Origin of the sequence: Actinoplanes solisilvae (assembly GCF_003999975.1) — a bacterium.
GTDB classification, from domain to species: domain Bacteria; phylum Actinomycetota; class Actinomycetes; order Mycobacteriales; family Micromonosporaceae; genus Actinoplanes; species Actinoplanes solisilvae.
This window is the reverse complement of the sequence record NZ_RJAC01000019.1, coordinates 112,132-196,610: the sequence shown is the minus strand read 5'-3', so window position 1 is coordinate 196,610 and position 84,479 is coordinate 112,132. Positions and strand designations below refer to the sequence as shown.

Sequence of the window (84,479 nt, the reverse complement as noted above, 5' to 3'; positions counted from 1 at the left end):
GGGCCTCGACCGCCAACCGGGTCGCACGCTCACGCAGCTCATCGGGGTACTTCTTCGGTGCCGGCATAGCTAAATCTTCTCCCAGGTTTCGATGTCTCCATCAAACCCGGGGCGAAACAGCCTGCTTCTCAACACCAACGTCCCGATCGCCAACGAGCGAGGCACGGTCGACCGGTCAGCCATCGACAAGGGGGCCGCCGGGGGACTCGAACCCCGAACCTATGAATTAAAAGTGACGAGACGTGGCACATCGCTTTCGTCATGCCTATCGACACGATTGGCCGGCTCGCCGCCGAAGCAGCGGAGCTTCTTCCCCCGCCGGACCCGCCTGTGCCTCTTCCCGGCCAGTTGGAGACGTTCTAGCGATACGTTGCGGTCGCAGTTTGAGCTCGGCGACTGCTCAGACGGCCAGCAGCAAGCGTTTCGCGAGAGAGTCTTGCTTGCCTTCTGACGGTGAAGCCAACGCTAGCGGCCCCAGCAACACGTTCACTGGATGGCACCCCCTACCTGCATCAGTGCGGCAGGTTGTGATGTCCTGCCCACCATGAACGCTGAGGACGTCGAACGGCTCGTCGCGATCCCCTTGGACCGGGCGGTTGAGGCCGCCGCTGCCCTTCGGGTCGGGCGCCAGGAGTTGTCCCCGCTTCTAAAGAGACGCAACCCGCCGGCAACCCTGCCGCGTCCCGGTCGGCACCCGACCGGTAGCACTGTTCCCGCATGCGTAGAACAGAGCTGGCCGTGGCGAGACGGCGTGTCGCAGGGTGGCAGGTCGTGCTGGCCGCAGGCGTGGTGGTCATCGCCCTGTACTACTGGCTCGCCAGCCTCGGGAGCGCTTGGGTAGCCGCCCAGGTGGCACTGTTCGCCAGCGCCGCCGGCACGATGGCCGGAGCCTGTTTCGTCGCGGCCCGCCGGCACCGGCCGTCGAGGCCCGCCATGCTGCTGCTGGGGGCGGCCGCGGCCGTCGTGATCGCCGCCGACGGGGTGTTCTGCTTCCTCTCGGTCGTGCAGGGGGAGGTCGCCTACCCCAGCATCGCCGACATCGGATACCTGGCCGCCTACCCACTGGGGGCGATCGGCCTGCTCCTGATCGTGCGGCGCCGCACCCCCGGCTGGGACGGCGCCAGCGCGATCGACGCGGCGATCGTGGCGGTCAGCGCCGCCTACCTCACCTACGAGTTCGTCATCGCGCCGGTCATGGCGGTAACCACCGGGAACCTGCCGACACTGGTATCGGTGGCATACCCCGTCGGTGACCTGGCGCTGATCATGGTCGGTTCGCGGCTGCTTCTCGGCGCCGGACCACGCTCGGCCGCCCTGTTCATGCTCGGCGGCTACCTGGCGCTCAACCTGTACGCCGACACGGCCTTCAGCATCCAGTCACTCAACGGCACCTACCAGACCGCCGGCCACGTCGACGGTGTCTGGATGAGTGCCGCCTTCCTGCTCGCCGCAGCAGTGCTGCACCCATCGGCGCCCGACCTGGTCGCTTCGTCCTCGACCGCGACACCGGACGCCACCGTGGGCCGGCTCAGCGTCCTGGCGCTGGCTTCCCTGGTCGCTCCGGCGAGCATGGTGCTGCAATACGCCCTCACCGGCAACGCCCAAGTCATCGTCGCGGGCGGCGCCTGCATGGTCTTGTTCATGCTGGTCCTGACCCGGCTGGCCGGGCTCGTGGCAGCCCAGCGGCGCGCCGCTATCACCGACGGCCTGACCGGGCTACGCAGCCGCCGCTACCTCGAACAAGCACTGTGCACCGAAGCAGCCCGGGTACAGCGCTCCGGCGATCCGCTGAGCATGCTGCTACTCGACATCGACCACTTCAAGAAGGTCAACGACACCTACGGCCACCAGGGCGGTGACCGGGTCCTCGTCGAGGTCGCCCAACGCCTGCGCAGCCTGGCCCGCCCCGGTGATCTGGTCGCCCGCTACGGCGGCGAGGAGTTTGCGATCCTGCTCCGCGACACCGACCCGGCACGAGGCCACGAAATCGCCGAACGCATCCGCCACGGCATCGCCGCGGCCCCCATCGCCGTCGGCGACAACCGCCTGCACCGCGTCACCATCTCCCTCGGCGTCGCCGGCATGGCAGCCACGAGCTCGGGGAACATTGACGACATCGTTCTGGCCGCAGACCGTGCCCTCTACGCCGCCAAGGACGCCGGACGCAACCGGGTCGCCGCCGCCGACGACCCGACCCAGCCAAACCTCGCAGCGGCACACCGGTAGGCGACGAGTGGAGCTTGGGACATTGTCGCCGCTCCGCGCCTGGGCTGTCTGCACCGTCCTGCTCACCTTGGCCCCGGTCCTGACCGATGGGAGGCAGGAGGACCCGGCTGTGGCTTGTTGGTGTGGCTCAGATCTGGCATGCATCCCGCCGGGTCACTGTGCAGCGGAATGGGACAGGTCATCATCGGTATGGACCCGCATAATCGATCCGCGACCATCGAGGTCATCAACGACCGTGAAAAGGTCCTCGTGCAAGGCCGGTTCGGCACCGATAGTGCCGGCTACGTGGTCTCCGAACTCATGCGTCCTGAACCTGCTCCGGCGGTGCTCGCCTGGCTGCAGCGGAGTTCCGCTGACGGCTTGCACACGACCGCGGTCACTATCGCCGAGATCCGACACGGTATCGCGCACATGCCGGAGGGCCGACGGCGACAATCACTGCATCAGGCGGCCGACGAGATCTTCGCGGTTTCCCTCGCCAGGTCCTGCCCTTCGACCTCGCCTCCGCCAGCGCCTACGCCGACATCGTCGCGAGCCGGGAAAAACAGGGCAACCCGATCAGCGGGTTCGACGCGCAGATCGCCGCCATCTGCCGCTCGCAAGCGGCGTCTTTGGCTACTCGGAACGCCAGAGACTTCGTCGATACCGGCGTCAGCCTTCTTGACCCATGGCAGCCGGCCAACTGATCGGTCCACGGATGCCTGAAGAAGATCTGGCCGCCGCAGCGGCATCGGCACCCGTCTTGCGGCAGGTGGTCGCTCTGAACCGCTGGATCGGGCCCGGCCGCAAACTGACCCAGACCGGTCAGCTGACCATAGCCGACGCCCGGCATCTGGTCGGCCTTCTGGGAGACCGGCGACGAGATCGACCCGGCAATCGGCACTCGGATGTTCCGCACCCGTAGCAGCGCCGAACTTCCCCGGTTGGCGATCGTGGTGGCCTGGGCCAAGGCACGGGCGGTTGGTGCCGGTAAAGAAGAATCAGCGCCTGCTGGACCGGCCAGTGGAACTGTGGACGGCCATGTTCGCGGCCTTCGACCAACTCGGCCCGGCACTCTGCCCGCCCGGTTGGTACGCCTCATTGCTCGGCGAGGACTTCAGTGAAGGGATCGCCGTACTACTCGCCGCCATCGCGGGAGGAGGCGGTGACACGGCGCGCATCGAGGACGCGCAGGAACGGGTCTGGTCCGTCCTCTCAAACCGCTACTACTTGGACCAGGCCACCACGGAGCAACTGGGACGCATCCGTACGGCCACCGACCGCGACCTGCGCCGCGCTGCCAGCGAATTGGTGGCGTTCGGCGCGCTGGTCGAGGACGACGAAACACTGCACCTGTCCCCAGCCACCGAGAAGGTCCTGCGCACCATGTTCGCCCTCGTACAGCCTGGCGATCAGATCGCACAAATGAAGGTCACACTGCTGGATACCGACCCACCGGTATGGCGACGCCTACTCGTACCCATGACATTGCGCCTGGACCGGCTCGACCGTGTCATCCAGGCCGCGATGGGCTGGACCAACTCCCACCTACACATGTTCATCCACCCCACCGGCCACTACGGCACACTCGACCTTGATTTTCCGATGCACGACGAGCGCAAGACCGCTTTGCGCGACTTGCCCGCCCGTGCGGGAGACACGTTCGGGTGCTGGAGCAACTGGTACCCGCCGAGCCGACCGGGCGATACCCGCCCCGCCCGGACGGTGCTCGTGCCTGCCCACCGGAAGACTGCGGCGGCACCACCGGCTACCAGGAGCTGCTCGACGCGCTCGCCGACCCACACCATCGTGATCACCATGATCTACGACGATGGCTGGGTCTTGAGCAGGGCAGCGACTTCGATCCCGTACGTTTCGACCCCGCCGACGCCAACCGCCGTATCGTCACCGTGATGATCGCTGCAAGGCCGGGCTGGTGACCGGCGTAGGGCAGGCCGGAACGGAGGAGTAGTGCTGGAGATCGAGCGCTTCGACCTCGACGAGATCGCGGCCGCGTTGTCGGACCAGAACCTCGACGACGAGCATCAGCATTTGATCGACCCGGAGACCGGGAATATGGTCCTGTGGACCCGGGAAGGTGGCGTCGACGGCACGAATCCCGTCGATCTCGACGAGCTGGATCTTCCCATGATCCGGCCCCTGCCGTCGTACCTCTGGTATCAGGACATGGCCGACTTCGTCGACCTCGTCAGTGACGAGCAGGCAGCACGGCGGCTCGCCCGCGCAATCAACGGCCGCGGCACGTTCCGCCGGTTCAAGGACGAGCTGCACGAGGAATACCCACACCTCCTGCAGCCGTGGCACGAATTCCGTGACACCCGGGCCGCCCGCCGGGCCGTCGAGTGGCTGCTCGACGAATCACTGATAGGCGGTGCTGCCGCGGACCGCTTCTTCGCCGAGCATCCCGCTCCACCAGTGCCCTGACTTCATCGGTACTCCGGCTCACCCTCCATCGTTCGCATCCCGAATTCGGCGGGCGCCGCGATGCGGATAGCGTTCGCGGATGGATTCGCAGCCATTCCCGGTGATTGTTCCTGTCGATGTCGCCGGCGCGGCACGCCTGGCCCGCGGCTGTCTGATGGCCGAGCAAGCCAGCGCACTGGCCAGATGGGTGGGCCGCCCAGGCCGGACGGTGACGGCCGGCCGGGTGGTACGCCGTGCTGACGTCTCTGCCGCCGCGACCGTGGTGGGTGTTCCGGTGCCGGACAGGGTACGCACGGCAGCGGACGTGCCGACCCTGCACCGGCCATGGAGCTTCGCCGTCGGCTCGGGCTTGTTGAAGATCAGCGGCTCCGTCGCCACGGCCGGGCCGGCATGGGAGCAGTGGTCGTCATCGACGGACACCGAAACCCTCGACGCGTGGTGGGCCGGGTTCCACGCGGTGTGCGCGGCCGAGTCCGACACGCGGCGTGAAGGAAGCGTGCTCATCTTGGCGCTCGCGTTCCTGGAGGCGGTGACCATGCCGGACGGCACAGACCCGGACAGCCTCTGGAACCGGGTGGTCGCCATCGTCGAGCGGCGCGAGGATGACGAGGACCCGCTGGGATGGGGGTACGTCCGTTCGCTCATCCAGTATGCGGATCACGAGACCCGCGATCCGTTCGCCGGCCTGGTGGACCTGCTCCGGCAGCTCGGCGCGGTGACCGGCGACGACAGCGCGACCGTCGCGGTGACCGCACTGGGCCGGTGGTCCCTGGCCCAGGCTCAGGCCGACCGTCCGCGTACCGTCACTCTCGACATGCCGGCCGATGTAGTGGTCGAGGTGCTGGCCGACCATGTGCGCCGCGGCACGGACCCGTGGCCGGCGGCCCGGCGATGGCTCGAGTACCGGCGCCCGGCCGACGCGGCCCGGGAACTGCTGATTGCAGCCGCGGATCTGTCGGCGGCGGCCCGGATCGGGGCCGGCGACGTGGCCGACAGCCTGGGCGACCAGGCACTGGCCGTGTGGCAGGCGGTGGCGCACCTGCCGAACCTCGGCGCGCATGCCCGGGTCTCCCTGACCGCCATCGCCGATGACGAGCCGCGCATCACGCCCGCCGACGCCCGGTGGCTGACGGTCGAGTTCGCCACGGCCGCGCTGGACGGGACCGGCCCGGACGAGGCGCTGACCGTACTGTTCGACCGCCTGCCCGGCGAAGGCATGGAGGCCCGCATGAACGTGGCGTCGGGCGTCGATCACCCGGACGCCGCCCGCGTGACCGCCGCGGTACAGCAGTTCCTGGACTTGGGCGCCATCCCGTCGATCAACCAGGTGTACCAGCTCAAGGTGGGACTGATGCGCTGGCGACCACCGATCTGGCGGCGCATCCTGGTGCCCTCCACCACCACGCTCGCCGACCTGCATGCCGTCATCCAGATCCTGTTCGGCTGGGACGGCGACCACCTGCACCAGTTCGAGATCGGCGGTAAACGCTACAGCGACCCGTTCTTCGACCTGGGCGGCGACGAACAAGACGAATCCGGCGTACGGCTACGGGACGTATTCGTCGGGGCGGCCAAGAAGATCCGCTACGAGTACGACTTCGGCGCAAGCTGGTGGCACGAGATCACCCTGGAACGAGCCACGGAACGCGACCCCGGCATCACGTACCCACTGTGCACTGGCTTCTCCGGTGACTCCCCCGTCGAATACTGGTCCGAGGACGATCCGCAAGAACCCGAGCCGTTCGACCTCGCCGAAACCAACCGACACCTCGCCAACCTCAACAACAGCGACGAAGGCATCTGAGGGCGCACGACGAGGGCGAAGGGCGATCCGTAACCGGGGACCGCCCTCCGCATGGTTCGCACACTTCACCTGGTCCTCTACGAACATCCTGCTCATCGAAGGGGTGGACCGGACGTTGCACCATGCGAACCACCCGACCATCGTCACCGGCGATTCGCTGCCGGGACGTTTGGCCAGTTCAAGGGGTACTCGACCATCCCGTTAGCCTGATTTATACCCGCCTTCAGCCGCCTCGGACGGCTGCGCTACCAGGCCGGGAGACCAAGATGACGTCGCACTTCAGCCGCGAATCTGGGCCCGCCGGTGCGCTGCAGAAGGACGAGGACCTCCGGCACGGTGTTCGGCGCTCGTCGGTAGGACGCGGCTTGGTGACGGAGCACGTCCATGGTCAAGCCAGGGTAGAGATCGAGTTGGTCGAGGAGGAAGTCGTCGGGGTGGATGGCCGCGATGTCGTAGGGCTTGAGGGCCGGCTCGGGGAAGTCGTTGAGGTTGAAGGTGACGATGACTTCGGCATTGGCGCGTACGGCGGCGGCCAGAACGTGCCGGTCCTTCGGATGGTTCGTCATACCGTCAATAAGTGACTCGTAGCCAGTGACCAGGGCGTCGGGGAACGACCGGCTCATCTGGCCGAGCCGCCGATCGACCCGATCTGGCGGTAGCCCACGCTCGATGAGGTTGCGACGCAGTTCGGCGAAGACGTCAGCCGACCAGAGCGGCCGGTACGCGGAGGCTTCGGCGAGGCGGAGCAGCGTGTCGCACAGGTAGGCCGGGTAGAGCACGCAGGTGTCAAGGAACGCCGGGAACGCCACCATGACCGACTGTCACCTCGACGGCGGGGAGTCGAGGGTGATCTCGTACAGGTTGTCGTCCTCGGCATCGGCGGCCATCTGGTCCAGGGCGCGGCGGCGTTCGGTGCGGGTGCGTTCGGAGTAGTCGAGGATGTCACGCAGCAGGACTCGTCGATGCCGACCGCGCAGGCTGTGCGGAATCTCGCCGTCGGTGAGCAGGCGGACCAGCGTGGGTCGTGAGATGTTGAGCAGGTCAGCGGCTTCTTGGGTGGTCAGCATCGTGTTGTGCGGGGCGATCGAGATGGCCATGCCTTGGGACAGGGCATCGACGACGTCACGCAGCAGTACATAGAGTTCGGCCGGGATGTCGAGCTGCGAACCGTCCGGGCCCACCAGCTTCGCTCGCGCGGGGGCCTCGGCCTCGGCCAGACCCCGCGCGAAACGCACCAGGTCGGCGGGGTCTTCCGGTGGGAGAACGGTCCGTTCACGCAGGGTGCTCGCCATGAAGCCAGCATACCGCTATTCGAAAAATCCGAAAGACCGCTACGGCTTGACGAAACCCAGCGCCCGGTAGCCGGGCATACAACGCTGCAGCGAAACGGCAAGGTATCGCCGGGCCGCTTGGCCGGATCAGCCTTCAGATCACCCACTGATAGTCGTTGACGAAACCCGACGACGTGATCCGACCCCGCGACGACACCGCCCGCAACTCGCCCTGCTGCTTCGCCGTCAACGCCTGATCAAGCGCCACGAACTCGTAATACTGGTACTCGCTCATGAGCCGGCCGCCCACCACCGATACGCCTCGATCCACTGCGCACCCTCCGGCGCGGGATCCGGCAACGGCAGATCCAGAACCCCGATCGGCTGCTGCAGCCCGCCACAATGGCAGATGGCCGCGATCCCCGACGAACGCAGATCCACCTCCCGGACCACCACCGGCACACCGAGAACCTCGGTGTCGAACGGCGTCACCAGATTGTCCTGGATAATGACGAAGAGGCCACTGAGCTGCTCATGCTCGTCGTAGCAGTCCACGACCGCCTCGGCGACCAAGGCATCGAGCTCGGCATCACTGAGCGAAGACACCCGCGCAGGATAGAAAACCGCCTCCGGCACCTGACCAGAGGACGACGACCGCCCACCACCGAGCAATGGTTCGCATGCAAGATCAAAGTGGGGCGGGCGGGACTCGAACCCGCGACCGAGGGATTATGAGATCGAAAACCAGAGTCGATCTACCGGCGCAGACATCCACCGAGCTCCGATAACACCTGCCATGACCTGACAGCGTTCCGCTAGGTTTGCGGCCCTCGTGCGGACTAATTGCGGACTCTTCGATCTTGGCCGCACCCTGCTCGCGCACCACAGCCCCGCAGCCCGCCGGCACTGACCGTCAGTGCCGGCGTTCGGCAACCACGGCACCACCGCGCCCAACCTTTCCGGTGGCAAGCCGCGAAGCGGCGCGGCAGCTCCTAAGAACCTTGCTGAGAAGCAGACCTTGAGGCTCGGGAGGCACAACCTGCCACATCAGTACCGCTCAGGACCGCGCATCTAGCTAAGTCGACCGGGCCGCCGATGGATTCCTCAACCTCGGCGCCAAACGACGCCAAGAAGGTGGGAAGGCGCCACTCCCGGCACAGCTCCTCGTACATGCGACCTAGATTCTCGGCGGCTCCAAGCACACCGACCATTTGGTGCAGGAACAACGTCGCATCGGCCTCAGGCTCGGCATGCTCCAACACTCGTCGACACTGCTCCATCTGGGAGCGCACGTCGTCCAGCGGCCACCACCGACGCGGCCCAGTATCTGCCCAAATGTCGAGCGCAAGCGACGTCTTGAGGAAGGACAGCAACATCGGCCCGTCTCCCGAATCACGCAACGATCCGAAAGTGCGAAGCTCCGGCAAGAAACTCAACCGCTCGAACACATAGCCGAACTCATGCTTCTGATAATGAAAGGCCTGGAAAGCCGCGTACAGCTTCGGACGGCGAGCCAGCAACCGGACGTAGGAGAAAGCCGGGCTGCCTGGGTCCAACTGGTTGGAGCGAGGAATGATCACCGTAGCCGTCTTCTGCGACCGCCAGCCAGGGTTCTCCGGGCTGAGGACCTTGGCGATGTAGTCGTTCAAGCAGACGTAGTAGACCGTCTTGCTCAAAACATCAACGACCAGCAGCAGTACCGGCACAGCGGCACCCATCGCTTCGACAGTCCGTAGCTCCGGCACATCTAAAGAGAATCGGACCACCTCAAGGTCCCGGTACTCCGCGGACCGGTCGTAGGCCGGCAACCCCTTGGCGACATTGGTACGCGGGTACACCCGCACTGTTCCAGCGTCCGGACGTTCGGTTGCCTTCACCTGTGCGAAGAAGTGCTCGCCTAGGGTGTCCCACCCATCTTCATCGTCCGCCAGTTCAAACACCTCGATGTGCAGGTCAAGCCCATAGTCTGGCGACGGCTCCCGAAGCACCCAGTGAGACGGCAATGCAGTCCCGACCAGGTCAACGCCTCGTTCGGCCGTCATATGGGTGGAAGATCTGCGCTTCGTACGACTCACCCACACGATCCTTCCACGCCTGCCCGGCGGGTTGAACTCGCAGCCGCCCCGCGGTCGGCCGGCGCGTCGGCCGATGCCGGCCGAAGGCCGCCAGCAGGCCGAACGCGGCCGGCACGCGCCGCGCCTACGCGGCGCCTTGATTCAGAAGAGATCAATTCGGCAGTCGCACTAGGCATCGTCATCGAGGGTGAGAGGCATACGCCATCCCACTCGATCGCGAGGACTTCTCTTGGGCCTGTCATATAGATGTCGACAGTTGCCCACTCAGCGGGGTTGCTGGCATTGGCTTACTCCTGACAGGCTGACTACTTAAGTAGCTAGGGAGTTGATATGCCCGCTTCGTCGGCAGATACCAGGCACGGTGGCGGGATGGCTCTGCTGCTGTGGACGGTCCCTCCGCTGCTCGAATTGGGTGGCGTCTTGATGATCTACTCCGGCCTTCCCGATGTCGTGGAAGACGTCGGTTTCGGCAGCCCCACCACTGAGTTGATGGTGAGTGCTGTCCTCCTCGTCACGATCGTGGGTGCCGTGCTGGCTTGGCGTGGAGTTCTCGGCGGCATGCGCCTAGTTGTTGCGGCGGCGCTGTTCATCGCGGCCGGCCTGACCGCTGCACTGGGGCTCTCCTTCATCACCGGAGGAGTGCTCGCCATCTACAGCGAGGCAAACCGAATCGTCAAAGTTAAATCATCGATTGAAGTGGAAGTGTGAGTGACTAAGTTCGAGGAAGTCCGGAAGCGCGTTCAGATCGCGCACGAGGCCAAGAGCGGTGCGCTTAATCTTTCCAACCTCAGCCTGACAACGATCCCAAATGATCTTGCGCTTCCTCACTCCATCAGTTCTGTCGATCTATCCGGAAATCTCCTGTCCATCTTGCCGAATTGGCTAAGCCAATTTCCCAGCCTCACCTCCCTTAACGTCAGGGAAAACCGGCTGTCTACCCTTCCGGACTGGATGAGCCAGCTCACCAACCTCGACACCCTCGACATCGGCAGCAACCGGCTTCACGCCCTCCCGGAATCGATTAGCCAACTCACCAGCCTCACCACGATCAAGATCGACGATAACAAGCTCGACGCGCTGCCCGACTGGCTGAGCCGGCTGTCTAAGCTCACCACCGTCAATGTCGCTGGCAACTGGCTTTCCACCCTCCCGGAATGGATGAGCCAACTCACCAACCTCGACACCCTCGACATCGGCAGCAACCGGCTTCACGCCATTCCGGAATGGATTAGCCAACTCACCGAGCTCACAACCCTGCGCTTCAACAACAACCGGCTTCACGCCCTCCCGGAATGGATTAGCCAACTCACCAACCTCGACACCCTCGACATCGGCAGCAACCGGCTTCACGCCCTGCCAGACTGGCTGAGCCAACTCACCCACCTCACCACCCTCAACATCGACGACAACAAGCTCGACGCCCTGCCCGACCGGCTAGGCCAGCTCATCAACCTCGACACCCTCGACATCGGCAGCAACCGGCTTCACGCCCTGCCAGACTGGCTGAGCCAACTCACCCACCTCACCATCCTCAACATCAGCGGCAACCGGCTTCACGCCCTCCCGGACTGGCTGAGCCAACTCACCCACCTCACCACCCTCAACATCAGCAGGAACCGGCTTCACGCCCTCCCGGACTGGCTAGGCCAGCTCAACAACCTCACTACCATCGATGCCTCCCGCAACCGGCTCGACGCCCTGCCCGACTCGCTGAGACAGCTCACCAACCTCACCACCCTCGACATCGGGAGCAACCGGCTTTCCACTCTCCCCGACTGGATGAGCCAGCTCACTAACCTCACTACTCTTCGCCTCAACAACAATCGCCTCGATGCCCTACCGGACACGCTGAGCCAGCTCACCAATCTCGCCAACTTTGACATCGACAGAAACCGGCTTTCCGCGCTGCCGGACTGGCTAGGCCAGCTCATCAACCTCACCAACCTCACCATCGGCAGCAACCAACTTCAGGCCCTGCCCGGCTCGTTAGGCGAACTCACCAACCTCACCACCCTTAACATCGGCCGCAATCGGCTTTCCATTCTCCCGGAATGGCTCGGCCAGCTCACCAACCTCACCAATCTCGGTCTCAGCGACAGTCAGCTCGACGCTGTACCTGAATGGCTAAGTCACCTCACCAGCCTCACTGAACTCGATCTCCACAACAACCAGCTTGACGCTTTGCCTAACACGTTTGTAAACCTCACCAACCTCACCACTCTTCGCCTCAACAACAATCGGCTTCACGTACTGCCAGAATGGCTAGGTCAGCTCACCAACCTCACGAGCCTCACGATCGGCAGCAATCGGTTCGGCGCCTTGCCCGATTTCCTAGGCCAGCTCACCAACCTCACTACGCTCGACGTCGACGGCAACCAGCTCAGCACGTTGCCAGACTCTCTCAGCCGGCTTATCAATCTGACTGAGCTCAATATCGGCAGCAATCAACTCAGCGCATTGCCGGACTGGCTGGGCCAGCTTACTGAGTTGAATTCTCTGTTTGTTTGGAACAACCAGCTTTCAGTACTACCGGATTCGCTACGCCATCTAACCAACCTTACGAGCCTTTTCCTCTGGAACAACAAACTTAACGACCTACCAGAGTGGCTGGGAGAGCTTACAAAACTTCGGACCCTGGACCTCGAGGGAAATCCGATCAAAGCTCTGCCACAGTGGATTGCGAGACTCACCGATCTTAAAACGCTTTATCTAAACGGTATGGGGATTGAGGCCTTACCGAGGCAGCTAATCGAGCTTAAGGATCTGGAATTCTTGAGCATAGCCGAAAATCAACTTTCGGCCCTGCCAGATTGGCTGCCCGATCTTCGAAATCTTACGACTCTTCAAGTCGGTAACAATAAGCTAACTGAACTGCCTATGAGGCTCAGCACGCTTAATGATTTAACCTACCTTGGGCTAGGAAGTAATCAATTCCACACGTTGCCAGACTGGCTGAGTCGGCTCACCAACCTCATCTACCTCGATCTGACCAATACTCAACTTAACGCCCTGCCGAGCTGGCTGGGCCAACTCACTAACCTCAACGTCCTCAACGTCAGTAACAATCAGATCGATGCCCTGCCGGACTGGCTGAACCAGTTGACCGAACTAAGCTCTCTATTTCTCAACAAAAACAGACTAAGTCACATTACGAATGGAATATTTGAGCTGGCCCAGCTCGTCAACCTCGACCTCAGTGAAAACCAGCTCAATCAGTTGCCTGTGGAATTTACCCAGCTCAGAGAACTCACCAACATCGATCTGAGAAAGAATCTGTTAACACGCATTACACCAGCGTTGGCTCTCTGGCCAGCGGGAACCCTCAACATAGATGACAATCCACTATCTCCCGAGCTAAGGGCAGCGAACGCCGAGGGCTCGACGGAGCTACATCAGTACCTGCGTCTTCTTCGCGACGAAGGCGTGCAGATTAGTGAGGCGAAATTAGTACTGGTTGGCGAAGGTGGAGCAGGCAAAAGCAGTCTCCTTGCCGCAATGCGAAAGGATAATTGGATAGATGACAGAGTTACTACTCACGGCATTGAGGTAAAGGAAGTAAGGGCCTGTTCGTCCAACAGGACCGTTGTTACTCTTAACGCTTGGGATTTCGGCGGCCAGCCGGATTATCGCCCCACCCACCAACTCTTTTTTACGGCTCCCGCGATTTATGTAGTGGTGTGGAGTCCTCGTCGCGGCCCAGAGGTCAGCTATGTGGACTACTGGATTGAGCAGATACGTCTTCGTGCCGGCGATGACGTTCGAGTGCATGTCGTGGCAACTCATGCGGATACGGGTCACAGGGGGGCATGGATTGACGAAGCCGCTCTCCGACGCCGGTTCGGCGAGATGCTCATAGGATTCCACCATATCGACAGTCGCACTACGACAGGCATCAAGGAACTAATGGAGGCTATCGCTGACACGGCTGTCGCCATCCCGCATACTTCTCGCGAGTACCCAGCTAGCTGGATGACTATGCGTCAATCGATTCGTGACTCAGGAACAGCATATCTTCCGTACACGGAGTATTGCGACCTCGCCCAGGTGCACGGGCTCTCCACCACGAGCGCCCGCTCACTCGCGTTGAGCTGCAACGACCTAGGGCATTGGATCTACTATGCAGATGATCCACAATTAGCGGACGTTATAACGTTCAAACCCGATTGGTTGAGCACGGCAGTCAGCTTTGTTCTCGACGATCCCGTCACGCGAACGAACAACGGCCTCCTTGCACATAGGCGGGTTTCCGTGATTTGGTCAGACACAAAGCGTCAGGATCAGTATCCAGCTTCATTACATCCCATTTTCCTTTACTTGATGGAACGGTTCGACATCTCATATCGCATCACTGATATTGCGCCCGCGGCTGAACCAACTAGCCTTGTCACTCAGCTAGTATCCAGTACTCAACCTAGCATCGAGGATGCGTGGGAAAGCTACGGGAATGATTGGGCGGAGAAGACGCAAATCTGTGAAATTGTAGATCGCTACGATACCCAAACTATGCCTACTGGGTTGATGTACCGACTAATAGTACGCCTGCACCGCTATTCGTTGGGACGAGAAGATTACAGTCACAGCCGACATTGGCAAACCGGGTTGCTAATAGAGGATAGTCTTTATGGCAGGGCTCTAGTTATTGAGCAGCATAAGCGACTCACCGTCACGGTGCGCTCAATTTTTCCACCACTCTTGCTCGACCTAGTGACTCGGGCGATTCGCGAGCTTGTCAGCGACCTTTGGCCGGCATTGCGAGTACGTGTGCTGGTACCTTGCGGTACCGACTGCCCTAAGAGTCAGCCTGGTTCTGGAATATTCGACATCGAGGCGCTGGTGGAGGCCAAAAAGGAGGGCCTACCTAAATGCCCGTGCCGGGTATGCAATAAGTATCTTCCGATTGATCCCCTCCTCACGGGAGGAGATGCGCTGCCAGCCGGAGTTGACCGTGTCAGCGAGGCCGTCAATAGTGCACTCCGTCCTGCGTTCGACACCTGGGCCGAACTAATTTTGCAGAACGTGGATCAAATCGTCAGTGTATCGGTTACCCGGCAGGAGAAATTGCTTGGCCAGATCAGGGAAGATATTGGAGACGTAAGTAGAAATGTGCTGGAGGCCATGGGTAAGGTCGAGCAGCACTATAGAGAACTTATCTATTCGCTTGATGATGACGCACGCGATGGCCCACGACTCTTCACAGTAGATAGGCTTGATCGGGATCTTCTGCATCCGGACGTGACTCGCATCCGCCTACGTGTCACGTTGTGGTGCGAACATTCGCGCTTGCCAGTATATGTTCTTAGCGAGAGCAAAGGCCTCAATGGCGTGTACGACTTGTCCATGCCGCGCGAATGGGTGAGGAAGTCAGCTCCATGGTTCAGAGCCGTCTCCGTCGTTCTGCGCACAATACTGCCCGTCGCCGCAGGGGTGACAGATCTAGTTGCACCGAACCAACAATCATGGCAAAGCGCTCTCGGTAAGCAGCTCGAACACGCCGGGGATGGAGTTGAGGCTTTATATGACGAAGCACTACGCTTGGAAGGTACATCTTCATCAGAGAACAGAAATACCATCGGCGCCAGCGCAAGGATTGAGATGGACCAATCGCTTGTTAAAGCCTTGCGCCAAGAGATCGCGCGAATTGATTCGACGTTTGCCGGCCTAGTTCGAGTTCGAGCGGATGGTGGCTATAGGTGGGTGCATCGTCGGTTCGAGTCAATTTACCGTCCAGGCCTTCCCGAGGTGCCGCGCTAGAGGGGTCTAGGGGGTCTAAAGAAGGTCCCCTATGCACTGACAATTGCCTGCTGGTTAACTGCCGTTTGTATGCTAGACACGCGCAATTCGCGCGACTTCAACCCAGGATTGAAGTCGCGCAATGGGCACGGAGGTCAGCTCCGAAATTCGCGAGATTAGACCTGGAAGGTTCCGGACGGCGCCTACTCTAATAGTCAGCACCGCAACATCGTATGCATGTTCGCCACTCATACCACGAGGGTCGATGTACATCCAGTTTCGTGGACCGTCGGCAATGATGTTGCCGCTTGAGGCGTCGCCGTGGCAGAGACCCGGTACATGGCTGCGGGCCAGGTCTGTCAATATGGTGAGGGCATTTCTTCGTTCGTTTGGAGACGCAACAGTAGTGCCGGGCCGTAAATCTGTCAGATTGTCGTTCAGAAGCCGGTCACGCAACCAATCCAAGATCGATGGCATTCTGGGCAGCGGCGGTGGCTGGTCCCGCATTGCAGCGAGCGGCGCGAATAGCGCTTGAGGATCGATAGTCGCAGGATCAGCTTGACTGAGCGGGGTACCCGGGGAAACGCGGTCGAGCACGGTCCACGTGCCGTGGTCGGTTGTGTCGGCTTCATGCACCCTCGGGGCGGCGCCTAACTCTGCAAGGGCAACGGCGACGGCCGCCTGGGCTTGCCCACGAGGGTCGGGGCTGCTACGGAACACGAGCGGGCCATTCGAGGTATCGACAGCTACAACCAGTCCGTAGCGAGCTGATAGGACGCTCTGGGGTGTGGCCTGGTAACGCTCGCAAAGCGATCTGAACTCCGAATCAACCAGACTGGCCCATCTGTCGGCGACTGCCGGCCAGCGGCGGCGTACGTTGGCAAGCACGGTCTCCGGCACCGCGAACTGATCGGTCATCGCGTCGGGTTTGCGGCCGCATGGCGGAGGTTGACCGCGAGGTCCTGCATGCTTTCGATCACGATGTCGGCTCCCGCGTCGGTCAGTCGGTCGCGCTTACCTGGCTTGTTGGCGTAGCCGATGGTGCGAACGCCTGCGGCTCGGCCCGCAACGACATCACTCACCGAATCGCCGATAAACGTCGCTTCATCTGACTGACCTTCGAGTGCGGCCACGGCACGGTCGAGGAGGAATGGGTTCGGCTTAAGGAGCCGCGGGTCCATACCGTCGAAGCGCGCCACCACGACGCTGACATAGCGGAACAGGTTGTGGCGTCGAAGGTAAGCGTCGATGGCCTCAGTGGCGTTATTGCTGACGATCGCGGTTCGATAGCCGGCGGCCTGGGCGGCGCGAAGCACATCCTCGGTACCGGGCGTTGGCGTCGCGGTCCCGGTCGCGGTGATTTCCGCATCTCTACATGCGGCAGCTACTTCGCGCGTCAGCTCGTCGTCTCCGAGCGATGCAACTTCAACCAGCATCCGCAGCGGATCAGCATGATGCTCGTCCAGGTTCAACGGAAGCTCTGCGCCGAAACGCGACCGGATGACTGCACAGAGCTCGTTGGCGACCGTGGCGGCCGGATAGCCGGCGAACACCGCGCAGACCGGGCCATCAAAGTCGATCATGAGGCAGCGGGTTGCGCCGACCAGCTCGGTGAGGTTCATGGGGTGTACTCGTGCGCGATGGTCTCCCACACGCTGTCGAACCAGGCGCGGGACTGCTGCACAAACTGGTCACCGGCGTCGCCGTCGTCGCCGCTGATCGCGTAGTGGAATAGGGGAACATCCTTGCCCAGGACGTCGAAGATCGGGACCGGCTGCTTGTCGACTGAGACGGTGTTGCGGACGACCGGGTAGAAGCCGAAGAACACCTCGTCGCGGTTGACGATGTAGAGCTTGGACAGGACCGTCGTGCCGTAGGCGCGGATCTCGGTAGTGGCGTTGCGGACCAGGCCCAGTGTGCCGAGCTCCCCCACCGACTCGACGATCGCCTCGGTATGCCGGCGAGCTATCCGGGCGGCACGCTCACGGACGGCGGGATCGTCTCCGGCTGGTTCTGCGCGAGACGGTACAACCGACGGTTGCGTCAGGTCGGGCAACAGAATCCGGATCGCGATCGACTCCGGCGTGAGCCGGCCAGCGCGAATCTTGTCTAGCGGCTCCTGGATGGCGCCGTGCAGTGTCTCGCTGGAGAAGCCGGCGAAGTCGATGCTGATATGAGCCTGCTCGAAGGCTGCCTCGATGTGCGGGCGTAACCCAACGGGCCGATCAGTCTGGGCGCGAACAAACGCCCCACTCCCCTGCCTGCTGACGATCAGACGATCATCTCGCAGGATGCGCAGCGCGGACTTGATGGTCTCGCGCGCGACGCCGTAGCGCTCGGCGAGATCGGTCTGGGATGGCAGGCGCTCACCGGGGGAGAAGCGTCGGGTCAGGATCGCCGCGCGCAGCACGTTGGCGATCTGCTGGGAGGCCGGGCGGGCATCGTCCGGCTCCAAGTCGTCGAGGTCGCGGGCTTCCACGTTCACTCCAGCAGCGTAAGCCTGGCTAGCCAGGTTAGGAAATATCTCGCCGGTCTGCTTGCGTAGGCGGACCGCAAGGGCTTACGGTCGATATGGCTAGCCAAGCTAGTCATAACTGTTCCGCAAGACGTTACTCGCTTAATCGCCAGGGCGATCTTGTCTACGCGGGACAGTAGGCGCCGGAGCGATGGCGCGGTCAACGCGCCCCAACGTGAACCGCCCGCTCCGGCGCCACCCAACGCCACCGGGTGGAGGTCTGTGATGCGTGAACTGCTCGACACCACATCACCCGCATCCGAGAACCGACCCACTCCCGTGCGCGCCCGAGCGTGACCGGAATGCGGATCGACCCGACGACCTCGAAATACGCGACGATCGCGAACACCCTCCAGGCGCGGATCGATAACGGCGCCTACCCACTCGGCTCTCTGCTGCCCAGCGAGGCGCAGTTGGTGCGCGAGTTCGTCGCGTCCCGCTCAACCGTCGTACGGGCTCTGGAGTACCTGCGGCAACTCGGCTACATCGAGGGCGTCCAGGGCAAGGGCCGAACCGTTCTCGGCACTCCGCGACCGCGGCCTTCGAGCCCCCCGGCCAGAGTTCTGGATGCCCTGCACGCCGCAGAGATCGGGATGCGCTCTGTGGTGGGAGCAGGCCGTGCTCCAGCGTCGCCCCGGATCGCGACGGCGCTGGCGATCCGGATCGGCGAGCCGGTTATCGCCCGCCAGCGAGTCAGGTCCGCAAGTGGTGCGAGTCAATCCGCACTGTCGACCGTGTTTCTGCCGGCCGTCGCCGCCTCCGGCACTGACTTCGCCAGCGAGGCTCCGCTCCGCGAGGGCGCGCTGGACCACCTGGAGCGAAGGCGGCAACTCGTCGCCGGCGACGTAATCGAACGCCTTACCGCTAGAGCGGCGTCGCCTCGCGAGTCGGCGTTACTCGCTCTGGACCACCGCGCCGTGGTGCTGGCGAGCCTCTTGGTCGTCCGAACCAAAGTCGGACACCCGGTTCTGGTCATCGACCAGGTCATGCCAGCTCTACCGCCAGGCATCGAAGAACTCTTCGCCCTTCATTGATTTCAGACTCTGAATCAGTATGGCTAGCCAAGCTGACCAACTGCTACCGTCTGTCCAACTTGGCTAGTTAAGTAGTCAGGCTTGGACGAGGGAGTAGACATTGATTCCGAACTCGATCAAGGTTCCGGTTTCCTGGGACTACGTTGCTCCGCAAGGTGCGCTCTGCCTGGGTGTTGAGCCAGCCACCGACTTCGACAAGCGGGGACAGGGCGACGACCAACTCCGCGACAAGGAGACCGGCGAACGCATTTGGTTGGTCCGCGTGCTCGACCTGGACCCGGAGGCCGGCAAGTTCGGCGGCTCGAAGGAGTTCAAGGTCAAGGTTGTCGCTGCCCAGCAGCCGGTTCCGCCTGCGTCGGCGGTGCCGGGCTACCCGCCGATGGTGGAGTTCACCGACGTCACGCTGACGCCGTACGTGGACTCGCAGCGGTGCAAGGGGACGGGCAACAAGTGCCGCGCGCGCCAGGCCTGGTCGGTGCGTGCCGGCGGCATGACCGCACCGCAGGCAGCCGGGCGCGCGAAAGCCGCCTGATCTTTGTCGCGTCCGGGAGCGGGGCCAACAACCGCCAAGAAGTTCTCCCCGCCCCGGGCGCTCAACCTCCACCCATCCCGCAAGAGGAGAGGGGCTGTGATGCCCAAGGTAGTCGACCTGCCCGCGTCACGACACGAGTCAACACCGTATGGCGTACCTGTAGCGGCTGCGATCAGATCAAGCCGCTTCGGCGTGGAGTGAAGCGGTGCGCGGCCTGCACACAGGTGCTTGAGCGACATGCGCTGAACGGCTGGGAGCACGCACAACGATATGCCGCGCTGATCGGCCGGATCGAGGCTTGGACACTGCTGATCCCGGACGTGAGCGACGCCGAGCGCCTCGACCACATCCGTCAGGCCCTTGCCACCTTCGACCAGGTCGTCCCGGCCGAGGCGGTGGGCTAGATGCCGCTGATCAACATCATCCGGGGCGAGACCATCCCGGTAGCACCGCTCAACGTGCGGACCCCGGTCGTCAAGCTTCCGATCTGGCTGGTCGTCGTCTGGGAGATCGTCAAGGCCCTGGCCTGGGTGGTCATGACCTACGTCCGGCATTGGTACGCCACCCTGCCGCTAACCGGCCTGTCCTGGCTCTACCTCCAGCACGGCTGGCAGGCCCTCGCCATGCTGGTCGGCGGGGTCACTGCCACTGCGACCGGCTGGGCGTTTGCGCACCGACCGTCGTGGCTGCGATTCGGCTGGTGGCCGATCCTCGCGATTCCGCAGACTCGTCTACCGGCGGCGGTGGATGGCGGCGATGGTGACCGCCAAGCTGTCGATCTCCTACGACAAGCGCACGATCATTCCGGAGATTGTGCGGGTCCGGTGCCGAGCAGGCCGCGACGAGGTCACGATCCGGATGGTGACCGGGCAGATCCCCGACGACTTCGCCAAGGCTTCCGAACGCCTGGCGCACACATTCGGTGTCCGACAGGCCAAGGCCATGCCCGGCCCCACCTACGCGACCGTGACCGTGGTCCTGATGCGCGGCGACACCCTCCACGATGTCATCGGTCCGCTGCCGGTCCCATACCTGCCCGACTTCACGGCCCTCCCGATCGGCGTCCAGGAAGACGGCGATCTCAACCGCCTGCGGCTCTTCGGAACCCAGGTGCTGATCGTCGGGGCGACCGGCTCCGGCAAAGGCTCCGTCATCTGGTCGATCGTCCGTGCTCTCGCCGGTGGCGTACTGACCGGCGTGGTCGAACTGTGGGGCCTCGATCCCAAAGGAGGCATGGAACTCGGAATCGGCCGGCCGATGTTCGCTCGGTTCGCGTCACGCGACTTCGCCGAGATGGCGGCATTGATCGAGCAGGCGGCGGCCAAAGCTCAGGAACGGGCGGCACGGCTTGCCGGGCAGACTCGCCAGCACGAGCCGACTCCGGAAGAGCCTCTGATCGTTCTGGTCATCGACGAACTGGCGAACCTGACTGCCTACCTAACGGAACGGCAGCTCAAGGACCGAATCAAGGCTGCGCTCGGCATCGTCCTCACTCAGGGCAGAGCAGTCGGGGTACACGTCGTCGCCGCGATCCAGGACCCGCGCAAGGAGGTGCTGCCCGCACGGGGACTGTTCCCGACCCGTATCGGGCTGCGGCTCTCCGAGCCAGCAGAGGTCGACATGGTTCTCGGTGACGGCATGCGCGACCGCGGTGCCCTCTGCGACCGCATCCCCCAGACGCAACCAGGCGTCGGCTACGTCGTCCTCGAAGGCGACCCGACACCGATGCGGGTCCGGCTGACCTACTGCGACGACGACGCGGTGCGCGAGATGGCCTACCTGTACGGCGAACCAGCCGGAGGTGCGGCGTGAAGTCGAACGCCGACCGGATCGAAGGCCTGACGTTGGCCGTCATCCTCACCACCGTCGCGGTGGCGGCCGGATGGGCGTCGTTCACCCACGTCCACGACTGGACGATGCGTCATGTCCCGACCGGCACCCCCGATGCCTTCGGCTGGGTGAATGCCGTCATCTCCGAACTCGTCCCCGTGGCTGCCTTGCTCACCATCAGGCAACGCCGCCGGGTGGATGCTCCGATCGGCTACCCGCTCTTCCTGCTCATTGGTGCGGGCGCGCTTTCCCTGTCCGCACAGCTCGCCGTCGCTCAGCCCAGTCCGTCTGGGTGGCTGTTGTCGGCGGTTCCGGCGTTGGCCTTCATGGCCTTGGTCAAGCTCGTCTTCACCAACACGGCGCCCATCGAGGAGCGGGAAGCGCCGGCAGTAACGAAGGCACCGCCGGTGCCGGTTCGCCCCAACGGCGTCCCGGTGATCGGGCAGGTGACCCGATGAAGATCCGCATCAAAGGGACCACCGCCGAATGCGCCGCAGCCCTGACCGCCCTGCGCCTGTCCAGCCTGGTCGACGTCCATGAGCCGCCGGATCTCCACCTCGACCAGGGCGGCCCTGCCTGGATCCGGCTCGATCTCGAAGTCCAGCTTCCCGACCACACCGCACGGGAGACCAACCAGTGACGATCCCGACCCTGACCGCCCCAGCCGAGACGACGACGCCTCGGCCGGGCTCCCGGGCCGCCCGGTTCGCCCAACCACGCGCCGTCGACGCCCTTAAAGATCTCGCTATCGACCACGGCGTCTGCGTACGCCCCATCGCGCTGCGCCGCACAGACTTGGCCACCGGCAAGACCGAACTCGTCGACCTGCCCTGCGGTGCCACCCTCGAAGCCAAGTGCCCACCCTGCGCCAAGCGGGCGCGGAGGCTGCGGCAAGTCCAGATCCGCGAAGGTTGGCACCGCGCCGACGAACCGCATCCCGGCCCCTCGCCGGCCACCGCTCGGCAACGAGAATTGATTACCGCGCGGGCACACCTCGAATTCGAGCGGGCCGCCCTTCAACTCGCCGCGATGGACCCCGACGACCGGGTGATCGCGCTGGACCGAATCGACGCCGCCATCGAGGCGGTCGAGCAGGAGATCGCCGCCGAAGGCATGCGCGGCAGCGTCGCCCCCGGCCACGCCTGCGACGACCAGGGCGACGACGACGCGCCTCGTCGTGTCCGATCGACGAAGCGCCGGCCGGACGTGCCCGACCTGCCTCGACAGAAGGTCGACCCGCGCACCGTCGGCCGTACCTACACCGGCAACGACGGCTCCGAACACCGGCCGTCGATGTGGCTCACTCTCACGCTGGACAGCTACGGCTCGGTGCATTCCGTCCACCAGGGACGGCCGTGCTCCTGCCGTCAGCGGCACACCGAGGACGATCCGCTGCTCGGCACACCGGTCGACCCCGCCCGTTACGACTACCGACGCGCGGCCTGGGACGCTGTCCACTTCCCCCGCCTGCTCGACCGCTACTGGCAGAACTTGCGCCGTGCTGTCGGCTGGAACGTCCAGTACGCCGGCTGCGTCGAGCCGCAGAAGAGACTCGCTCCGCACGCGCACTTCGCGATTCGGGGAACTGTTCCCCGCACGATGCTGGAGCTCGTCGCAGCCGCCACCTACCACCAGGTCTGGTGGCCGAGAGCCGACCAACTCCGCTACCCGCTCGACCGGCCGCCGACCTGGGATGCCAGGTCCGAGATGTGGGTGGACCCGGAAACCAAGCGCCCGCTTCAGACCTGGGCTGAAGCTTTGAACGAGATCGATGACGATCCGGACGCTGAACCAGCGCATCTCGCTCGCTTCGGCGCCCAAGTCAAGGCCAAGGGCGTCGACCCGGGTTCCGGCGACGTCGACCGCACCATCGGCTACATCACCAAGTACGTCACCAAATCCGCGGCGGACTGCCATCAGGCCACCAGCGACCCGCAACGCGACCACCTGGACCGGCTCTGGCATGAACTTCGCATCACCCCGTGCTCCGAGCGATGCGCGAACTGGCTGCTCTACGGCGTCCAGCCGAAGAAGGCGCACGGTCGGCTCCGCCCCGGCCACTGCAAGGGACGCGTTCACCAACGGACCACCCTCGGCATCGGCGGCCGGCGTGTCCTCGTCTCCCGCGACTGGTCCGGCAAGACCCTCGCCGACCACCGTGCCGATGCCCACGCCTGGGTCAAAGCCCTGCTCGGCACCGTCGACCAGCCGGAAGCCGATCCCGAACCGGAGAAGCAGATCGCCTGGGAGTTGGCACGGTACGACGACCCCGATCTACCGCCGCTCGATCATCGCCTTCTCCGCGCAGTCTCCGAGCGCATCCGCAGACGCTCCGAACTAGCCACCGCGAGACAACGTGCCGCCGCAGGAGAGGAGATCCACCGATGAGAAGCGCGAACGTTCGGCAACTCCCCCTCGCTCCCCGACTGTGGTCCGTCGGTGACGTCTCGGACTTCCTCGGCATCCCCGTCGGCACCCTCTACCAATGGCGCCACCGTGGCCAGGGACCGCGCGCCCGCAAGGTGGGCCGGCACCTGCGCTATGACCCTGCCGATGTCCAGTCCTGGCTCGAAGAGGCGGCCTGACGATGAGCGTGACAAGACGACCCAACGGCAAGTGGCGCGCCCGCTATCGCGACGCAGGCGGCAAGGAGCACTCCAGGCACTTCGACCGCAAGGCCGACGGCGAACGCTGGCTCAACTCCGTCAAGAACAGCATCGCGCGCGGCGAGTGGATCGATCCCGCCCTGGCGAAAGTCAGCACCGGCGACTGGGCGGCGCGCTGGATCGGCAACCAGGTCCAGCTCAAGCCCTCAACTCTGTTCCGCTATGAGTCGCTGCTCAGGAACCAGATCCTCCCGGTCTGGGAACGCGTCCCGCTCTCGGCAGTCACCCACACCGACGTGGGCGAATGGATCCGCCGCATGTCCGAAGCGGGCCTCGCTCCTTCAACCGTTCGGCAAGCGCACCGGGTCTTCTCTCTGGTCCTGGCCGAAGCAGTTCGCGACGGCCGTCTCCCCCGCAATGTGGCTACTGGCGTCCGACTGCCCCGCGTAGGCAAGGCAGAAAAGATCTTCCTGACGCACGCCCAGGTCGCCGTCCTCGCCAACGCGGCCGAACCGCACGGCCTGACCGTCCGGGTCCTCGCCTACACCGGCCTCCGCTGGGGCGAGCTGGCCGCGCTGCGAGTCAAGCGCGTCGACCTGACCCGTCGACGCCTGCTGATCGCCGAGTCGATGAGCGAAATCAACGGCAAGGCCGTCTTCGGCACCCCGAAGACCCACCATCGCCGGTCAGTTCCGGTTCCCCGCTTCCTCGTCGACCCGCTCAAGGAACGGGTCTCCGGCCGGGACCGCGACGCCCTCGTGTTCACCTCACCCGAAGGCGGGGTGCTGCGTAACAACAACTTCCGACGCCGCGTCTTCGACAGAGCGTCATGGGAAGCTGGGCTCACCGGCATCACACCGCACGAACTGCGGCACACTGCTGCGAGCCTGGCGGTTGCGGAGGGCGCCAACGTCAAGGCGGTTCAGCGGATGCTCGGCCACGCATCCGCCGCGATGACGCTGGACGTGTACGCGGACCTCTTCGAGGACGACTTGGACCAGGTCGCAGACCGCCTGGATCAGGCCGCGACGCAAGCTGGTGCGGACTATTTGCGGACTGATCACGCCGCACCAGCCTTCGACGCGGTCCGGCCGGCCGCAAAGAAGCAGGCCAGCTAACGTGGGGCGGGCGGGACTCGAACCCGCGACCGAGGGATTATGAGTCCCCTGCTCTAACCCACTGAGCTACCGCCCCGTACCGGCGGCGATCCTAACCTGTCACGCACACCTACGACCAGCGATCTCCTTCGCGAACGAAGCAGGTCGATGCGGTGAAGGGGCTAGACGCCGACTCGGGTTCCCAGCCATGAAAGCACGGCTCCCGCGGTCCGCCATCCACCGGCCAGCGCTCCCTGGATGGACGGACTGTCACGGTGGTCGCCGGCAACGAAGAGGCCGTCGCCCAGGTCGACCGTTTTGCGCAGATTGTATTGGGGGACACGGGCGGCGGGCAGGGCCTCGGGGATGTTGATGACCTCGAGCAGCTCCCAGTCGTCGCTGGGTGTGCCGTACAGCCGGGACAATTCGACCCGGATCACCGTCTCGGACGCGGACGAGGGCGCCGACACCCCCACCACGGACGCCGCGATCAGGGATTTTCCGCTCGGCGCATACTCCGGTGCCGCGTTGCTGATCACGACTGTGTTGGCGATGATCTCGCGTCGGTCGCCGTCGAGCACCAGCGTCGGCTCGTTCAGCGGCGCGTGGTCGGCCCCGAAGTAGAACGTCGTGAGCCCGTGCATGTCGGGCTTCGGCAGCTGCGGGAGCAGGGCCGAAGCCGACGACGGGTCCGTCGCGACGATCACCGCCCGGCAGTTGATCTGGCCGGCCTCGGTGACCACCATGCCCGGCTCGATCGAGAGCGTCCGAGCCCCGATCAAGAGCTGCGGGTACGGCAGTGGGCCCGCGATCGCCGCGGGCAGGGCCGCCATTCCCGCGGCCGGCACGCCGATCTTGCCTCGCGCGAACGACCGCAGGATCATCGCGAGGACGTGGCTGGATGTCTCGAGCGACCGGTCGGCGAACACACCCGAGAGGAACGGCCGCAGCACTTCCTCGATCATGCGGTGCGACAGCCCGGCTTTACGCAGCATCTCCTGCGCCGTCGTCTCCCGCGCCTCGAGCAGCTTCGAGGCCGGCAGCGTCGCGCACCGGGTGGCCAGCGCCGCGAACTTGAGCCGATCGCTCAGCGTCCCCACGCCGGATGTCAGCGTCTGCGCCACGGCCATCGGTTCCCGCAGCGGGTTCTCGAGCCGATGCAGCTCACCCCCACGCCGGACCAGGACACCCGGAGTGAAATACCGCATGTCGAGCGCTGCCACATCAACCAGCGCGGGCAGCCGCGGATAGGCGGTGTTCAGCACCTGGAACCCGCGGTCGAAGTGCCACCCGTCGACAACATCGGTGCCCACCCGCCCGCCGACGCGATCAGCCGCCTCCACGAGCAGCCACTCGACGCCCGCCCGGTCCAGCCTGCGCGCAGCCGACAGCCCGGCAAGACCGCCGCCGACGATGACGACGTCCACCTCTACGGGTTGCGACACGGGTACCTCACAAGGGGACGAATCAGGCAGCCCCAGCCTAACGGCGCCGAATGGCGGCGGCAGGAAAAAGGCCAAGACGAACGTTGCCCGCCACCGTGCGAGGCAAACAATGCGGCCCCGGCAATCACGCACCGGGGCCGCCTTCACTGTCGACCGGGTTCGGCGTCAGTCGATGTCGACGCCGCGCACCCGTCCCGCCAAGTCGGCGGTGACTATCTGGCCGCCGGCGAGCACCGGAGTAGCGAAGCTGTAGCCGGTGCCGAGCCGGACCAGGCGGTCCAACCGGCCGGTGGTCAGGTCGAGCGCCCCGAGCTGGCTGTTGACGCCCAGCACCCAGGCGGTGCCCTCGTCGACGACGGCTCCGGAGTTGAAGACCGGGAAGCCTAGCTGGGTCTGCCATTTCGCCGCACCCGTGAACGCGTCGACGAGCTGGGTGGCGCCACGTTCCTGGATCAGCAGCAGGGCGGGGGCGCCGCCGACCGACACCAGCCGGGGACCGGCGTACATCGATGATCCGGCGACCGACCAGCGGGCAGCGCCGGTCGCGGGGTCGAGACCCCAGGTCGCGGAGACCGAGGAGACCACGACCGGTCCACCCGGAACCACCACCGTACGGTCGTCCCACGCGCCGTAGAGGAGCGCAGTGTTCGGGTCGGTCGTGGCGCGGGTGGTGAAGCTCCACAGCGGCATCCCGGTCCGGGCGTCGTACGCGTGGACCCGCGCGTCGCCGGTGCCGACGTAGACGCGGGTTCCGTCGCACGCCGGGCGTCCGGCCGCGAAGCCACCGAGCGGCGCGCGCCAGCGCTCCCGGCCCGTACGGGACTCGAGCGCGAGCAACGTCGTGCCGGCGGCGACAAGCACAACGTCGGCATCGTCGATCCGGGTAGGCAGCGGCGTCGAGAGGACCGGCTCGTCGGTGCGGACCCGCCAGCGACACCGGCCGGTACCCGCGTCGAGCGCGGTGACGCTGTGGTCGGCTCCCGGCACGACGACCGTCGACCCGTCCGGCGTCACCACCGGTTCCCGATGGACCGCGCCCGTGCGCACGGTCCAGCGCCGCTTGGCCCGCCCGTGCCGTACCGACAACGCGGTGACCTCCCCCGCCGTCGAACCGGCCACGACCAGGTCACCGGACGAGCCGAGCGCCCCCTGCACCGGGCCGTCCAGTCCGATCTCCCAGGCCACCCGGGGCCCGGAACCGGAGCGTCGTACCGTCCGGACCGTGTCCCACCAGGCCCCGTCAGCGTCGACCGCACGCAGCCGTACCTGGTGCTCCCCCGGCGGCAGCGCCGAGGCGTCGAGCGTGACCTGCCAGCGGTGTCCGGTCCGGGCCAATTCGGTGTACGGGGTGACGATGTTCCCGCTGTACCCGGTCTCCGGGAGCACCTGGGCGCGTACGGCCACCGGCGTGGTGCGCCCGAACGCGGCGGTGACCGCGAACGTCGTACCCGCGTCGTCGACCTTGACCTGGGACGGCTCGACCGGTGCACCAGGGCCTTCTCCGGCCAGGGCAACGGTGACGACCACCGTGGTGCGCGTCTCGCCGCCGGCCAGCAGGTCGACCCGGGTGATCTCGAGCCGCGGCTGCCCGGCCTCGTCGTACGTCCGCTCGGCCCAGTAGTAGTGCGGCGCGTCCTTGACCGCTTTGAGGGTCACCTCGACCAGGCCGTTCATCGGGCGTACGGCTTCGGCGTGCACGTGCCCCGCGAAGATCACCCGTACGTCGTGCCGCTCGACGATCTCGAGGAACCGGTCCTGGTCGTCGGCGTAGAACCAGGTGTCGCCGACCGGGTGGTGCTGAAACACGACGATCGGCGTGCCCCTGCGGACCCGGCGCAGATCCCGCTCCAGCCAGTCGAGCAGTTCGGTGCCGAAGTGCCCCGGCTCCTGCAACAGGATCGTCGGGTCGAGCGCGACGATGTGCACTCCCGCGACCTCGAACGACTGCGGGCTGGCCCCGAACGCCCGGTGATAGTTCTCCTTGGCCGCCACGTCCCAGCGCACTTCGTGGTTCCCCGGGGTGTAGCGGATGCGCTCGGCCAGCCCCGCCGGAACGGTCGACTGGTAAAGCGCGATCTGTTCCGGCGTACCCGAGTCGGTGATGTCCCCGCAGTGCAGCACCGCCCCCGGTTCCCGCGCCGCGATGGCCTGAAAAACCGCCCGCATCGTCTCCGTCCGCGCTGGCGCAGCCGGGTTGAGGTGCGTATCAGAGATCAACGCAAGCGTCATCGGCTCGCCCGCCCCGCCCCGGCCCGATGCCGAAGCAGCCTCCGCGGGTTCAGCGAGCGCCAGCGCCCCGAGCGTGACCCCCGCCGCACCGAGCAAACCGCGCCGGCTGAGGGTCCGATTGATGCCGAGATCAGAGCTCACACTGGTTCCTAACCTGAGTCGCTGACACCCCCATACGCAGATGTCGATCATGAAACCTAGCGACCCAGAACGAACACCCAGCAACACAAACCTGATCGAACGATGTCATTCCCACACCGCCGCCGGAACCACCCCATCGCAACGCCCCCGGGGCGAGCGCGCCGCCACCCAGCACACCAGCAGGAAGGCCCATGACCTCGACCCAGGAAAGCGCCCCCAGGCACTAGCCCAGCACACCAGCAGGAAGGCCCATGACCTCGACCCAGGAAAGCGCCCCCAGGCACTTTCCACCCCAACCACGACATCGTGGGGGTCTGGGGGCTCGGCCCCCAGGTAAGAAACAGAGCGAGGCCCCCGTCCGCGGTGTTCGCGGACAGGGGCCTCCGACTCGCTCCCCCGATTGGACTCGAACCAATAACCTGCCGGTTAACAGCCGGCTGCTCTGCCAATTGAGCTACAGGGGACTGCTGCTCCAGCACCTTGTCTTTCTCGGTGCCGGAGAACAGAGTACATGACGGGGGCGTGTGGGCGCGAAGGGGTATCCCGGCTCGCCGCGTCGGGGGGAAACCCGGCGCGTAGGAGTACGAAAGCCGCAGCATGGGTATGCACGGCAACATCGACGCTCGCGCGTCACGAACGGAAGGAGCCGCCATCATGCGCGGAAAGCTGATGTTCATCACCGGTCTCGCGGCGGGCTTCGTCCTGGGCAGCCGCGCCGGCCGGGAGAAGTACGAGGAGATCCGGGCCAACGCCAAGAAGGTGTGGGAGCACCCCTCGGTGCAGGAGGCCGCCGGGGTCGCCCAGGCACAGGCCAACAAGCTGTACAGCGAGAGCAAGGACAAGCTTCAGTCGTCGAAGTTGGGCGAGAAGCTGCACGTCACGTCGGAGGGGACCAGCAGCAGCCCGACTGAGCCGTTGGCTTCGACGAACAGCAAGCCCACCGGTAGCACGATCTGACCGGAGCACCACAGCACAAAGCTCTGAGGCCGCCCTCAACGGAGAGGGCGGCCTCAGCTGTGTCACTGACGGAACGTCAGGACGACGACGAGAACGCGGCGTCGAAGGCGGCCGTGGGCGCGTCGAACGCCAGGCGGCGCACGAACTGCAGGGCTTCGGGCGCGCCGACGAGGCGGTCCATGCCGGCGTCTTCCCATTCGATCGAGATCGGGCCTTCGTAGCCGATCGCGTTCAGGGCGCGGAAGCAGTCTTCCCAGGGCACGTCGCCGTGGCCGGTGGAGACGAAGTCCCAGCCGCGCCGCAGGTCGGCCCAGGGCAGGTGGCTGCTGAGCCGGCCGCGCCGCCCGTCGCCGGTGCGGACCTTGGCGTCCTTGCAGTCGACGTGGTAGATGCGGTCTTTGAATTCGAGGATGAAGTTGACCGGGTCGAGGTCCTGCCAGACGAAGTGGGACGGGTCCCAGTTCAGCCCGAACGCGGGCCGGTTGCCGATGGCCTCCAGCGTGCGGCGGGTGGTCCAGTAGTCGTACGCGATCTCGCTGGGGTGGACCTCGTGGGCGAAGCGCACGCCGACCTCGTCGAACACGTCGAGGATGGGGTTCCAGCGGTCGGCGAAGTCCTGGTAGCCGCGGTCGATCATGGCTGGCGGGACGGGCGGGAACATGGCGACGGTGTGCCAGATCGACGAGCCGGTGAAGCCGACGACCACGTCGACTCCGAGCTTGGCCGCGGCGCGAGCGGTGTCCTTCATCCGTTCGGCGGCCCGTTGCCGTACGCCCTCGGCCTCTCCGTCGCCCCAGATGTCGGCCGGCAGGATGTCCTTGTGGCGCTCGTCGATGGGGTGGTCGCAGACGGCCTGGCCGACGAGGTGGTTGCTGATCGCGTAGACCTTGAGGTTGTACTTGGCGAGTTGCTCGCGCTTGCGGTCGATGTAGTCGGGCTCGTTCAGCGCCCGGTCGACCTCGAAGTGATCACCCCAGCAGGCGATCTCGAGCCCGTCGTATCCCCACTCGGAGGTCAGCCGGCAGACCTCCTCGAAGGGCAGGTCGGCCCACTGGCCGGTGAAGAGCGTGATGGGTCGCGACATCGTTTCTCCCTCGAATTAGAGCACTCGGCTCGAAAAGAGCACTCGGTAAGAGCAGCATTAGGCGGGCGGCGAGGGAAAGCCGCCCCTGGCAGCACCGAGGAACAGACCGGAGGGGTTTGCGCCTCCCACGACCCGGTCCGCCCCTGATGGTGACGCCATGACCGACTCTAGACGGATCGGCGCGGCACGCAAGGGCCCGATTCACCGAGCGGGACAGGGCTCATTCTCGGGTGCGAGGCCGAGGGCGTCGAGCTCGGCCAACAGGTACGTAACGTCGCCCGCGATCTGTTCGGCGGTGGACTCGGCGGCCCGGCTGACGAGTGTCAGGTTCTCGGTGAGCGGGCCCTGGCGGCCGAACAGGCGGCGCAGGCCTTCGCGCCAGGCGCCCGTCGTCGACCCGGCCACGGCGGTCAGGCGCACCTCGACGATCGCGAGCCCCGCGTCGGTGACGGTCTCGATGCCGGCGGCGGGGTCGGGCCAACGGCGGGCGACGTGGCCGAGGTCGAGGCTGAGGCCGAGCCGGTCCTTGTCGACGCGGCTGAGCGCGGCCACGGTCTGGGCGGGGCTGTCGAGCACCTGCCCGGCGGCCGGCTGGAACCCGACGCGGACGGCCCGCCCGTTCTGCCAGGCGAGGTCGGCGAGGCCGGCCGAGAGGCGCCGCAGGATGCCGGCGGTCGCCTTCTCGTCGGCCTCGGCCCAGCCCTCGCGGGGGCCGATGCCGGTGGTGCTGACGGTGCCGCGCACGGCGTCCTCGTCGAGCAGGTCGAGCAGGATGCGGGCGAGGTCGAGCGTGTACTCCCGGCGGGCGGGTTCGCTCCAGGAGGGGGTCTCGCCGCCGCCCTCGTCGAAGGGCGCGCCACTCAACGTGACGACATCGAGCCTGCGGGCGTCGATCTCGGCACGCAGCCGGGTGCGGGCGCGGCTCTCGACGGCGAGGGCGGCGGCGAGCGAGGGGGGAAGCCAGAGGCTCACGCCGAGAGCGTCGGCGCCGAGCCGGGCGCGGACCGCTCCGTACGTGTCGAGCTGGGCGATGACGGCGGGTAGATTGCACGCCGTCATCGGGGCGATCTCACAGCTCAAATGCACGACCCGGCCGGAGGGATGTCTCAGCCGCATCAGAGTCCTCCCCGGACAAGGGCACCGGCGCATCTGCACGTGCATCGGCACGTGCTTACTGGTCCAGTATGGACCATGCGGCCGCCGGCGCCCGAAACGCGCGCCGCGGGCCCTCGCGTTGCCATAGCGCCTCCAACCGTGGGATCACCTGCCCTCGGATACGAGAGTCATGCGTTCACGGGATCAGCGGCGTACGGGCCGTGCGACGCCATGACCGGCAAGAACATGATCGGCGGCGGGCCCGCTAATAGGCAAGGGTCGATGAGAATGCACATGGTGACCTGCCGGTAGAACTGGTAAGGGTGCTGCCGAAATGGTTCCACGGGGGTCTATGCGTGTGCACCATATGAGAATTCGGGCATGCAAAAGACGATCACCCGTGCGCCCGCACTGGATCTTGTCGTGACGACAAATTCACGGGTGGTCGCCGAGCAGCCGGGTCGCCAGCACGGCTCCTCGTACGACGTGAGGATCAGCCCACGGATCGACGAGACTCGGATCATCCGACCTTCCCACCCCGTACGACCGGGCGGCTGAAGGGCCTTTGGTCCCGTCGCCGTTGATGTGGGGCGCTGTGTGCCGATCTCCTCGTGAGCCGGGACCTTCGGCCCTGATCGAGGTAGTGTCGGCGGCGGGACGCTGGGCTCATGACACCGCTCGAACGGGCCGCCACGGCCGCGCTGCACGCCCCGTCCGTCTTCAACACCCAGCCGTGGATCTGGCAGATCGACGGCGACGTCCTCGAACTGCGCGCCGACCTGTCCCGGCGTCTCGAGATCACCGATCGGGACGGGCGGATGCTCGTGCTGAGCTGCGGGGCGGCGCTGCACCACGCGCTGACCGCGCTGAGCGCCGCGGGCTGGTCCTATGAGGTCACGCGCCTGCCCGACCCGTCAGTGCTGGCCCGCGTCACGCTCGGTTCGCCCGTGCCGGTCGACCCGGCGGTGGCGCGCCTCGCGGAGGCGATCCCGCGGCGGCGCACCGACCGCCGGCCCTTCGGAGCGCGGACCGTGCCGGACGCCGAGCTGACCCGGCTTCGTCTCGCGGTCGAGGCCCGCGGCGCCTACCTGCACGTCGTGACGTCCGAGCAGGTCGCGAAGCTGGGCATCGCGGCGTCCCTGGCGAGCGACGCCGAGCTGACCGATCCGCGCTACCGGGCGGAGCTGCGGGAGTGGACCTCAGATTCCTCCTCCTCCGGGATTCCCCCGGCCACAGCGGTCTCGCCCGGGTTGCGAAGGGTTCCAGTACGGGATTTCGCGCCCGACGGCGAGGCCGGGCTGGCGGTCGGCTCCGATCACGACGAGGGAGCCGCGTACGTGGTTCTGTTCGGGCTCGGCGACGACCTGGGCTCGCTGTTGCGGGGCGGGGAGGCGCTTTCGGCCCTGCTGTTGCTGGCGACGGCCGACGGGCTCGCCACGGCGCCACTGAGCGACGCGATCGAGGTGGAGTGGCCGCGGGTGCTGGTGCGAGGGCTGCTGGCCGGGGTCGGCGAGCCCTACGTGGCGGTGCGGCTCGGCTACCCGAGCTCGGCGACACCCCTGCCGGAGCGTCCTCGTCGCACAGCGGCCGACGTGATCGTCAGGCTGTGATGCCGCCCTACGGCCGGCAGGACCTTCTGCGGGCCGCGGCGGCCAGGATCCGCGCGCCGTCCCTGCACAACACACAGCCGTGGCGGTTCTGACTACGCGACGGCTCGGTCGAGGTGCTGGCCGACGCTTCGCGGCCGCTTTCCGCGGCCGACGGGTGCGGCTGGGCCGTGCGGCTGGGCTGCGGCGCGGCCGTGTTCAACGCCCGTCAGGCGCTGGCCGTCGACGGAATGCCAGGCTACCCCAACTGCCGATGCGAATCGGCTACGGCCATCCCGGCCCCGCAACCCCTGCCGCGACGTCAACGACATCCTGACCGCCGAGGGCCTTCCCCGACGGGTCCTTCGCCTACGGAATAGATGGAAGTCGCTTGCTAATGTCGACGGACATGAATGGGGACACTGAGCGACGGTTACGACCGTGACCGGGCGGCCCCGAACACCGCAGGGCGGTGACGGCGGCGAACCACCAGGCCCTCACGGCCGGCGCGACAGCCCGAAGCCTGAACCCGGCACGCCGGGAAGTGTGGCCGAAGGCCACCAAAGACTCTCCGAGAAGGCATCCGTCGGGCGATCGACTGCCGACGGCGGACGCGGCGGCACAACCGGCAACGGTGCCCCCACTGCGGCAAGCGCCCCTGACTTCACCGCCGGTGAGATCGATTCAAACAAGATCACGGGATATGCGATGAACCCCGACCATCCCGTAGGCCGCAACAAATATCGAGTGATCAACAGCGTCACAGGGCTGGAGGCAAGCGACGCGTCGCAGATCGAACGACAGATCCGCGACGGCGTGATCAGTGGGACGCCGATCGAGGGCAGGGCAGACCAGTACGGTCAACGGTGGGCTGTCGATGTGCCACTCACAGGGCCCGAAGGCAGCATCATCGTGCGCACGGCCTGGATAGTCGACACCGGATCAGCCACTCCACGGCTGGTGACAATTTCGTTCCCGAAGGAAAAATCGTGAAGCTCTACGACACGGTCCGGCTGCTGATCGACTTGCCGGCGGAGGGACTGGCCGCGGGTGCGACGGGCGCCGTCGTGCACGTCTTCGAGCGGCCGAATCTCGCGTACGAGGTGGAGTTCACCGACGAAGAGGGCCGGACGGTCGCACAGGTGCCTCTGACACCAGACCAACTCGAACTGATTCCCTGACGAGCTGGGCCCGGCCCGATCCGCGGGACGGAACGCCCGCCGCGCGACGAGAGCAGCCATCCCGCGTACGAGCTCAGTGGTTGATCTTGTAGCTGATGTGCGTGACCAATGTGGATACGCGTGCGGAGATTTGCTCGAGGCCCTGGGGCGGGACGCCGTCGAAGAGGCGCTCGCCGGCCCCGATGACTACCGGGGCGATGTGCAGCCGAAGCTCGTCGATCAGGCCGGCGGCCAGGAACTGGTTGACCGTGGTCGCGCCGCCCGCGATCGCGATCGTACCGTCGCCGGTGGCCTCGACCGCGCGCGTGAGGGCCGCCTCGATGCCGCCGGTGATGAAGTGGAACGTGGTGCCGCCCCGCATCGGCAGGTCGTCGCGTTCGTGGTGGGTCAGGACGTAGACCGGCTTGTGGTACGGCGGGTCTTCGCCCCACCAGCCCGACCACTCCAGGTCCCACTCGCCGCGGCCCGGACCGAACATGTTGCGGCCCATGATGAACGCGTCGGCCGCGACGATCGCCGCTCGCTCGGCCGCGTTCTCGTCGGGGGTCTCGAACATCCATCGGTGCAGCTGCTCGACCGGGCCGTCGCCGAACGGCCGCTCCAGCGTCTGGTGCACGCCGGTGGCGAACCCGTCGGCGGAGATCGAGATGTCGCAGACGACGCGGGCCATGTCGTTGCCTCCAGGTGAACCGATTGCGAACTGCAACTGGTTCGGACTGTAGGGGAACCGATTGTAGACTGCAAGCAGTAACGGAAAGGAATACCGAGATGAGCGCCGACCACCGTTCCGGGTGCCCGATCAACCTCTCGCTGGAGGTGCTGGGTGACAAGTGGTCGCTGCTGATCATCCGGGACATGATGTTCGGCAACCGGCGGCACTTCCGGGCCCTGCTGACCGACTCGGAGGAGGGCATCGCCTCCAACATCCTGGCCGACCGGCTGACTCGTCTCACCGACCTCGGCATGATCACGTCGGCGCCCGACCCGTCCCACAAGCAGCGCATCCTGCTCAGCCTCACCGAGCCGGCCATCCAGCTCGTGCCGGTGCTGGCCCACCTCGGCGCGTGGGGCCGCCGCCACCTGCCGGTCACCCGCGAGCTGGCCATCCGCGCCGAACTGCTCGAGCGCGGCGGCCAGCCGCTGTGGGACGACTTCATGGACGAGCTGCGCGAATTGCACCTCGGCATCGCGCGCCCGGCGGGCACGCCGTCCGTACTCGACGGGCTGACCGAGGCCTATCTCGCCGAACTGAAGGCTGACCGCGGGGCGGCCGGGGTCACCTGAGGTAGCCGTAGTTGTCGCACGTGCGGCGCTGACGGATGCAGTCCTTCGTACGGCTGTTCATCACGTCCGGGTCCCACATGACGAAGGCGTCGCCGTGCATCGAGGACGCGCTCTTCACATCTTTGTCCGAGGACAGGTAATAGCCCGCCTTGCTGCCCTTCACCCCGTACTGGATGTCGAAGGTGATGGCCGGGATGCGGACCGGATGGCTGGACGGGCAGGCCCGGTCGCTGCCGAAGGTGACGTGCGCCTTGTGGGTGGGGCTGTCGAGGTGCTTGCCGTCCCAGCAATCGGGGAACTGCAGCATGAAGTGCAGGGTGGCGTCGCCGCCGCAGATGGGCCAGTTGCCGTTGCTGCTGCGGGCGATGCCGTCGAGGTCGCCGGGGCCGTAGAAGGCGCAGTAGAACTGGCCCTGTGCGCCGCGCGGGGTCGGCACCTTCTTCTTGGCGTCGCCGGCGACCATGCGCAGGCCGTTGGGGGCGGGCATGACGTCGTCCGAGTCGCCGCGCAGCGAGCGGTAGTAGACACGGAAACCCGTGGTCTCGACCGGCTTGCCGCTGGCGTTGTCATAGAGCGTCGGCACCCAGTACGCGGAGTGGTCCTGCACGGGTTTGCAGGTGGTGGCCGTGAACTTCATCAGGTCGGCCGCCGTGGTGTGCGCGTCGAGGGCCTTGTTGCCGACGAACGAATGCATGTGCGAGGCGCCGGGCAGTCCCGGTAGGACGATCGGGTCGTCGGCGAGACGGTGGCTGTATTTGCAGTCCGCGCGAAACTCCGGAAGATCACCGACCCCGGCCGGTACGGCGGCAGGCTTGCGGCTCTTGTAGGCAGCGACCTGCTTCTTCCACGCCGCCTGGTCGACGGGGATCCAGCCGCCCTTGGGCACCTCGCGAGCCGGCACGCCAGTCGTCGGTGCGCCAGTCGTGGGGGCGGCGGATGCTGGTCGCGACGGGGTCGCGGACGCCGGGCTCGCCGAACGCGCGGGTGACGACGCGACGGCGGCACTCGACGCGGACTGCACTGCGGCGGCGGCTTCAGCGGACGGCGTGGGCTCGGCGCTCGTGGCGGCCAGCGCGACCGCCCCCGCCGTCACGGCCACGGCGACCACGGCCGCACCGGCACCGACGACGGCCCAGACGCGCTGCGGCCGGCGGCGGTGGCGAGGCTGCGGCACGTCGGAGTTGTTCGACACGGGTCACTCCTCACAGGTTGCTTGAGAAGGAGACCCGTGGCGACGCGCGCGATAACGAAAACTTCTACGCCGGACGCAGAACGGCGACCAGGAAGTCGGACTCCGGCGTGAACGGGCGCAGGTCCCATGTGCCGAGCAGCAGGTCAGTGGTCAGACCGGCGGCGCCGGCATCGGTCAGGAAGTCGTCGAAGGCGTAGCCGCGACCGGCGCCGAAACCGATCACCACACGGCCGCCGTCGCGCAGGTGCCGCCCGAGCCGGCGCAGGATCTCGACCCGGGTGGCGGGCGCCACGAAGGTCATCACGTTGCCGGCGCTGACCACGACGTCGAAGGACTCGGGCAGGTCGAGCTCGCTCAGATCACCGACCAGCCACGTCGCGCCCGGATGCTGCGACTTCGCCTCGGCGATCAGAACCGGGTCGAGATCGACGCCGACCACCTCGTGCCCCGCCGCTGCTAGCAGGCCACCGACCCGCCCCGTGCCGCAACCGGCATCGAGCACCCGCGCCTGCCGGGGCAGCATGGCGTCGATCAAGCGCGCCTCGCCGGCCAGATCGGCGCCGGACTCGGCCATGGTGCGGAAACGGTCGACATACCACTGCGAATGGTTCGGGTTCTCGGCGAGCAGTTTGAGCCAGCCGTTCTGATCACTCATCACCCCTGATGCTAACCGGCGACCCTCTTCAGCAGCTCGGTGATCCGCGCCTCGACCTCGGCGTTCAGCCTGATCAGGGCGTACGCGGTGGGCCACATCTCACCGTCGTCGAGCTCGGCCTCCTCGTTGAAGCCGATCGTGGCGTACCGGGCCTTGAACTTGACGGCCGGCTGGAAGAAAACAGTCGCCTTACCGTCCTTCCCGTACGCGGGCATGCCGTACCAGAGCCGCGGCTTGAGCTCGGGCGCGTTCGCCTTGACGAGCGCGTGCAGCCGCTCGGCCAGCACCCGGTCCTCCCCCGTCATCTCCGCGATCTTCTCCAGGACGGCCGGCTCCTCGTCCTTGACCTTGCCGCGGCGCGCGGCCTTGACCTCCTTCGACCGCTCCTTCATCGCCGCCCGCTCTTCCTCGGTAAAGCTCACAACCGTCTCCCGTCCTTCGTTTGCCCTGGTCATGCCCATCATGCTAGGGACCGCGGGTCATCGGCCGCTTCTCGAAAACTGACCAGTTGTGAAGGCACGGCGGTTGCGGCGCTGCGATTCAATCGATAGGTGACGGTCAATCGCCGAAAGCTTCGCAACCGACGGACGGATTGATCCTTGACGTCGCGCCCTCGCAGCCACGGCAACGGAGACCCCCCGGACCCGCCCGACCGGGGCGGAGGCAGCCCCTCGGGAGCGCATGGCCCGGTGCGAAGTGTGGCCGAGGGGCAGGCGGTGGTCGAAGGAATCGTTCCGCGGGGTCGCGCGGGATCGGGCGCGAACACAGGCAACGCCGCGCAATCACCGCAGCCGTCGGCCGACGGGGAAGCCATGCTCGCCCGGGCGATGCGCACCTATGATCAGCTCGGCGCCGATCCGCCGAAGATCGACCTGGCCAGGAACGACCGGGACAACGATCCCGCTCATACGATCGAGCGTCACGGACCCGACGTGCCGTTGAGGCGAGATCCGAACGTGCAGACGATCGAGGGCCGCATCTACAAGGACACGGGCTGGAGCAAGGCCGAGAACCAGTCGTTCAAGTGGGACGGCGCCTCGATCATGACCCAGGAGGTCAACGACTACATCCGGCGGAACTGGGACGGCATTCGCAGTGATCTGGCGATGGAGGGTCGGCACCGAGGCCAGTACGACTCCGGCCATCGTGTCGGTGAGGGCTTCCTCAACGGCGGGATGCACGGAACCGGTCCACGTCAGGCGCACCATATGGCGACGAGCCTGGTGCGCATCAAGATCGAGCTCGTGCCGAATTCGGACCCGGCGAAAGCCTTCGTGGTCACCGCGTTCCCTGCGGGGATACTACCGTGAAGCGCATGGACACCTCTGGACTTCCCGAGCCGCTGCGGGCGCGGATCGCCGAGCGTGAAGCGCGCTCGACGATCGAGAAAGCCCGCTCGCTCCTCCAGGGTTACGTCCCCGACTCCGACGGAAGCGACGAGATCCGCGAGGAACTGCTTACCACCGCGCGCTACAACACCTACTTCCTGCGTCAAGAACTCACCGCCCTCGAAACGGTTCTGACCGAGGATCTTCCGAACGGCACTCTCTTCCGGATGGTCTCGATCGACGCCAGCTGGCCTCTCGACGACGACCCGACCGACGCGGGCGCGGCTGTCTTCCTGCGGCAGTTCGCCGGGTGGGTACGTGCCGCAATCGATCAGGCCGAGAACGAGAAGAGACATTGATGATTGACGTGGCGCGGTAGAAAGAGGGAATGACCGAGCCGCTGTTGGATCCGGACAGTTCGCGGGAGTATCTGCGGGACTGGAAGGGGCGCGTCGACCGGGCCGCGGCCGCCACCCAGGCGATGAGTGAGCGGCTCGACGGGCTGCGGATCAGCGCCTCCGACGGCAACAACCTGGCCGAGGTGGTTATCGACTCCGGTGGGGTTCTCGTCGAGGTGCGGTTCTCCGAGCGGATTCGCAGTGTCGCCCCTGACGCCGTTTCGCGGGCGGTCATGGAGGCGCACGGGACAGCCCGGCATAGGGCAGCCAAGGCCCGGCACGACATTCTCAGCGAAACACTCGGGGCCGATTCCGCCGTGGCCCGCGCGATCGAGGAGCGGCTCGCATGAGTGACGGGTTCTCGGTCGACGGTCAGCAGCTGCGGGCGCACGCGACCCGGGTCGACGGCGTTCAGCAGCGTTTCGCCGCGGTCAGGGCGGCCAGTTCGGCGATCGTCCAGGACGACGCGGCGTACGGGCTGCTCTGCGGTTGGATGGCGGGCGTTCTCGAGGCCCGGCACGCGAAGCAGGACGAGCTTTACGCGTACGTCGAGGAGAATCTTCGCCTCGCGTCGGACGCGCTGGTGCGTACGGGGCAGGACTACGAGCTCGCCGACGACGCGGCCGCCGAGCGCCTGCGCCGGGCCGGTGGCCTCTGATGCCCGATCTGGTCGCTGTCGCCTCGACCGGGCCGGGCACGTCGGGCGCGTCGCTTGTCGACAGCTTCCAAGGTTTGCAGCAGTCGATCGCCGGCGGGGGCTGGGTCGATCAGGCCGTCGCCGGTGGGGCGTTCGCGCTCGAGGCCGCGTCGGCGGTGCTCGACCCGTTCAGCACGCTGCTCGCCAACGGGCTGGGCTGGGCGATGGAGTACTTCGAGCCTCTGCGCGAGGTTCTCGACAAGCTCGCGGGTATGCCCGAGCGGGTCGCCGCCCACGCCGCCACCTGGCAGAACATGGCCGGCGAGCTGTCCGCGATGGCCACTGACCTGCGGGGTGCCCTCGCCGCCGACCTGCCCGACTGGACGGGCCCGGCCGCGCTGACCTATCAGAGCCTGATGGCCAACAACGTCGACGCTCTGGGCGGGCTGTCGTCGCTGGCCACAACGATGTCCTCGGCTACGCAGGCGGCGGGCAACCTGGTCACGTTCACGCGAGATCTCGTACGGGATCTGATCGCCGATCTGGTGGCGCGGGTGATCGTCTGGGCCGCCGAGGCGTTGCTCATCGTGACGATCCCGATCGTGGCCGCCCAGATCGCGTCGGCCGTGGTGAAGTGGGCCGGCCGGATCCTGGTCTACACAACGGCCCTGATCACCAGCCTCACGAACCTCACCCGCCTCGTGCGGGGGTGAACGCAACACACCGGCGTGTGAGACCGGTAATCACTTCGGCACGTAGTCGTGTCATCGTTCGGTGGTGAATGATCAGCGACCGGCGCCCGCCTACCTGGACGAGATCACCCTGCTGATGCAGGTGTTGATCAAGGCGGACGACCCCTCGATCCCCGCCGCCGCGATCATGGCCGCCCTGCACGACCACCTCGAGTCCGAGGAGTTCGCGACCAGCCTCTATCTCGTGTGGGGTGTGCTCGGCGAGGGCGAGTGGCAGGCCGAGCGGGCCGTCGAGGCCGCTCGCGACTGGCTGGCCCTCGACCACGACGACCGCGAGGCGGTCCGCCGCTACTACGACCACTGGCTGTACGAGATCTGCGGATACGACAGGCCGTAAAGACGTACGACAGGCGTGAAGACGTACGACAGGCGTGAAGACGTACGACAGGCGTGAAGACGGGTGAAGCCCGTTGCGGGCCGGCCGGCGCGGGGCGCAACCGCACCATTCCCTCGCCGGCCCGCGACGGACGCTTATCCCTTGAGGGCCGGCTCGAGAGCCGGGTCCTCCACCGACGCCCACTGCTCGGTCTCGGCCGAGCGGCTCACCGCGTCAAGGACGAGTTGCACCTGAAGCGCGTCGTCGAACGACGGGGTGGGCTGCTGACCGGTGGCGATCGCCTCGATCAGGTCGCGTACCTCGTGGGTGAAGGTGTGCTCGTAGCCGATGCCGTGGCCCGGCGGCCACCACGCCGTCATGTACGGGTGGTCGGGCTCGGTCACCAGGATGCGGGTGAAGCCCTGCTCGGAGCTGGGCCGCTCGGCGTCGTAGAACTCGAGCTCGTTCTGCCGCTCGAAGTCGAACGCGAGCGAGCCCTTCGAGCCGTTGAGTTCGATGCGCAGGGCGTTCTTACGGCCGGTGGCGAAGCGGGTGGCCTCGTAGGTGCCGATCGCTCCGCCGTCGAGGCGGGCCAGGAACAGGGCCGCGTCGTCGACCGTCACGTCGCCCAGGCCGCTGCCGTCGGAGGAGGCCGCGGCGGACAGGCCCGCCGAGCCGGACGGCAGCGGGCGCTGCTTGATGAACGTCTCGGTCAGCGCCGACACCGAGGTGATCGACTGACCGGTGACGAACTGGGTCGTGTCGATGATGTGGGCGCCGATGTCGCCCAGCGCCCCCGACCCGGCCAGTTCCTTGCGAAGACGCCACACCAGCGGGAACTCCGGATCGATGATCCAGTCCTGCAGGTAGTTGGCGCGGACGTGCCGGATCTCGCCGATCCGGCCCTCCTGCACGAGCTTGCGCATGAGGGCCACGGCGGGCACCCGGCGGTAGTTGAAGCCGCACATGGCCCGTACGCCCGAGGAAGCGGCGGCGGTCGCGGCCGCTGCCATCTCTCGCGCCTCGGCCACCGAGTTGGCCAGGGGCTTCTCGCAGAGCACGTGCTTGCCCGCGGCCAGGGCGGCCAGGGCGATCTCGGCGTGCGTGTCGCCCGGGGTGCAGATGTCGATCAGGTCGATGTCGTCCCGATCGATCAGGCTGCGCCAATCGGTGGTGTGCTCGTCCCAGCCGAGCTTCGCAGCGGCGGCCGCCACCCCTTCCGGGGAGCGACCGCTCACCGCCGTCATCCGTGCCGTCAGCGGCAGGTCAAAAGCGTGGTTGACGGTGCGCCACGCCTGCGAGTGCGCCGCCCCCATGAACGCGTAGCCGACCATGCCGACCCGCAGCTGCTCCGACATCGAATCTCCTTCTTAGAAGCCGAGCTTGGCGTACTTCGCCGCGTTGTCCTTGGTGATCGTCTCGGAGGCGAGAGTGATCTCCTGCGGCACCTGCAGCTCGACCAGGTCGCTCATGCCCTTGCCCTGGCCGATGAGCCGGGCGAGGGAGATGGCCGAGGAGGCCATCGACGGGCTGTAGGTCACGGTCGCCTTGAGCACCGAGTCGTCCTTGGTGATCGCGTCGATGGCCAGCTTCGAGCCCGCGCCGCCGACCATGAAGAACTCACTGCGGTTGGTCTGCTTGATCGCGGCGAGAACGCCGATGCCCTGGTCGTCGTCGTGGTTCCAGAGGGCGTCCATCTTGGGCAGCGCCTGCAGCAGGGCGGTCGCAGCGGCCTGGCCGGAGTCGGCGGTGAACTCCGCCGGACGCCGGTTGGCGACCTTGAAGCCGTACTCCGCGAGCGCGGTGTTGAAGCCCTGGGTGCGCTCCTGGGTCAGCTCGAGCGAGTCGATGCCCGGGATCTCGCCGATGATCGGGTTGGTGACGCCCTTGGCCTTGAGCTGCTCGCCGATGTAGTGGCCGGCGGCGAGGCCCATGCCGTAGTTGTCGCCCTTGATCTGCAGCCGGTAGGCCGCCCGCGACGGGAACGCCCGGTCGAGGTTGATGACCGGGATACCGGCCTTCATCGCCTCGAGGCCGGTCGAGTCGAGCTCCTTGCCGTCGGCCGGGAGCATCACGATGACAGTGGGCTTCTGCGCGATGAGCGTCGCGATCGCGGCACGCTGGGCGGCCGCGTCAGTGCCCGACTCGACGGCCCGGAACTCGACATCGGGGTACACCGCGGCCTGCGCCTTGGCGTTGGTGGTGATCGCCGCGATCCAGCCGTGGTCGGCGGCCGGGGCGGAGAAGCCGATGATGACCTTCTGGCCGGCGGCGGCATTCGGGTTGGCGCTCGTGCCGGTGTTGGTGTTCACCTGCGCGTTGGTTTCGGGCTCGTTGCTCGTGCAGGCGGTAAGAAGCGCACCGGCGCCGACCGCGGCACCACCGAACAGAATGCGCCTACGGGACAAAGCGGACATGATTCCTCCCAAGGAGTACCCGGGTCGAGCGGAACCGGGCGAAAAAGAAAATCAGCGCTTGAACAGTTGTGTGAATGAGCGGTAACGGAACTGCTGGATCAGGACGGCGGCCACGATGATCGCGCCCTTGACCATGTTCTGAACCTCGGTGGAGAGGTTGTTGATCGCAAACAGGTTGGTGATGGTGGAGAAGACCAGCACCCCGAAGAGGGCGCCGACAATGGTGCCGCGGCCGCCGCTGAGCAGCGTGCCACCGATGATCGCCGCAGCGATCGCGTCGAGTTCGTACAGGTTCGCCATGGCGGCCTGAGCACTGGTCGCCTGCGACGTCAGCATGATCGCGGCGATGCCGCAGCAGAGGCCGGACAGCGCGTAGAGCAGCATGTGGTGCCGCTTGACGTTGATGCCGGCGAGCCGAGCCGCCTCGGGGTTACCACCCACGGCCACCGTGCGCCGGCCGAAGGTCGTGCGGTTGAGCAGAACCCAGCCGGCGGCGACCACGAGGGCGAGAATCCAGACCAGCAGCGGGATGCCGAGCAGCCGTTCGCTGGCCAGGCTGTTGATCGTGGAGTTCGCCGAGATCTGGGTCTGCTTGCCGGAGATCTGCGCGGCCAGACCCCGGGCCGCCACCAGCATCGCCAGTGTCGCGATGAAGGGCACAAGCTTCCCGTACGAGATCAGCACGCCGTTCACGAGGCCGACCGCGATGCCCACGATCAGGGCCGTGAAGATCATGCCGCCGGCGCCGTAGCTCTGGGTCGCGAGGGTCGTCGCCCAGACCCCGGCCAGGGCGATGATCGCGCCGACCGACAGGTCGATGCCGCCGCCGATGATCACGAAGGTCATGCCGACCGTGACCACGCCGATCGCCGACGCCTGCTGCAGGATCGTCAGGAAGTTGTTCTTGACCCAGGTCGGGTCGCTGTAGAGGTCGGGCTTCGTGATGATGCCGACCACGATGAGCAGGACGAGGACGCCGACCAGGCCGAGGTTACGCAGAACCCCGTCGTCGATCTTGCGGCGCTCGTGTTTGGTGGTCGCCTCCGGGGGCGCAGTCTGGGTTGTCATGCTGGCTCCCCTTCCAGGATGGACTCAGTCGTCAGCGACCCCGCCATCACGAGGTCGAGGACGGTGTCCTCGTCGAGTTCCGAGGCGGGCGCCTCGCGGATGATCCGGCCTTCACGCATCACGAGCACCCGGTCGGCCAGACCGAGCACCTCGGGCACCTCGCTGGAGACCAGCAGCACCCCCACGCCGCGCTCGGCCAGATCGTGAATGACCTGGTAGAGCTCGGCCCGAGCGCCGACGTCGACGCCGCGGGTGGGCTCGTCGAGCAGCAGCAGCTTGGTGTTCTCGAGCAGCCAGCGGCCGACCACGACCTTTTGCTGGTTGCCGCCGGAGAGCGTCCGGATCGGCCGGTTCACGTCGCGCGGGCGCAGCTCGAGAGCGTCGGCCGTCTTCTCGGCGGCCCGGCGTTCCCCGGCCGTGTCGGTGAAGCCGGCCTTGGCGAAGCCGGAGAACGACGCGAGCGTCATGTTCTTGTAGACCGGCTCGTCGAGCAGCAGGGCCTGGCTCTTGCGCTCTTCCGGCGCCATCCCCATGCCCTTGCTCACGGCCTTGCCGACGCTGGTGATGCGCTGGCCGTCGAGCGTGACCGTGCCGGCGTCGGCCCGGCGGGCGCCGAAGATCGTTTCCAGCAGCTCGGAGCGGCCCGAACCGACCAGCCCGGCGATGCCGACGATCTCGCCCGGCGCGACCGTCAGGCTCGCGTCGGCGAACTCGCCGGCACGGCTCAGCCCGTCGACCACCAGCAGCGGGTCGAGCTGCAGCGGGGGGCGGCGGGGCGGGAAGACGTACTCGATGCTGCGGCCGGTCATCTTGCTGACCAGCTCGCGGGTCGGTGTGCTGCGCGCGGGCAGGTTGGCCGCGGTCGTGCGGCCGTCCTTGAGCACGGTCACGCGGTCGCCGATCTCGCGGATCTCCTCCATGCGGTGGGAGATGTAGATGACCGCGATGCCCTGGGCCGTCAGCTCCCGGATGATGCGGAACAGGTTCTCCACCTCGTCGTGAGCGAGCACCGCACTGGGCTCGTCCATGACGATCAGCCGGGCCTCGTGCGAGAGGGCACGGGCCATGCTGACGATCTGCTTTCCGGCCGCGGGCAGGTCGCGCACCATCGTGCGCGGCGGGATCTCGCCGTGGCCGAGCCGGGCCAGGATGCCCCGGGTCTTCTGGGCCGCGGCACGCCGGCGGCTGAAGCCGAAGCGGCTGTCCTCATGGCCGAGGAACGCGTTCTCGGCGACCGAGAGATCGTCGACGAGGTCGAGCTCCTGATAGATGGTGGCGATGCCGGCCCGCATGGCGGCCTGCGGGGTGGCCGGCGCGAACGACTCGCCCAGGAAGTTGACCTCGCCGCTGTCGGCGTGGTGCACGCCGGCCAGCACCTTGATCAGCGTGGACTTGCCGGCGCCGTTCTGCCCGAGCAGGCAGTGCACCTCGCCCGCGCGCACCTCTAGCTGCACGCCGTCGAGGGCGCGTACGCCCGGGAAGGTCTTGACCACATCGGTGAGTCGCAGGACCACGTCGCCGGGCCCGTCACCCCCACCGTTGTCGTCGGGCGGTGGCGGAGTCTCCTGCGGAGTGCGCAGCGCGACCCCCGCCGCCGCGGCCCCGGACGGTGGGGTCGCGACGGCGGACTCGGCCGCCTGGTCGGTCGCCTCCACGGGGGAGGCGTGCTCGGACGTCGGCTGGTGGGGCGGATCGGCCGGCGTGCGGCCGTCGCGGGAAGGAATGGTCATGACGCCTGCTCGAATGCCGTGTCGCTGGCCAGCACGGCGGCGCCGGTGACGCCCGCCCTGCTGCCCAGCTCCGAAAGGACAACGGGGAGGTTGCCGGTGGCCAGGGGCAGCGACCGGCGGTAGACCACACTGCGGATCTCGGCGAGGAGCACGTGGCCCAGCTGGGCCAGGCCCCCGCCGATAACGATCATCGAAGGGTTGGAGAAGGAGACAAGCGTGGCGAGCACACCGCCGACGCGGCGGCCCCCCTCGCGGATCAGGCGGATGCACGTGACGTCGCCCTCGGCAGCGCCGTCGGCCACGTCGCGCGCGGTGATGGTGATGTTCGGTTCCACCCGCTCCTCGTCGCCCGCCTGGTCGGCGGCCGACTCGCCGGCCGCGGCGCGGGCCGCGGCCTGATAGGCGGCGAGACGCTCGGCCAGGGCCGGGGACTCACCGGAGCGGGCGGCCGCGAGAGCGTCGCGGGCCAAGGCGAACCCGCTGAACAACGCCTCGAGACAGCCGGTGTTGCCGCACGAGCAGACCGGACCGCCGGCGTCGACCTGTATGTGGCCGATGTCGCCCGCGCAGCCGTCGACCCCGCGGTAGACCGTGCCACCCAGATGGATGCCGCAGCCGATGCCCGTACCGATCTTGACGAAAAGGAAGTCGTCGACCGAGTGCGCGACGCCGCCGTGCCGCTCGCCGATCGCCATGATGTTCACGTCGTTGTCGACGACGGCGGGGCAGCCGTGCTCGCGGGCGAGAAGCTCGCGGACGGGATAGCGGTCCCAGCCCGGCATGATCGGGGGCGAGACCGGGACGCCGTCGCGGAAACTCACCGGCCCCGGAACACCGATGCCGACAGCGTCGAGCCGGTCGTAAGCACCGTCGGTGCGAGCCTTGTGAAGCAGCTCGTTGACCCGTTGCAGTATGGTCCGCGGACCCGAGCGGATGTCGGACGGTTCGCGGTAAGTAGCGACCGGTTCGAGGCGTCCGTTGACGACCTCTATGTCGATCGAACTGGCCCCCAGATCGACCGCGGCGAACCGAAGTCGGGGGTTGAGTTCGACCAGGGTCGAGCGGCGCCCACCCCGGGAGGCGGCCATGCCCGCCTCGGCGATCAAACCGGCCGTGACCAGGCGATCAACCTCGGCGATCAAGCGCGGACGGGTAAGCTCGAGGCGGTCGCCCAACTCGGCTCGCGACACCGGGCCCTCGTCCCGCAGCAGGCGCAGGACCCGCAAGTGGGGGGCGTCGGCGACGTACACAGGAACCTCCGGAGGCGCTTAACACCGGGGTAACCCCTCGGTGTTGTGACCGTCACAGTAGGCGCGTTGCCGCTCCGGAGTCCATACCTTCTTGAAGATCATTACAAACTTTTGTCTCTCGCGGCAAAAGTACCGGTGCTAACGGCTGGTTGACCAAGACCTTTCCGTCCGTCACCGTCCCTGATCATGGCCCCTGGAACGCGCGAAGCCCCGGCCTGATCGGCCGGGGCTTCGCGGGGGGAGGTTACTTCGTACTCAAGCCTTGTTCGCTGCCCTTCTTGAGCTTGCGGTCGTCGCGCAGCTCCAGGAAAGGCTCGTCGGAGGGATCATGGCCGGCCGCGATCGCGCGTCCCCGCTCCAGTTCCGCGTCGAACTCGGCGCCGAGCAGGATCGCGATGTTCGAGATCCACAGCCAGACCAGGAACGCGATGACACCCGCCAGCGCACCGTACGTCTTGCCGTAGTCGGCGAAGTTGGCCAGGTAGAGCGCGAACGCGCCGGAGGCAACCAGCCACAGCACGACGGCGAAGATGCCGCCCGGGCTGACCCAGCGGAACCCGCCGGTCTTCGCGTTGGGCGAGGCCCAGTAGAGGATCGCGAACATCAGGCTGACCAGCATCACGAGCACCGGCCACTTGGCGATGTTCCACGCCGTGACGGCCGCGTCGCCAAGGCCGATCTTCTCGCCGACGACCCGCGAGAGTTCACCGGTGAAGACGACGATGAACGCCGAGATGATGAGCATCAGTCCGATGACCGCGGTGACACCGACACGGATCGGCAGCGTCTTCCAGATCGGGCGGCCCTCGGGCACGTCGTAGACGGCGTTGGAGGCGCGCATGAAGGCGGCGACGTAGCCGGAGGCCGACCAGAAGGCCAGCACCAGACCGACGATCGCCGCGAAGCTGGCCGTGCCGGAGTCCGACACCTGGTTCAGCACCGTGTCGACCAGGTTCTGGATCTCCGCGTTGTTGCCCGCGATCTGGCCGACGGTGTCCTTCACGGTCTGCTGGCCGTCGTTGCTCAGCAGCCCGAGAATGGACACCAGCACCAGCGCCCCGGGGAAGATCGACAACACGCCGTAGTAGGTCAGCGCGGCCGCCCAGTCGGTGACGTTGTCGCTCGAGAACTGCTTGGCCGTTCGCTTCAGGGCGGCCACAAGGCCCTTGCCCCGCAGCTGGGCCGGGCTCTTCGGGCCGGCGTCGGGCGGCACGGCAGAGAGATCACGTTCCTGGTCGTCGCCGGTGCGCGTGGTCGCGGCGGCGTCCACGTCGTAATCGTCCCCGGAGCGCTCGCGGGCGGCCTCGGGTGAGCCGTTGACGCGGGTCGACGCGTTCTCGTCGTCGTGCTTGTGCCGCAGTTTCATCGGTGCCCTCCAGGCGCCCAGCGTCCTCGGTGCGGGCCGTTCGCCGCGTCGCCTCACCCCGCCCGCGACGTGCCACAACGGCCCACAGACGTGATGCCCGCCACCAAGCCGCCCTAACCTCCTTCTCCCGGAGGACCGGTCCTCACTTGCAGAGCTGGCGCTCCATGCGGCGGCCGGCGACCGTCAGGCCGAGGGCCGCGAGGGCGAGCAGATAGGCCACGTCGAGCGCCTGGAGCCAGCCGGTCGTGCCGGTACTAAGGGCCCGCACGAGGTCGACCGAGCGGTAGAGCGGGGTCACCTCGACCAGCCAGCGCAGCACCGCGGGATAGCCGGTGGGCGGGACGAACGTGCCGGAGAACAGGAACAGGGCGAACTGGCCGGCCGCGATGAGGTCGAAATCCTGCCAGCTGCGGATGATCGTGGAGACGGCCATGCCCAGCGCGCCGAAGGCGATCCCGATCAGCAGCGTGGCGGGCAGCATCGCGAGGGCGCGGGCGGCGGTCGTGAGGTCGAGCAGCACCATGATGACCACGAAGGCGACCGAATAGATCAGCCCGCGGACCATCGCCCAGGCCAGCTCGCCCAGCGCGATCTCGATCGGGCGCACCGGCGTGGCCAGGATGCCCTCGTAGAGCCGGACGAACTTCATCTTGCCGAAGAAGTTGAACGTGGTCTCGGACAGCGCGCCGGTCATCGCCGCGGCGGCGAGCATGGCCGGGGCGACGAACTCGGCGTAGCCGACCACCTCGCCGCTGGGCAGCCTGATGTCGCCGATCAGCGCGCCCACCCCGACGCCGATCGAGAACAGGTAGAGCACCGGTTCGAGGAAGCCGGACACCAGCACGACCCAGTAGGCCGAGCGCAGCGTCGACAGGTTGCGCTCGGTCACCGAGGCCGCCCGGCGGCTCATGCCCTCGAACGAGATCAGCCGGGGCAGCACCAACGTCACCATGATCAGATCACCAGCCGGCGGCGGAAACGGACGTGGGCGAGCAGACAGCCGGCCGCGCACCAGGCCAGCAGGCAGGCCACGTGCACCAGGCCGAGGAGGCCGGGGCTGGTGCCGAGGATCGCGTCGCGGCTCAGCTCGACGCCGTGCCAGAGCGGGAACACGTAGGCCACCCAGCGCAGCAGCTCGGGCAGCGACCCGATCGGGAAGAACACCCCGGAGAACAGCGACATCGGCAGCACCGCGAACCGCATCAGGATGATCAGGTAGCTGTCGCTGCTGACGCTCGCCGCGTAGGCCACCGTGGGCGCGGCGACGGCCAGACCGACGAGCAGCGCGACCACCAGGGTGAGCGGCGCCCACCACGAGTGCAGCGTGCCGAAGGCGGCCGCCACCGCGAGGAACACCGCCGCGCTGAGCACGATGCGGAAGAGCATGAAGGCGAGATGTCCACCGAGGATGTCGGCCACTCGCAGCGGGGCCGCGGCCTGCGCGAAATAGACCTTGAGCCACTCGAAGTAGCTGAACACCGGCCAGGTGGCCTCGCCGACCGCCGCCTGCAACGCCGTCGACGCGATGAGGCCCGGCACGATCCAGTCGAGGTAGGGCACGCCACCGACGCCGCCCTCCACATAGGCGCCCACGCCGACCCCGAAGCCGAGCATGACCAGCAGCGGCATGACCAGGGTGGTCAGCGCGCTGGACCGCCAGGTGCGCCGGTAGTTGACCAGGTGGAACTCGAGGACGGAGAGCATGGCGGTCATCAGTCGACCAGCGTCCGGCCGGTGAGGTGCAGGAAGACGTCTTCCAGGCTGCTGCGCCGGGCGAGGACGCTCGCCGGGCTCAGCGAACGCCGGTGCACCTCGGCCGTGGCCTCGTCACCGTCGTCGACGTAGAGCAGAACGCGGTCGGGCAGCACCTCGAGCCGCTCGCCGATGCCGTCCAGCTTTTCCGCGTACGCCCGTTGGTCGTCGGCGTTGAAGCGCAGCTCGACCACCTCACGGGTCGAGTAGCGCTCGATCAGCTCGCGCGGTGAGCCCTCGGCCACGATGCGGCCGCCGTCCATCACCACCAGCCGGTCGCAGAGTTGCTCGGCCTCGTCCATGTAATGGGTCGTCAGCACCAGCGTCACGCCCTGCTGCTTGAGCCGGAACAACCGTTCCCACACCAGGTGGCGGGCCTGCGGGTCGAGGCCGGTGGTGGGTTCGTCGAGCAGCACCACCTCGGGCTGGTTGACCATCGCGCGGGCGATCGTGAGCCGCCGTTTCATGCCGCCCGACAACGGCTCGACCTTGCTGTCGGCACGCTCGGCGAGCTGCACGAACTCGAGCAACTCGTCGGCGCGGCGCCGGGCCTCGCGGCGCCCGATGCCGAAGAAGCGCGCATAGGTCGTCAGGTTCTCGCGCGCGGTCAGCTCGATGTCGAGGTTGTCGAGCTGGGGGCAGACGCCGAGCCGGGCCCGGATGCGCGGGCCGTCGCGCCGGGGATCGAGCCCGAGGATCTCGAGCACCCCGGATGTGGGCGGGGAGACACACCCGATCATGCGCATGGTCGAGCTCTTGCCCGCCCCGTTGGGCCCGAGGAAGCCGAACGCCTCACCCCGGCGCACATCGACGTCGATGCCGTCGACCGCCGTGAAGTCGCCGAACCGCTTGACCAGGCCGCGCGCGTGAATCAGAAAGTCTTCAGTCGGGTTTTGGGCGGCGGGCGGGGCGGTCGGATGGGGTTCCACGGCAATGACCCTAGGGCGGGGGTACGACAAGAACGACCGATTTCAGTCGGGCGGAGCCATCGTCCCCTGCGCCGTCGACACCAATTGGTCGGTCAGCTCGACCACCGCGGACAGCTCGACCGGGGTGCCCGAGTCGTAGCGCACCGCCCACGTCAGCCCGTCGCGGCCCGGGATCCGGCGGCCCACGACCCGCACGCCGCCCGAGCCCGAGGCCAGCGGGTGATGGGTCGTGTAGGCCACCGACTTCGTCACCCGGGTGCGCACCTGGTCGGGCAGCTCCCCCGGCGCGAGCAGCAGGAACGTCAGGACCGGCCCGTCGACCAGCACGGTGTAGCCGTCGCGTTCCTCGGCCACCTCGGCCGGGGTGATCCGCAGTTCGCGGCCCGACCACGCCGCCTTGTGAATGTCGTGCCAACCCAGCGGCGCCGCCACACCCGGCAGCCACAGGCCGTGATTGGTGGCCACCACCGCCCGGTCGTCGGAGACCAGGCACCACGCCACGACCCGCTCATCGGGGCCCAGCCGGGGCTTGAGGGCCGCGGGGAGCGAGGGCCGACGCCGAAGGAAGTTCACAGTCCACCTGCCGCCTGGTCACGCAGGGCTCGAGCCTGCTGTTCGAGGGAGAAGAGCTCACCGGCCAGGGCCAGATAGGCGTCCTTGTTGGCCACCGGGTTGACCCGTTGCACCTTGGACTTCAGGTCGCGGATGCGGGTCGTCACCGCGCCCACCTGCAGCCGGGCCAGCGTCACCTGCACATAGTGGGGGTCGACGGCACCGTCGACGCGCAACGGCTCGACCGCGAGCTCGGAGATCAGCCCCTGCCCGCCCAGATCGCCGCAGCTGTCGCGCACCTTCTCGATCCAGACCACGCCGCCCGACGACACCGAGGAGGCTCCGCCGGCCGCCTCGATCGCGACGCGCACGCTGTTGTAGAGCGGGTCGGCGTAATTCTCGGCGCCGACCACGTCGAACACCGGGCCGGCCAGTACCGGTTCCTGCAGCGCCAGCTTGAGCGACTCGCGTTCGACCAGACGCTGCGGCGCCTCGGCGACGGCCCGCGCCCGGGCCGGCTCGGGCTCGGACTGACCGCGCAGTGCCGAGTTCACCGCGCGTTGCACAGGCTCGAGATCCATGCCCAGATCGGCCGCGAGCTTACGGGCGTACTCGGGCCTCTTCTCGCGGTCTTTGATCTTGGAGACTAGAGGGGCGGCCCGGCGCATCGCCTCGACCCGGCCCTCGACCGTGTCCAGGTCGAAGCGGGAGATCGTGTGGCGCAGCGCGAAGTCGACCAGCGGCTCGCGGCCGGCGATCATGTCGCGGACGGCCAGGTCGCCCTTGGCCAGCCGCAGCTCGCAGGGGTCCATGTTGTCGGGGCTGACCGCGATGAACGTACGCCCGACGAAACGCTGATCTTCCTCGAAGGCGCGCAACGCGGCCTTCTGCCCGGCCGCGTCGCCGTCGAACGTATAGATGATCTCGCCGGTGAAGCTGTCGCTGTCCATCAGCAGGCGCCGCAGGACCCCGATGTGGTCGATGCCGAACGACGTGCCGCAGGTCGCGACGGCGGTCGGCTCGCCGGCCTCGTGACAGGCCATGACGTCGGTGTAGCCCTCGACGATGACCGCGCGGCCGCGCTTGGCGATCTCACGCTTGGCGTGGTCGATGCCGTAGAGCACGTGCGACTTCTTGTAGAGCGGCGTCTCGGGCGTGTTCAGGTATTTCGGGCCGTCGTCGTCGTCGAACAGCTTGCGCGCGCCGAAGCCGATCACGTCGCCGGAGAGGTCGCGGATCGGCCACAGCAGCCGGCGCCGGAACCGGTCGATCAGCGAGCCTGAGCGGGCCGGCTTGGTCAGACCGGCACTGTTCAGCTCTTCGGCGGTGAAGCCCTTCTGCCGCAGGTGCTTGGCGAGCGCGTCCCACGAGTCGGGAGCGAAACCGCAGCCGTACTTCTCGGCGGCGTCGCGCCCGAAGCCGCGCTGGGCCAGGAACTCGCGGGCCTTGCGCGCTCCCGCCGTACCCAATTGGTCGCGGTAGAAGTCGGTCGCCGCGAGATGGGCCGCCAGTAGCCGCTGCCGCTGCCCGGTCTGGGGGCGCGGCGTACTGGGCGAATTGTCTGTCTCATACCGTAGCTGGATGCCGCTGCGGGAAGCCAGCCGCTCGATCGACTCCATGAACGACAGGTGCTCGGCGTCCATCAGGAACTTGATCGCGTCGCCACCCTGGCCACAGCCGTGGCAGTAGTAAACGCCGCGAGCCGGCGCCACCGTGAACGACGGCGTCTTCTCGTCATGGAAGGGGCACAGCCCCTTCAAGTTGCCACCGCCCGCGGAGCGCAGCGTCACCGACTCACTGATGATGTCGGCGATCGACGTGCGGTCGCGGACCAGCGCGATGTCCTCGTCCTTGACCCTGCCCACCACGGCATACATCCTGCCTCGTGTCAGGCTCGGGCTGCCACCAGGGTCCGGTGCCAGTTCACCGCGGCCGTGTCGGTGAGCGACGCCACCTGATCAATCACCACCCGCAACGCCTGCGCGTCACTCTCCGCAGCCTCATAAAGAGGCGAGAAGACCAGGTCAAGAGCCGAGGGCGTACGTATCAGCGCGTGCACCAGCTCAGTCAGGACGACGCGCTGTTCCTCGTACCACCCCGGCGGCCGCGCCCGCATCACGTAGCGCAACGCCATGCCCTTGAGGAGGGCGCACTGGTTACGCACAGTGCGCGGCACGATCAGGTCGGCGTCGTAGCGGCGCACCGGCGAGGTACCGTAACGGCTCTGCGTCGCGCCGACCGCGGAGGCGACGAAACGGCCGGTCAGGACGCTGGTCATCCGTTTGAGGCTGACCTGGGCGCGGTAACTTCCGTCATATCCGGCGACCTCGGACACCACCGGATCGGCGAGCAGGTGGTCGAGGGCGGCGGCCAGCTCGTCGGCAGGCTCGTCGGAATAGGTGGCGGCGACGTCGGCGACCAGGGCGGCGCGCTCGTCGGCGTCGTGCAGCAGGGGGCGCAGCTTCACGTATTCGCCGTGGACGCCGTCCTCGACGTCATGCACCGAGTAGGCCACGTCGTCGGCCCAGTCCATGACCTGCGCCTCCAGGCAGCGGCGTTCGCCGAGGCCGGGCGGGCGGATCCAGTCGAAGATCGGACGGTCGTCGGCGTACACCCCGAACTTGCGCCGTCCCGGCTCGAGCGGCCACGGATATTTGCAGGTCGCGTCGAGGGAGGCCCGGGTCAGGTTGAGCCCGGCGCCGGGCACCTTGGCCTCGAGCCGGGTGAGCACCCGCAGGGTCTGCGCGTTGCCCTCGAAGCCGCCGCACGGCTCGGCGACCTCGTGCAGAGCGCGCTCGCCGTTGTGACCGAAGGGCGGGTGGCCCAGGTCGTGGGCGAGCCCGGCCACGTCGACCACGTCGGGGTCGCAGCCGAGGCGCTCCCCCATCTCGCGGGAGATCTGAGCCACCTCGAGCGAGTGGGTGAGACGCGTACGCAGGAAGTCGTCGGACCCCGCGATGTGCACCTGGGTCTTGGCGGCGAGCCGGCGGAACCCGGCGGAGTGCAGCACCCGGGCCCGGTCGCGCTGGTAGGGGGTGCGTCCGTAGCCGCTGTCCTTGGCCGGCTCGCTGATCCACCGCTGGGCGTCGAACGCCGTCATGGGATCAACCCTATGCGGCCCCTACTCCCGCTTGGACTCCAGGACGCAGAACTCGTTGCCCTCGGGATCGGCGAGCACCACCCAGTTCACGTCGCGCTGACCGATGTCGGTGGGGCGCGCGCCCTTGTCGAGGAGGCGCTCGACCTCGGCCTCCTGATCGTCGGGGCGCAGGTCGATGTGCAGCCGGTTCTTGCCCGCCTTGGGCTCGGCGACCTGCAGGAACAGCAGTCCGGGGAGCTCGGTCTGGCTGCGGCGGATCTCGACCTCGTCGGGCGACTCGTTCACGATCACGTAGCCGAGTGCCTCGGCCCACCAACGGGCCAGCCGCGCGGGGTCCGCGGCGTCGACGACGATCTGCTCCCATTGGCTCGGCATACACGTCTCCTTCATCGAGAAGTGGCGATCATGTTACGCGCCCATGTCCGGCGGGGCGCGGTTGCGCACGCTTCAGTGTGCCCGGCCGGACACGCCGCCTCGACCGGGCGACCATGACGCACAGCGGGTGCGACTGGCTCTCTGGCCGTGGCCGGAGGATGGCCCACGGTGACGGCGAGGCGACCGTAAGCGGAGCACCGCCGGAACTGAACCGGGGGCCGCGGCAACGGGGCACGGCCCGGCGGGACCAGCGCAGCGCTGAGGAGTGATGTGCCCGGCGTCGACCACTGTCTACAGGAGGCCATGGCGATCCCTGGCGCCGTCGGCGCCAGCATCGTCGACTACACCACCGGCTTCCCGGTCGCCACGACGGGAGCCGCACCGAATGCCGATCACGAGGCCGCGGCGGCCGGCACCGCCGACGTGGTTCAGGCCGCGAACAGCCGCTCGCTGTTCGTCTCGGCCCTGCCGCACGACCTGCTGGAAGACCTGATCATCACGACCGCGGGCGGCTATCACCTGCTGCGGATGGTGCAGACCGACTTCGACAGCCGGCTCGTGCTCTACGTCTGGCTCGACCGGGTGATGGGCAACCTCGCGGTGGCCCGCCGCCGCATGCAGAAGCTCGCCGACGAACTGGTCGCGAGTTAGCGACAAGCCCACCGACGGGCGGGCCGGTGACACCGACCGGGACGGGGATGAGGAGTGACCGTGACAGCCGCGGAGACGGCCGCGCCGGGGCGCCTGCTCACGCAGGTGGCCGGCGAGCGGCAGACCGGTGTCCTGGTGGTCGGGGGCCACCCGGGCGGCGCGGTCTACGTCCTCGAGGGCCGGGTCATCTATGCCGAGTCACCGGCCGCGCCCGGGGTCGGCGAACTGCTCACCGCCTCGGGCCGGCTGGCCGGGCGCACCTGGCAGAACGCGCTGGACCTGGGCACCTCGACGGCCCGGGTCGGGCGGCTGCTGGTCGAGCAGGGCCATCTCACCCAGGGCGAGCTCGAGCTGTGCGTGCTGGGCGCGATCTACGACGCGGCGTACTTCGTGCTCTCGCCCGCCTCGGCGCCGGTCGACTTCCTGATCGGGGCGACGCATTGGCTGGGCCCGATCGTGCACGTCGACCCGGCCGCGCTGCGCCGCGAGGTGACCCGGCGGATCCGCCTGCTCGACGAGATCTTCCCGGACGCGCGGGTCGACACGGCCGCGGTCGCCGCGGTGCCGCGCCCGCCCCGCGAGCGGATCACGCTGACCGCCCCGCAGTGGGAGCTACTGGTGAACGCGGACGGCCAGCGCACTCCGGCCGACCTGGCGCTGCTGCTGGGCCGGGCCGGTTACGCGACGATCCAGGAGCTGCGGCGGATGGCGGCGATGGGGCTGCTCGAGCTGCCCGAGGTGCGCTCCGAGAACCCCGAGTTCGTACGGCTTCCCCAGGCCCGGGGCGCGGCGGCCGACGTGCAGCGCCCGGTGCCGGTGGTCGCCGCCGCGCGGGCCACGGCCGCGGTGCCACCCCCGGACCCCGCCCCGGACCCACCCCGGCACTTGCTGGTCGAGCCGGTCGAACCGGCGCCGTCGGTCGAAATCGCCGGGGCCAACCAGGCCGTCTATCGGCCGCCGCGGCTGGCCCGCCGCAAACCGGGGGCCAAGCTGCCCAAAGAGGTCGCCGGCGAGCCCCCGCCGGCCCATCAGGGCACCGACGAAGTCCTGCTCAAGCGCATCCGCACCGCATTGAGGGCGCTGCGGTGACCCGCGCACCCCCGACGAGAAAGAGAGACCGAGGATGATGGTGGATCCGGCGGTGCTCGACGAGCTCGACCGCCTGCGAGGCCGGGTGCATGAACTCTCCGGCAGCGTGCTGGCCACCACCGACGGGCTGGTGGTCGCCCACGACGCGCACGGCATCGAGCCGGACAGCATCGCCGCGCTGGCCGCCGCGCACCTCGCGCTGGCCCGCCGCTTCGCCCACGCGGTGAACCACGGCGAGCTGCGCGAGTCGGTGGTCGAGTGCGATCGCGGCTACATCACCTCGTACACGGCGGGCCCGAACGCCCTGCTCACCCTGGTCACCTCCGGCGACGCGAATCTGGCCATGGTGCACCTCGAGGCGCGCCGATGCGTACGCCGGCTCACCCGGATCCTGAAGCTCGAGGGCAAGCCGGCCCCACGCCCGGAGATCCCGCAACAGGCGGGACCCACCGGTCCGCTGACGCGGCGGACCCCGATGTCCACCCTGTCGACCAACGCCCGCCGTCGGCAGGCAGCGGGCTGAGCCGTCCGGCTCCCCGCGCGGGCCGAGCCGTCCGGCTCCCCGCACAACCGGTTCCGCCGTCCGGGCGGACCGCCATCCCACCGCAACGGAGGAACCTTCCATGGCTGACATGGACACCGCACTCAAGGAGATCATGGAGATCGACGGCGCCGTCGGCGTCGCGCTGGTCGACCACACGAGCGGCATGGCCCTCGGCACGGTCGGCGGCGGCAAGGACCTCGACCTGACGGTCGCCGCGGCCGGCAACACCGACGTGGTGCGGGCCAAGCTGCGGGCAATGGAGATGCTCAACATCACCGAGAAGATCGAGGACATCCTCATCACCCTGGACAGCCAATATCACCTGATCCGGCCCCTGACGAGCCGGGCCGGCAAGGGGCTGTTCCTCTATGTGGCGCTGCGTCGCGACCGGTCGAACCTGGCCATGGCCCGGCACCAGCTCAAGCGCATCGAGAACGACATGGACGTCTGAGTCTGCTTTCGCCGTTTTGCACGACCGCACGTCTGCTCGGTGGGGAGGGCCACGTTGGTCCTCCCCACCCGTGTCTCTACTGTTTGAGCTGTGCCCGTGTCCCAGATCGTCCGCGACGTCGTGGGCGGCTCGATCGGGTACGAAGCCGGTCTCGACGCGCTGACCGTCGCGCCCGCGGCCGAGGTCGACGCCGAGCTCTCGGGGTCCCTGCGCGACGCGTTCGAGCGGCTCTTCAAGGGTGGGTGGCAGCCGGCCGAGCTGCACCGGGTGGTCGCCCGCCTCGGTGATCCGGTCAAGGCCGGGCTGGTCGCGGACGCCTCAACGGCGTACGGGAAACGCTTCTCGGATGTTGATCCTCGCTGGACGGCTCAGGCCTCGTCGTTGTCTTCCGGGCCGCGTCGGCCTGATCGCATCACGCTGCTGGACTCGTCGCTCGGGCTGCTGATCGCGCTGCGGCGGCTGCCGTTGATCGACGTGCTGATCCCGCCGCCCGGAACGGTCTGGGCGAACCCGCATATTTCCGGTGACAGCCGGATGCTCGAGCGGGTGCGGGCGTTGCTGGCCAAAGCCGAGTCGACCGACTTCCCCGCCGAGGCGGAGGCATACTCGGCCAAGGCGCAGGAACTGATCGCCCGGCACAGCATCGAAGAAGCGCTGACCAGCGTCGATCGGGCCGAAGTGGTGCCGTTCGCGCGGCGGATCGGCGTCGATCACCCCTACGAGAGCGAGAAGGCCTCACTGCTCGACGCGGTGGCCAGGGCCAACCACTGTCACACGGTGTGGTCGCCCGAGCTGGGCTTCTCGACCGTCTTCGGCTTCGACGCCGACATCGACGGGGTCGAACTGCTCTACACGTCGCTGCTGGTGCAGGCGAACCGGGCGATGGCGCGCGACGAGCCGGCCAAGGGAAAAGCCAGGATCAAGGCGTTCCGGCGCAGCTTCCTGGTGGCCTACGCCGTACGCATCGGGGAGCGGCTCGCGCAGGCGACCCGGCACGAGATCGCCGCGGTCCCCTCCCTGCTCCCGGTGCTGCGCAGCCGAGACCTGCAGGTGCAAGAGGCAATGCAGAAGGCCTTCCCGCGCACGGTGCGTTCGCGCGGAAGCCGCGTCGACAGCCTCGAAGGGTGGGAGTCCGGCCGCGCGGCCGCTGACGAGGCAAAACTGCGTTGACACGGGGTGCAGACTGGGCTCATGCATCCGGTTTGACGCTGAACCTATTACGCGGTGCGTGCCTGTTCCGAGGCCGTGCCGCTCTACCCGGTGTACGCGCTGCTGTTCGCCGACACCGGCCTGACGACTGCCCAGGTCTCGTCGCTGTTCGTGATCTGGTCGGTGGTGGCGTTCGCGGCCGAGGTACCGTCCGGCGCGCTCGCTGACGCCTGGTCGCGGCGCCGGCTCTACGCCCTCGGTGAGCTGCTGACGGCTGCGGGTTTCCTGATCTGGATCCTGTGGCCGACCTACCCGGGTTTCGCCGTGGGCTTCGTGCTCTGGGGTCTGGGCGGCTCATTCGCCTCAGGATCCCTTGAGGCCCTGGTGTACGACGACCTGGCCGCCACCGGGCGCGCCGGCGACTACGCACGGTTCGTCGGCCGCGGCGGCACGATCGCGATCCTCGCCATGCTCGCCGCCACCCTGCTCGCCACCCCGGCGTGGCAGGTGGGGGGCTATGTCTTCGTGGGCGCCTTGAGCGTCGCGATCAAGCTGGTGGGGGCAGGCTTGGCACTACGCCTGCCCGAAGCCACGCGCACTCCCCCTGCCACCTCCAGCACCCCCGCTCCCTCCAGCACCTCCACTCCCTCTAACACCTCTGACCAATCCAGCGCGCCTGACCCGATTGCCACGCACGAAGCTCGCGACTTTTCGGATATTTCTGATTCGGAAGACAGTTCTTACTGGCTACTGCTGCGCGGCGGGGTTCGCGAGGCTCTCAGCTCACGGCGGGTCGGGCGAGCCGTACTGGTCGCGTCCCTGATCCCGGGCTTCACAGCCCTGGACGAATACCTGCCGCTGCTCTCCCGCGACAAGGGAGCCTCGACGGCAGCCGTGCCTCTTCTGTACGCACTGACCGCGCTGGCCATGGCGGCCGGAAGCGCGCTCGCCTCACGTCGTTTCCCGCTGGCCGCCGCTCTGCCCGCCGCCGCGGCGATGCTCGCCGTGGGCGCGCTCGTACCCCACCTGTTCGGCATGATCGCCGTCTCGGCGGCCTTCGGCGTTCTCGAGTACTCGATCATCCGCTCGGAGACCCGTCTCCAAGACATGATCACCGGCCCGGCGCGAAGCACGGTGCTGTCGGTTGCCGGCTTCGGTGGCGAGGTCTTCGCCGTGCTGCTGTACGCGTCGTTCGCGGTCGATCTGCCCTTGGCGGTGCTCTTCGCCCTGTGCGCCGCACCCCTGCTGCTCACCGCCGCGATCGCCCGCCGTTAGACAGCATCCGGTGTGAAGATCTGTCCCGTTCAGCCCTTGGACGGGCCTCCGCTGCACGGCCTCAGCGACCGGTCGTCGAACCCCTCACCGGACCGGCAGGGGTCGCGGTCCGCACTGCGCGCCCTGTCCCAGCGGCGCATTCGTCGCCAAGCACAAAACCCGGCCGCAATTACCAGCAAAAAGGCCTCTCGTTTCCATGATCAATCCGAGATCCAGGAAGGAGGCCCCTCAGCCGCGATCGAGGCACCTAGATCAAGGGTTACCAAATTGATCAACTGCGGAACGGCCTTAATCCCGGATCGGACACGACGGCAACAAGCGGAAAGGCCTACTTCCCGGGAATCGAGCGCGGCGAAAGAAGCCGTGGGCGGGCCGACGTCCTGGAATGCGGCGCGGCGACGCGGCGACCGAAGGCGGTCAGCCGCCGCTGTTCTCGACCTCCGCACCCTCGGGCACGGTGTCGTCGTCGCGGCTTTCGAGCCAGCCGTGGGGCAGCGTGACCTTGCCCGGCGCGTTCACCCGGCCCCGCGGCTGCCCCAGCGCCTCGACCGGGAACGGCTCGCCCGGGTCGAGCTTGCCCAGCAGGTCGTCCAGCTCGGCCAGCGACGAGATCATCGCGAGCCGCCGCCGTAGTTCGCCGCCGACCGGGAAGCCCTTCAGGTACCAGGCGACGTGTTTGCGGAAGTCGGCGCACCCGTGCTTCTCGTCGCCGAGCGCGTCGACCAGTAGTTCCGCGTGCCGGGACATGATCTTGGCGACCTCGCCGAGCGCCGGCAGCACGGGCTTGTAGTCGGCGCCGTGCGTGAACGCCGCTTCCAGGTCGGCGAACAGCCACGGCCGCCCCAGACAGCCGCGCCCGACCACGACGCCGTCGACGCCGGTGTGCTCGACCATGCGGAGCGCGTCGGAGCCTTCCCAGATGTCACCGTTGCCCAGCACCGGCACGTCGAGCGCCTGCTTGAGGGTCGCGATCGCGTCCCAGTCGGCGTTGCCCGAGTAGCGCTGTTCGGCCGTGCGCGCGTGCAGCGCCACCGCGGCGACGCCCGCCTCCTGGGCCATCAAACCCGCTTCGACGTACGTCAAATGGTCGTCGTCAATGCCCTTACGCATCTTGATCGTGAGCGGAATGCCGTATTCGCGCGCGGCCGCCGCGGCTTGCGTGACGATTCGCCCGAACAGTTTCCGCCGCCACGGGAGGGCCGCTCCCCCGCCGCGCCGGGTCACCTTGGGCACCGGGCAGCCGAAGTTGAGGTCGATGTGGTCGGCCAGCCCGTCCTCGCCGACCATGCGCACGGCGGCCGCCGTCACGTCCGGGTCGACGCCGTAGAGCTGAAGACTGCGGAAGTCCTCGTCCTCGGCGAAGGCGATCATCTGGAGCGTCTTGGGGATCCGCTCGACCAGCGCCCGCGTCGTGATCATTTCGCAGACGTAGACGCCGCCGCCCTGTTCCCGGCAGAGCCGCCGGAAGGCCACGTTGGTGATGCCGGCCATCGGCGCGAGCACAACGGGCGGGTTGACGGCGCGGTCGCCGAGCTTGAGCGGTGCAGTCACGCCTACGAGGATAGTTGCCCGCTTTCCGTACCCTGATCGCATGGAGGCCCGGAAGCTCAGCGTCTGGAAGAGCAACTATCTCGTCACCGACCGGGGCCGCGAGATCACCACCTGGGACAGCTCGACGTGGAAGAGCGGCGGCGAGTTCCTGCTCGACGGGCAGCGCTTCCAGGTTCGCTCGAACACCTGGGGCACCAAATACACCATGACCGACGATTTCGGCGCGGTCCTCGCGTCGGCCGACCGGGTCGGCCGCAAACATTGGTCGGTCGAGGCCGGCGGCCAGACCTACGCCTTCCGGCGCAAGTCCATCTGGCACAGCGAGGAGGAGCTGGTTCTGGGCGACACCAGGGTCGGTTCCATCCGCAAGACCAACGTCTGGCGCGGTGACATCGAGGTCGAGCTTCCGACCCTTCCTCGCTCGTTGCAGGTCTTCGCCCTCGGCGTGGTCATCAGCATGTGGGATGCCCAGTCCTCCGCGGCCGCGGGGTGAGGTTCAGGCCGGTCGGCGGCGCAGCAACGACTCGACCGAGCATCGCCGCTCGATCCAGCCACGGCTGACCGGGCACACCCACCCGGCGAGCGCCAACGCTGTTATGCGTATGTCGGCGATCGGCCGGTTGAACATCGGCTCGTGATGCGCCAGCCGGTTCCGTGAGAGGTGCAACACCTCGAACGCGTCATGAATGATCCTGCGCCGGCTCTGACCCGGAAAGACCTCATGCAGCGTCTGCCGCCAGAGCGTCCCGTCGTAGTGGCTGGCCAGCAGGTAGCGCCAGAATCCGAGATTGAGTTCGGCCACCACTCGGCCTGGCGTCTCCGTGCGCTGGCCGCCACGGCGCGCTCGCTGCCGCGCCACTCGGATGTCCTCGACCGCACGCTGCTGAAGGAGGCGGCCGACGTCCAGGTACCACTTCGGTTCGCCGAATCGGCGGACCGACCACTCGGTCAGGTTCTCGTGTACGGCGTTGCGCAGAACCACCTCCACGTGACCTATCGTCGCGCCGAGCGCAGCCGACACCTTCGCGTTCCAGACGTAAAGCTCGAGAGCGTCGGCGATGTCACCACCGGCGGCAATCGCGTAAGGCGTCAGTCTTTCGGGGGACAGCCGACGGGTCATTACCGCTATTTCGGTTAATTCAGTACGCACTTTCCTGGACCTCCGCTCCCTCGCGCGGTAGTCTTCACCACGAAGACCCCGGACAGCCTCTGCTTGCATGCGGCCGGGGTTTCCGACTGTCCGGACCCTGTTCGGCCACCGCCGACTCTAGTCCCCCGTAAACCTGTCGCGCATCCACCCCTGAGACGGGCCGAGCCGTCGGTTGAACGCGTCGCGGGCCGAGATCTGGCAGAGTTTCCGGCGTGGGAGATCTGGAGCGGAACGGGCCGGCGCGACGCCGCCTCGTGGTGGTGTTCGAATCGCCGGTGGCTGAGGTGATGCTGCGGCTCGCGGTGGAGCTCGGGTTCCAGGCCGTGCTGGTCGAGCCCGACGAGAGCCGCCTGCAGGGCACGCCACGCGCACACGGCGACCGGGTCGTGCACGATCTCGACACGGCACGTCTGGACGAGTCCACCGACGTGGTGCTCAGCGACCACCATCGGGCCGAGATCGGGGGCGTGCTTCAGAAGGCGCTGGCCTCGCCGGCCCGGTGGATCGGGATCGTCGGGAAGCCGACGATCGAGGGCCCGCACGTGGGCCTGCTGCGCGAGCTGGGCGTCCCCGACGACGAGATCGCGAGGGTGCACCGCCCGATCGGCCTGAACATCGGGTCGAGGACCCCGGCCGAGATCGCCGTGGCGACCCTGGCCGGGCTCATCGCCGACCGTAACGGCCGACCGGGCGGGTTCGACTTCTGATTAAGCAGGTCAGCAGCCCGGAAGGCGCTTGATCAGGTAGTCCTCGATCTGGGAGAGGGCGACCCGCTCCTGCTTCATCGTGTCGCGGTCGCGAACTGTCACCGCGTCGTCGGTCAGCGTGTCGAAGTCGACCGTGACGCAGAACGGGGTGCCGATCTCGTCCTGCCGGCGGTAGCGGCGGCCGATCGCCTGCGAGTCATCGAACTCGACGATCCAGCGCTTGCGCAGGTCGGCCGCGAGCCCCTTCGCCTTGGGCGAGAGTTCGGGGTTGCGCGACAGCGGCAGCACCGCCACCTTGACCGGCGCCAGCCGCGGGTCGAACCGCATGACCGTGCGCTTGTCGACGCCGCCCTTGGTGTTGGGGGCTTCGTCCTCGTCGTACGCCTCGAGCAGGAAGGCCAGCACCGCGCGGGTGAGACCGGCGGCCGGCTCGATCACGTACGGCACCCAGCGTTCCTGCTTCTCCTGGTCGAAGTAGGAGAGGTCGACCCCGGAGTGCTTGGAATGGGTGGACAGATCGAAATCGGTCCGGTTGGCGACGCCCTCGAGCTCGGCGAATTCCGTACCGCCGAACTGGAAGCGGTATTCGATGTCGACCGTACGCTTCGAGTAGTGCGACAGCTTCTCGGCCGGGTGCTCGTAGAAGCGCAGGTTGCTCTCGGACAGGCCGAGGTCGCGGTACCAGTTCCAGCGCTCCTGGAGCCAGTAGTCGTGCCACGTCTCGTCGGAGCCGGGCTCGACGAAGAACTCCATCTCCATCTGCTCGAACTCTCGCGTGCGGAAGATGAAGTTGCCCGGGGTGATCTCGTTGCGGAAGCTCTTGCCGATCTGGGCGATGCCGAACGGCGGCTTCTTGCGGGCGGCCGTGGCCACGTTGTTGTAGTTGACGAAGATGCCCTGCGCGGTCTCGGGCCGCAGGTAGTGCAGGCCTTCGGCGCTCTCGGTCGGCCCGAGGTAGGTCTTCATCAGGCCGTTGAACATCTTCGGCTCGGTGAAGGTGCCCTTGTTGCCGCAGTTCGGGCAGTTCAGCTCCTGCAGCGAGGCGGGCGGCGCGCCGTGCTTGGCCTCCCACGCCTCCTCGAGGTGGTCGGCGCGGAAACGCTTGTGGCACGACTGGCACTCGGTCAGCGGGTCGACGAACGCGTCGAGGTGACCGGAGGCGGCCCACACGTCACGCGCGAGGATGACGGCGGAGTCGAGGCCGACGATGTCGTCCCGCTGCTGGACCATCGTGCGCCACCACTGGCGGCGGACGTTCTCCTTCAGCTCCACGCCCAGCGGACCGTAGTCCCAGGCCGAGCGGGTTCCTCCGTAGATCTCGCTGGAGGGGAAGACGAAGCCACGGCGCTTGGCCAGGCTGACGACGGCATCGATGCGGTCGGCGGGCATGTTCCTCCTACGCCGGCTGGGTGTCGGCGAGAGTCGGCGATCGGGACAAACAGCGAGATTACTCTCCGAGCTCGCACACCTCGAACTGGCCCGTCTTCGTGTTCTGCCCGAGCGTGGCCTCGATGTTGCGCACGTCGCCGTCGCGATAGGTGGCCGCGACCGGGAGGACGTAGTCGACCTGAACAGCGTTGCCGCGTGTCACGAGGTCGCCCAGGGTCCACGAGACGATCGGCTCGGTCGTCTCGGCGCGGGTGCGGAACTCGGAGATCGTCTGCTCGTCCCGCGCCTGCTGACAGAGTTGGTCGTACGCGTCGTCGTAGCGCTCGGCCTTCAAGGCGCTCAGATAACCGTCGACGGCCGCGTGGGCCTGCTCGTCGATCGCGCCCTGGATGGACGTGCCCAGCCCGATCAGCGCGGCCAGACCCCCGCCGCAGATGAGCGCGAGCACGCCGGCGCCGATGCCGAGGCTCCAGCCGAGACGCTTGCCCCGGCCCTCGACGGGCGGCGCGGGGAACGGCGGCTGGACACCCGGCCCCGGCGGCGGGGCGGGAACGTGAGGCGCCGTCGTCATGCGGCCAACAGTAGTCGTCAGCGCCACGGCTCGGCGGCCCGGTCGCTCTCGGCCACCTCGACCTCGCCACCGGGTGTGGCGGCGGCCAGCGTCTCGAAAGCGGACGGCTCGTCGACCGAGCGGGCGAGCAGCGGGGTGGCGTGCACCTTGACGTCGAAGCCTCCCAGCGCGCGCCGGTAGGCTCCGACCGACTCCCACTCGGTGGCCAGGATCCAGCAGGCCGGGTCTTCGAGGGCGCGGGTCAGCCGGCCGGAGAGATAACCGGGTCGTGCGGCGAGGGCGGCGAGGGCGGTATGCGCCTGCTCGACGAACTCGGTGTCGGACGAGGGCACGACGAAGCGGTTCAGCACCAACATGCGACGAGGGTACGCAGCGAGGGAGCAAGCCTGTGCAACCGTCCGACAGCCTTCTACGGCGTCTGTCGAAGACGAACCCGACGGCGGCCTTCGTGGCCGCGCTCGTGGTGATGCTGGCCGGCCTCTTCCTGCCCGGCATCGTCGGCGCCGCCCTGCTCTTCTTACTCGCGCTGGGACTCGCCCTGCTCACCTACACGACCTGGTCGGTGCAGAAGGCCTCGACCCGGGTGCTGCGGCTGATCATTCTGGCGCTGCTGCTCGCGGTCGTAGTAGCGAAGGCCATATAACAAGCTTTTGACAATCATTATCATTGTCGGAGACAGTGGGAACATGCGCCGCCCGCTGCTCGCCGCTCTTCTCATGCTCGCCGCCCTCGCCGGCTGCGGGGGTCAGGCCGCGACCGCGGACGGGAAGTTCCAGGTCGTCACCGCGTTCTATCCGCTGCAGTTCCTCAGCGAGCGGATCGGGGGCGACATGGTCAGCGTCACCAACCTCACCAAACCGGGCGCCGAGCCGCATGACATCGAGCTCACCCCGCGCCAGGTCGGCGACGTGGCCCAGGCCGGGCTGGCCGTCTACATCAAGGGTTTCCAGCCCGCCGTCGACGAGGCGATCAACCTCGAGGCCAAGGACAAGTCGTTCAACGCCGCCTCGGTCGTACCCCTCCTGAAACTTGACGGGGAGGAGGAGCACGGCCACGAGCACGAGGAAGCCGCCGGCGGCGAGGACCCGCACGTCTGGCTCGACCCGGTGCGCTTCGCCACGATCGCCGGCAAGCTGGCCGAGCGGATGGGCCAGGCCGACCCCGCGCACGCCGCCGACTACACCGGCCGGGCCAACGCCCTGGTCGGCGAGCTGGAGGCGCTGAACACCGAGTTCGCGAACACGCTCAAGACCTGCGAGCGCCGCGAGCTGGTGACCAGCCACACCGCCTTCGCCTACCTGGCCGAGCGCTACGACCTGCACCAGGTGGGTATCACCGGCATCTCGCCCGAGGCCGAACCCTCGCCGCAGCGGCTCGCCGCGGTGGCCAAGGAGGCACGCGAGACCGGCACCACGACGATCTACTTCGAGACTCTGGTGAGCCCGGCCGTGGCCGAAACGCTCGCCCGTGAGGTCGGCGCCAAGACCGCCGTGCTCGACCCGCTCGAGGGCCTCGTCGACCAGAAGGGCGATTACTTCTCCGTGATGCGGCAAAATCTGGCCGCGCTGACCGCCGGGTTGGGATGCAAGTGACAAGCGTCGTCGAAGTCAAAAGAGCCGCCGTCGGCTACGAGGGCCGCGAGATCCTGCACGACGTGTCGCTGACCGTCGAGCCGGGCGAGGTCGTCGCCGTCCTGGGCGCCAACGGCTCCGGAAAATCCACCCTCATCCGTACGATCCTCGGCCTGGTCCCCCTGCGCCGGGGCGAGATAGACCTGTTCGGCACCCCGCAGCGGAAGTTCCGCGACTGGGCCCGGGTCGGCTACGTGCCGCAGCGGCTCGGCGCGGGCAGCGGCGTCCCGGCGACCGTCGGCGAGGTCGTCTCGTCGGGCCGGCTGGCGCGGCGTGGAATCTTCCGCATGGCCGGCGCGGCCGACAGGCAGGCGGTCAAGGACGCGCTCACCGCCGTGGGCCTGCTCGACCGTTACAGCGACCCGGTCAGCACTCTTTCGGGTGGCCAGCAGCAGCGCACGCTGATCGCCCGCGCCCTGGCCGGAAAGCCCGACCTGCTGGTGCTCGACGAGCCGACCGCCGGGGTCGACGCGGGCAGCCAGGAGGCGTTCGCCGCCGCGCTGGGCCGGTTCCGCTCCGAGGGCGGCACGATCCTGCTGGTCGCGCACGAGCTCGGCCCGCTGCGGCCGCTGATCGACCGGGCCGTCGTCGTGCACGAGGGCCGCATCGCCTACGAGGGCCCGCCGCCCGAGCCGGCCGGTCACCACGCCGAGCCCGATCACGACCATGTGCACCCGCACGCCGTGCAGCCCGCCGCGGGCATCTGCGAGTGGGCCCCGACCGACCGGATCGCGGCGAACTGAGCCGTCCAACCGCCCCGCCCGCCACCCAAGAAAGGACTAAGGGCCATCGATCTCTTCCAGTACGACTTCATGATGCGAGCTTTGGCCGGGGCGCTGATCATCGGTCTGGTCGCACCGTCGCTCGGCATCTACCTGGTGCAACGCCGGCTGAGCCTGATCGGCGACGGCATCGGTCACGTCGCGCTCACCGGCGTCGGCGTGGGCCTGCTGCTCAACCAGTCCCCCGTGCTCACGGCGGTGATCGTGGCGGCGATCGGCGCGGTCGGCGTCGAGCTGATCCGCGAGCGCGGCCGCACGTCGGGCGATCTGGCCCTGGCGCTGCTGTTCTACGGCGGCATCGCGGGCGGCGTCGTGCTCGTCTCGCTCAGCGACGACGCCAGCAGCAACAGCCTCGTGCAATACCTGTTCGGCTCGCTGATCACCACGTCGCCGCAGGACATCGCCGTGATCGCCGTGCTCGGCGGGGCGGTGCTGTTCGCCATGCTGATGTTCCGGCCGGCGCTGTTCGCGGTGTCCAACGACGAGGAGTACGCCAAGGTCAGCGGCCTGCCCGTGCGCGCGCTCAACCTGCTCATGGCGGTCACGACCGCGGTGACGGTGACGATCGCGATGCGTACGGTCGGCCTGTTGCTCATCTCGGCTTTGATGGTCATCCCGGTTGCCGCCGCCCAGCAGGTCACCCGAGGCTTCCGTACGACGATGGCCGCGGCGATGGCGATCGGCCTGTTCGCCGCAGGCTCCGGGATCGTCGTCTCCGCCGAGGCCGATACGCCGCCCGGGGCGACTACCGTAGTCCTGGCGCTGGCCGTCTTCGTCGCGTTGACGGTCGGGGCGGTGGGCTGGCGGGTCGTGCAGAGGCGGCGCGCCGAACCACCACGCGAGATCGAACCGCCCGATGTCGTCCTGCAGAAAGCCTGAGGTCCGATGACGACGAGCGGTTACGAGGCGTACGAGTCAGCCGGCGAGCTGCTGCGGGCCCTGAGCGCGCCGATCCGGGTCGCGATCGTGGCCGAGCTGGGCGCCGGCGAGCGCTGCGTGCACGAACTGGTCGAGAAGCTCGGGGCGCCGCAGCCGCTGGTCTCCCAGCATCTGCGGGTTCTGCGCGGCGCGGGCGTGGTCAGAGGTGCACGACGGGGTCGGGAGATCGCATACTCGCTGGTGGACGACCACGTGGCACATATCGTGGCGGACGCGGTCAGTCATGCGAGGGAGGTCCGCACGTGAACGTGGAGACGAATGCCGCGCTGCGCAACACCAAGCAGCGCACCGCGGTGAGCGCCGTGCTCGCCGAGGCCGATTGCTTCTACAGCGCCCAGGAACTGCACGCGATGCTGCGTGAGCGGGGTGAACGGGTCGGCCTGACCACCGTCTACCGCACGCTGCAGGGTCTGGCCGACGCCGGCGAGATCGACGTGATGCGCCCGCCGGGCGGCGAGCACCTCTACCGCCGCTGCGGTCAGGGACATCACCACCACCTGGTCTGCCGTGACTGCGGACGCGCGGTCGAGGTCGAGGGTCCGGCGGTCGAGTCGTGGGCCGAGCGGGTCGCCGCGCAGCACGGCTTCAAGGACGTCTCCCACACGATGGAGATCTTCGGAACCTGCCCGGAGTGCGCGACCAAGCCCCCGACCACCGCCCCTTGACCTGACTGAAGACTTGTCCATTGTGGGACGCTACCCACGTGAAGCCCTATGCCGACCGGCTGCCCACCGCCGTACGCCAGATCCTCACCGACATCATCGTGGTCCTCTGGGTCTATCTGTGGATCCGGGCGGCCCTGTGGGTCAACGACATGGTCGAGAAACTCGGCGTGCCCGGCCAGCGGCTGGAGAGCGCGGGCGGTGGCATCGCCGACAACCTGACCGACGCCGGCAACCGGGTCGGGGGCGTCCCGCTCGTCGGTGACCAGCTCGTCAAGCCGTTCAACGGGGCGGCGTCGGCGGCCCGGTCGATCGCCGAGGCCGGGCGCCAGACGCAGGAGGTCGTCGACACGATGGCCCTGGTCGTGGCGCTGATCGCGGTGGCCGTTCCGTTCGCGCTCGTGCTTTTCCTCTGGCTCCCGCTGCGGGTGCGGTGGATGCGCCGGGCCGCGGTCGCTTCAGCCGTACGCGATCAGCCCGCCGGACGCGACCTGCTGGCCCTGCGCGCCCTCGCGAGCCAGCCGCTCAACAACCTGGCCAAGCTCGGCCCCGACATCGCGCAGAGCTGGCGCAACGGCGACGCCGAGGCGGTCGACGCCCTGGCCGAGCTCGAGCTCAGGAGTCTCGGGCTGCGGGGGCCGCGCCGCTGACACCCGAGCCGCTGATCTCCTCGTTCTCCTCCTCGTCGTCCTCGTCGATCCAGTTGCGGCGGAACCACGGGATGGCCGCCCAGAACGTGAGGAAGAAGACCGCGGTGATCGCGCTGAACAGGAACGCTATCCAGCGGGCGAGGATGAAGTCGGTGACGAGCAGGACGCAGGCGACCATCGAGACGAGCAGGAACGCGAGCCCGCCGCTGGCCATCCGGTGGGCGTAACGCACCAGCTCGGGCTTGCGGCCCTGACGGAACAACGCCCGGTGGAACGCGACCGGCGCGATGATCATCGCGGTGGCGCCCGCGGCGGCCAGCAGCGCCACCACGTACGTGTCCTTCTGGAACTGGGTGACGTCGGGGAACCCGCTGCTGAACGGGAGGGTCAGCAAAAAGGCGAACAGGATCTGGATGCCGGTCTGGGCGACCCGCAGCTCCTGAAGGAGGTCGGCGAAGTTTCGGTCCCAGCGTTGCTTCTCGGTCTCGGGCTTGATGCGCGCCTTCTCTGCCACCATGACGGTGGCGATTCCCCAAAGTGAACGCGAATCAAACTCGGCCGATACGTTCGAGGGCCGCGTCGGCCAACGCGCCGGACGCCTGCTCGGGAATCCAGTGGCTCACGCCCCGCAGAGCGACCAGCTGATAGTCGGCCTCCACCCAGTCGGCGGTGCGCAGCGCGGCGGTCAGCGAAACCACGCCGTCCTTGTCGCTCCAGACGTACGTGGTGGGCACGCGCACGATGCCGGGCCCCTCGGGCGAGCCGGAGGGGCTGGCTCGGTACCAGTTCAGGCCGCCGGTGAGCCGGCCCGGGTCGTCGCGCATCTCCTCGACGTACTTGATGCCTCTGGCCCCGATCGGTTTGAGCATGCCCCGCAGCAGGGCGCCGTCGCCCGCGAGCAGCAGCCGTTCGGCCACCGGCGACTGGAAGACTTTGAAGTACGCCATTCGCGCGCGCTGCGAGGCACGCACGCGCAGGGCGAGGGAGAGGGCTTTGGGGTGCGGCACCGAGACGGCGGTCAGCGAGCGCACCCGCTCGGGGTGTCCAGCGGCCAGCCACCAGCCGACGATCGCACCCCAGTCGTGCCCGATGACGTGCGCTTTTTGAACACCGAGGGCGTCGAGCACGGCCACCGCGTCGGCGACCGCCTCGGTCATGCGATAGGCGTCGACGCCGGACGGGCGGGCGCCGGGTGAGGTGCCGCGCTGGTTCAGGGCGTACGTCTTGAGGCCGGCCTCGTGCAGCCGGGGCGCGAGCAGATCGAACTCGCGATGGTCCTGCGGGAAGCCGTGCAGCAGGAGCACCGAATCACCGTCGTCCGGGCCGCCCTCGTACAGATCGAAGGTCAAACCGCGGGCATCGATATGCCGCATGTGATCACTCCGTTACCTTTCGGTGCGCCTTGGTAAGCACACGATCGATAGTCCCGCCTTGCGGCGGGACGGTCCCGGCCTGACCGACTGATGTCGTGCCGGGTTCACGCTTCCAGCCACCTGCCCGCGTATGCAGGTCCTCTGGTCGGCTCCACGTGCTGCCACCGGGCCACTCCCGGCGGTGTCGAAATCAGCTGCCAGCGCAGCCAGGTTCAAAGCGGCGTTGCGGTCCCGGTCGATGACCAGACCGCACGCCTCACACTCGTACACACGCTCGGAAAGGGCCAGCTTGGTTTTCACCGTGCCACATGCCGAGCAGGTTTTCGAGGACGGATACCAGCGGTCGGCTACCAGCAGCCGACCACCGTTCCATCCGGTTTTGTACGTCAGTTGACGTCGGATCTCGGCGAACCCGGCATCGGCGATGTGCCGGGCCAGTCGCCTATTGGCGAGCATGCCGCTCACCTTGAGATCTTCCACGACGACGGTGCCGTACGTCGCGGCGAGGCGGGTGGTGAGCTTGTGCAAACCGTCACGGCGCAGATTCGCGACCCGGGCGTGGGCGCGGCCGAGCCAGGCCGCCGCCCGTTTCCACCGTTTCGACGCCCGCTGTCCAGTGCGCCGGTCCGGGCCGGTCTTCCTCGACAACGCACGCCCAAGCACGCGCATCCGCTGCTGCGCGGCGGCGAGGTGGCGCGGGTTAGGTTCGAGTTTCCCGGTGGACAGCACGGCGAGGTGTTTGATCCCGACGTCGACACCGACCACCGAACCGGGCCGTGCCGGCACGCGTCCGGTCCGTTCGACTTCGACGGTGAATGCGACGTGCCAGCGGCCGCCGTCACGCCGCACGGTGGCTGACATGATCCGGGCGGTGCCGGCTTCGAGGCGCCGGGCGAGCTTACGGGCGGACTCGTGCAGCTTCAACCGACCCAGCCGGGGCAACACCACGTGCATCCGGTCAGGCTCGACCCGGATCGCCCCGGTCGTGAACCGCACGCTGGGCGTGGTGCGGCGGCGGGACTTGAACTGAGGGAAACCGGCTGACCGCCCGACTCGCGTGCCTTTGCGCGAGTCGGCCCAGTTCTTCAACCCGCGAGCGAGGGCGTCCAGGCCGGTATTGAACGCCTCTTTGGACACCTCGGGCCACCACGGCGCAACCTCGTATTTCGCATGGTTCCACGTCTTACGCAGACCCGCTAGCGACCACGACAGCGACGGGGTCAACAGGCTCTCCGAAATCCCGTAGGAACGCTCGGCGACCCTCTGGTCCATCACGGCCTTGACCCTCGCCAGCGCCCAGTTATGCACAACCCGGGCCGCCCCGGCATGCGCGAGAACGTCACGCTCCTGCCCTGGGTTCAGGTCGAGGGCGAACCTGTAAGCCTGGATCACCTTCACACCGGGCCGTCCTCGGTGGCCGCTTCAACCGCGCGGCGGGCACGGTTCGTCGAAGCCTGGCGTCCGTAGCGCCGTGCGCACCACCAGGTCACGATCTCGGTCACGTCGCCGACCAGGTAGCCATCAACCTCAGCCGGGTCGACCACCAGCACGCGGCGGCCCTGTGCGGAGCGAATAGCCTGGACACCCACAGCGGCGAACCAGGTAAACCGGTCCCGGTGCTCAACCCCGACATAGACCACCGTCCGACCGTAGCCGACCGATGAGCATTTATGACGACCAGCACGCCAGCGGTTGCCAACCCTAGCTGTCGGCTTCATGTTTCCGGTGCTAGCGTCGTCGGAATACAAGCATCCGACAGGGGAGCGCACAGCGCTGAGAGTGCGGGCGACCGCAGACCCTCGCACCTGATCTGGGTAATGCCAGCGCAGGAAGTTCGGTCTTTTCTCCAGCCGCGCCGTGTCCGGGTTCGCCCGGATCCACGGCGTGCGTCTCCTCCCGGTACAAACTGGGAGGTTTCATCATGAATAACCGCTGGCGCACGATCGACATCGTGATCGCCTCGATCGTGGCCGTGGCCTTCGGCGTGATCTTCTGGGCGTGGGGCCTGCTCTACAACGGTCCGGCCGACGCGATCCCGCTGCCCGGCCGGGCCCTGCTGTACGGCGTCTGGCTCGTCCCCGCCGTGCTCGGCGCGCTGATCATCCGTAAGCCGGGCGCCGCCTTCTACACGCTCACGCTGGCCGCGCTCGTCTCGGTCGCCATCGGCACGAGCTGGGGGTGGACGCTGGTGGTCCAGGGCCCGCTCGAGGCCCTCGGCGCCGAGCTGATCTTTGCGATCTTCGCCTACAAGGTCTACAAGCTGCCGGTGGCGCTGCTCGCGGGCGCGACGGCCGGCGTCGTGGCCGCCGTCTACGACGTCTTCGTCTGGTACCCCGACACCGCGTGGGGCTCGTTCCGACTCCCGTACATCCTGATCACCGCGGCGTCGTCGCTGGTCATCGCCGGTCTCGGCAGCCTGCTGCTGGTCCGCGCGCTGGCGCCGACCGGCGTGCTGGACCGCTTCCCGGCGGGCCGGTCGCGCGCGCTCGTCTGATTTGGTTCGATTCACGATATGAGCGACGTCGTACTCCGCGGTTTCGGCTGGCGGCACGCCGGCCGGAAGGCCTGGGCGGTCCGCGACGTCGACCTGCACATCGCGCACGGCGAACGGGTGCTCCTGCTCGGTCCTTCCGGGGCCGGCAAGAGCACCCTGCTCGCCGCGCTGGCCGGGCTGCTGCCGGCCGACTCGGGTGAGTCCGCGGGCACGATCGAGATCGACGGCCTCGACCCGCTGCACGCCCGCGACCGGGTCGGCATCGTCTTCCAAGATCCGCAGACCCAGCTCGTGATGGCCCGCAGCGGCGACGACGTCGCGTTCGGCCTCGAGAACCGCGGGGTGCCCGCCGCGCAGATCTGGCCCTGGGTCAGCGACGCGCTCGACCGGGTCGGCTTCCCCTATCCGATCACCCGCTCGACGGCCGCGCTCTCCGGCGGGGAGGCGCAGCGGCTGGCCCTGGCCGGCGCGCTGGCGCTGCGGCCCCGCCTGCTGCTGCTCGACGAGCCGACCGCCAACCTCGACCCGGCCGGCGCCGATCTCGTACGCGAATCCCTCGCACAGTCCCGCGACGACGCCACGATGATCCTCGTCGAACACCGCGTGACGGAGGCGTTGCCGCTGGTCGACCGGGTGGTGGTGCTCGAGCCGGGCGGCGGCGTGCGGGCGGACGGCGCGCCCGAGATGGTCTTCGCGGCCTACGGCGACAAGCTCGCCGACGAGGGCGTCTGGGTGCCCGGCTTCACGATTCCGGCGCTCAGGTCAGCCACGGCGGCCACCCCCGATCTCGTACGCGCCGAGCAGGTCACGGTCGCCCAAAGGCTCGCGTCGGTGTCGCTGGGTGTGGGCGAGGGCGAGGTGCTCGCGGTCACCGGCCCGAACGGCGCGGGCAAGTCGACATTGGCGCTGCTGCTCGGCGGCCTGCTCGCCCCGACCGGCGGACAGGTGCGCGGATTCGGCGACGAGCGCGCGCTTCACAAATGGCGCGCCGCGACCCTCACCGGGCGCATCGGGTCGGTCTTCCAGAACCCGGAACACCAGTTCGTCACGTCCCGGGTCGCCGACGAGCTGGCGGTCGGCCCGCGCCGCCTCGGCCGTACGCCGTCCGAGATCGCGCGCACCGTCGACGACCTGCTCGAACGGCTGCGCCTCGGCAAGCTCGCGCGGGCCAACCCGTACACCCTCTCCGGTGGTGAGGCGCGGCGGCTGAGCGTGGCGACCGCGCTCGCCACCGCCCCGCGGCTGCTGGTGCTCGACGAACCCACCTTCGGGCAGGACCGTCGCACCTGGATCGAGCTGGTCACGCTGCTGGCCACGCTGCGCGACGACGGCCACGCGATCGTCGCCGTCACCCACGACGACGACTTCGTGCAGACCCTGGCCGACCGCACCTTCCAGCTCGGCACCGCCCGCCTCAAGGACCCGCTCCCCCGCCGGCGGCGCTCATGACCCTCGCAGTGCAGCCGTTCCCCGCGTGGTGGCGCTCATGACCCTCGTCGTCCAACCGATCGCCGACCCCTCGGCGCCTCTGGCCCGCCGCAACCCGGTCGCCAAGCTCGCCGCCGCGCTGCTCTTCTCACTGCCGTTGATCGCCACGCTCGACCCGCTCACCCCGGCTTTGGCCCTGCTGATCGAGCTGGCCGTGGTCCCGTTCTTCGGCGTCCGCTACGGATTGCTGGCCCGCCGCGCCTGGCCGGTGCTGGTCGCGTCGCTCGGCCTGCTGGTGACGATGGTCCTGTTCTCGGCCAACCGCACCGGCACCCTGCTGCTCGGCCTGGGCCCGTTCGACGTGACCACCGGCGTGCTGCTCTCCGCCTCCGGCCTGATCCTGCGCCTGTTCGCGGTGGCCGTCCCCGGTGTGCTCGTCTTCGCCACCACCGACCCGACCGACCTGGCCGACGCGCTCGTGCAGAACGCGAAGGCCCCCGCCCGCTTCGCGATCGGCGCGCTGGCCGCCTTCCGCCTGCTCCCCCTGCTCGGCCAGGAATGGCAGATGCTCACCCTGGCGAGGCGAGCCCGGGGCATCGACGCGGGCCGCAACCCCGTGACCGCCGTACGCCTTTTCGTCTCGACCGCCTTCGCCCTGCTGGTCGGCGCCCTGCGCCGCGGCGGCCGCCTGGCGGTGGCGATGGACGCGCGCGGCTTCGACTCAGGACATCCTCGGTCGTACGCCCGAAAGCAGGTCTTCCGCCCCGCCGACATCGCGCTGGTCGTGGTCGCGCTCGCCCTCTCGGCCCTGGCCATCAGCCTGTCGATAGCCCTCGGCGTGTTCCGCCCCATCCTCTGACCGGCGACGGTGAGCGGTGACGGTCTGAGTGTCACGATCGCCGCGCAGCCGGACATGAGAACGGTGTGAGTCCCGGCACCGAACGTTTTCGACACGTGTACGCCGATAATTTCGAACCGCTCCTGGCTTACGCGATGCGGCGGGTGGACCAACCGGAGGACGCGGCCGACGTGGTCGCCGAGACCTTCCTCATCGCGTGGCGGCGCCATCCCGAGATACCCGGCGGCGATGAGGCACGCCTGTGGCTGTACGGCGTCGCGCGGCGCGTGCTGTCCAATCAGAATCGTGGCGGCCGGCGCCGGGAACGGCTGGGTGCACGCCTGCGGGAACGTCTCGCGACCGGCGTCGTCACCGACCCGGCGGCCGAGGTGTCGCAGCAGGTGGCGGTGCGGGCGGCGCTCGCGCGACTCGGTGAGCTCGACCGCGAGGTGCTGCGGCTGACCGCGTGGGAGGGCCTGGAACCTCGCGAGGTCGCCGAGGTGCTGAACCTCAGCGCGGCCACCGTGCGCACCCGGCTCTCCCGGGCCCGGTCGCGGCTGCGCGACCTGCTCGGTCACGACTTCAGCAAAGCCGGACATGTACTGGCACTACCCGCCCCGGAGGAACGCAGATGAGCGACTTCGACCGCGCGATCCGCGACGCTGATCCCTACCGGCCGCAGGTCGTGCGCGACCTCGACGGGGCGCAACAGAGCCTGCTGGAGGAAATCTTGTCTGCCCCCACCCCTGTCCGCCACGCCTTCCCGCGGCGGCTGGCGATCGCTGCCGCGGCCGCCGTCGTCACCGCGGCCGCCGTCGCCGTCCCCCTGATCGTCCGCGGCTCGGGCACGCCTGCGCTGCCCGTCGCCGCGCCACCGTCGTCGTCGGGGGCGCCGGTGCCGGTGGGTGACTCCCCGGCGAAGCCCAGGCAGTTCCCCCGCCTGCTCGTCGACGATCCCGGGTGGAAGGCGATCGCCGCGAACGGATTCACCGACGAGAACGGCACCATGACCTTCCGGAAGGGGCAGCTGCATCTGGAGGTGAACTTCTATCCCGCGTGGGAGCACGAGCCCTATCTGGACCGGTTCCGCGACGACCCGGCCACCCCGGTCAAGGTCGACGGTCGGCCGGCCACCCAGTTCCGCCTGCGCGCCGACCGTTACGTCGTGATGATGCGCCCGCGCGACGGCGTCGCGGCCGAGTTCAGCACCGTGAGCGACGGCTGGACCCGGGCGGAGTTCGACCGCGTCCGCGACCGGATCCGTCTCGTCGACGCGGCTACCTGGCTCGCCGCGCTGCCGCCCGAGATCGTCACCCCGGCCCGGGCCGCGAAGGCGGCGGCGACGGACCTCGACGACGTGCCGCTGCCGCCCGGCTTCGCCTTCGAGGTCCCGGGTGTCAACGACCGTGTCTCCTTCGGCGTCGCACTGTTCTCCCGGGTCAACTGCGGCTGGGTCGCCGAGTGGATCCGGGCCGACCAGGCCGGCGACCGTGCCGCCCGGTCGAGGGCCACCGACGCCCTGCGCGGCAGCCACGACTGGAAGGCCGTCCGTCGGATGAGCGTCACGAGCGACTGGCCCGCGTTCTACTGGGATGTAGCGGACAAAACCGTCGCGGGCCATCCGCCCGCCGGTTACCGGAACATCCTCGGCTGCGAATAGCCGGGCGGGTTCGACGGCCCGGTATGACTTTCGTCAGTGGTGACGGTCGGTGGGGCGTCGATAGCCTGGCCGGATGCGCGGGTGGCGGGAGCGGCTGGTCGGGGTGGTGCTTGTTGCGCCGGTGGTGGCCAACCAAACGCTGAGCCGCAATTGGGGCGGGGCGGCCGCGGCCCTCGCGGTGGCTGCTGTCGCGGTGGTGACGGCGCGGCGACGGCCGATCGTGGCGTGGCTGATCGCGCTGGTCGGGACGCTGGCCGACGGGAACTTCGTCTTCGCGCTGCCCGTGCTCAGCTATCTCGTCGGGCTGCGCACCGAGCGGTTGCGGGCCGTCGCCTGGTGTTTCGCGGCGGTCGCGGCCGGGGGTTCGGCGCTGAACCTGGGGCTGCTGCACGTCGGGCCGTCCGAGTGGTTCGGGCTGGCGATGTCGTTGCTGCTGCTCGGGATCCTGCCGTGGCTGGTCGGCCGCTACCGGCGGCAGAGCGCCCGGCTCGTCTCGGCCGGCTGGGAACGGGCCGCCCGGCTCGAGTACGAACGCCGCATCGTCGTGCGCGAGGCGCGCCTGCGCGAACGGGCACGCATCGCGCAGGAGATGCACGACTCGCTGGGCCATGAGCTGAGCCTCATCGCGCTCGGCGCCGGCGCCCTGGAGACCACACCCGGCCTCGCCGAGCGTCAGCAGGCCGCCGCGGCCCGCATCCGGGAGTCGGCCGCCACCGCCACCGACCAGCTCCGCGAGATCATCGGCGTGCTGCGCGAGCCCGATGAGGAAGCTCCGCTCGAACCGGCCGGCGAGCACGCCGAGGCGCTGGTGGAGAGGTTCCGTGACGCCGGCATGACGATCCTCGTGGCGCGCACCGGCGAACTGCCGCCGGCGGCCGAGCGAACCGCGAGCCGCATCGTGCGCGAGGGCCTCACCAACGTGAGCCGGCACGCCCCGAACGCCACCGTACGAGTCGGGCTCGCCGACGACGGCCACCGGTCAACGATCACCGTCGTCAACGACACCGGCGACCCCACTGACGCGCGGCCCACGAGCGGCCTCGGCCTCGTCGGGCTGCGGGAACGCGTACGCCTGGCCGGTGGGACGCTCACCGCCGAACCGACGCCGGACGGGGGTTTCCGCCTCGCCGCGGTGCTCCCCCACGTTGCCGTCCCCGTTCCCGAGGAGCCGCCGGTCGTCGTCGAACTGCGGGACGCGCGACGAAGGGCCCGCCGCAGCCTCGCCGCCGCCGTGCTCACCACGGCCGGGCTGGCGCTGGTCACCGCGCTCGGGTATTACCCGTTCGCGGTCGCCGGCGCCGTGCTCGACGAGGACACCTTCGAGCACCTGACCGTCGGCACCCCACGCAGCCAGATGAACCTCCCGGCGCGGCAGGCTCCGGGGCCGCGCAAGCCGGGCTGCGAGCTCTACTCCGACGGCAACTTCCCGCTGGCCGACGCCGCCTATCGGCTCTGCTTCACCGACGGCCGGCTCAGCGGCAAGGAGCACCTGAAGTGAAGGTCGTGATCGCCGACGACGAGGCGATGATCCGGGCCGGGATCCGTGCGATCCTCGACAACGACGGCGGCATCGAGGTCGTCGCCGAGGCCGGTGACGGCGCCGCGGCGGTCGAGTCGGTGCGCCGCCATCGGCCCGCGGTCGTGCTGCTCGACATCCGCATGCCCACGATGGACGGTTTGACGGCCGCGGCCGAGATCCGTCGCGTGGCTCCCGCGACCGGGGTTCTCGTGCTGACCACGTTCGGCGAGGACGACTACATCGTGCGGGCCATCGCGGCCGGCGCGGCGGGTTTCCTGCTCAAGTCGAGCGACCCGCGCGAGCTGACCACCGCGATCCGGGCCGTGGCGGGCGGCGCGGCCTATCTCTCGCCCCGAGTGGCCCACCGCGTCATCACCGATCTGGCCGGGCCCCGCTTGGGCTCCGGCGCCGCCGCCCGCGGCCGGGTGCAGGCCCTCACCGACCGGGAACGTGAGGTGCTGATCCTGGTCGGCAAGGGTCTGTCCAACGCGGAGATCGGGCGGCGGCTCTTCCTGGTCGAGGGCACCGTGAAGGCGTACGTCAGCAGTCTGCTGAGCCGCCTCGGGGTGCGAAACCGCGTGCAGGCCGCGATTCTCGCCTACGAGGCCGGTCTGCTCTAGGCCAGGTTTCCGACCGGCGCGGGTCGGGAAATGATCTACGACCCCCACCGGAGGAGACGCGCATGCGCTACCGCCGCACCCTGATTCCGATGCTGGCCCTGGCCCTGGCCGGCTGCAGTACAACGGGCGGCACAACACCCGGAACAACAGGCGGCGCAACCGTCGGTACAACGAGCGGTACCACCCCGGCGGCGGTGGAAACGACCGAAACGGTGCGCACGATCCCCGCGAGTGCGTTCTTCACGATGCCCGAGAACATGCGACGTGAGGACCGCCGGAAGGCCGAGGGCGACGCGGCGGTGCCGAAGCTCTGCGACCGCGAACTGGCCGCCGGCGAGGGTGTCGTGGCGAGCGCGGCCATGATGACCATCTACAAGCGACCGGGCGACCCGGCCGGCTCGGTTCCCCACGGCATCCTCTATCAGACCATCAGATCGTACGGTGGTGACAGCGCGACCCGGTTCATGCAGCGGGCGCGGGACGGCCTGGCCGCCTGCCGTTCCTTCTCGAGCGGCGAGAACACCGTCACCGTGCGGACGAAGCCGTTGTCCGGTGCCGCCGACGAAGCGCTGACCATCGACCTGGTTCAGCCCCAGCTCGACCTGCCCGGCGAACCGACCGGCGGCGAGCAGACGAACCGGATCGTGGTCATGCGCTTCGGCACGGCGGTGACGGTGCTCTACGACAGCGAATACGAACGCAGCAGCACCGTCCCCGAACTCGCCGGCACGTTCACGCGCGAGGCCGCCAAGGCCGTCCGCGCCTGGCGCGATTAGGCGTCGCGCCTGCGCAGTTCGCCGCGCCCGGCCAGGAACGCGGCCACCGCCCACCCCGTCACGATCAGGAGACCCAGACCCGGGGCGTACGGGTCGGAGTCGCCCAGCAGGAAGTGGTTGCCGGCCACTCCCGGCAGCCCGTCGGCGATCGCGGTCAGCACACCGATCTCGGGCAGCTGGAGCAGCGGCGGCAGCACCACGACCAGCATCAGCAGCACGACCAGCGTCACCACCGGGCCGCGCAGCACCGCGCCCAGACCGACCGCGAAGACGCCGAGCAGCGCGAGGTAGACGCCGATGCCCAGGACCGGACCGGCCGAGACGCGGCCCCCGATCAGCGCCACCGAGATCGAGGCGCCCACCAGCCCGGCGACCGTGCCCGCCACGAACGTCACCGCGGCGACGACCACGCTCTTGGCCAGCAGCAGCCGGCCCCGCGCCGGGATCCAGGTCAGGGTCGCCCGCATCGTGCCGGTCGAGTACTCGCCGGTCATCACGAGCATGGCCAGCGCGAGGAAGGCCAGCTGGGCGAAGGCGAGCGCCAGCACCGCGACCGTGCCCGGCGGCACCACGCCGTCGCGCAGCAGGGCCGGGTCGACGTCACCGTTGTCGGCGTAGATCGCGTACTGCCCGGCGCCGGCCGCCATGAGCACGAGCGCGGCGACGAGGGCCCACCACACCGTGCGGGTCGTCCACAACTTCGTCCACTCCGCGGCGATCGCCGCCCGCATCTCACTCATCGGACCGAGGTGAGGCTGTAGTAGGCGTCCTCGAGCGAGGCGTGCCCGGCGACGATCTCGTCCAGCGGCGCGTCGGCGACCAGCCGGCCGTGGCCGATGACGACCAGGTGGTCGGCGGTCACCTGCATCTCGCTGAGCAGGTGGCTGGAGACGAAGACCGTACGGCCCTCGGCGGCCAGCGATCGCATGAGTTCGCGGATCCAGCGCACCCCGTCGGGGTCGAGCCCGTTCACCGGTTCGTCGAGCACCAGCACCGGCGGGTCACCGAGCAGCGCGCCGGCCAGACCGAGCCGCTGGCCCATGCCGAGCGAGTACGTTCCGGTCCGCTTGCGCGCGGCACCGGCGATTCCGACCTGCTCCAGGACGACGTCGACGCGGCTCGCGGGGATCGCGTTGCTGCGGGCCATCGCCAGCAGATGGTTGCGGCCACTGCGGCCCGGATGCGCCGCCTTCGCCTCCAGCACGGCACCGATCTTCCGCAACGGCCAGGAGTACGCCGCATAGGGCCGCCCGTCGAGGAGGGCGCGCCCGGACGTCGGCCGGTCCAGCCCGAGGATCATCCGCAGCGTGGTCGACTTGCCGGCGCCGTTGGGCCCGAGGAACCCGGTCACCCGGCCGGGCCGCACCTCGAGATCGAGCCCGTCGACGGCGACCGTCGACCCGAACGTCTTCGTCAGTCTTTCCAGGGTTATCAGCACGCCCCGGACGTTAGAAGCGCGGGCACTCCCGGCACCCGACCCGAACGGCAGCCGCCCGTACTGACGAAAGTAAGGAACCGGCCGGGCCCGGCACTGAGGAACCGGGCCCGGCCGGGGGTTCAGGCGTACAGGCCGATCTCGGTGAGGGTCGGCGTGTACTGCTCGGTGGCGATCTGGCCGGTCAGCGCCACCCGCACCTTGCTCGTGGTCACCGAGCCGAAGCCGGTCACCGAGCGGTCGTGCCCGATGCCGTCGGCCGCCGAGGCGAAGGTGACCCAGGTGCCGGTGGCCGCGTCCCAGCGCTGCAGGTCGAACGACTGGACGCGCGGGTTGGTGCCCGAATCGGTGTACTCGTCGAGGTAGACCTCGCGGAACGTGGTGTCGGCGCCGAGGTCGATGTCGAGCGTGATCGGGTAGGTCGCGTCGTCGGCGGCCGCCCACCGGCTCGACAGGTTGCCGTCGGTCAGGTTGGCCGCGATCAGGGTGCCGTTCGCGCCGGGGTGGGTCGAGCTGGCCGTGACCGGTTTACCCTGCGCGAGGCTGAGCCGGGCCGCGGTCTCGTCCTCGATCGGGTCGGTGTCGACCGGGTGCGGCACCTTGCGACCAACCGTGGTTTCCACCGCGCCGACATCGGGCGCCTTGCCGTGGTAGATGTGCGTGCCGAGAATGTCCGAGGTGCCCAGGTGCGGGTTGTAGCGGCCCGCGTCGACCAGGGGCGAGTCCTTGCGCAGCGAGAAGTTCGCCGCCGCCGCGCGGAGGCCGGCGGGCTGCGCAGCCGGGTTACCGACGAACCGCGGGTCCACGCGCTTCCCGGCCAGGTCGGCGGGTTCCTGGGTGGAGTGGGTGCCACCGGCCTCGTAGTAGTCGTTGTTCGCGAAGACGGCCTGCCGCAGCGCGCCGGTCTTGCGGTACCACGGGGTCGGCGTCGCGGACTTGTTGTAGAAGATGTTGTTCAGGAAGTACACGCGGCTCAGGAACGTCTCGTCGTGCACCCAGTCGAGGTCGTCGTACACGAAGGTGTTGTTCACGAAGTACGTCGGCGAGTAGTTCGTCGACAGCATGTTCTTCACGAGCACGCCGTTGTCGTCGACGCTCAGGTTGTAACGCGCCACCGAGTTCGAGCTGTTGCCCATGTACGCCATCCAGCCCGCGGCGTTGTCGTGCGAATAGTTGTACTGA

At 68.0% G+C, this 84,479-nt stretch carries 88 protein-coding genes, 2 tRNA genes, 3 pseudogenes and 1 riboswitch (1 of these 94 running past the window's edge); of the genes and pseudogenes, 49 read left to right on the top strand and 44 right to left on the bottom strand.

What is annotated here, in order from left to right:
• The first annotated feature begins 717 nt into the window (after positions 1-717).
• Positions 718-2,226 carry a GGDEF domain-containing protein gene (locus EER30_RS35080; RefSeq protein ID WP_127505087.1) on the top strand — a complete coding sequence of 503 codons (1,509 nt, stop codon included), beginning with the start codon at positions 718-720 and terminating at the stop codon, positions 2,224-2,226.
• 514 nt (positions 2,227-2,740) lie between these two features.
• Here EER30_RS35080 and EER30_RS47475 read toward each other — a convergent pair.
• Positions 2,741-3,175, bottom strand: coding sequence for a hypothetical protein (locus EER30_RS47475; RefSeq protein WP_164842592.1), 435 nt, complete (start codon positions 3,173-3,175; stop codon positions 2,741-2,743).
• Positions 3,176-3,246: 71 nt separating this feature from the next.
• On the opposite strand from EER30_RS47475, the pseudogene EER30_RS35065 reads away from it, so the two are divergent.
• The 3 genes and pseudogenes from EER30_RS35065 (at position 3,247) to EER30_RS48115 (ending at position 6,454) form a co-directional block, all read left to right on the top strand.
• A pseudogene (locus EER30_RS35065) lies at positions 3,247-4,145 on the top strand (plasmid pRiA4b ORF-3 family protein).
• Positions 4,146-4,176: 31 nt separating this feature from the next.
• Complete coding sequence (locus EER30_RS35060) at positions 4,177-4,650, top strand: UPF0158 family protein (RefSeq protein WP_127505083.1); 474 nt, start codon at positions 4,177-4,179, stop codon at positions 4,648-4,650.
• Between the two features lie 79 nt (positions 4,651-4,729).
• Complete coding sequence (locus tag EER30_RS48115; RefSeq protein WP_205650550.1) at positions 4,730-6,454, top strand: plasmid pRiA4b ORF-3 family protein; 1,725 nt, start codon at positions 4,730-4,732, stop codon at positions 6,452-6,454.
• Positions 6,455-6,699: 245 nt separating this feature from the next.
• On the opposite strand, the gene EER30_RS35045 is transcribed toward EER30_RS48115, so the two are convergent.
• The 5 genes from EER30_RS35045 to EER30_RS35030 form a co-directional block, all read right to left on the bottom strand.
• The gene (locus tag EER30_RS35045; protein WP_240670487.1) at positions 6,700-7,266 is read right to left on the bottom strand and encodes a PIN domain-containing protein; all 567 of its coding nucleotides are present in this window, start codon (positions 7,264-7,266) and stop codon (positions 6,700-6,702) included.
• A gap of 9 nt (positions 7,267-7,275) precedes the next feature.
• On the bottom strand, positions 7,276-7,746 hold the full coding sequence (locus EER30_RS35040) for a helix-turn-helix domain-containing protein (protein WP_127505081.1): 471 nt from the start codon (positions 7,744-7,746) through the stop codon (positions 7,276-7,278).
• Positions 7,747-7,879: 133 nt separating this feature from the next.
• Positions 7,880-8,020: a hypothetical protein gene (locus tag EER30_RS47470; RefSeq protein WP_164842584.1), complete on the bottom strand. Its 141-nt coding sequence runs from the start codon at positions 8,018-8,020 to the stop codon at positions 7,880-7,882.
• Positions 8,017-8,331: a hypothetical protein gene (locus EER30_RS35035; RefSeq protein WP_127505079.1), complete on the bottom strand. Its 315-nt coding sequence runs from the start codon at positions 8,329-8,331 to the stop codon at positions 8,017-8,019. Before EER30_RS35035 ends, EER30_RS47470 begins: the two co-directional genes overlap by 4 nt.
• 386 nt (positions 8,332-8,717) lie before the next feature.
• A complete protein-coding gene (locus EER30_RS35030; protein ID WP_127505077.1) occupies positions 8,718-9,800 on the bottom strand; it encodes a DUF4365 domain-containing protein in 1,083 nt (360 codons plus the stop codon).
• 369 nt (positions 9,801-10,169) lie between these two features.
• Here EER30_RS35030 and EER30_RS35025 point away from each other — a divergent pair, with 369 nt between their 5' ends.
• Positions 10,170-10,508 (top strand): hypothetical protein, encoded by a 339-nt coding sequence (locus tag EER30_RS35025; protein ID WP_127505075.1) that lies wholly within the window; start codon positions 10,170-10,172, stop codon positions 10,506-10,508.
• Positions 10,509-15,551, top strand: a complete 5,043-nt coding sequence (locus EER30_RS35020; RefSeq protein WP_127505072.1) for a leucine-rich repeat domain-containing protein — start codon at positions 10,509-10,511, stop codon at positions 15,549-15,551.
• Positions 15,552-15,623: 72 nt separating this feature from the next.
• Here the strand turns inward: EER30_RS35020 and EER30_RS50075 are convergent, their stop codons facing one another.
• From EER30_RS50075 to EER30_RS35005, 3 genes are read right to left on the bottom strand one after another with little or no spacing between them, the layout of a single operon-like run.
• Positions 15,624-16,448: a phosphotransferase gene (locus EER30_RS50075; RefSeq protein WP_127505071.1), complete on the bottom strand. Its 825-nt coding sequence runs from the start codon at positions 16,446-16,448 to the stop codon at positions 15,624-15,626.
• Positions 16,445-17,152 (bottom strand): HAD family hydrolase, encoded by a 708-nt coding sequence (locus EER30_RS35010; RefSeq protein WP_127505069.1) that lies wholly within the window; start codon positions 17,150-17,152, stop codon positions 16,445-16,447. Before EER30_RS35010 ends, EER30_RS50075 begins: the two co-directional genes overlap by 4 nt.
• Positions 17,149-18,015, bottom strand: a complete 867-nt coding sequence (locus tag EER30_RS35005; protein ID WP_205650549.1) for a winged helix-turn-helix domain-containing protein — start codon at positions 18,013-18,015, stop codon at positions 17,149-17,151. Before EER30_RS35005 ends, EER30_RS35010 begins: the two co-directional genes overlap by 4 nt.
• 332 nt (positions 18,016-18,347) lie before the next feature.
• Between EER30_RS35005 and EER30_RS35000 the strand changes: the two genes are divergently transcribed.
• The 9 genes and pseudogenes from EER30_RS35000 to EER30_RS34960 all read left to right on the top strand — a co-directional run bounded on the left by EER30_RS35000 (position 18,348) and on the right by EER30_RS34960 (position 25,165).
• Complete coding sequence (locus EER30_RS35000; RefSeq protein ID WP_127505067.1) at positions 18,348-19,079, top strand: GntR family transcriptional regulator; 732 nt, start codon at positions 18,348-18,350, stop codon at positions 19,077-19,079.
• A gap of 100 nt (positions 19,080-19,179) precedes the next feature.
• Entirely contained in the window at positions 19,180-19,611 is a 432-nt protein-coding gene (locus EER30_RS34995) for a hypothetical protein (protein WP_127505064.1), read from the top strand.
• Positions 19,612-19,835: 224 nt separating this feature from the next.
• A complete protein-coding gene (locus EER30_RS34990) occupies positions 19,836-20,015 on the top strand; it encodes a hypothetical protein (protein WP_127505063.1) in 180 nt (59 codons plus the stop codon).
• Positions 20,016-20,367: 352 nt separating this feature from the next.
• A complete protein-coding gene (locus EER30_RS34985) occupies positions 20,368-21,423 on the top strand; it encodes an FtsK/SpoIIIE domain-containing protein (RefSeq protein WP_240670486.1) in 1,056 nt (351 codons plus the stop codon).
• Positions 21,420-21,875 (top strand): annotated as a pseudogene (locus EER30_RS34980) (hypothetical protein); the annotation flags it as partial. The gene EER30_RS34985 and the pseudogene EER30_RS34980, both read left to right, overlap by 4 nt.
• Positions 21,876-21,895: 20 nt before the next feature.
• Positions 21,896-22,081 (top strand): hypothetical protein, encoded by a 186-nt coding sequence (locus tag EER30_RS34975; RefSeq protein WP_127505059.1) that lies wholly within the window; start codon positions 21,896-21,898, stop codon positions 22,079-22,081.
• Positions 22,078-23,829 carry a replication initiator gene (locus EER30_RS34970; protein WP_240670485.1) on the top strand — a complete coding sequence of 584 codons (1,752 nt, stop codon included), beginning with the start codon at positions 22,078-22,080 and terminating at the stop codon, positions 23,827-23,829. Before EER30_RS34975 ends, EER30_RS34970 begins: the two co-directional genes overlap by 4 nt.
• Positions 23,826-24,026 (top strand): helix-turn-helix transcriptional regulator, encoded by a 201-nt coding sequence (locus tag EER30_RS34965; RefSeq protein ID WP_127505057.1) that lies wholly within the window; start codon positions 23,826-23,828, stop codon positions 24,024-24,026. Before EER30_RS34970 ends, EER30_RS34965 begins: the two co-directional genes overlap by 4 nt.
• An 8-nt stretch (positions 24,027-24,034) precedes the next feature.
• A complete protein-coding gene (locus EER30_RS34960) occupies positions 24,035-25,165 on the top strand; it encodes a tyrosine-type recombinase/integrase (RefSeq protein WP_205650548.1) in 1,131 nt (376 codons plus the stop codon).
• A 2-nt stretch (positions 25,166-25,167) separates the two neighbouring features.
• On the opposite strand, the gene EER30_RS34955 is transcribed toward EER30_RS34960, so the two are convergent.
• The 4 genes from EER30_RS34955 to EER30_RS34940 form a co-directional block, all read right to left on the bottom strand.
• A tRNA-Ile gene (locus EER30_RS34955) sits at positions 25,168-25,241 on the bottom strand.
• Between the two features lie 85 nt (positions 25,242-25,326).
• Positions 25,327-26,589 (bottom strand): NAD(P)/FAD-dependent oxidoreductase, encoded by a 1,263-nt coding sequence (locus EER30_RS34950; protein ID WP_127505053.1) that lies wholly within the window; start codon positions 26,587-26,589, stop codon positions 25,327-25,329.
• A gap of 165 nt (positions 26,590-26,754) precedes the next feature.
• A complete protein-coding gene (locus EER30_RS34945) occupies positions 26,755-28,818 on the bottom strand; it encodes an outer membrane protein assembly factor BamB family protein (protein ID WP_240670491.1) in 2,064 nt (687 codons plus the stop codon).
• 532 nt (positions 28,819-29,350) lie between these two features.
• A tRNA-Asn gene (locus tag EER30_RS34940) sits at positions 29,351-29,423 on the bottom strand.
• Between the two features lie 190 nt (positions 29,424-29,613).
• On the opposite strand from EER30_RS34940, the gene EER30_RS34935 reads away from it, so the two are divergent.
• Positions 29,614-29,916 (top strand): hypothetical protein, encoded by a 303-nt coding sequence (locus tag EER30_RS34935; RefSeq protein WP_127505049.1) that lies wholly within the window; start codon positions 29,614-29,616, stop codon positions 29,914-29,916.
• Between the two features lie 76 nt (positions 29,917-29,992).
• Here the strand turns inward: EER30_RS34935 and EER30_RS34930 are convergent, their stop codons facing one another.
• Together EER30_RS34930 and EER30_RS34925 are read right to left on the bottom strand one after the other, a co-directional pair.
• Positions 29,993-31,000 carry a sugar phosphate isomerase/epimerase family protein gene (locus EER30_RS34930; RefSeq protein WP_127505047.1) on the bottom strand — a complete coding sequence of 336 codons (1,008 nt, stop codon included), beginning with the start codon at positions 30,998-31,000 and terminating at the stop codon, positions 29,993-29,995.
• 201 nt (positions 31,001-31,201) lie between these two features.
• Positions 31,202-32,116, bottom strand: coding sequence for a sugar phosphate isomerase/epimerase family protein (locus tag EER30_RS34925; protein ID WP_127505045.1), 915 nt, complete (start codon positions 32,114-32,116; stop codon positions 31,202-31,204).
• Positions 32,117-32,763: 647 nt separating this feature from the next.
• On the opposite strand from EER30_RS34925, the gene EER30_RS34920 reads away from it, so the two are divergent.
• From EER30_RS34920 to EER30_RS34910, 3 genes are all read left to right on the top strand, one after another.
• Positions 32,764-33,705: an Acg family FMN-binding oxidoreductase gene (locus EER30_RS34920; protein WP_127505042.1), complete on the top strand. Its 942-nt coding sequence runs from the start codon at positions 32,764-32,766 to the stop codon at positions 33,703-33,705.
• 417 nt (positions 33,706-34,122) lie between these two features.
• Positions 34,123-34,674 (top strand): DUF6883 domain-containing protein, encoded by a 552-nt coding sequence (locus EER30_RS47465; protein WP_164842583.1) that lies wholly within the window; start codon positions 34,123-34,125, stop codon positions 34,672-34,674.
• Entirely contained in the window at positions 34,671-34,862 is a 192-nt protein-coding gene (locus tag EER30_RS34910) for a DUF4926 domain-containing protein (RefSeq protein ID WP_205650547.1), read from the top strand. The genes EER30_RS47465 and EER30_RS34910 overlap by 4 nt, the downstream gene beginning before the upstream one ends.
• Positions 34,863-34,935: 73 nt before the next feature.
• Here the strand turns inward: EER30_RS34910 and EER30_RS34905 are convergent, their stop codons facing one another.
• Positions 34,936-35,532: a dihydrofolate reductase family protein gene (locus tag EER30_RS34905; RefSeq protein ID WP_127505040.1), complete on the bottom strand. Its 597-nt coding sequence runs from the start codon at positions 35,530-35,532 to the stop codon at positions 34,936-34,938.
• A 98-nt stretch (positions 35,533-35,630) separates the two neighbouring features.
• Here EER30_RS34905 and EER30_RS34900 point away from each other — a divergent pair, with 98 nt between their 5' ends.
• Positions 35,631-36,146, top strand: coding sequence for a winged helix-turn-helix transcriptional regulator (locus EER30_RS34900; protein ID WP_127505038.1), 516 nt, complete (start codon positions 35,631-35,633; stop codon positions 36,144-36,146).
• Here EER30_RS34900 and EER30_RS34895 read toward each other — a convergent pair.
• The 3 genes from EER30_RS34895 to EER30_RS34885 form a co-directional block, all read right to left on the bottom strand.
• Positions 36,139-37,338, bottom strand: a complete 1,200-nt coding sequence (locus EER30_RS34895) for a DUF1996 domain-containing protein (protein ID WP_127505036.1) — start codon at positions 37,336-37,338, stop codon at positions 36,139-36,141. The two genes, EER30_RS34900 and EER30_RS34895, sit on opposite strands and share 8 nt — an antisense overlap.
• A gap of 64 nt (positions 37,339-37,402) precedes the next feature.
• A complete protein-coding gene (locus EER30_RS34890) occupies positions 37,403-37,993 on the bottom strand; it encodes a class I SAM-dependent methyltransferase (RefSeq protein ID WP_127505034.1) in 591 nt (196 codons plus the stop codon).
• 11 nt (positions 37,994-38,004) lie between these two features.
• Positions 38,005-38,448 carry an iron chaperone gene (locus EER30_RS34885; protein ID WP_127505032.1) on the bottom strand — a complete coding sequence of 148 codons (444 nt, stop codon included), beginning with the start codon at positions 38,446-38,448 and terminating at the stop codon, positions 38,005-38,007.
• A 243-nt stretch (positions 38,449-38,691) separates the two neighbouring features.
• Here EER30_RS34885 and EER30_RS34880 point away from each other — a divergent pair, with 243 nt between their 5' ends.
• The 6 genes from EER30_RS34880 to EER30_RS34855 all read left to right on the top strand — a co-directional run bounded on the left by EER30_RS34880 (position 38,692) and on the right by EER30_RS34855 (position 41,445).
• Positions 38,692-39,303, top strand: coding sequence for a hypothetical protein (locus EER30_RS34880; RefSeq protein ID WP_127505030.1), 612 nt, complete (start codon positions 38,692-38,694; stop codon positions 39,301-39,303).
• 5 nt (positions 39,304-39,308) lie between these two features.
• Entirely contained in the window at positions 39,309-39,680 is a 372-nt protein-coding gene (locus EER30_RS34875) for a hypothetical protein (RefSeq protein WP_240670484.1), read from the top strand.
• 29 nt (positions 39,681-39,709) lie between these two features.
• Entirely contained in the window at positions 39,710-40,069 is a 360-nt protein-coding gene (locus EER30_RS34870; RefSeq protein WP_127505028.1) for a YbaB/EbfC family nucleoid-associated protein, read from the top strand.
• Positions 40,066-40,377 carry a type VII secretion target gene (locus EER30_RS34865; RefSeq protein WP_127505026.1) on the top strand — a complete coding sequence of 104 codons (312 nt, stop codon included), beginning with the start codon at positions 40,066-40,068 and terminating at the stop codon, positions 40,375-40,377. The genes EER30_RS34870 and EER30_RS34865 overlap by 4 nt, the downstream gene beginning before the upstream one ends.
• Positions 40,377-41,069 carry a WXG100 family type VII secretion target gene (locus EER30_RS34860; RefSeq protein ID WP_127505024.1) on the top strand — a complete coding sequence of 231 codons (693 nt, stop codon included), beginning with the start codon at positions 40,377-40,379 and terminating at the stop codon, positions 41,067-41,069. Before EER30_RS34865 ends, EER30_RS34860 begins: the two co-directional genes overlap by 1 nt.
• A 64-nt stretch (positions 41,070-41,133) precedes the next feature.
• Positions 41,134-41,445: a hypothetical protein gene (locus tag EER30_RS34855; protein WP_127505023.1), complete on the top strand. Its 312-nt coding sequence runs from the start codon at positions 41,134-41,136 to the stop codon at positions 41,443-41,445.
• 134 nt (positions 41,446-41,579) lie between these two features.
• Here EER30_RS34855 and EER30_RS34850 read toward each other — a convergent pair whose 3' ends face one another.
• The 13 genes from EER30_RS34850 to EER30_RS34790 form a co-directional block, all read right to left on the bottom strand.
• Positions 41,580-42,782: a Gfo/Idh/MocA family protein gene (locus tag EER30_RS34850; protein WP_127505021.1), complete on the bottom strand. Its 1,203-nt coding sequence runs from the start codon at positions 42,780-42,782 to the stop codon at positions 41,580-41,582.
• A gap of 12 nt (positions 42,783-42,794) precedes the next feature.
• Entirely contained in the window at positions 42,795-43,841 is a 1,047-nt protein-coding gene (locus EER30_RS34845; RefSeq protein ID WP_127505019.1) for a substrate-binding domain-containing protein, read from the bottom strand.
• A gap of 51 nt (positions 43,842-43,892) precedes the next feature.
• On the bottom strand, positions 43,893-44,909 hold the full coding sequence (locus tag EER30_RS34840) for an ABC transporter permease (RefSeq protein WP_127505018.1): 1,017 nt from the start codon (positions 44,907-44,909) through the stop codon (positions 43,893-43,895).
• On the bottom strand, positions 44,906-46,423 hold the full coding sequence (locus EER30_RS34835; RefSeq protein ID WP_205650554.1) for a sugar ABC transporter ATP-binding protein: 1,518 nt from the start codon (positions 46,421-46,423) through the stop codon (positions 44,906-44,908). The genes EER30_RS34840 and EER30_RS34835 overlap by 4 nt, the downstream gene beginning before the upstream one ends.
• 212 nt (positions 46,424-46,635) lie before the next feature.
• Positions 46,636-47,889: an ROK family transcriptional regulator gene (locus EER30_RS34830; protein ID WP_127505016.1), complete on the bottom strand. Its 1,254-nt coding sequence runs from the start codon at positions 47,887-47,889 to the stop codon at positions 46,636-46,638.
• A gap of 244 nt (positions 47,890-48,133) precedes the next feature.
• A complete protein-coding gene (locus tag EER30_RS34825) occupies positions 48,134-49,255 on the bottom strand; it encodes a YihY/virulence factor BrkB family protein (RefSeq protein WP_127505014.1) in 1,122 nt (373 codons plus the stop codon).
• 142 nt (positions 49,256-49,397) lie between these two features.
• Positions 49,398-50,207: an ABC transporter permease gene (locus EER30_RS34820; RefSeq protein ID WP_127505012.1), complete on the bottom strand. Its 810-nt coding sequence runs from the start codon at positions 50,205-50,207 to the stop codon at positions 49,398-49,400.
• Positions 50,208-50,209: 2 nt separating this feature from the next.
• On the bottom strand, positions 50,210-50,968 hold the full coding sequence (locus EER30_RS34815; protein ID WP_127505010.1) for an ABC transporter permease: 759 nt from the start codon (positions 50,966-50,968) through the stop codon (positions 50,210-50,212).
• A complete protein-coding gene (locus tag EER30_RS34810; protein ID WP_127505118.1) occupies positions 50,968-51,882 on the bottom strand; it encodes an ABC transporter ATP-binding protein in 915 nt (304 codons plus the stop codon). The genes EER30_RS34815 and EER30_RS34810 overlap by 1 nt, the downstream gene beginning before the upstream one ends.
• A gap of 96 nt (positions 51,883-51,978) precedes the next feature.
• Complete coding sequence (locus EER30_RS34805) at positions 51,979-52,509, bottom strand: hypothetical protein (protein ID WP_127505008.1); 531 nt, start codon at positions 52,507-52,509, stop codon at positions 51,979-51,981.
• The gene (gene dnaG / locus EER30_RS34800; protein ID WP_127505006.1) at positions 52,506-54,365 is read right to left on the bottom strand and encodes a DNA primase; all 1,860 of its coding nucleotides are present in this window, start codon (positions 54,363-54,365) and stop codon (positions 52,506-52,508) included. Before dnaG ends, EER30_RS34805 begins: the two co-directional genes overlap by 4 nt.
• Positions 54,366-54,376: 11 nt before the next feature.
• Complete coding sequence (locus EER30_RS34795) at positions 54,377-55,588, bottom strand: deoxyguanosinetriphosphate triphosphohydrolase (protein WP_127505004.1); 1,212 nt, start codon at positions 55,586-55,588, stop codon at positions 54,377-54,379.
• A 21-nt stretch (positions 55,589-55,609) separates the two neighbouring features.
• Complete coding sequence (locus tag EER30_RS34790; RefSeq protein ID WP_127505002.1) at positions 55,610-55,963, bottom strand: VOC family protein; 354 nt, start codon at positions 55,961-55,963, stop codon at positions 55,610-55,612.
• Between the two features lie 303 nt (positions 55,964-56,266).
• Here EER30_RS34790 and EER30_RS34785 point away from each other — a divergent pair, with 303 nt between their 5' ends.
• The 6 genes from EER30_RS34785 to EER30_RS34760 all read left to right on the top strand — a co-directional run bounded on the left by EER30_RS34785 (position 56,267) and on the right by EER30_RS34760 (position 61,122).
• Entirely contained in the window at positions 56,267-56,614 is a 348-nt protein-coding gene (locus tag EER30_RS34785) for a roadblock/LC7 domain-containing protein (protein WP_240670483.1), read from the top strand.
• A 60-nt stretch (positions 56,615-56,674) separates the two neighbouring features.
• Positions 56,675-57,703, top strand: coding sequence for a DUF4388 domain-containing protein (locus EER30_RS34780; RefSeq protein ID WP_127504998.1), 1,029 nt, complete (start codon positions 56,675-56,677; stop codon positions 57,701-57,703).
• A 34-nt stretch (positions 57,704-57,737) separates the two neighbouring features.
• Positions 57,738-58,226 (top strand): roadblock/LC7 domain-containing protein, encoded by a 489-nt coding sequence (locus EER30_RS34775; protein ID WP_127504996.1) that lies wholly within the window; start codon positions 57,738-57,740, stop codon positions 58,224-58,226.
• Positions 58,227-58,326: 100 nt separating this feature from the next.
• Positions 58,327-58,698, top strand: coding sequence for a hypothetical protein (locus EER30_RS34770; protein ID WP_127504994.1), 372 nt, complete (start codon positions 58,327-58,329; stop codon positions 58,696-58,698).
• Positions 58,699-58,788: 90 nt separating this feature from the next.
• Entirely contained in the window at positions 58,789-59,868 is a 1,080-nt protein-coding gene (locus EER30_RS34765) for a DUF2786 domain-containing protein (RefSeq protein WP_127504992.1), read from the top strand.
• Positions 59,869-59,922: 54 nt separating this feature from the next.
• Positions 59,923-61,122, top strand: coding sequence for an MFS transporter (locus EER30_RS34760; RefSeq protein WP_127504990.1), 1,200 nt, complete (start codon positions 59,923-59,925; stop codon positions 61,120-61,122).
• Between the two features lie 417 nt (positions 61,123-61,539).
• Here EER30_RS34760 and dusB read toward each other — a convergent pair whose 3' ends face one another.
• Positions 61,540-62,715: a tRNA dihydrouridine synthase DusB gene (gene dusB, locus EER30_RS34755; RefSeq protein ID WP_127504988.1), complete on the bottom strand. Its 1,176-nt coding sequence runs from the start codon at positions 62,713-62,715 to the stop codon at positions 61,540-61,542.
• Here dusB and EER30_RS34750 point away from each other — a divergent pair.
• Positions 62,714-63,166 (top strand): hypothetical protein, encoded by a 453-nt coding sequence (locus EER30_RS34750; RefSeq protein WP_127504987.1) that lies wholly within the window; start codon positions 62,714-62,716, stop codon positions 63,164-63,166. The two genes, dusB and EER30_RS34750, sit on opposite strands and share 2 nt — an antisense overlap.
• A gap of 3 nt (positions 63,167-63,169) precedes the next feature.
• Here the strand turns inward: EER30_RS34750 and EER30_RS34745 are convergent, their stop codons facing one another.
• Positions 63,170-63,892 (bottom strand): Abi family protein, encoded by a 723-nt coding sequence (locus tag EER30_RS34745; protein WP_127504985.1) that lies wholly within the window; start codon positions 63,890-63,892, stop codon positions 63,170-63,172.
• Positions 63,893-64,035: 143 nt separating this feature from the next.
• Here EER30_RS34745 and EER30_RS34740 point away from each other — a divergent pair, with 143 nt between their 5' ends.
• On the top strand, positions 64,036-64,530 hold the full coding sequence (locus EER30_RS34740; RefSeq protein WP_127504983.1) for an XdhC family protein: 495 nt from the start codon (positions 64,036-64,038) through the stop codon (positions 64,528-64,530).
• 9 nt (positions 64,531-64,539) lie between these two features.
• Here EER30_RS34740 and EER30_RS34735 read toward each other — a convergent pair whose 3' ends face one another.
• Genes EER30_RS34735 through EER30_RS34725 form a run of 3 tightly spaced genes read right to left on the bottom strand, consistent with a single transcriptional unit; the run spans position 64,540 to position 66,846 of the window.
• Entirely contained in the window at positions 64,540-65,919 is a 1,380-nt protein-coding gene (locus tag EER30_RS34735) for a glycine--tRNA ligase (RefSeq protein ID WP_127504981.1), read from the bottom strand.
• Between the two features lie 58 nt (positions 65,920-65,977).
• Positions 65,978-66,490, bottom strand: a complete 513-nt coding sequence (locus EER30_RS34730; RefSeq protein ID WP_127504979.1) for a hypothetical protein — start codon at positions 66,488-66,490, stop codon at positions 65,978-65,980.
• Positions 66,491-66,507: 17 nt separating this feature from the next.
• Positions 66,508-66,846, bottom strand: a complete 339-nt coding sequence (locus EER30_RS34725) for an antibiotic biosynthesis monooxygenase family protein (RefSeq protein WP_127504977.1) — start codon at positions 66,844-66,846, stop codon at positions 66,508-66,510.
• Here EER30_RS34725 and EER30_RS34720 point away from each other — a divergent pair.
• From EER30_RS34720 to EER30_RS34690, 7 genes are read left to right on the top strand one after another with little or no spacing between them, the layout of a single operon-like run.
• Complete coding sequence (locus tag EER30_RS34720) at positions 66,759-67,133, top strand: DUF6703 family protein (RefSeq protein ID WP_349290901.1); 375 nt, start codon at positions 66,759-66,761, stop codon at positions 67,131-67,133. The genes EER30_RS34725 and EER30_RS34720 overlap by 88 nt on opposite strands.
• 43 nt (positions 67,134-67,176) lie before the next feature.
• The gene (locus EER30_RS34715; protein ID WP_127504973.1) at positions 67,177-68,082 is read left to right on the top strand and encodes a metal ABC transporter substrate-binding protein; all 906 of its coding nucleotides are present in this window, start codon (positions 67,177-67,179) and stop codon (positions 68,080-68,082) included.
• Positions 68,073-68,864, top strand: coding sequence for a metal ABC transporter ATP-binding protein (locus tag EER30_RS34710; RefSeq protein WP_127504971.1), 792 nt, complete (start codon positions 68,073-68,075; stop codon positions 68,862-68,864). The genes EER30_RS34715 and EER30_RS34710 overlap by 10 nt, the downstream gene beginning before the upstream one ends.
• A 45-nt stretch (positions 68,865-68,909) precedes the next feature.
• Positions 68,910-69,782 (top strand): metal ABC transporter permease, encoded by an 873-nt coding sequence (locus EER30_RS34705; protein WP_127504969.1) that lies wholly within the window; start codon positions 68,910-68,912, stop codon positions 69,780-69,782.
• 6 nt (positions 69,783-69,788) lie between these two features.
• Positions 69,789-70,088 (top strand): ArsR/SmtB family transcription factor, encoded by a 300-nt coding sequence (locus EER30_RS34700; RefSeq protein ID WP_127504967.1) that lies wholly within the window; start codon positions 69,789-69,791, stop codon positions 70,086-70,088.
• A complete protein-coding gene (locus tag EER30_RS34695) occupies positions 70,085-70,507 on the top strand; it encodes a Fur family transcriptional regulator (RefSeq protein WP_127504965.1) in 423 nt (140 codons plus the stop codon). Before EER30_RS34700 ends, EER30_RS34695 begins: the two co-directional genes overlap by 4 nt.
• 38 nt (positions 70,508-70,545) lie before the next feature.
• Positions 70,546-71,154, top strand: a complete 609-nt coding sequence (locus tag EER30_RS34690) for a hypothetical protein (RefSeq protein ID WP_127504963.1) — start codon at positions 70,546-70,548, stop codon at positions 71,152-71,154.
• Here the strand turns inward: EER30_RS34690 and EER30_RS34685 are convergent.
• Genes EER30_RS34685 through EER30_RS34670 form a run of 4 tightly spaced genes read right to left on the bottom strand, consistent with a single transcriptional unit; the run spans position 71,120 to position 74,167 of the window.
• Positions 71,120-71,671 carry a DUF6328 family protein gene (locus tag EER30_RS34685; RefSeq protein WP_205650546.1) on the bottom strand — a complete coding sequence of 184 codons (552 nt, stop codon included), beginning with the start codon at positions 71,669-71,671 and terminating at the stop codon, positions 71,120-71,122. The two genes, EER30_RS34690 and EER30_RS34685, sit on opposite strands and share 35 nt — an antisense overlap.
• Positions 71,672-71,702: 31 nt before the next feature.
• Positions 71,703-72,527 (bottom strand): alpha/beta fold hydrolase, encoded by an 825-nt coding sequence (locus EER30_RS34680; RefSeq protein WP_127504960.1) that lies wholly within the window; start codon positions 72,525-72,527, stop codon positions 71,703-71,705.
• A gap of 12 nt (positions 72,528-72,539) precedes the next feature.
• Positions 72,540-73,925: an IS607 family element RNA-guided endonuclease TnpB gene (tnpB, locus tag EER30_RS34675; RefSeq protein WP_205650545.1), complete on the bottom strand. Its 1,386-nt coding sequence runs from the start codon at positions 73,923-73,925 to the stop codon at positions 72,540-72,542.
• A complete protein-coding gene (locus EER30_RS34670) occupies positions 73,922-74,167 on the bottom strand; it encodes a recombinase family protein (protein WP_127504958.1) in 246 nt (81 codons plus the stop codon). The genes tnpB and EER30_RS34670 overlap by 4 nt, the downstream gene beginning before the upstream one ends.
• 107 nt (positions 74,168-74,274) lie before the next feature.
• A riboswitch (TPP riboswitch) is annotated at positions 74,275-74,377 on the top strand.
• Positions 74,378-74,448: 71 nt separating this feature from the next.
• On the opposite strand from EER30_RS34670, the gene EER30_RS34665 reads away from it, so the two are divergent.
• From EER30_RS34665 to EER30_RS34630, 8 genes are all read left to right on the top strand, one after another.
• On the top strand, positions 74,449-75,021 hold the full coding sequence (locus tag EER30_RS34665; RefSeq protein ID WP_127504956.1) for an ECF transporter S component: 573 nt from the start codon (positions 74,449-74,451) through the stop codon (positions 75,019-75,021).
• A gap of 18 nt (positions 75,022-75,039) precedes the next feature.
• A complete protein-coding gene (locus EER30_RS34660; RefSeq protein ID WP_127504954.1) occupies positions 75,040-76,470 on the top strand; it encodes an ABC transporter ATP-binding protein in 1,431 nt (476 codons plus the stop codon).
• A gap of 37 nt (positions 76,471-76,507) precedes the next feature.
• Entirely contained in the window at positions 76,508-77,308 is an 801-nt protein-coding gene (locus tag EER30_RS34655; protein WP_127504952.1) for an energy-coupling factor transporter transmembrane component T family protein, read from the top strand.
• A 65-nt stretch (positions 77,309-77,373) separates the two neighbouring features.
• Positions 77,374-77,922, top strand: coding sequence for an RNA polymerase sigma factor (locus EER30_RS34650; RefSeq protein ID WP_127504950.1), 549 nt, complete (start codon positions 77,374-77,376; stop codon positions 77,920-77,922).
• Positions 77,919-78,947, top strand: coding sequence for a hypothetical protein (locus EER30_RS34645; protein WP_127504948.1), 1,029 nt, complete (start codon positions 77,919-77,921; stop codon positions 78,945-78,947). Before EER30_RS34650 ends, EER30_RS34645 begins: the two co-directional genes overlap by 4 nt.
• A 73-nt stretch (positions 78,948-79,020) precedes the next feature.
• Positions 79,021-80,445: a sensor histidine kinase gene (locus EER30_RS34640; protein WP_127504946.1), complete on the top strand. Its 1,425-nt coding sequence runs from the start codon at positions 79,021-79,023 to the stop codon at positions 80,443-80,445.
• Complete coding sequence (locus EER30_RS34635) at positions 80,442-81,086, top strand: response regulator (protein WP_255437035.1); 645 nt, start codon at positions 80,442-80,444, stop codon at positions 81,084-81,086. Before EER30_RS34640 ends, EER30_RS34635 begins: the two co-directional genes overlap by 4 nt.
• Positions 81,087-81,280: 194 nt before the next feature.
• Positions 81,281-81,862 (top strand): hypothetical protein, encoded by a 582-nt coding sequence (locus tag EER30_RS34630; RefSeq protein WP_127504944.1) that lies wholly within the window; start codon positions 81,281-81,283, stop codon positions 81,860-81,862.
• Here EER30_RS34630 and EER30_RS34625 read toward each other — a convergent pair.
• The 3 genes and pseudogenes from EER30_RS34625 to EER30_RS34615 all read right to left on the bottom strand — a co-directional run.
• Positions 81,859-82,602, bottom strand: a complete 744-nt coding sequence (locus tag EER30_RS34625; RefSeq protein WP_127504942.1) for an ABC transporter permease — start codon at positions 82,600-82,602, stop codon at positions 81,859-81,861. The two genes, EER30_RS34630 and EER30_RS34625, sit on opposite strands and share 4 nt — an antisense overlap.
• Positions 82,603-82,649: 47 nt before the next feature.
• Positions 82,650-83,297 (bottom strand): annotated as a pseudogene (locus EER30_RS34620) (ABC transporter ATP-binding protein); the annotation flags it as partial.
• A 122-nt stretch (positions 83,298-83,419) separates the two neighbouring features.
• Positions 83,420-84,479: the 3' portion of a galactose-binding domain-containing protein gene (locus EER30_RS34615; RefSeq protein WP_127504940.1), read on the bottom strand. It continues 1,184 nt past the right edge of the window; 1,060 of the gene's 2,244 nt are visible here — the last part of the coding sequence; its start codon lies off the right edge, out of view; it ends in the stop codon at positions 83,420-83,422.

Excerpts from the sequence above, each read along its gene's own strand:
- EER30_RS35080 (WP_127505087.1), top strand. The coding sequence starts at position 718 with ATGCGTAGAACAGAGCTGGCCGTGGCGAGACGGCGTGTCGCAGGGTGG.
- EER30_RS48115 (WP_205650550.1), top strand. The coding sequence starts at position 4,730 with ATGGATTCGCAGCCATTCCCGGTGATTGTTCCTGTCGATGTCGCCGGC.
- EER30_RS35045 (WP_240670487.1), bottom strand. The coding sequence starts at position 7,266 with ATGGTGGCGTTCCCGGCGTTCCTTGACACCTGCGTGCTCTACCCGGCC.
- EER30_RS35040 (WP_127505081.1), bottom strand. The coding sequence starts at position 7,746 with ATGGCGAGCACCCTGCGTGAACGGACCGTTCTCCCACCGGAAGACCCC.
- EER30_RS47470 (WP_164842584.1), bottom strand. The coding sequence starts at position 8,020 with ATGAGCGAGTACCAGTATTACGAGTTCGTGGCGCTTGATCAGGCGTTG.
- EER30_RS35025 (WP_127505075.1), top strand. The coding sequence starts at position 10,170 with ATGGCTCTGCTGCTGTGGACGGTCCCTCCGCTGCTCGAATTGGGTGGC.
- EER30_RS50075 (WP_127505071.1), bottom strand. The coding sequence starts at position 16,448 with ATGACCGATCAGTTCGCGGTGCCGGAGACCGTGCTTGCCAACGTACGC.
- EER30_RS35010 (WP_127505069.1), bottom strand. The coding sequence starts at position 17,152 with ATGAACCTCACCGAGCTGGTCGGCGCAACCCGCTGCCTCATGATCGAC.
- EER30_RS35000 (WP_127505067.1), top strand. The coding sequence starts at position 18,348 with ATGCGGATCGACCCGACGACCTCGAAATACGCGACGATCGCGAACACC.
- EER30_RS34985 (WP_240670486.1), top strand. The coding sequence starts at position 20,368 with ATGGTGACCGCCAAGCTGTCGATCTCCTACGACAAGCGCACGATCATT.
- EER30_RS34975 (WP_127505059.1), top strand. The coding sequence starts at position 21,896 with ATGAAGATCCGCATCAAAGGGACCACCGCCGAATGCGCCGCAGCCCTG.
- EER30_RS34965 (WP_127505057.1), top strand. The coding sequence starts at position 23,826 with ATGAGAAGCGCGAACGTTCGGCAACTCCCCCTCGCTCCCCGACTGTGG.
- EER30_RS34945 (WP_240670491.1), bottom strand. The coding sequence starts at position 28,818 with ATGACGCTTGCGTTGATCTCTGATACGCACCTCAACCCGGCTGCGCCA.
- EER30_RS34935 (WP_127505049.1), top strand. The coding sequence starts at position 29,614 with ATGCGCGGAAAGCTGATGTTCATCACCGGTCTCGCGGCGGGCTTCGTC.
- EER30_RS34930 (WP_127505047.1), bottom strand. The coding sequence starts at position 31,000 with ATGTCGCGACCCATCACGCTCTTCACCGGCCAGTGGGCCGACCTGCCC.
- EER30_RS34925 (WP_127505045.1), bottom strand. The coding sequence starts at position 32,116 with ATGCGGCTGAGACATCCCTCCGGCCGGGTCGTGCATTTGAGCTGTGAG.
- EER30_RS34920 (WP_127505042.1), top strand. The coding sequence starts at position 32,764 with ATGACACCGCTCGAACGGGCCGCCACGGCCGCGCTGCACGCCCCGTCC.
- EER30_RS34905 (WP_127505040.1), bottom strand. The coding sequence starts at position 35,532 with ATGGCCCGCGTCGTCTGCGACATCTCGATCTCCGCCGACGGGTTCGCC.
- EER30_RS34900 (WP_127505038.1), top strand. The coding sequence starts at position 35,631 with ATGAGCGCCGACCACCGTTCCGGGTGCCCGATCAACCTCTCGCTGGAG.
- EER30_RS34890 (WP_127505034.1), bottom strand. The coding sequence starts at position 37,993 with ATGAGTGATCAGAACGGCTGGCTCAAACTGCTCGCCGAGAACCCGAAC.
- EER30_RS34885 (WP_127505032.1), bottom strand. The coding sequence starts at position 38,448 with ATGACCAGGGCAAACGAAGGACGGGAGACGGTTGTGAGCTTTACCGAG.
- EER30_RS34875 (WP_240670484.1), top strand. The coding sequence starts at position 39,309 with ATGGACACCTCTGGACTTCCCGAGCCGCTGCGGGCGCGGATCGCCGAG.
- EER30_RS34870 (WP_127505028.1), top strand. The coding sequence starts at position 39,710 with ATGACCGAGCCGCTGTTGGATCCGGACAGTTCGCGGGAGTATCTGCGG.
- EER30_RS34865 (WP_127505026.1), top strand. The coding sequence starts at position 40,066 with ATGAGTGACGGGTTCTCGGTCGACGGTCAGCAGCTGCGGGCGCACGCG.
- EER30_RS34860 (WP_127505024.1), top strand. The coding sequence starts at position 40,377 with ATGCCCGATCTGGTCGCTGTCGCCTCGACCGGGCCGGGCACGTCGGGC.
- EER30_RS34850 (WP_127505021.1), bottom strand. The coding sequence starts at position 42,782 with ATGTCGGAGCAGCTGCGGGTCGGCATGGTCGGCTACGCGTTCATGGGG.
- EER30_RS34845 (WP_127505019.1), bottom strand. The coding sequence starts at position 43,841 with ATGTCCGCTTTGTCCCGTAGGCGCATTCTGTTCGGTGGTGCCGCGGTC.
- EER30_RS34840 (WP_127505018.1), bottom strand. The coding sequence starts at position 44,909 with ATGACAACCCAGACTGCGCCCCCGGAGGCGACCACCAAACACGAGCGC.
- EER30_RS34825 (WP_127505014.1), bottom strand. The coding sequence starts at position 49,255 with ATGAAACTGCGGCACAAGCACGACGACGAGAACGCGTCGACCCGCGTC.
- EER30_RS34820 (WP_127505012.1), bottom strand. The coding sequence starts at position 50,207 with ATGGTGACGTTGGTGCTGCCCCGGCTGATCTCGTTCGAGGGCATGAGC.
- EER30_RS34815 (WP_127505010.1), bottom strand. The coding sequence starts at position 50,968 with ATGACCGCCATGCTCTCCGTCCTCGAGTTCCACCTGGTCAACTACCGG.
- dnaG (WP_127505006.1), bottom strand. The coding sequence starts at position 54,365 with ATGTATGCCGTGGTGGGCAGGGTCAAGGACGAGGACATCGCGCTGGTC.
- EER30_RS34795 (WP_127505004.1), bottom strand. The coding sequence starts at position 55,588 with ATGACGGCGTTCGACGCCCAGCGGTGGATCAGCGAGCCGGCCAAGGAC.
- EER30_RS34790 (WP_127505002.1), bottom strand. The coding sequence starts at position 55,963 with ATGCCGAGCCAATGGGAGCAGATCGTCGTCGACGCCGCGGACCCCGCG.
- EER30_RS34785 (WP_240670483.1), top strand. The coding sequence starts at position 56,267 with ATGGCGATCCCTGGCGCCGTCGGCGCCAGCATCGTCGACTACACCACC.
- EER30_RS34775 (WP_127504996.1), top strand. The coding sequence starts at position 57,738 with ATGATGGTGGATCCGGCGGTGCTCGACGAGCTCGACCGCCTGCGAGGC.
- EER30_RS34770 (WP_127504994.1), top strand. The coding sequence starts at position 58,327 with ATGGCTGACATGGACACCGCACTCAAGGAGATCATGGAGATCGACGGC.
- EER30_RS34750 (WP_127504987.1), top strand. The coding sequence starts at position 62,714 with ATGGAGGCCCGGAAGCTCAGCGTCTGGAAGAGCAACTATCTCGTCACC.
- dusB (WP_127504988.1), bottom strand. The coding sequence starts at position 62,715 with ATGCGATCAGGGTACGGAAAGCGGGCAACTATCCTCGTAGGCGTGACT.
- EER30_RS34745 (WP_127504985.1), bottom strand. The coding sequence starts at position 63,892 with ATGCAAGCAGAGGCTGTCCGGGGTCTTCGTGGTGAAGACTACCGCGCG.
- EER30_RS34735 (WP_127504981.1), bottom strand. The coding sequence starts at position 65,919 with ATGCCCGCCGACCGCATCGATGCCGTCGTCAGCCTGGCCAAGCGCCGT.
- EER30_RS34730 (WP_127504979.1), bottom strand. The coding sequence starts at position 66,490 with ATGACGACGGCGCCTCACGTTCCCGCCCCGCCGCCGGGGCCGGGTGTC.
- EER30_RS34725 (WP_127504977.1), bottom strand. The coding sequence starts at position 66,846 with ATGTTGGTGCTGAACCGCTTCGTCGTGCCCTCGTCCGACACCGAGTTC.
- EER30_RS34715 (WP_127504973.1), top strand. The coding sequence starts at position 67,177 with ATGCGCCGCCCGCTGCTCGCCGCTCTTCTCATGCTCGCCGCCCTCGCC.
- EER30_RS34710 (WP_127504971.1), top strand. The coding sequence starts at position 68,073 with ATGCAAGTGACAAGCGTCGTCGAAGTCAAAAGAGCCGCCGTCGGCTAC.
- EER30_RS34700 (WP_127504967.1), top strand. The coding sequence starts at position 69,789 with ATGACGACGAGCGGTTACGAGGCGTACGAGTCAGCCGGCGAGCTGCTG.
- EER30_RS34685 (WP_205650546.1), bottom strand. The coding sequence starts at position 71,671 with ATGGTGGCAGAGAAGGCGCGCATCAAGCCCGAGACCGAGAAGCAACGC.
- EER30_RS34680 (WP_127504960.1), bottom strand. The coding sequence starts at position 72,527 with ATGCGGCATATCGATGCCCGCGGTTTGACCTTCGATCTGTACGAGGGC.
- EER30_RS34665 (WP_127504956.1), top strand. The coding sequence starts at position 74,449 with ATGAATAACCGCTGGCGCACGATCGACATCGTGATCGCCTCGATCGTG.
- EER30_RS34660 (WP_127504954.1), top strand. The coding sequence starts at position 75,040 with ATGAGCGACGTCGTACTCCGCGGTTTCGGCTGGCGGCACGCCGGCCGG.
- EER30_RS34655 (WP_127504952.1), top strand. The coding sequence starts at position 76,508 with ATGACCCTCGTCGTCCAACCGATCGCCGACCCCTCGGCGCCTCTGGCC.
- EER30_RS34645 (WP_127504948.1), top strand. The coding sequence starts at position 77,919 with ATGAGCGACTTCGACCGCGCGATCCGCGACGCTGATCCCTACCGGCCG.
- EER30_RS34640 (WP_127504946.1), top strand. The coding sequence starts at position 79,021 with ATGCGCGGGTGGCGGGAGCGGCTGGTCGGGGTGGTGCTTGTTGCGCCG.
- EER30_RS34625 (WP_127504942.1), bottom strand. The coding sequence starts at position 82,602 with ATGAGTGAGATGCGGGCGGCGATCGCCGCGGAGTGGACGAAGTTGTGG.